At 74.2% G+C, this 80,787-nt stretch carries 58 protein-coding genes; 32 read left to right on the top strand and 26 right to left on the bottom strand.

Annotated features, from left to right (window positions below):
* Window positions 1–122: 122 nt before the first annotated feature.
* From IE247_RS31095 to IE247_RS31085, 3 genes are all read right to left on the bottom strand, one after another.
* Window positions 123–1,202 (bottom strand): methyltransferase, encoded by a 1,080-nt coding sequence (locus IE247_RS31095; protein ID WP_229869469.1) that lies wholly within the window; start codon window positions 1,200–1,202, stop codon window positions 123–125.
* Window positions 1,203–1,283: 81 nt separating this feature from the next.
* Window positions 1,284–2,378: a right-handed parallel beta-helix repeat-containing protein gene (locus tag IE247_RS31090; protein ID WP_190126681.1), complete on the bottom strand. Its 1,095-nt coding sequence runs from the start codon at window positions 2,376–2,378 to the stop codon at window positions 1,284–1,286.
* Window positions 2,379–2,489: 111 nt separating this feature from the next.
* Entirely contained in the window at window positions 2,490–6,518 is a 4,029-nt protein-coding gene (locus IE247_RS31085) for a non-ribosomal peptide synthetase (protein ID WP_190126680.1), read from the bottom strand.
* A gap of 280 nt (window positions 6,519–6,798) precedes the next feature.
* Here IE247_RS31085 and IE247_RS31080 point away from each other — a divergent pair, with 280 nt between their 5' ends.
* On the top strand, window positions 6,799–7,479 hold the full coding sequence (locus IE247_RS31080) for a DJ-1/PfpI family protein (RefSeq protein ID WP_190126679.1): 681 nt from the start codon (window positions 6,799–6,801) through the stop codon (window positions 7,477–7,479).
* A 46-nt stretch (window positions 7,480–7,525) separates the two neighbouring features.
* Here IE247_RS31080 and IE247_RS31075 read toward each other — a convergent pair whose 3' ends face one another.
* On the bottom strand, window positions 7,526–8,197 hold the full coding sequence (locus IE247_RS31075; protein ID WP_190126678.1) for an HD domain-containing protein: 672 nt from the start codon (window positions 8,195–8,197) through the stop codon (window positions 7,526–7,528).
* Between the two features lie 122 nt (window positions 8,198–8,319).
* Between IE247_RS31075 and IE247_RS31070 the strand changes: the two genes are divergently transcribed.
* Window positions 8,320–9,285 (top strand): GlxA family transcriptional regulator, encoded by a 966-nt coding sequence (locus tag IE247_RS31070; protein WP_190126677.1) that lies wholly within the window; start codon window positions 8,320–8,322, stop codon window positions 9,283–9,285.
* A gap of 8 nt (window positions 9,286–9,293) precedes the next feature.
* Here IE247_RS31070 and IE247_RS31065 read toward each other — a convergent pair whose 3' ends face one another.
* Window positions 9,294–9,665, bottom strand: a complete 372-nt coding sequence (locus IE247_RS31065; RefSeq protein WP_190126676.1) for a cupin domain-containing protein — start codon at window positions 9,663–9,665, stop codon at window positions 9,294–9,296.
* Window positions 9,666–10,130: 465 nt separating this feature from the next.
* On the opposite strand from IE247_RS31065, the gene rsgA reads away from it, so the two are divergent.
* Window positions 10,131–11,252, top strand: a complete 1,122-nt coding sequence (gene rsgA, locus IE247_RS31060) for a ribosome small subunit-dependent GTPase A (RefSeq protein WP_373305630.1) — start codon at window positions 10,131–10,133, stop codon at window positions 11,250–11,252.
* Window positions 11,253–11,323: 71 nt separating this feature from the next.
* Here rsgA and IE247_RS31055 read toward each other — a convergent pair whose 3' ends face one another.
* Window positions 11,324–11,695 carry a PPOX class F420-dependent oxidoreductase gene (locus IE247_RS31055; protein WP_190126674.1) on the bottom strand — a complete coding sequence of 124 codons (372 nt, stop codon included), beginning with the start codon at window positions 11,693–11,695 and terminating at the stop codon, window positions 11,324–11,326.
* 148 nt (window positions 11,696–11,843) lie between these two features.
* Here IE247_RS31055 and IE247_RS31050 point away from each other — a divergent pair, with 148 nt between their 5' ends.
* Entirely contained in the window at window positions 11,844–13,148 is a 1,305-nt protein-coding gene (locus IE247_RS31050; RefSeq protein WP_190126673.1) for an SGNH/GDSL hydrolase family protein, read from the top strand.
* A 30-nt stretch (window positions 13,149–13,178) separates the two neighbouring features.
* Here IE247_RS31050 and IE247_RS31045 read toward each other — a convergent pair whose 3' ends face one another.
* Window positions 13,179–13,661, bottom strand: a complete 483-nt coding sequence (locus IE247_RS31045) for a DUF456 domain-containing protein (RefSeq protein WP_190126672.1) — start codon at window positions 13,659–13,661, stop codon at window positions 13,179–13,181.
* Between the two features lie 61 nt (window positions 13,662–13,722).
* Window positions 13,723–14,673: a helix-turn-helix transcriptional regulator gene (locus IE247_RS31040; RefSeq protein ID WP_190126671.1), complete on the bottom strand. Its 951-nt coding sequence runs from the start codon at window positions 14,671–14,673 to the stop codon at window positions 13,723–13,725.
* Between the two features lie 229 nt (window positions 14,674–14,902).
* On the opposite strand from IE247_RS31040, the gene IE247_RS31035 reads away from it, so the two are divergent.
* The 3 genes from IE247_RS31035 to IE247_RS31025 all read left to right on the top strand — a co-directional run bounded on the left by IE247_RS31035 (window position 14,903) and on the right by IE247_RS31025 (window position 18,955).
* Entirely contained in the window at window positions 14,903–16,324 is a 1,422-nt protein-coding gene (locus IE247_RS31035; RefSeq protein WP_190126670.1) for a protein phosphatase 2C domain-containing protein, read from the top strand.
* 60 nt (window positions 16,325–16,384) lie between these two features.
* Window positions 16,385–18,127 (top strand): pyruvate dehydrogenase, encoded by a 1,743-nt coding sequence (locus IE247_RS31030; RefSeq protein WP_190126669.1) that lies wholly within the window; start codon window positions 16,385–16,387, stop codon window positions 18,125–18,127.
* Window positions 18,128–18,331: 204 nt separating this feature from the next.
* Window positions 18,332–18,955 carry an ATP-binding protein gene (locus tag IE247_RS31025; protein WP_190126668.1) on the top strand — a complete coding sequence of 208 codons (624 nt, stop codon included), beginning with the start codon at window positions 18,332–18,334 and terminating at the stop codon, window positions 18,953–18,955.
* A 79-nt stretch (window positions 18,956–19,034) separates the two neighbouring features.
* Here the strand turns inward: IE247_RS31025 and IE247_RS31020 are convergent, their stop codons facing one another.
* Both IE247_RS31020 and IE247_RS31015 read right to left on the bottom strand, forming a co-directional pair.
* Window positions 19,035–20,141 carry a DUF2637 domain-containing protein gene (locus IE247_RS31020; protein WP_190126667.1) on the bottom strand — a complete coding sequence of 369 codons (1,107 nt, stop codon included), beginning with the start codon at window positions 20,139–20,141 and terminating at the stop codon, window positions 19,035–19,037.
* A 232-nt stretch (window positions 20,142–20,373) separates the two neighbouring features.
* Window positions 20,374–21,219, bottom strand: coding sequence for a (2Fe-2S)-binding protein (locus tag IE247_RS31015; RefSeq protein ID WP_190126666.1), 846 nt, complete (start codon window positions 21,217–21,219; stop codon window positions 20,374–20,376).
* A gap of 149 nt (window positions 21,220–21,368) precedes the next feature.
* Here IE247_RS31015 and IE247_RS31010 point away from each other — a divergent pair, with 149 nt between their 5' ends.
* The gene (locus tag IE247_RS31010) at window positions 21,369–22,214 is read left to right on the top strand and encodes a GntR family transcriptional regulator (protein ID WP_229869468.1); all 846 of its coding nucleotides are present in this window, start codon (window positions 21,369–21,371) and stop codon (window positions 22,212–22,214) included.
* A 206-nt stretch (window positions 22,215–22,420) separates the two neighbouring features.
* On the opposite strand, the gene IE247_RS31005 is transcribed toward IE247_RS31010, so the two are convergent.
* Both IE247_RS31005 and IE247_RS31000 read right to left on the bottom strand, forming a co-directional pair.
* Window positions 22,421–23,212: a hypothetical protein gene (locus IE247_RS31005; protein WP_190126664.1), complete on the bottom strand. Its 792-nt coding sequence runs from the start codon at window positions 23,210–23,212 to the stop codon at window positions 22,421–22,423.
* A gap of 116 nt (window positions 23,213–23,328) precedes the next feature.
* The gene (locus IE247_RS31000) at window positions 23,329–24,609 is read right to left on the bottom strand and encodes a YncE family protein (protein WP_190126663.1); all 1,281 of its coding nucleotides are present in this window, start codon (window positions 24,607–24,609) and stop codon (window positions 23,329–23,331) included.
* A gap of 93 nt (window positions 24,610–24,702) precedes the next feature.
* Here IE247_RS31000 and IE247_RS30995 point away from each other — a divergent pair, with 93 nt between their 5' ends.
* The 13 genes from IE247_RS30995 to IE247_RS30935 all read left to right on the top strand — a co-directional run bounded on the left by IE247_RS30995 (window position 24,703) and on the right by IE247_RS30935 (window position 39,862).
* Window positions 24,703–25,680: an ABC transporter substrate-binding protein gene (locus tag IE247_RS30995; protein ID WP_190126662.1), complete on the top strand. Its 978-nt coding sequence runs from the start codon at window positions 24,703–24,705 to the stop codon at window positions 25,678–25,680.
* Window positions 25,677–26,687: a FecCD family ABC transporter permease gene (locus IE247_RS30990; RefSeq protein ID WP_190126661.1), complete on the top strand. Its 1,011-nt coding sequence runs from the start codon at window positions 25,677–25,679 to the stop codon at window positions 26,685–26,687. Before IE247_RS30995 ends, IE247_RS30990 begins: the two co-directional genes overlap by 4 nt.
* Window positions 26,684–27,691 (top strand): FecCD family ABC transporter permease, encoded by a 1,008-nt coding sequence (locus tag IE247_RS30985; protein ID WP_229869467.1) that lies wholly within the window; start codon window positions 26,684–26,686, stop codon window positions 27,689–27,691. Before IE247_RS30990 ends, IE247_RS30985 begins: the two co-directional genes overlap by 4 nt.
* Window positions 27,688–28,503 (top strand): ABC transporter ATP-binding protein, encoded by an 816-nt coding sequence (locus IE247_RS30980; protein WP_190126660.1) that lies wholly within the window; start codon window positions 27,688–27,690, stop codon window positions 28,501–28,503. Before IE247_RS30985 ends, IE247_RS30980 begins: the two co-directional genes overlap by 4 nt.
* Window positions 28,504–28,596: 93 nt before the next feature.
* Window positions 28,597–28,740: a streptamidine family RiPP gene (amiA, locus tag IE247_RS30975; protein ID WP_190126659.1), complete on the top strand. Its 144-nt coding sequence runs from the start codon at window positions 28,597–28,599 to the stop codon at window positions 28,738–28,740.
* A 120-nt stretch (window positions 28,741–28,860) separates the two neighbouring features.
* The gene (locus IE247_RS30970) at window positions 28,861–29,703 is read left to right on the top strand and encodes a hypothetical protein (RefSeq protein ID WP_229869466.1); all 843 of its coding nucleotides are present in this window, start codon (window positions 28,861–28,863) and stop codon (window positions 29,701–29,703) included.
* Window positions 29,700–31,208 carry a CocE/NonD family hydrolase gene (locus tag IE247_RS30965; RefSeq protein WP_190126658.1) on the top strand — a complete coding sequence of 503 codons (1,509 nt, stop codon included), beginning with the start codon at window positions 29,700–29,702 and terminating at the stop codon, window positions 31,206–31,208. The genes IE247_RS30970 and IE247_RS30965 overlap by 4 nt, the downstream gene beginning before the upstream one ends.
* Window positions 31,205–32,569 (top strand): YcaO-like family protein, encoded by a 1,365-nt coding sequence (locus IE247_RS30960; RefSeq protein WP_190126657.1) that lies wholly within the window; start codon window positions 31,205–31,207, stop codon window positions 32,567–32,569. Before IE247_RS30965 ends, IE247_RS30960 begins: the two co-directional genes overlap by 4 nt.
* A gap of 14 nt (window positions 32,570–32,583) precedes the next feature.
* Window positions 32,584–34,650 (top strand): nitroreductase family protein, encoded by a 2,067-nt coding sequence (locus tag IE247_RS30955; RefSeq protein ID WP_190126656.1) that lies wholly within the window; start codon window positions 32,584–32,586, stop codon window positions 34,648–34,650.
* Window positions 34,651–34,820: 170 nt separating this feature from the next.
* The gene (locus IE247_RS30950; RefSeq protein ID WP_190126655.1) at window positions 34,821–36,545 is read left to right on the top strand and encodes an ABC transporter ATP-binding protein/permease; all 1,725 of its coding nucleotides are present in this window, start codon (window positions 34,821–34,823) and stop codon (window positions 36,543–36,545) included.
* A 95-nt stretch (window positions 36,546–36,640) separates the two neighbouring features.
* Entirely contained in the window at window positions 36,641–38,296 is a 1,656-nt protein-coding gene (locus IE247_RS30945; RefSeq protein WP_190126688.1) for an ABC transporter ATP-binding protein, read from the top strand.
* A gap of 98 nt (window positions 38,297–38,394) precedes the next feature.
* Window positions 38,395–39,141: a class I SAM-dependent DNA methyltransferase gene (locus tag IE247_RS30940; protein WP_190126654.1), complete on the top strand. Its 747-nt coding sequence runs from the start codon at window positions 38,395–38,397 to the stop codon at window positions 39,139–39,141.
* A 67-nt stretch (window positions 39,142–39,208) separates the two neighbouring features.
* Entirely contained in the window at window positions 39,209–39,862 is a 654-nt protein-coding gene (locus tag IE247_RS30935; RefSeq protein ID WP_190126653.1) for a class I SAM-dependent methyltransferase, read from the top strand.
* Window positions 39,863–39,875: 13 nt separating this feature from the next.
* Here IE247_RS30935 and IE247_RS30930 read toward each other — a convergent pair whose 3' ends face one another.
* Window positions 39,876–40,733: an alpha/beta fold hydrolase gene (locus tag IE247_RS30930; protein WP_190126652.1), complete on the bottom strand. Its 858-nt coding sequence runs from the start codon at window positions 40,731–40,733 to the stop codon at window positions 39,876–39,878.
* A 77-nt stretch (window positions 40,734–40,810) separates the two neighbouring features.
* Here IE247_RS30930 and IE247_RS30925 point away from each other — a divergent pair, with 77 nt between their 5' ends.
* Window positions 40,811–41,629: a TetR/AcrR family transcriptional regulator C-terminal domain-containing protein gene (locus IE247_RS30925; RefSeq protein WP_190126651.1), complete on the top strand. Its 819-nt coding sequence runs from the start codon at window positions 40,811–40,813 to the stop codon at window positions 41,627–41,629.
* A 7-nt stretch (window positions 41,630–41,636) separates the two neighbouring features.
* Here IE247_RS30925 and IE247_RS30920 read toward each other — a convergent pair whose 3' ends face one another.
* The 4 genes from IE247_RS30920 to IE247_RS30905 form a co-directional block, all read right to left on the bottom strand.
* Entirely contained in the window at window positions 41,637–42,716 is a 1,080-nt protein-coding gene (locus IE247_RS30920) for an ABC transporter ATP-binding protein (RefSeq protein ID WP_190126650.1), read from the bottom strand.
* Entirely contained in the window at window positions 42,713–44,278 is a 1,566-nt protein-coding gene (locus IE247_RS30915) for an ABC transporter permease (RefSeq protein ID WP_190126649.1), read from the bottom strand. The genes IE247_RS30920 and IE247_RS30915 overlap by 4 nt, the downstream gene beginning before the upstream one ends.
* A gap of 8 nt (window positions 44,279–44,286) precedes the next feature.
* Window positions 44,287–45,348, bottom strand: a complete 1,062-nt coding sequence (locus tag IE247_RS30910) for an iron ABC transporter substrate-binding protein (RefSeq protein WP_190126648.1) — start codon at window positions 45,346–45,348, stop codon at window positions 44,287–44,289.
* Between the two features lie 305 nt (window positions 45,349–45,653).
* Window positions 45,654–47,351 (bottom strand): PucR family transcriptional regulator, encoded by a 1,698-nt coding sequence (locus IE247_RS30905; protein WP_190126687.1) that lies wholly within the window; start codon window positions 47,349–47,351, stop codon window positions 45,654–45,656.
* A 220-nt stretch (window positions 47,352–47,571) separates the two neighbouring features.
* Between IE247_RS30905 and IE247_RS30900 the strand changes: the two genes are divergently transcribed.
* Genes IE247_RS30900 through IE247_RS30885 form a run of 4 tightly spaced genes read left to right on the top strand, consistent with a single transcriptional unit; the run spans window position 47,572 to window position 52,566 of the window.
* Window positions 47,572–48,456: an FAD binding domain-containing protein gene (locus IE247_RS30900; protein WP_190126647.1), complete on the top strand. Its 885-nt coding sequence runs from the start codon at window positions 47,572–47,574 to the stop codon at window positions 48,454–48,456.
* Window positions 48,447–49,001 (top strand): (2Fe-2S)-binding protein, encoded by a 555-nt coding sequence (locus tag IE247_RS30895; RefSeq protein WP_190126646.1) that lies wholly within the window; start codon window positions 48,447–48,449, stop codon window positions 48,999–49,001. The genes IE247_RS30900 and IE247_RS30895 overlap by 10 nt, the downstream gene beginning before the upstream one ends.
* Entirely contained in the window at window positions 48,998–51,391 is a 2,394-nt protein-coding gene (gene pucD, locus IE247_RS30890) for a xanthine dehydrogenase subunit D (RefSeq protein ID WP_190126645.1), read from the top strand. The genes IE247_RS30895 and pucD overlap by 4 nt, the downstream gene beginning before the upstream one ends.
* A gap of 47 nt (window positions 51,392–51,438) precedes the next feature.
* A complete protein-coding gene (locus tag IE247_RS30885; RefSeq protein WP_190126644.1) occupies window positions 51,439–52,566 on the top strand; it encodes an XdhC family protein in 1,128 nt (375 codons plus the stop codon).
* Between the two features lie 43 nt (window positions 52,567–52,609).
* On the opposite strand, the gene IE247_RS30880 is transcribed toward IE247_RS30885, so the two are convergent.
* Window positions 52,610–53,347 carry a class I SAM-dependent methyltransferase gene (locus IE247_RS30880; RefSeq protein ID WP_190126643.1) on the bottom strand — a complete coding sequence of 246 codons (738 nt, stop codon included), beginning with the start codon at window positions 53,345–53,347 and terminating at the stop codon, window positions 52,610–52,612.
* Between the two features lie 797 nt (window positions 53,348–54,144).
* On the opposite strand from IE247_RS30880, the gene IE247_RS30875 reads away from it, so the two are divergent.
* The 4 genes from IE247_RS30875 (at window position 54,145) to IE247_RS30860 (ending at window position 58,512) form a co-directional block, all read left to right on the top strand.
* Entirely contained in the window at window positions 54,145–54,807 is a 663-nt protein-coding gene (locus IE247_RS30875) for a hypothetical protein (RefSeq protein ID WP_190126642.1), read from the top strand.
* A gap of 114 nt (window positions 54,808–54,921) precedes the next feature.
* Window positions 54,922–56,151, top strand: a complete 1,230-nt coding sequence (locus tag IE247_RS30870) for a hypothetical protein (RefSeq protein ID WP_190126641.1) — start codon at window positions 54,922–54,924, stop codon at window positions 56,149–56,151.
* On the top strand, window positions 56,148–57,755 hold the full coding sequence (locus IE247_RS30865) for a substrate-binding and vWA domain-containing protein (RefSeq protein ID WP_190126640.1): 1,608 nt from the start codon (window positions 56,148–56,150) through the stop codon (window positions 57,753–57,755). The genes IE247_RS30870 and IE247_RS30865 overlap by 4 nt, the downstream gene beginning before the upstream one ends.
* Window positions 57,739–58,512 carry a hypothetical protein gene (locus IE247_RS30860; protein WP_229869464.1) on the top strand — a complete coding sequence of 258 codons (774 nt, stop codon included), beginning with the start codon at window positions 57,739–57,741 and terminating at the stop codon, window positions 58,510–58,512. The genes IE247_RS30865 and IE247_RS30860 overlap by 17 nt, the downstream gene beginning before the upstream one ends.
* A gap of 69 nt (window positions 58,513–58,581) precedes the next feature.
* Here the strand turns inward: IE247_RS30860 and IE247_RS30855 are convergent, their stop codons facing one another.
* From IE247_RS30855 to IE247_RS30840, 4 genes are all read right to left on the bottom strand, one after another.
* Complete coding sequence (locus tag IE247_RS30855; protein WP_190126639.1) at window positions 58,582–59,205, bottom strand: isochorismatase family protein; 624 nt, start codon at window positions 59,203–59,205, stop codon at window positions 58,582–58,584.
* A 39-nt stretch (window positions 59,206–59,244) separates the two neighbouring features.
* The gene (locus tag IE247_RS30850) at window positions 59,245–60,957 is read right to left on the bottom strand and encodes a (2,3-dihydroxybenzoyl)adenylate synthase (RefSeq protein ID WP_190126638.1); all 1,713 of its coding nucleotides are present in this window, start codon (window positions 60,955–60,957) and stop codon (window positions 59,245–59,247) included.
* Complete coding sequence (locus IE247_RS30845; RefSeq protein ID WP_373305629.1) at window positions 60,954–62,108, bottom strand: isochorismate synthase; 1,155 nt, start codon at window positions 62,106–62,108, stop codon at window positions 60,954–60,956. The genes IE247_RS30850 and IE247_RS30845 overlap by 4 nt, the downstream gene beginning before the upstream one ends.
* A 157-nt stretch (window positions 62,109–62,265) precedes the next feature.
* A complete protein-coding gene (locus IE247_RS30840) occupies window positions 62,266–63,096 on the bottom strand; it encodes a 2,3-dihydro-2,3-dihydroxybenzoate dehydrogenase (RefSeq protein WP_190126636.1) in 831 nt (276 codons plus the stop codon).
* A gap of 193 nt (window positions 63,097–63,289) precedes the next feature.
* On the opposite strand from IE247_RS30840, the gene IE247_RS30835 reads away from it, so the two are divergent.
* Together IE247_RS30835 and IE247_RS30830 are read left to right on the top strand one after the other, a co-directional pair.
* The gene (locus IE247_RS30835) at window positions 63,290–64,411 is read left to right on the top strand and encodes a FecCD family ABC transporter permease (RefSeq protein ID WP_229869463.1); all 1,122 of its coding nucleotides are present in this window, start codon (window positions 63,290–63,292) and stop codon (window positions 64,409–64,411) included.
* Window positions 64,408–65,538 (top strand): FecCD family ABC transporter permease, encoded by a 1,131-nt coding sequence (locus tag IE247_RS30830; RefSeq protein WP_190126635.1) that lies wholly within the window; start codon window positions 64,408–64,410, stop codon window positions 65,536–65,538. Before IE247_RS30835 ends, IE247_RS30830 begins: the two co-directional genes overlap by 4 nt.
* 17 nt (window positions 65,539–65,555) lie before the next feature.
* Here the strand turns inward: IE247_RS30830 and IE247_RS30825 are convergent, their stop codons facing one another.
* The 4 genes from IE247_RS30825 to IE247_RS30810 form a co-directional block, all read right to left on the bottom strand.
* Entirely contained in the window at window positions 65,556–68,243 is a 2,688-nt protein-coding gene (locus IE247_RS30825; RefSeq protein ID WP_190126634.1) for a helix-turn-helix transcriptional regulator, read from the bottom strand.
* Between the two features lie 206 nt (window positions 68,244–68,449).
* Window positions 68,450–69,286 carry a siderophore-interacting protein gene (locus tag IE247_RS30820; RefSeq protein WP_229869462.1) on the bottom strand — a complete coding sequence of 279 codons (837 nt, stop codon included), beginning with the start codon at window positions 69,284–69,286 and terminating at the stop codon, window positions 68,450–68,452.
* 80 nt (window positions 69,287–69,366) lie between these two features.
* Window positions 69,367–76,539: a non-ribosomal peptide synthetase gene (locus tag IE247_RS30815; RefSeq protein WP_190126683.1), complete on the bottom strand. Its 7,173-nt coding sequence runs from the start codon at window positions 76,537–76,539 to the stop codon at window positions 69,367–69,369.
* Between the two features lie 20 nt (window positions 76,540–76,559).
* Window positions 76,560–80,787: non-ribosomal peptide synthetase (locus tag IE247_RS30810; protein ID WP_190126633.1), on the bottom strand; the 4,228-nt coding region annotated here is incomplete at its 5' end.

The following is an 80,787-nucleotide window of genomic DNA, read 5'->3' as shown; positions in this document are numbered from 1 at the left end:
CCCCCGCCTGGGCCGGGGGGCCCCGGCGTTTCCCCCCCTGAACCCCTTGCCCCCCCGCCCCGCCCGCCCGCCCGGGGCCCCCCCGGGGGAGGGGGCCCCGGGGCGCTCGTGCGCGACCGTGTTCAGCCGGGCGCGGGGGCCGTGCCGGTGACGACCGCCTCGAAGGCGTGGAGATAGGCGTTCACCGGACGGATGTCGCCCGGCGGCAGCCCCGCCAGGGTCATCCGCTCCACCATGCTCTCCCTGGTGTGCTTCGCGCCGCCCACGTTGAGCAGCAGCAGCAGGTCCATCGCGGTGGTGAACTTCATGGAGGGGGTGTCGTCCACCAGGTTCTCGATCACCACCACCCGTGCGCCGGGGCGGGCGGCGGCGACCACATGGCCCAGGGTGGCGCGGGTGCTGGCGTCGTCCCACTCCAGGATGTTCTTGATGATGTAGAGGTCGGCGTCGACCGGGATCGCCCGCCGGCAGTCGCCCGGCACGATCGTCACCCGCCCGGCCAGCGCGCCGCCCGCCAGCAGCCGGGGATCGGCCTTGGCCACCACGTCGGGCAGATCGAGCAGGGTGCCCCGGACCTCGGGGTGCTTCTCCAGCAGCGAGGCGAGCACATGCCCCTGCCCGCCGCCGATGTCGGCGACCGAGCGGACCCCGGTGAGGTCGAGCAGCTCGGCCACCTCCAGCGCGGACTGCTTGCTGGAGGTGGTCATGGCCCGGTTGAACACCTGGGCCGACTCGTGCGCGTCCTGGTGCAGATACTCGAAGAAGCCCTTGCCGTACAGCTCCTGGAAGACCGGGCCGCCCGCCGGGCGCACCGCGTCGTCCAGCCGGGGCCAGGCCGCCCAGGTCCAGGGCTCGGTGCACCACAGCGCGATGTAGCGCAGGCTCTGCGGATCGTCCTCGCGGAGCATTCTGGACATCTCGGTGTGCCCGAAGGTGCCGTCCGGGCGTTCCTCGAAGACGCCGTAGCAGGAGAGGGCGCGCAGCAGCCGGCGCAGCGGCCGGGGTTCCGCGCCGACGGCCCCGGCGAGCTTCTCCGCGCTCGCGGGTACGTCGCCGAGGGCGTCGGCCACCCCGAGCCGGGCCGCGGCCCGCACGGCGGCGGCGCACGCGGCCCCGAAGACGAGTTCGCGCAGCCGCATGCCCGGGGGAGGGGCGGCGTCGACGGGGGCGGTCTGGACCGGTCGGGTACTGAGAGTGGTCATGAGGTCTCGCATCCTTGTGACGGGTGGAAAGCGCCCGCGCGGGCGTTCGAACGAGGCGGCCCCGGGCTCGGCGCGGGTGGCTCAGCACAGTCCGGCGGGCTCGGACGAGGCGCAGGTGTTGCCGGTGAACCGGTTGCCCCCGCCGTCGCCGCGGTGGACCAGATCGGCCCTGCCGTTGCCCTCGACCTCGTTGTTCACGATGACGTTGTCGGTGTTGGCAGCGCCCACCAGCGACTCGAACAGCACGATGCCCCCGGACATGGGCGCGGAGCCCACGTTGTCGCGGATCGTGTTGGAGCGGACGACGGTGGCCTCGGAGCCGGTGAGGACGATGCCCGAGCCCTGGATGACGGGCAGCCTGGCGGTGGCCGGACAGAGCCTGTTGTTCCCCGAGATGTCGTTGGAGCGGACGGTCATCGCCCCGGCGGCGGGCTTGGACTCGTCGCCGACGATGAACATCCCGGCGCAGTTCGCCGTGAGTTCGTTGTCCCGTACGGTCAGATTCCTGACCCGCCGCACGGTCACCCCGATCCGGTTGCCGCTCGCCGTGTTGCCCGCGATCAGCGCGCCGCCCTGGTCGGTGGCCCCGCCCTCGGCGTCGACGGCGTTGGCGAGGAAGATGCCCGCGTCGCCGTTCTCCCGGACGGTGTTCTCCCGGAACGAGCCCCGGACCGAGCGCTGCTGCGCCAGCCCCCAGACGCCGTTCTTCTCGGAGACCACCTGCCGTACCGAGAGCCGGTCGGTGCGGGAGGCCCACAGGCCGTGGCCCTTGAAGCCCCGCAGGGTGAGCGAGCGGACCGAGACCCGCTCGACGTCCGCGCCCTCGGTCCCGGTCACGCACACGCCGTGGCCCGCCCGCGCGCAGCCGTGGGCGTCCGCCGCCGCCGGCCCGGCCGGCGGGACCAGCACGGTCGCGGGGCCCGAGCCGCGCAGCGTCAGCCGCGCCGTGGTGATCAGCACGCTCTCGCGGTACGTGCCGGGGGCGAGGACGACGGTGTCCCCGGGTTTCGCGGCGTCGACCGCCGCCTGGACCGACTCCCCGGGGCGTACGGTGTGCCGCTCCGGGCTCTCGGCCGCCGGGGCGAGGCCGACCCCCGAGACCACGGCGGCGGCGACGGCCAGCAGCCGTCCGAGCTTCCTTCTCTGTCGCTTCTGGTGCTTTTGTCGTAGTTCCATGAGGCGAAGCTATGGGCGTTCATGAGGGCTCGCCACATGGAGTAGCCGGATGGGCGCGCGGGTCGCCTTCCCCGGCCGCCCCGGCCGCCTTCTCCGCTCCGCCCGGCCGTCTCAGCCGGCGCGGCCCCGTACCGCCTCCAGCACGGTCGGCGCGACCGCGGCCAGCGCCTCCGGACGGGTCATCCCCAGCCGGACGCACTCCACCGGGGTGTTCCGCACGGTCCCGGAGACATACGGCAGCCAGCTCCGCCAGCCGGGACCGGCCCGGTCCGGCTCCCGCGCGGCGGTGACGAAGGAGAGGTCGCCCCGGAAGGGCTTCGGCTCGAACCGGCTCGCCAGCAGGGCGTTGTTCACCGAGGACCGGTGCACGGCGGCCAGTTCGCGCTCGTCGAACTCGACCGGCACCCCGGCGGACCGCCGCAGCTCGACGCCCCGCGCGCCCGGCCCCGCCCCCTGTCCGGCCCGGGGCCCGGGCCCGGACTCCGTACGCCCCGGCGAGCCGTCGAGCACGCACAGCAGCCCGACCTCCTCGCCCTGCCGCTGCAACCGCACCGCGATCTCCTGGGCGACCAGCCCGCCGAACGACCAGCCGAGCAGATGGTAGGGCCCGCGCGGACGCACCGCGCGGATGTGCTCGACATACCCGGCCGCCATCTCCTCGACGCTCCCCGGCAGCAGCGCCGGATCGGTCAGCCCCGGATCCTGGAGCCCGTACACCGGAACCCCCTGCCCCAGCAGCCTCGGCAGCCCCGCGTAGCACCAGCTGATCCCCGCCGCCGGATGGACGCAGAACAGCGGCGCGCCCGTCCCCGCCGTCCGCAGCGGGAACAGCGTCTCCAGACCGCTCAGGGCGGGTCGCCCCGCGCCCCGCTCCGCCATCGCGGCGGCGAGCCCGGCGGGCGTCGGCGCGTCGAAGAGCCGCCGGACGGGCAGCTCCACCCCCAGTGTGGAGCGGATCCGCCCGATCAGCCGGGGCGCGAGCGCCGAGTCCCCGCCCAGCGCGAAGAAGTCCTGGTCCACCCCCACCGCGTCGGCCCCGAGGACCTCCGCGAACAGCTCGCACAGCAGATGCTCCCGCATCGTCCGGGGCCGCCGCCGCGCCGCCGCGGCCGGCCGGGGCCTCGGCAGCGCCCGTACGTCCACCTCGCCCTCGGCGTCCCTCGGCAGCCGGTCCACCACCACCAGCGCGGCGGGAACCAGCGAGTCCGGCAGAAAGCGGGCCAGATGGACCCGGACCGCCGCCGGGTCCAGCTCCTCCCTCCGGCCCGCGGGCACGAGATAGGCCGTCAGCCGGCGCTCCCCCGGACGGTCCTCGCGCAGCAGCACGGCGGCGCGGGAGACCTGGGGGTGGGCGGTGAGGGCGGTCTCGATGTCGGCCGGCTCCACCCGGCGGCCCCGGACGGTGATCTGACGGTCCGCGCGCCCCAGGTGGGTGAGGGTCCCGTGATGGCTCCAGCGGGCGAGATCGCCGGTGCGGTACATCCGCTCGCCGGGATGGAAGGGACTGGCCACGAAACGCCCGGCGGTCAGCCCCGGCCGGTGGAGATACCCCCGGGCCAGCGAGGGCCCCGCCAGATACAGCTCCCCGGGGACACCGGGGGGCACCGGGTTGAGCCGGTGGTCCAGCAGATGCACCCGGGTGCCGGGGAGCGGGCGGCCGATGGGCGGCGCGGTGGGCCAGGTGCGCGGATCCCCGGTGAGGAGCGCCGCCGTGGCCTGATGGGTCTCGCAGACGCCGTACTGATTCTCCAGCACCACCCCCGCCAGACCCGACAGCAGATCCACCGTCTCCGGGGCCAGCCGCAGCGCCTCGCCCGACACACTGACATGCCGCACCGCCAGCGCCGACGGCCGCTCGCTCCAGGCGACGGCCAGCCGGTCGAGCTGGGCGGAGGACAGCCGCACCCGCTCCACCCGCCGCCGCGACAGCAGCTCCAGCAGCCGCGCCGGATCCTGCCGCGCCCCGTCCCCCACCAGCACCAGCCGCCCCCCGCGCAGCAGGGTCACGAACACCTCGGGCAGCGACACGTCGAAACCGTGCGAGGCGAGCTGCGCGCACGAGCGGGCGGCGAGCCCCCTGGTCCGCAGCCGGTGCCCGTCGAAGCGCAGCACGCTCCGCAGCGCCTGCCAGGTCAGGGCGATGCCGCCGGGCGGGCCCGCCGGGCCCGGGGCGTGCACGATCTGGGCGAGGGCGTCCAGCTCCCGGGGGACGTCGGGCGGGGTGACGGGGCGGCCGACGGGCGCACTCCCGTCGTGGCGGAGCACCGGCAGAGCGCCGGTGGGCAGCCGGGGCGCGTGCGCGGCGTCGGTGAGGACGAGCCGCACCCGGGCGTCCCGGAACACCGGGGCGAGCCGCGCGGCGGGCAGCGCCGGGTCGAGCGGCAGACAGGCCGCCCCGGCCTTGAGCACGGCGAGGAGCGCGGTGACGGCGGCGAAGCCCCGCTCCAGGCAGATCGCGACGACGTCCTCCGGCCGGACCCCGTGCCCCGCCAGCAGCCGGGCGAGACGGTTCGCCCGGACGTCCAGCTCTCCGTAGCTCAGCTCCTCGCCCGCGTACTCCAGGGCCACCGCCTCCGGATCGGCGCGGACCACCTCCTCGAACCGGTCCAGCGGGTGCCCCTCGTACTCCTCCGGCCGCCCCCGGTCGTTCCACACCCGCAGGATCCGGTCCCGCTCCTCGGCGTCCAGCAGCGGCAGTCGGGCGACGGTACGGCCCGGACCGGCCGCGATCCCGGCGCACAGGGTGAGGAAATGCCGGGCCAGCCCGCGCACCGTCGCGGGCTCGAAGAGATCGGTGCTGTAGCGGAGCGTCCCGCGCGTCCCTCCGGGGCCGTCCGTCAGCTCCAGCTCCAGATCGAAGCGGGCCAGCCCGAGATCCGCGCCCGAGCGCTCGACCGACCAGCCCGCCGGCGCGGGACGGCCGCTCTCCTCCCCGTACGCGAAGAGGATCTGGAAGACCGGATGACGGCTCAGGTCCCGCTCCGGGGCCAGCTCCTCCACCACCCGGTCGAAGGGGACGTCCCCATGGCGCCGGGCCTCCCGCACCAGACGCTCCGTCCGCCCCAGCAGCTCGGTGAAGGCCGGGTCGCCCCGCCAGGTCAGCCGCAGCGCCAGGGTGTTGACGAGGAAACCGACCAACTCCCCGGCCCCGGGACCGGACCGCCCCGGCTCGGGGGAGCCGACGACGATGTCGCCGCCGCCCGTGTACCGCGCGAGCAGCACCTGGAAGGCGGTGAGGAAGACCGCGCGCGGCGTCGCCCCGTGCTCCCGGCCGATCGCGCGCAGCGCCTCGGCGGTCGCCGCCGGAACCGTGAAGTCCAGCGTCCGGCCGCGCCCGCTGAGCGCCCGGGGCCTGGGCCGGTCGGCGGGCAGCGCGGGCGAGTCGGGGGCCCCCGCCAGCAGCTCCGTCCAGAAGCGCAGCCGCTCCCCGGCCTCTTCCCCCGCCAGCCAGGAGTTCTGCCGGGCCGCGTGCTCCGCGTACTGGACCGCGGGCGGGGGCAGCGGCGAGGGCAGCCCCGCCGCGTACGCCTCGTACAGCGACGACAGCTCCCTCCACAGCACCTCCGCCGACCGGTCGTCGGCGACGATGTGGTGCAGATGGAGCGCGAGCCGGTGGCGGTCCTCGGCGACCTGGAAGAGCTGCGCCCGCAGCAGCGGGCCGGCCGTCAGATCGAACGGCCTGGCGGCCAGCCGCCGGATCCGGCGCAGGGCCTCCTCCTCCGACCCCCGCAGATCCTCGGTCTCCAGCACGAACACGGCCGAGGGGCTCACCACCGGGCGGGGGCGGCCCTGCGCCCCGGTGAAGGTGGTCCGCAGCACCTCGTGCCGGTCGCAGATCTCCCGCAGCGCCCGCGCCAGCACCTCCGCGTCGACCCGCCCCTCGATCCGCCACACCGCGGTGACGTTGTACGCGGGCGAGCCCGGCGTCAGCTGGTGGGAGAACCACAGCCGCCGCTGTGCGCACGACAGTTCGCCCGCCGGAGGATTCCGGACTCCCGTACGAGGGGTGAGAAGCCGGCCCGCGGGCGATTCTTCTAAACCGCCGACGCCGCCGCCCGCATCGCTGACGCCGCCGACCTCGCCGGCACCGCGCCGCCGCGCGTCGTCGCCGATCGCTCCGTGCATCCTCTTACGCTCCATCAGCCGACGGTGACAGCGGGGAAACTCGAAAAGATGTGCATATCTAAGCCTCCGTCGGGAACATAGCGATTTCCACGGTCCAGAAGCATTAGCGATGATATCGGCCCACGCGATTCCCTGATCCGGGATTCAGTCGCGGCGCACTCCGCCACCCGCTCCCCGGCCTGGCCACATTCCAGCGCATTGGGTCATTTTTGCCACTGTCCAACGGGAGACCGGGCGGCATACCGTCGGTCCGAGATCGCCGAACAGGGCGTGAAAAACAAGGAGACAGCGCGAAATGCTCGCTCAGATAGTGCTCTTCGACGGATTCGACCCCCTGGACGCGCTGGGGCCGTACGAAGTGCTGTTCGCCGGAGGACTGTTCACCGACGGCGACCTCAAGGTCGAACTCGTCACCGCCGAGGGCCCCCGGGACGTCCCCAGCGGCACACCCCCGCTCTCGGTGCGGGCGACCGCCCGGCTCTCCCCGGAACGGGCCGATCTGATCGTGGTCCCGGGGGCGGCCGGCCGGATCGACGCCCCCGACGACTCGGAACTCGCCCAGCGGGTCGACAGCATCGCCCACCATCTGGAGCGGGCCCTCGCGAGCGAACTGCCGGGCCTTCTGCGGGACGCCGTGGAACGCCCGGACACCACCGTGGCCACCGTCTGCGCCGGCTCCCTCATGCTCGCCGTGACGGGCCTGATCACCGGCCGCCACGCGACCACCCACCACACCTGGAACCGCGACGGCCTGGCGCGCCTGGCGGAACACGGCGTCACCCCCGTCGAGGCGCGCGTGGTGGACGACGGCGACCTGGTGAGCGCCTCGGGCGTCGTCTCCGGCGTGGACCTCGGCCTCCACCTTCTGGAGCGCTTCCACGGCCCCCGGGTCGCGCGAGCGGCCGAGAAGCTCCTCGGCCACGACCGTCAGGGCCTGGTCTGGCGGGCCGAGGGCCCCGAGCCCCACACCGTCTGACACCGCCCTCCCCGCGGGAGGGCGACGGGGCCCCGGCCCGCCCCCGTCACCCTCCCGCCGTGGGCCGGTCGCCCCAGCCCGCGCGGCCGATCAGGTCGTACCAGTCGGGCATCGTCCCGGGCGGCACATGGCGGCGGAGCAGCTCGCCGGGGAAGGTCAGCGGGCTTCCCTTGAGCGGGTTGTCCAGGGCCTGGGCCACGATCGCGTCCGTCAGGGCGTACGCCAGGTTCTCGCGCGGGAACGCGGCGTGCACCCGGTCGGCGAAGCCCTCGGGCAGCTCCTCGCGGTCCCGGCCGGTGATGTCGACCCCGATCCCGGCGTGGCAGAGCGCCACCTCCGGGCCCTTGCGCCGGGCGAGCCCGGCGGACGTGTGCAGCGCGATGGCGTCCCATACGACCGACACCCGGTCCTCGGCCATCCCGTGCTCCCGCAGAAACCGCTCGGCGAGATCCGCGCCGTCCGCCTCGAAGCGCTGATCGCCGTTGCCCTCCTCCGAGAGCCCGATGTCATGGAGCACCGTGGCGACGAACATCAGCTCGTCGTCGTAGTCGTGGCCGGGCCGCAGCCCCCGGCGCTCGCCCAGCGCCCTGCCGTAGAGATAGCCGCGCACACTGTGCCGGAAGACGAACGGCTCGGTCAGCTCCTCCGCGTAGCGCAGCGCCGCGACGGCGAGTTCGGTGTCCGGCAGGGCGAATTCCTCGTACGGATCACTGGTCATGAGGCTTCTCCTGGATGAATGTCCGGCGCGCGGTGCTTCACCGCGGCGACTGACTCGATCCTGTTCCCCCTCGGCCGGCCCCCGACAGTGGCCAGAATGCCGTGATCCGCTAGGTTCTGGCCATGACTGTTGTGGCGATACTCGCGCTCGACGGTGTGCTGCCGTTCGAGCTCTCCGTGCCGGGCCAGATATTCGGCACCGCCAACGAGGCGATCGGCCGCCCCCACTACCGGGTACGCGTCTGCGCGCCGGGCCGCGAGGTGTCCACCGCCTCGGGACACGGCGGTTTCCGGCTCGCCGCCGACTGGGGGCTGGACGGACTGGCCGGCGCCGACACCGTCGTCGTCCCCGGTCACGCGGGCTTCCTGCACGCGCCCCCCGCCGACGTCGCCGAAGCGCTGCGGGCCGCGGGCGCGGGCGGCGCGCGCATGGCCTCGGTGTGCGTGGGCGCGTTCACCCTCGCCGCCGTCGGCCTCCTCGACGGCCACCGGGCCACCACCCACTGGCAGTTCACCGAGGACCTCGCCCGCCGCCACCCTGCCGTCGACGTCGACGGAACCAGCCTCTACATCGACAACGGCCCCCGGGTCACCTCGGCCGGAGTCGCCGCCGGCCTCGACCTCTGCCTCCATCTGGTCCGCCGCGACCTCGGCGCGGCCACCGCCGCCGCCACCGCCCGCCGCACCGTCATGCCCCTCCAGCGCGACGGCGGCCAGAGCCAGTTCATCGAACACCCCGACCCCGGCGGCCGGGACGCGCTGATCCAGCCCACCCTCAACTGGCTGGAGTCACGCCTCCACGAACAGCTCACCCTCGGCGACATCGCCCACCACGCCGCGATGAGCGTCCGCAGCCTCAACCGCCACTTCCGGGCCCAGACCGGCACCACCCCTCTCCAATGGCTGCTGCGCGCCCGCGTCCACCGCGCCCAGCAGCTCCTGGAGACCACCGACATCCCCGTCGAACGCATCGCCGCCGAAACCGGCTTCGGCGCGTCCTCCACCTTCCGCCAGCACTTCGCCCGCCACGCCGGCGTCTCCCCCCAGGCCTACCGGACCGCCTTCCGCTCCCCGCCGCCCGGCGTCTGACCGGCCCGTCACCCGGACGACGGCTTCGCGTACTCGCCGTATCCGGTCCAGTCCAGCATCACGCACGGCTCATCCCCCACCACCCAGGCGTCATGCCCGGGGGCGACCCGCGCGAAGTCGCCCGGACCCACCTCGGCGCTCTCGCCGTCGTCCATGACGACCTTGATACGGCCGCTCACCACATACCCGGTGTGGGCCGCCTGGCAGCTGTCGGTGCCGGCCAGCGGCTTGACGTGCTCCGACCAGCGCCAGCCGGGCTCGAAGACCCCCCGGCCGACCGGTCCGCCATCCGTTTCGAGCACATCCAGCCTGCCCTTGCCGTCCTCGAACGGTCTGGTCTCATCGGCGGAGTCGAAACTCCGGATCACCAGCCCAGCCATGATCAACCGCCTCCCGGCGGGGGAACGGGCCCCGAGTCCACATCCAGCCTAGTCCGGTGCCACGAGCCGCGCGAAGGCTCCGGGAACGGGCCGTGAACTCCGTCGCCACTTCCGCGCGACGGAGTCTGAGCCCGGCTGCCGGGCGGGTGAGCCGGAGCCGGTGCCGGAGCCGGTGCTTCGGCCGGGGCCGCGAATAATGGCTGGCATCGGCCCACCGGGGCGGGTTAACGTTTCGGCGTTCCGTCGGAGCGCGACCCGGTCTTCTGCCCGGAGTCCGCCGACGTTCTGGTCCATGAGGGAAAACGGGAGGTGAGGACAGTGATGACGGTCACGGTTACGGGCGCTGCCCGCGCTCAGGAGTTCATTCTTCCCACCCCTGTGGTCTCCGGCTGACACCCACTTTCTTCCGCGCGTCGAGCGCGCCGCCGGGGCCACCCTTCGAAGGGTTTTCCCGTCTTGTCCAGCATTCCGCTGAACCTGTCTTCTTCTTCCCCCGCCTCCGCCGATGTCGAGGCGACTCTCACCCCGTACGGCTGGGACGAGGGCTGGGCCGCCGCGTTCGCCCCGTACGCCGCCCAGGGCCTGGTCCCCGGCCGGGTCGCCCGGGTGGACCGGGGGCTGTGCGATGTCCTCGCTCCTGAGGGGACCGTGCGGGCCGATACCGAGTTCGTGGTGCCGCACGACCCGATGAAGGTCGTGTGCACCGGTGACTGGGTCGCCGTCGACCCCGGCGGCGCCGATCCGCGCTATGTCCGGACGCTGTTGCCGCGCCGCACGGCCTTCGTACGCTCCACCTCGTCCAAGCGCTCGGAGGGGCAGATCCTCGCGGCCAATGTGGACCACGCGATCATCGCGGTCTCGCTCGCGGTCGAGCTGGACCTCGGGCGGATCGAACGGTTTCTGGCGCTGGCCTGGGAGAGCGGGGCGCAGCCGCTGGTCGTGCTGACCAAGGCCGATCTGGTGCCGGATCCGGTCGGGCTCTCGTATCTCGTACAGGATGTGGAGACCGCCGCGCCCGGGGTGCGGGTGCTGCCGGTCAGTTCGATGACGGGGGAGGGGACGGCGGAGGTCGCCGCCGTGGTCGCCGATGGTACGAGTGTGCTGCTGGGGGTCTCGGGGGCGGGGAAGTCGACGCTCGCGAACGCGCTGGCGGGGGCGGAGCTGATGGCTGTTCAGGCGGCGCGGGACGTGGACGGGAAGGGGCGGCACACCACCACGACGCGGAATCTGCTGGTGCTGCCCGGGGGCGGGGTGCTGATCGACACCCCGGGGCTGCGGGGGGTGGGGCTGTTCGACGCGGGGAACGGGGTCGGGCAGGTCTTCTCCGAGATCGAGCAGCTCGCCGAGGGGTGCCGTTTCCACGACTGCGCGCACGAGTCGGAGCCGGGCTGCGCGGTGGCCGCCGCGATCGAGGACGGGTCACTGGCGGAGCGCAGGCTGGACAGTTACCGCAAGCTGCTGCGGGAGAACCGGCACATCGTGGCCAAGACGGACGCCAGGGCCCGGGCCGAGATCCGCAGGGAGTGGCGGCTGAGGGGCGCGCAGGGGCGGGCGGCGATGGAGGCCAAGCGCGGCCGGACGCGCTGACCTGAGGGCCCTCGGGAGGAGGGCCTTCGGCGGGGGTACGGGCGGGCCGGTCCCGCCCGTACCCTCCGGGGCTACTCCTCCTCCAGACCCCAGCTGTGGATCTTCTTCGGATGGATCCGGATCAGCTCGTCGCCGACGGCGGGGCCCAGCTCGTGCGGTCCGGTCAGCAACTCGGCCTCGCCCCTGATGTCCACGCCCCGCACCTTCCACGGCCGCACGCTGACGATGTCGTCGACGACGAGGCCCACCTTCGGATTGGTGCGCAGATTCCGCCACTTCTTCGTCGTGGCGAGCGCGTGCCCGCCGATCAGGATCGTCCCGTCGTCCTGCGGGAAGAAGCCGACGGGGTTCGCCTGCGGCTGGCCCTTGGGGTCCACGGTCGCCAGCCGCCCCAGCCGCTGGGTCGCCAGATAGGCCCGTTCGGCCTCGGTGAATTCGGTCATACGCGAAGCCTCACACGCCGGGGCCCCGCCCCGGCACCGGGAACCCGTACAACTCGTACAGTCGGCGGAGGCGGACCGGACCGGACCGGACCGAGAGACCCGAGAGACCCGAGAGACCCGAGAGACCCGAGTGAACAGGCGGAGCCGTATGACCACCTCCCGACGCCTGCTGTGCACCCTGGTGGCAGCGGCGGGACTGACCCTCCTCACCCCCGCGGGCACCCGGTCCACGACCGCCGGGGCGCCGAACCCCGGGGTGCCGAACCCCGGGGTGACGGGCGCGGCCCACGACCGGGGCTGGACCGGGACCTGGGAAGCCGCCCCCTCCCACGCCGTGCCCGCGCTGCCCGGCTCCTCCATCCGCAATGTGGTGCACACCAGCGTCGGCGGCCGGGCCGCCCGGATCAGGGTCACCAACCGGTTCGGCACCGCGCCGCTCCGGATCGGCGCGGTCACCGTCGCGCTCCAGCGCCCCGGGCGGCCCGCGAGCCCCGGGGCGGTGCCCGGCTCGATGCGCCGGGCGACGTTCTCGGGGGCGACAGCCGTCACCGTCCCCGCCGGCCGGGACCTGGTCACCGACCCCGTGCCGCTGGAAGTCCCCGCCGACGCGAATCTCCTCGTCACCCTCCACACGCCGCCCGGCGGCCCCGACAGCCCGGCGACCCAGCACCGCTCCGCCCGCCAGACCGGCTTCATCGCCCCGGGCGGCGACAGCACGGCGGACGAGAGCGGTACGGAGTACACCGCCGCCACCGGCTCCTGGCACTACCTCACCGGCGTCGACGTCCTCAGCCCCCGCACCCCGGGCAGCGTCGTCGCGCTCGGCGACTCCATCACCGACGGGACCGGCTCGACCGCCGACGCCAACCGCCGCTGGCCCGACCGGCTGGCCGCCCGGCTGGCGGAACTGCCCCCCGAGGAGCGGCCGGGGGTGCTGAACGCGGGGATCGCCGGAAACCGGCTGCTCCTGGACGGCACCGGACCCGGCGCGCGGGCCCGGTTCGACGCCGACGTCCTCTCCCGCACCGGGGTGCGCGCGGTGATCGTGCTGATCGGCGTCAACGACCTCAAGGGCGTTCCCGAGCAGACCGATCCGGCCGCCTTCCGAGCCGCCCACCGGGAGATCGTCCGGCGCGCCCACGCGCGCGGCGTCCGGGTCGTCGGCGGCACCGTCGCGCCGTTCGCCGGGCACCCCGGCCACACCGAGGCCCGGGAGCGCGCCCGGCGGTCGGTCAACCACCTCATCAGGACCGGCGGGATCTTCGACGCCGTCGCCGACTTCGACGCGGCCGTCCGCGACCCGGAGCACCCCCGGCGGCTGCTGCCCGCCTACGACACGGGCGACCATCTGCACCTCAACGACGCCGGACTCCAGGCACTGGCCGACACCGTCGACCTCCGCGATCTGACCGGCACCCGGGCCCCGGGCACCGACCGGGCCCCCGGACACTGACGGGCCCCGGACACTGACCGGGCGGCGGGCTCAGCCCGCCAGGACCGCCCCCAGCCACGCCCCCACCACCAGCAGACATGCGAACAGCTCCACCAGCAGGCTCGTCCCCGCCCCCCGCATCACCGCCCGGGTCGACGCCACCGCCTGGCCGTGCCCGCCCAGCCGGAGCCGCTCGACCGCGTAGATCCCCGCGACGAAACCGGGTATCGCGCCCACCACCGGCAGCAGCACGAAGCCGGTCACGGCCCCCAGACCGGCGAAGACCGCCACCCGCCCGGTGCACCCCGCCTCCCTGGCGCGCCGGACGGGCAGCAGCCACACCACGACCTGGTCCACCAGGAACAGGACCGTGGCGGCGACCAGCAGCACCCACGCCGTCGTCGACAGCTCGTGCAGCGACCACCAGAGCATCGCCGCCCAGACCAGCCACCGCCCGGGCACACCGGGCACCAGCACCCCGACGACGCCCAGCACCATCACCAGGCCGACCAGCACGAGCTGCCACACGCCCATCTGCCAAGGGTGCGGGATCGCGGCGGATCCCGCAGTTCGCGCCGGAGAGCGCGGGCGTCCGTCACCCGCACGGGTCGCGCGCCACCCAGCCCCTGGCACAGGCGTGCCAGCCCAGCTGGAGCCGGGTGGTCACTCCCGTCAGCTCCATCAGCCGCTTCACCCGGCGCTGGACCGTCCGCAGCCCCAGATCCAGCCGCTTGGCGACCCGGGCGTCCGTCATCCCGGCGAGCAGCAGCGACAGGATCTCCAGATCGGTGGCGTCGGGACCGGCCGCCGACTCCTCGTAGCCGCCGGGTGTCAGCCGCAGCGGCAGCGCCTCGCGCCACACCGCCTCGAAGAGACCCAGCAGCGAGTGCAGCAGCCCGCAGTCGTGCACCACCAGCGCCGCCGGACCGCTGTCCCGGGCCGTCAGCGGAATCATCGCCAGCGCGCGATCGGCGACCACCAGCCCGCTGGGCACCTGGTCCACCACCCGCACCCGGCCCTCCGGACCCAGCGCGCCCACCAGCTCACGCATCCCCCGCGACAGCGCGTCACGCTCGACGACCACCCGGTACGCCACTCCCGGCCGCAGCTCGGGACGGCCGTCGGCGGCGGCGACCAGGGCGCAGATCTCGTCCGCCGCGCCCAGCCGGAGCTGGGCGGAGCGCCTGGCGACCGCGCTCGCCCCCGTCACCACCTCCACCAGATCGTGCACGGCGGGCTCCGCCGCCTCGGCCCGGTACTCGTCGGCGAGCGCCGTCGCCGCCAGCTCGGCCCGCTCCAGATCCGCCCGCTGCCGGGCCAGCAGCGCGCCCAGCGCCACCCCGGGCGGGGCGGCCACCCAGCGCCCCTCGCCCGCCGACGACCGCGCGGCGAGCCCCTGCTGCGCCAGCCGCCGCAGCGCGTGCTCCGTATCGGTCTCCGGCAGGGCCAGCCGATGCGCGAGATCACTGACCTCCGCCGCTCCGAGCGCGACCAGCGCGCGGTACGCGGACTCCTGTCTCGCGTCGAGACCAATCGCTCCCAGCACCGGACCTCCCCTTGACACCACGCACATCATCCCTGCACACGGGGGCGCCCGGGTACGGGGGAGGCCCCGCCGCACGGCTGTTCGGCCCCGGAGCCGGGGCGAGCGCGCCCGTACCGCCGCGCGTAAGGCCCCAACAGCCCCTGAAACATGGGGAGTACGAGACGGATCTCCGCCGGAGGTTTCGCCGTCGGCCGTTTCCGGGAGGCCCTCGCGGTGGACAATTACCGGCATGAGTCAGCAGGCCGAAGACGACTGGTGGGACCGGCTGTACGAGGCGTCCGCGACGGACGGGCGGGGTGGGCCGGACGGCGGGCGGGGCATCCGGAAGGACGAGCCGGCGGGCCCGGGCGGCGAGCCGGGGGACACCCTCGACTCCCGCTTCGCCACCGCCTCCGAGGCGGTGGCGAAGGCCCCCGGCGCAAGCCCGCCCGCCCGGCGGGAGCCCGATCCGGCGGACCTCCCGGCGATATCCGGCACCCCGGTCGCCCCGCCGCCCGGGGCGGGCGCCGAACGGCGGGCCGCGGGCCGGGCCGGATTACCGGACCAGGGCGGCCCCACGGCCCCCGACGGAGTCCGGCCCCGGCCGCGCGCGCCCTGGGAACCCCCACTCGACCCCACTCCGCCCGCCCCCGCCCCCGAGCCCGCCCCCGCCGCCGAGCCCGTCGAGCTGCCGTCGGCGGTCTCGTACCCGCTGTTCAGCGGATTGGGACAGCCGGTCCCGGCGAGCCCGCCCCCGCCCCCGGCGTCCCCGCACCCCGCGGCGGCGGCCGGACATCCGGGCCATGTCGGGGACGGACCGCCGACCTACCGGCCCGAGCCCGACGCCCTGCCGGCCGCCACGGCGGAGAACCTCGGGCACCTCGTCCCCGACACCGTCCTCGACGGAGCCACCTACGGCTCCAGCACGCTGCGCGCCGCCTCCGTACGGGGCGACTCGGCCCGCTACCGGGGCGAGACACGGCGCGAGGCGCTGCTCACCGCGCGGTTCGGGAGCGGGCCCGCCGCCCTGGTGCTGGTCGCCGTCGCGGCCGGGGAACGCTCGGCCGCGGGAGGGCATCTCGCCGCCGCCGACCTCTGCCGCAGGATCGGCGGCGCGGTCGCCCGGGGACACGCCCGGCTCTCGGACGACATCAGGGCGGGCCGGCACGGCGACCTGGAGTCCGGGCTGCGGCGGCTCACCGACCACGGCTACGGCAGGCTGCGGGCGGCGGCAGCCGAGCGGGGGATGGCCCCCGGCGCGTACACCGCGGGGCTGCGCTGTCTGCTGCTCCCCGCCGACCCCGGCTGCCGCACCCGGGTCTTCTTCGGGGCCGGCCCCGGCGGCTTCTTCCGGCTGCGCGACGGCGTCTGGCAGGACATCGAGCCCGCGCCGCCCGAACCGGCCGACGAGCCCGGAGCACCCGGGCGGGCCACCGGCCCCGAGCCGTTCCGCTTCCGCGCCCCCGTCGCCCGCCCGGGGGACACCCTGTTGCTCTGCGGCCCGGGGCTGGCCGATCCCCTGCGCTCGGAGCCCGCGCTCGCCGCCGAGCTGGCCACGCGCTGGGCGGGCCCCGGCGAACCCCCGGGGCTCGCCGGGTTCCTGGCGGACGCCCAGCTCAGGGTCAAGGGATACGCGGACGACCGGACGGCCGCCGCCGTCTGGGAGACATGACCGGGAGCGATCGGGAGCCACCGAGAGGCGGAACCGCGCCGCTCATGGGTTGATGGATCCATGGCCAAGCAGAATGTCGCGGAGCAGTTCGTGGACATCCTCGTTCGCGCGGGTGTCCGGAGGCTGTACGGAGTCGTCGGCGACAGCCTCAACCCCGTGGTCGACGCCATCCGGCGCACCTCCGCCATCGACTGGATCCAGGTCCGCCACGAGGAGACGGCGGCCTTCGCCGCCGGCGCGGAGGCCCAGATCACCGGGGAGCTGGCGGCCTGCGCCGGCTCCTGCGGGCCCGGAAACCTGCACCTCATCAACGGCCTGTACGACGCGCACCGCTCGATGGCCCCCGTACTCGCCCTCGCCTCCCACATCCCCTCCAGCGAGATCGGCCTCGGCTACTTCCAGGAGACCCATCCCGACCAGCTCTTCCGCGAGTGCTCCCACTACAGCGAGATGATCTCCAACCCCCAGCAGATGCCCCGGCTGCTCCAGACGGCGATCCAGCACGCGATCGGCCGCAGCGGGGTCAGCGTCGTCACGCTCCCCGGCGACATCGCCTCCCAGGCCGCCCCCGAGAAGTCCGTCGAGCACGCCCTGGTCACCTCCCGGCCCTCGGTCCGCCCCGGTGACGCCGAGATCGACAAACTGGTCCGGCTGATCGACGAGGCGGAGCGGATCACCCTCTTCTGCGGCAGCGGCACGGCGGGCGCGCACGCCGAGGTGATGGAGTTCGCCGAGCGGGTGAAGTCCCCGGTGGGCCACGCCCTGCGGGGGAAGGAATGGATTCAGTACGACAATCCCTTTGATGTGGGCATGAGCGGCCTGCTGGGCTACGGGGCGGCGTACGAGGCCACCCACGAGTGCGACCTGCTGATCCTCCTCGGCACCGACTTCCCGTACAACGCTTTCCTCCCCGACGATGTGAAGATCGTCCAGGTGGACATCAGGCCGGAGAATCTGGGCCGCCGCTCCAAGCTGGATCTCGCGGTCTGGGGCGATGTGCGCGAGACCCTGCGCTGTGTCACCCCCCGAGTGCGGGCCAAGACGAGCCGCAAGTTCCTGGACAAGATGCTGAAGAAGCACGCCGACGCCCTGGAGGGCGTGATCAAGGCGTACACCCGCAAGGTCGACAAGCATGTCCCCATCCACCCGGAGTACGTCGCGTCCGTCCTGGACGAACTGGCCGACGAGGACGCCGTCTTCACCGTTGACACCGGCATGTGCAATGTGTGGGCCGCCCGCTATCTCTCGCCCAACGGCCGCCGCCGGATCATCGGCTCGTTCAGCCACGGCTCGATGGCCAACGCGCTGCCGCAGGCGATCGGGGCCCAGCTCGTCGACCGGAGCCGCCAGGTCGTCTCGATGTCCGGCGACGGCGGATTCGCCATGCTGCTGGGAGACTTCCTCACCCTCGTCCAGTACGACCTGCCGGTGAAGGTGGTCCTCTTCAACAACTCCTCGCTGGGGATGGTGGAACTGGAGATGCTGGTCGCGGGACTTCCCTCGTACGGCACGACCAACGTCAACCCGGACTTCGCCGCGCTCGCCCGGGCGGCCGGCGCCCACGGGGTGCGGGTCGAGAAGCCCAGACAGCTCGCGGGCGCGCTCAAGGACGCCTTCCGGCACAAGGGGCCCGCCCTGGTGGACGTGGTCACCGATCCGAACGCGCTCTCCATCCCGCCCAGGATCAGCGCCGAGATGGTGACCGGATTCGCGCTCTCCGCGAGCAAGATCGTGCTCAATGGCGGAGTGGGCCGCATGGTGCAGATGGCCCGTTCCAATCTCCGCAATGTACCCAGACCCTAAGGCGGATCGCCACGTTCCGACAGCGCGCCGACTGCTGCGGCGGACGTAGCCGAGCTCAGCAGTCGGTACGAAAACGCTTCGGCTCCTGGCACCGGTTGACCGTTCGCAAGGCGTGGGCCCGCCCCGGCGGGGGCAGTCCACCTCCGTGAGGATGTTCGACACACGGAGCCAGTCGGACACCGTTCCGACGTGCGGGTGGGGATGATGACAAGGCGTCAGGGAGGGGCCGGCGACGGAGGCCACACAGCTCACGGGGGCCACCACGCCGGATATGACAACAGCTACGGCGGGTGCGAGGGGCACCAGGAGTACGCGGGGCGTACCGGAGTGACGGCGCGGCGCGCGGCATCCCGGGCGGCCGGGCCCGAGCCGGGCGAGGGCCGCGCCGCCGCCCGCGCGCCGGGCGCGCCGCCCGCGCCGCCCCAGCACGGACCCCGGTGCCGGCGGCTCGGCTGCGCCGACCTCAACTCCGTGCCCGAGGTGCGGCGGGTGCTGCGCGATCTGCTGCGGCAGTGGGACGGCTCCGACGCGGCGGATGTGGCCGATGTGGCCCAGCTCCTCGCGAGCGAGCTGGTCACCAACGCCCTGATCCACACCGACCACGGCGCGGTGGTCACCGCGACCGTCGCCTCCGCCACCCTGCGGGTCGAGGTGCGGGACTTCATGGCCGGGCTGCCGGTGCCCGAGTACCCGGCCCGGCGGCGCGATCCGCTCGACACCCACGGCCGGGGGCTGGCCCTGGTGGAGAGCCTCGCGGACTCCTGGGGCGTACACACCCAGAGCGCGGGCAAGATCGTCTGGTTCGAGCTGCGCGAAAGGCCGGCCTGAGGGTCTCGGGCCGGCCTTCCGGGTACAGCTGACTGTCCGTACGCCGCCTTCCGGGGCGGGGCGCTCGCGCGCCGGGGACTCAGCCGAACTGCTGCTCCAGATCCTTCAGCTTCCGCTCCAGGGAGTCCAGTCGCGGGAGGGTCTGGGTGTCGTCCTCGGCGGTGAGGTCGACGGTGATCGGACCCATCGGGTCACTGTCGCGGCTTTCGCGGGCCGAGGAGACGGACCGGCGAGAGGGCAGAGAAGGAGGAGGCAGCTGTCCGGTTTCTATGGCAGGCTCCGCTACGGGTTTCGAACCCTCGGTCAGGGCCTGTGCGGACCCTCCCGAGTTGCTCGGACCCGAACCCTGTCCGGAGGCGAGCACGGGCAGCTCCGGCTCGCGGATGACCCGGCCCCGGCCCCAGGCGCGGTGCTGCCGGTTGAGCGCCTTTATCCGGGCCCGGTCCAGCTTGGCCTGGTCACGGGCGCGCAGCTGATTGGCCTTCTTCGCCTGACGGTCCTCACGGACCTCCTCGACGGCCTCGTCCAGGGTGCGCACATTCTCCAGCAGCATCAGCGACCAGGCGTTGAAGGTCTCGCGGGGCGCCCGCAGCCATCGCACCACCCGGATCTGCGGCAGCGGGCGGGGCACCAGGCCCTGCTCGCGGAGGGCGGCCCGGCGGGTCTGCTTGAGGGCCCGGTCGAAGAGGACGGCGGCCGACAGCGACATGCCCGCGAAGAAGTGCGGGGCGCCGGCGTGGTCCAGGCCGCGCGGCGCGTGCACCCAGTTGAACCAGGCGGCGGCGCCGGCGAACGTCCACACCAGCAGTCGCGAGCCGAGCGCCGCGTCACCGTGGCTCGCCTCACGCACGGCGAGCACCGAGCAGAACATCGCGGCGCCGTCGAGCCCGAAGGGGACCAGGTACTCCCAGCCGCCGGAGAGGTTCAGATTCTGCCGGCCGAAACCGACCAGACCGTGGAAGGAGAGCGCGGCGGCGACAGCGGCACAGCAGAAGAGCAGAACGTAGGACGCCGTGCCGTATATGGCTTCCTTGCGCCTTCGGCGGTCCTCGCTGCGCTCCCAGGTGTCTTCCGCCGGGGCTTTGGCCGCCGCCTTCTTGCCGCGTGCGAGCACTGCGACCGCGACCAGGACTCCCACGACCATCACGCCGCCGGGAAGCAGCCAGGTTAGCGATATGTCTCTCATGTTGGTGTCCCTTGCATCTGCATCGCGGTAGGGCGTTTCGGCCGCCATATTGACCGAAGTCCCGGAGATCCCAGGGGGTTTTGTGCCAAGAGAACGCCAATGGGGCCATACGGCATACGGATAGGTGGGTTTCACTCGAACTGCCGTACGCGGCAGGTGAGTTGCGTACGATTTATATCACCCGGAAGGGGGGCGTGACATCCGGAGTCTGACAACTGCTCAGGGGCAGTGATCAGGCACTGGGCAGGAGTCGCGTCACTCGGGTGGTGTCGCAGGTACGGGGGCAGGTGACACAGGTGTCGTCGGGCCGCAGTGTATAGAACAGGCAGCAGCTCGCCCGGTCCCGGGTCGCCAGTTGTTCGCCCTGAGGCCCGGTCAGCTGACGGAAACCGGGAATTCCCACATACGGTTTGACGGTTCCCGGCAGCAGCAGTTCCAGCTCTTCGATCGCCCGGGACTCCTCGCCGAGGAGATTCCCGATGTGCCAGAGGCCTTCGACCAGATCGTCCGTCACCATCCCCCACAGGGAACGCCTTCCGCGCCGGGCCCGCGAGGCGAAGCCGTCCAGCACGGGTTCGAGGTGCGCGGCCACGGCGGCGCGCACCTCGCCGCGCAGGGCCTCCTCGTCCGGCACCACCCGGGCGCCGGGCAGGCAGGCCACCGGATCGCCGGGCAGACAGGCGAACTCCGCCGGCCGGACCGTCATCCGGCCGTGCGTCCGCCGGAAGAAGACCTGACCGCCGGAGAGCCGGGGCACCCGGCGGAGCAGGAACCACGGCACGGTGAACAGCAGACAGGCGGGCCACGCGTAGCGGTGCAGCCCGAAGCCGGCCACCACGTCGGGCCTGCCCTCCCGGCCGTGGTCCCGCAGCACTTGGGCCCGGTCCCAGTCGAGGAAGACGTCCAGCGCGCCGCCCCCGCGCGCCAGCTCCTCCGCGCGCACCCAGCCCTCGCCCGCCGGTTCGCCCTCGCCGGAGCCCAGCTCGCGCACGGTCAGCCGGGGGAACACCTCGGACAGCCGGGAGTACGCGTCCCCGAAGGGGGAGGCGAGGGCGGGCGGGACGACGGGAGAATTCATGCCGGGACCACCGTATCGCGATCGTTAGCAGGTAAGGCTTACCTTACCCCGCCGGGCTGATGTGTGAACTGCTGTCACGTCCGCCTATCGTGCACTCGGGGCCCGGCCGTGCCGGTCCGGCCCGGCGTCCGGCCGGAGGAGGATCCGAGATGGAGCAGGCCCGACCGGGCGAGACGGCGTCTTCCCCCCTGCCGCACCCCGCCCGGCCCGCCGCGACACCGCGGCCCCGCGCTTCCGTGCGCCCCGCTTCCGCTCCGGTGCCCGCCCCCCTCGGCGCGCCTTCGGACGCCACCCGTCCGGGGGCGCTGGGGACGGCCCGCGGCGAGCACACCCACAGCGAGCCGCCCGCGCCGCGCGGGCCCGCCGCCCACACCGTCCAGCGGCACTCGGTGCGCGGGCAGATCCTGAAGGCCCTGCGCGCCGCCCTCGCCGAGGGAGAACTCGTCCCCGGCGAGGTCTACTCCGCCCCCGTGCTCGGGGAGCGCTTCGGCGTCTCCGCGACGCCCGTGCGCGAGGCGATGCAGCAGCTGGCCGCCGAGGGGGCGGTGGAGGTGGTCCCCAACCGGGGCTTCAGGATCGCCGCCCGGGGCCCCCGCGAACTCGCCGACATCGCCGAGGTGCGCGCCCTGATCGAGGTGCCGGTCATCCTCCGGCTGGCCGCCTCGGTCCCCGCCGCCCGCTGGGGCGAGCTCCGCCCGCTGGCCCGGGCGACCGAGGCCGCCGCCCTGGAGGGCGACCGCGCGCGGTACGCGGAGGCCGACCGCGCCTTCCACCGCGCGCTGCTCTCCCTCGCGGGCAACGAGCAGCTCGTGACGGTCGCCGCCGATCTGCACCGCCGCTCCCAGTGGCCGCTCGCCGCCGACCCGGCCGCCCGCCGCGCCGGTCTGACGGCCGACGCGGCGCAGCACACCGCCCTGCTCGACGCCCTGGTCTCGGGCGACTTCGAGGCGGTGCGCTCGGTGGTACGCGCTCATTTCGGCGGCGCGGACCGCTGAGGCCCGCCGCCTTCTTCCGGCCCGGATTCGGACCGCCGACCCGGGCCGCCCGGTGCCGGTGCCGGTGCCGGGATCCCGCCCGGACCCGCACCGCCGGTCGCGGTGCGGCGAGGGTGTACGTACGCCATGTCCGGAGTTTCGGCCGCGCCCGGCCGCTCCTTGAGGGGCCGGGCCCCGGGTGGACGACCCGGGTGGGTGGCCCGGGGTCAGACGGCCGGTCCCGGCAGGGCCGTCGTCGTGGCCTGCGCGGGGAGGGAGAGCCGGGCCGCGAGCCAGACCGGGACCCCGCCCAGGAGGCGGAAGAGGCGGCCGGCCTCGGCCCGGAGGCGGCCGGCCTCCGGCTCGGGCTCGCAGTCGGCGAGGGCGGCCAGGGTCGGCGCGGTGCCGATCAGATAGCCCAGCTCGACCCGGATCCGCAGGGCCTCGGAGAAGCCGTGCCTGGCCTGGGTCAACTCCCCTTCCTGGAGCGCGATCCCGGCCTGCTGGTGCCAGGTGAAGGAGAGCAGCAGGGCGTCGTCCTGGGCCGCCGCCCCCTCGTGGGCGCGGCGGTAGGCGGCCAGGGCCGCCTGCGGGGAGGCGGCGATGTGCTCGGCCACCAGACCGCGCCGGAAGTCGAGCAGCGGCCGCCGGGGTGAGCCGGGGGCGAGCAGCGCCGCCGCCCGGCCGAGCGCCGACCGGGCCTCGTCGGCCCGGTCCCGCACCCCGAGCCTGGTCGCCGCGTACGCCAGCCGTCCGCGCTCGGACGCCGCGCCGCCGCGCTCCTCGTCGTCCCGGGCCACGGCCTCCGCCGTGCGCAGCGCGTCCTCCGCGTCGGCCCAGCCCTCCCCGGTGAACAGACACCGCTCGACCAGGAGTCCGGCCCGCTCCAGGGCGGCGGCCGGAGCCGCCGAGTGGGGCGCGAGCAGCGCCGCCGCGTCGGTCCAGCAGCCGCGCGAGCGCAGCCGCCATACCGCGGTCTGGAGGGGATCGTCACCTGCAGTGGTTCCGGAACCAGACATGGCGGTATGCGCCACTATGCCCTCCCCGAGCACGCCATTGAGCTGTTGAGTCGAGGGAATCTCAGCATGGATGGGGGTGCCGGGCCAAGGGGTTGGGTGAATTATTTCACAATCTCTCATCGGCCGACGGGGTCGAACTCCGCCCCGTCGCCGGGGAACACGAGAGCGAGATGGCCGCCCTCGTCGAGCGGGGTGGGCGTCCGCAGCGTCGTCACCGTCTCCGCCCTTGAGGCGTCGACCAGTTGGATCTCGCCATGGCCGCCCCGGGTGACGGCGACGAGGCCGCCGCCGGGCGAGCCGGCGATCGCCCGGCGCTGCACTCCGTCCCAGGGGGTGCCGCCCGCGCGGGGGGCTCCGTCCATCGCGGGGAGCGGCAGTCTGCCGCTGACGCGCGGCGCGGAGCCGGGCGGGGCCGAGACCAGGACGAGTTCGTCGCCGTCGGGGTGGACGCGGGCGAAGGCGACATGGCGCGCGGTCACCGCGAGCCGGAAGACCAGCCCCGGGCCCAGCGGCACCCGGCCGGTCCGCGCGGGGGCCGGGTCGGCGGCCGGGTCGAGCCGGTGCCACCAGGCGTCGTTGGTCCATTCCGGCCACCGTCCGGGATCGGCGGGCCCGCCCCGTACGCACGACCAGAGTATCCGGCGCACCGGGTCGAGCCGCAGGAAGTAGCCGCGCCCTGGCCCGCCCCAGGGCAGCGGCTCCTCGGCGAGGAGCGACGAGCCCGCGCGGCGGACCCGGTGCACCCCCGACCCCGCCGCGGCGAACGTCAGCCCGGTCGACGGGTCGTGGGCGTCCCCGTGGCCGTCGTGGTCCGGCAGCGGCAGCTCGTGCACGGGCGCGGCGGGCGGCGCGGAGGGGGCGGCGGCGAGCAGATCGGCGTGGCGGTACGCGGTGAGCGAGCCGGGTTCGCGGTGCCGCAGGACCACCAGCGCGCCGTCCTCCCCCGCCCCGGCGGGCCCCGGGAGGGTCACTCCGGGCTCCCCGGCGCGGGTGCGCACCCGCGCCGTCCGCGGCCGGTGCGGGTGGTCGAGGTCCACCACGGTCAGCAGATCGCTCCACGCCTCCTCGTTCCGGCCGAGCCCGGTGGTCACCGCGAGCAGCCGCCCGGAGGGGTCCGCCGCCAGATGCTCGGCGGGCGTCGCCACCGGGGCGGTGGCCGTCACCAGCGGCCCGCCGCCGTCGGGGCCGTACGGATCGAGGACGAGCAGCTCGCCCGCGAGGTCGTCGACGAAGGCGGTGCGGCCCCCGGGGAGCGCCAGGAAGCCGGCGTGCTCGGCGAGGAAACGGCCCTCGATCCGGCCGGTCTCACGGCCGTCGGGAAGGCTCAACACCCTGATGGATCCGGCCACATGATCGGCGACGAGCAGTCGGGGTCCGGCGGCGTTGGGGGGCGGCATGGCGACTCCGGGGGAGTGGGCGGGTAACGATCTTATTGGTAATGATTATCATGTGGCTCACTTGTCCGTCCGTTCGGAGTGAGAAGAGAAGTGATGTCACGCAGGACGCTGATGACCGTCCGCCGCTGGACCGCCGTCGCGGTGCTGGGAGGCCTGTTGGCCGGATGCGGAACCTCTAATGACAGCAAAGGTGGTAATGACGGTAAATCGGAGAAAACGGAAGTAAAGGTCGAACCTATTGGTGCGGCTCGGCAGATCACCGACGCTCAGGGCGTCACCGTCACCACCCCCCGACCACCGAAGCGCATTGTCTGCCTGGTCGCCCTCTGCGACGACATGCTCGCCGAGCTGGGCATCACCCCGGTCGCCAGCAACTCCGCGCTGCTGGCCCACCCCAAGTTCCTCGGCCCCGAGAAGGCAGGGAAGATACCCTCCGTCCCCGGCGGCTTCCTCAGCCCCGAGGTCGAGGCGGTCCTCTCCCACCGTCCGGATCTGGTCATCGGACTCAAGGACACGCACGGCAAGCTCGCACCCGCGCTCAAGGGCGCGACGGTCTTCTGGCCCGTCCAGCCGGGCGACTGGCAGGACAGCGTGGGATACCTCCGCGACCTCGCCGCCCTCACCGGGCGCACCGCCGAGGGCGAGCGCGCCGAGCGCGGCTTCCGGGAGAGACTCGCCCGCGCCGAGCGGGCGAAGTCCAAGGCCACCAGCCTCATCATCTTCGGCAGCGACGAGAACTTCGGCGTCGCGACCCCCGGCAACGACGTCGCTGCCGGACTCTTCCCCAAGCTCTCCCACTACCCCTGGGAGAGCCGTGGCGTCGAGGGCTCCTACAGCATGGAGGAGATCCTCGCCCGGGAGGTCGACGTCCTCTTCGTGGAGACCCTCTCCTTCGGCGGGAAGAGCGAGGTCAGCCTCTCCGAGAAGCTCGCGAAGAACCCGCTCTGGTCCCGGATCCCGGCGGTCCGCGACGGAAAGGTGTACGAGGTCGACGCCGAGGTCTGGGCGAAGGGGCGCGGCACCCGCTCGCTCGGCATCGTCCTCGACGAGGCCGCGGCCAAGCTCGCATGAGCCGTTCGCACGCGGTGTGCGCCCTGCTGCTGGCGGCGGTGGCCGCGGGGCTCTGCCTCGGCACGCCCACGGTCCCGCCCACCGCGCTGGCCGACGAGTTCGTCGTCACCGAACTGCGCCTGCCGCGCCTGGTGCTGGCGCTGGTCGCCGGGGCCTGCCTGGGCGCGGCGGGCCTGGTGCTCCAGGAGGCCCTGCGCAATCCGCTCGCCGTCCCCGAGATGCTCGGCGTCTCCTCCGGGGCGGCCCTCGGCGTCGCCGCCCCGCTGGTGCTCGCCGTCTCGGTGCCGCTCGCCCTGCAACCCCTGCTCGCGATCGCCGGGGCCGCCGCCGGGGGAGTGCTCACCCTGCTCGCCGCCGGTTTCGGACGCAGCCCGTCCGCCGTGCTGCTCACCGGCGCGGCGGTCACGGCCGCGCTCCAGTCCGCCCTGCTGGTGCTGATGGTGCTGGCCGATCAGCTCGACCTCCAGCTCATCTACCGCTATCTGCTGGGCAGTCTCTCCGGCCGGACCTGGACCGATGTGACCGGGCTCTGGCCCTGGCTGGCGCTCGCCGTGCCCGCGCTGGTCCTCTGCGCCCCCGTCCTGTCGGTGCTGCGGCTCGGCGACGACGACGCCCGGGCCCTGGGCGTACGGGTGCGCCGCGCGCGGCTCGCGGCGCTCGCCGTCTCCATCGTCCTCATCGCGCCCGTGGTCGCGGTCTGCGGGCCGGTCGCCTGGGTCGGCTTCATCGCCCCGCACCTCGCGCGCCGGCTGCGGCCGGGGGCCGAGGCCGTACGGCTGCTGCCCTGGTCGATGGTGTGGGGCGCGCTCGCCGTCGCCTGCGCCGATCTGCCGGCCCGGCTCGCGCTCGCCCCGGTGGAGACGCCGGTGGGCGCGTGGACCGCGCTGCTCGGCGTCCCCGCCGGGGTCGCCCTCCTCAGAACGACACGTGCGACACGTACGACACGTACGACACGTGTGGCGCGTACGGCACGCGCGGCACGGACCGAGGGGGAGGCGGGCCCGTGAAACGCAGGCTGATCCTGTTCTCCCTGCTCGCGCTGGCGGTGGGCTGCGCCGGGCTGGTGGCCGGCCGGGCGCTCGGCCCGGCACAGGTGTGGGAGGTGCTCACGGGCGGCGGCGACCCGCTGGCCCGCCATGTCGTCCTGCGGCTGCGGCTGCCCAGATCGCTGGTGGCCCTCGGCGCGGGCGCGAGCCTGGGCCTGGCCGGTCTCGTACTCCAGTCCGCGCTGCGCAATCCGCTGGCCGGACCCGAGGTCACCGGGGTCACCCCCGGCGCGGTCCTCGGCGCGGTGACCGCCACCGGACTGGGCCTGGCGGGCTGGCAGTCGCCGGCCGCCGTGGTGGTCGCCGCCTGCGCGGGCGGGTTCGCCGGGGCGGGGCTGCTCTGGCTGCTGACGGGCCGGGAGGAGTCCGACCCGGTGCGCACGGCCGTCCACGGGGTGCTCGTCTCGGCGGTGCTCTCCGGGCTCACCGCGATGGTCCTGCTGGTCGCCCCCGGCGAACTCGGCAGTGTGGTGCAGTGGCTGGTCGGCTCCACCGAGGGCCGGGTCTGGGAGCACTGGAACCTGCTCTGGCCCTGGACCGCGGGCTGGTCCCTGCTCGCCCTCGCGCTCGCCGCGCCGCTCGCCCTGCTGCGCTGCGGCGACGACCAGGCCGCCGCGGCCGGACTGAACACCGGCCGGGCCCGGGCCGCCGCCCTGATCTGCGCGGTGGCGCTCACGGCGGGCGCGGTCTCGGCCGTCGGGGCGATGGGATTCGTCGGACTCCTCGTGCCGCACCTCGCGTTCGCGCTCTTCGGCGCGGATCCGCGCACCGCGCTGCCCGGCGCGGCGCTGCTGGGCGCGTCCGTGGTCGGCGGCGCGGACGCGGCGTCCCAGTGGCTCTCCCGGCTGCTCGCCGAGGTACTCGGGGCCGACCGGCTGAGCGTGCCCACCGGCGCGCTGACGACCTGTGTGGGAGCGGCGCTGCTGCTGGTGGTGGCGCGCCGCTCCGTGAAGGAGGAGACATGATCCAGGCGGAGCGGCTCAGCTTCGGCTACCCCGGCCGCACGGTCCTCGACGGGGTGGACCTCACCGTGTCCGACGGGGAGCTGGTGGCCCTCATCGGGCTCAACGGCTGCGGCAAGAGCACCCTGCTCAGACTCTGCGCGGGGCTGCTGCGCCCCGGCGCGGGCCGGGTGCTGCTCGACGGCGACGACCTGGCGGGCCTCTCCCGCCGGGCGGCGGCCCGCCGGGTCGCGCTGCTGCACCAGTCGGCGCCCTCCGTGCCTGGCATGACGGTACGTCAACTGGTGCGCCAGGGACGGTACGCGGTCCGGGGGCCGCTCGGGATGCTCAGGGACGGCGACGACGAGGTCTGCGTACGCGCCATGGCGGACGTCGGGGTCGGCGGCTGGGCCGACCGGCCCGTGGACGCCCTCTCGGGCGGCGAGCGCCAGCGGGTGCGCCTCGCCCTGGCGCTGGCCCAGGACACCCGGGTGCTGCTGCTGGACGAGCCCACCACCTATCTCGATCTGCGGTACCAGCTTGAGGTGATGCGGACCGTGGTGCGGCTGCGGAAGGAGCGCGGGCTGACGGTGGTGATGGTGCTGCACGACCTCGGCCACGCGGCCCGCTTCGCCGACCGGATCGTGGCACTGCGCGAGGGATCCGTGGTGGCGGACGGCCCCCCGGACGAGGTGGTGACGCCCGGACTCCTCGCCGAAGTGCTGGGAGTGGCAGGGCGGGTGGGGCGCGATCCGGTCGGCGACTGGCCGGTGTGTTACCCGGATCACCCGCTGGAGGGCCCCAACCCCTTGCGGAATGAAAATCATATTCATTAGTGTCTGTGGTGCGCGCCGCGCCAACGGCTTCGGCCGGGGCGCGAGCTTTTCTGTCGACATCCAATGAATTCCGATGAAACGGAGGCTCAACTCATGGAGCAGCAGAAGGTGTTCAGCCCGATCGCCGAGCAGGGCCAGCTCGCCCACCTCTCCGCGACCCACTCCAACGCCCTGGTGGAGAACCCCTTCGACGGGGACGAGACCGCGGTCGACGCGGTCGCGGACGGCGACAAGTAACACCGGCCGTACGGCCTTTCCCGTACCAGGGCCCGCCCGGGGCACTCTCCCCGCACCCGGGCGGGCCCGCCCGCCTCCTCCCGCTTTTCCCCCGTCCGCCAGACCCTTTGGAGCAGTCCTGTGTCTCTTGTGTCCCGGGCGGCCGCCGAACGGCTCGCCCCCGGTGTCGCCCTGGTCCCCGTCCCCGGCCGGGGGCTCGCGGTCCGTACCGCCGACGGGGAGTTCCTCCGCGTCGACACCGGGGAGGTGAGCGAGGCCGCGCTGCTCGCGGCGGTACGCGGGACCGCCGCGACCGCGCCCCCGGACCGGGGCCCCGAACTCGACCGGCTCACCGCCGCGTTCACCGAGGCCGGATTCCTCACGGCGGCCCCCGAGAGCGGCGGCGCGCTCCGCGGCCACCGCGTCCTCCTCCTCGGCGACCGGGTGCTGACGGAACCGCTCGCCCGCTGCGTACGGGCCGAGGGCGGCGCGGTCCGCCGGATCGAGCCCGCGCTGCTCCCGGCGGCGCTGTCCGGCGTCGCGGGGGCCCGGGACCCCGGGCGCACCGCCGTCGTGTGGTGCCTGGACTCGCCCGTGCCGCCGGGGCTCTGGGACGAGGCCGACCGCCTCCCGGACCGGTCCGTCGGCTGGCTGCGGTGCCACCGGGAGGGCGCCCAGGTCTGGCTGGAGCCCCTCGCGGCGGCACCCGGCGACGTGACCTCGGCCGATGTCCGTCTGCGCCGTCTCGCCGCGACCCCCGCCCACCGCGAACTCGACGCCTACTGGCACGGACCGCGCACCGAGGCCCCCGGCCCCGCCCACACCGCCGCCTCCGCCGCGCTCACCGCCGGGCTGCTCACCGCCGAACTGATCGCCTGGGCGACACCCGCCGCCCCGCCCCGCCGCCGGCTGTGCCGCCTCGACCTCCGCGACCTCACCCTCACCACCCACCCCGTTCTCCCCGTACCCCCCAGCACCCCATGACCACCTGCCTCCTCCCCGCCCCCGGCGCGCGCCTCGCCACCGATCTCACCCTCCCCGGCACCCGCCCCCCGTACCCCGCCGTCGTCATCCGCACCCCCTACGGCCGCCAAAACCACCGCGCCGAGGCACGGGCCTGGGCCGCCCGCGGATTCGCCGCCGTCGTCCAGGACGTACGCGGCCGGTACGGCTCCGAGGGGGAGTGGCGGCCCTACCGCCACGAGGCCGCCGACGGCGCGGCCACCCTGCGCTGGATCCGCGCGCGGCCCTGGAGCGACGGAACCGTCGTCGCCGCCGGAGCGTCCTACGCCGCCCACTGCGCCCTGGCCGCGGCCCTCGAACCGGAAGACACCGACACCGGCCCCGACGCCGTCATCGCGGCCGTCCCCGCGCTCGGTGCCCCCGAGACCGCGCGCGAGCCCTCCGGAGTGGAACGGCTGCTGGGCCGCGCCGGCTGGTGGGCCGCCCACGGCGACCGGCCCGACTCCGACGCCGCCGCGCTCGACCGGGCGCTCGCCGACGACCCCCGCCTCCTCGAACACCTCCCGCTCACCGGGCTCCCCGAGCGCCTCGGCCGCGAACTCCCCTCCTGGCGAGGGCTCTGGGAGGACGGTGATTCCCGGGACCGGCTCGTGGACCGGGCCCCGGCCGCCCGGGTGCCGCTGCTCGCGATCGGCGGCGCGCGCGACCCCTTCGCCGCCGACACCCTGCGGCTGTGGCGCGCCTGGGGCGGCCCGGCCCGGCTGCTGATCGGCCCCTGGGGCCACGGGCTCACCGCCGAACCCGCGCCCGACGCCCGCCCCGGCCACCGGCTCAACCTCGGCGCGCTCTACACCCGCTGGGCCCGGGCCGCCCTGGCCGGCACGCTCGCCCCGGGCCGCCGCGGCGCCCTCGCCCTCGGCGACAGCGAACACTGGCACCCGGCCGCAGCCCCCCGCGCCCGCACCCTCCTCAGCAGGCCCTTCGGCCGCTCCCACGGACTCCCCCTGCACCACGGCGGCCACTTCCTCGCCGACCCCGCCCGGCCCGTACGCTCCGACGATCTGAGCGTCCCCGCCGACGGCGAACCCGACCGCGCGCTCCTGCTCTCCGCGCCGCTCCCGCGCCCCCTCGACCTCTTCGGCCCGGCCGGGGCGAAGCTCCGCGCCACCGCCGACACCCCGGCCGCCGACTGGTTCGTACGCCTCACCGTCCTCACCCCCGACGGCCGCGCCCGGCCCCTCGCGCTGGGCACGGCGCGGCGCGCCGACCCGCCGGGCAGGCCCGCCGAACTCACCGTCCCGCTCGGACATCTCGCCCGCCGGATCGCCCCCGGCTCCCGGCTCCGGCTGGAGATCTCCGGACACCACTTCCCCGCCCACGCCCGCAACCCGCACACCGGAGAGGACCCCATGACCGCCACCCGGCTCGCCCCCTCCCGGCGCGTCCTCGACCCGGCGGGCGGCGCCCTGCTGCTCACCGCGGGACCGGGCCGCCGCGTCGACCCCGTACAGGAGATGTGCGCATGACCCCGATGACCCCCGAAGACCTCGTCGACCCCGTCTGCGGGCTGATCCGCGCGGTCGGACCCGTACCCCACCCCTCCGGCGCGCCGCCCCGCTACACCGCCATGACCGCCGAGGTCTCCGACGCCCGCCGCTTCGGTGCGTGGCCCGCCGACCGGGTCTCGCTGGGCACCACCTTCGGCGACCCGGCCGGGGCCAGGATCGCCGCGATCGCCGAGGCCGCCGAACGCTACTGCGGCAACCGGCTGCCCCCGCCCGGCCACCCCGACGCCCCCCGCAGGGCCACCGCCGCCGAACTCCTCGCCGAGGGACGGCGGCTGTACGGCCCGGGGGCGCTCCCCGCGTACGCCGACTGGCAGTACTGGCGGCCCCGCTTCCCCTACCGGCCGCTCACCGCCGACACCCCCGCGCTCTGGGCCAGGGCCGCCGAGGACGGCGAGGAGTGCTGGGCCCCCGTCGCGCTCACCCATCTCAACTGGCGGCAGGGCGCGCTGCGCGAACTCCCGCGCACCCACCATCTCAACTACGCGGGCATCGCCACCGGCCAGGGCTTCGACGACGCCGTGGAACGCGGACTCCTCGAAGTCGTCGAGCGCGACGCCCTCGAACTGTGGTGGCACCTCGAAGGACCGGCGCGCGGCATCGACCCCGCCTCCGTCCCCGGGCTCACCCACGACCTCGAAGGCTGCGAGCTGTCGGTCTGGATCGTGGAGCTGCCGTCGGAGTTCGCGCCCTGCATGGCCGCGCTGGTGCACGACCCGGCGCGCGGCATCCACGCGGCGGGCTTCGCCTGCCGGTACGACCCCGCCGACGCCGCCCGCAAGGCCGTCCTGGAGGCCGTCCACACCTGGGTCTTCACCCAGGGCGCGGTCGACGCCGACGGCTGGGTGTTCCGGGCGGTCGAGGCCGGGATGCTGGCCCGCGGCCTCTATCTCGACCACCGGCCCGACCGGCGCTATCTCGACGACTGCGGACCGGACTTCGCCGCCGTACGCGACCTGGGGGCGCACGTCCAGGTCTGGCTCGACCCCAGGACCGCGCCGCTCGCCCGCCGCTTCACCCACCCGGAGCTGGGCGTCGTCGGGGTCGACGAGATCGCCCCCGGCGACCGGGCCGCGCTCGACGCCCGGCTCGCGGCCGGCGGACACCGTGTGATCACCCTCGATCTGACCACCGAGGACATCGCCGAGACACCCCTCAGAGTGGCGCGGGTGCTGGTCTCCGGTCTCGTCCCCAACGCGCCCGCCGCGTTCGGATACTTCGGCTGCCCCCGCTTCGGGGAGGCCGGGGTGGGGCGCGGCTGGCGCGCCAAGGCCCCGAGCGGGCCCGGCGATCTCACCCTCGTACCCCCGCCGCACATGTGAAGGGCCCACCCGCCATGCCCTCCTCCCCGCTCCGCCGGGCCCTCGCCCGGGCCCGCTCGGCCGAACTCCCCGGCCCGGTGTTCACCGCCGCCGCCTTTGGAGCCGTGCCCGCGCGGCCCGGCGGGCCGATCGCCGTCCCGCCCGCGCTGGACCGGCCGCTCGCCCTCTCCCTCGCGGGCGACCGGCTCCGCCCGGTCCCCTCGGCGGGCGCGCTCCACCCCGTCGAGCCCCGGCTGCTGCTGGGCGAGGGACACCCGTACGGCATCGCCCCGGGCCACTACGCCTACGACCCGCGCCGCCACCGCCTCCACCGGCTCGGCCCGGCACCGGACCCGGCGCCCCGGAACGCCTTCCTCGTACTCGGGGCCCGCCCGGAGCGGACGGTCTCCCACTACGGACACCGGGGATGGCCACTGGTGCTGCTGGATGTGGGACACGCCGCCGCCGGGGTGCTCGCCGCGTGGCCGGGGCCCGAGCCGGTCGAGGCGACCCTCGGAGTCGGGCCCGTGGAAGGGATGGACTTCCCGCTGGCGGGAGTGCGGCTGGCGGGCGGCGGCGGGACCGGGGAGTGGGCCGGGAGCGGCGCGCCGCCCGAGCCGCCGGCCGCCGGGGTCCCCGCCGATCTGGCCGAGGCACGGCGGGTGCTCGGGGAGCTGGCCCGCGCCGAGGACGGCGGCTGGAGCGCACCGGGACCGGGCCGGACGGACCCGGCCCCGCTGCTCCGGCGGCGCAGCGCCGACCCCGCCCGGATCGGCTCCGGCGCGCCGCCCCCCGACCCCGCCGCCCTCCTGCGCGTGCTCCAAGCCGCCGAGAGCGCCTGCCGGTCCCAGGGTCCGCGCTGGTGCCTCGCCGTCGGCGGCACCCGCCCCGGACTGCTCCGGGCCGAGCGCGGCACGGCCGCGACGCTCGCCACCGGCCACGTCCTGCCGACCCTCGCCGCCTGGGCCGCCGGCCAGGGATGGATCGCCGGGGCCGGAGCCGTACTCCTCGCGTACGGCTGCCCCTCCGACGCCGCCCCCGGCCGCGTCCGGCGCGACCACCTGCTCGCCGGATACGGCGTCGGACACGCCCAGATCGAGGCCACCGCCCTCGGGCTGGCCTCCCGCCCCGTCGGCTCCTGGCAGCACGCCGACCTCGGAGCCGCGCTCGGCGGCGAGCCCGGCCGCGAGTGGATCCTCCACGGACTCGCCCTGGGGAGCGCCTCCGAAGCCCCGCCCGCCCGCCGTGCCTCCCCCGGCCACCGCCGGTGGGAGTGCCCCCGGCGGGGCCAGGAGGAGGACCTTCAGGTACGCACACCCTCCCCCGCCGGGGTGCCTCCGGCGGGGGAGGGGGGAGGACCCTCGGCGTTGTTGTCGGTCGCTGACGGTCTCCTGGGCCCGGCGGCGCGGGCGGGGGTGACCCCGGTGGAACCGGGGGGAGGACCCCCGGCGTTGTCGTTGGTCGCCGATGGTCTCCTGGGCCCGGCGGCCCGCGCGGCGGTGCCCCCGGCGGAGCCCGGGGGAGGACCCCCGGCATGCCGGCTCTCCAGCTCCGCAGCCCTTCGGGCGCGGCCGGGGAGGCCTCCGGTGCTGTCGTCGGTCGCCCACGGCCCCCCCGGGCCTGGCGGCCGGGTGGGGGTGCCCCCGGCGGAGCCCGGGGGCAGGACCCCCCCGGCATGCCGGCTCTCCAGCTCCGCAGCCCTTCGGGCGCGGCCGGGGAGGCCCCCGGCGCTGTCGTCGGTCGCCCACGGCCCCCCGGGCCTGGCGGCCGGGTCGGGGAGTACCCCCACCGCGTCGACTCTCCCCCTGGGCTTCGCCCGGGAGGGAGTGCCCCCGGCTCCGCCTTGCGATCCGGGGGAGCACCGGACCCCGCCAGACCCTCCTCCCGGGCCGCGAGGCCTGGGAGGACCCTCACCACGGGCGGACGACGCCACTTCGAAGACCCTCCCCCTGGGCCTCGCCCGGGTGGGGGTGCCCCCGGCGGGGCCGGAGGAGTGCCCCCGCCCTCCGCCTCGCGATCCGGGGGCTCTGCCCCTGGGCCTTCGGCCCCGGGAAAACCCCCTCCCGGGCGAAGCCCGGGCGCAGCACCGGACCCCGCCCTAGACCCTCCCCCTGGGCCTCGCGGCCCGGGTGGACCTCCACCCACGGGCGGACGGAGCCACTGTGACGACACCACTCCCTCGGACGCCCCGCGAAACCCCCGCCCGGCCCACGGCCCCCGGCCCGCCGCGCGCCGATCCGCACAGCCGCACCACCACAGGAGAAGAGACCCCATGATGCTCCACCCGGAGCTGCTGCGCGCCGCCCGCACCGCCCGCCGCCCCCTGCTCCGGGCGACCGCGCTCCTCGGCGCGGTCGCCGTCACCCATCTCGTCCAGGCCGTCCTGCTCGCCCTCGCCCTCGCGGGCATCGCCCGGGGCGAGGCGGGCGCGCTCCCCGGGCTCCTCGCGGGTGTGCTCGCCGCCGTGCTGCTGCGGGCGGCGCTGGCGAGATGGCAGCGCGCGGTCGCCGTCGACGCGGGCGCGGCGGTGCGCACCGGGCTCCGTGACGAACTGCTGCTGCGGCTGGGGCGCGGGGGGCCCCGGAACCGGGCGGGCGAGCGGGCGGGGGCGGTCAGGGCGACGCTCGTCGACGGGGTGGAGGGAGTGGACGCCTATGTGTCGCGCTACCTCCCGCAGGCCCTCGTCACCTGTGTCCTGCCGCTCCCGCCGCTGATCGCGGTGGCCCTCGTCGAACCGCGGGCCGCCGCCGCCCTCGCCCCGGCGCTGGTCCTCGCGCTCTTCGCGCCCCGCTGGTGGGACCGGCTGCTCGCACGGCGCGGACGACAGCACTGGGGGGCGTACGAGGCGCTCTCCGCCGACTATCTGGAGGCCCTCCAGGGCATGCCCGACCTGCGCGCCGCCGGCGCGGTGGGACGGGTCAGGGCGCGGCTGGACGCGCACTCGGCCGAGCTGCACCGGGCCACCGTCGCCAAGCTCCGCGTCTCCCTCGTCGACACCGGCATCACCGATCTCGCCGTCCAGGGCGGCACCCTCGCCGCCGTCCTCCTCGCCTGCGCCTCCGCCGCCTCCGGGGAGACCGCCGCGACCGGCACCTACCTCCTGCTCCTGCTCGCCTCCGAGTGCTTCCGGCCGGTACGGGACCTCTCCCGCGCCTGGCACTCCGGCTATCTCGGCGTCTCCGCCGCCGACGGCATCGCCGCGCTGCGCACCGCGCCCGACGCCGTCCCCGACGAAGGGAGCGTCGAAGCGCGGTGGGCGGACGGAGCGCCCGAAGTCCGCTTCGAGAACGTGGGCTTCACCCACCCCGGCGGCACCCGGCCCGCGCTCGCCGAGGTCTCCTTCACCGCCCCCGCCGGACGGACGACGGCGATCGTCGGCCCCTCCGGCGCGGGCAAGTCGACCCTCCTCGGACTGCTGCTGCGGCACGCCGACCCCGACAGCGGACGGATCACGCTCGGCGCGGCCGAGACCACCGCGTACCCCCTCGGCGAACTGCGCCGCCGGATCGCGGTCGTCTCCCAGGACACCTACCTCTTCCACGACTCCGTCGCCGCCAACCTCCGGCTCGGCCGCCCCGGCGCGAGCGACGCCGAACTGCGTGAGGCGGCCCGCGCGGCGGGCGTCCACGAGGAGATCCTCACCATGCCCCAGGGGTACGACACCGTCGTCGGCGAACGCGGCTCCGCCCTCTCCGGCGGCCAGCGCCAACGCCTCGCCCTGGCCCGCGCGCTGCTCGCCGACGCGCCCGTCCTGGTGCTCGACGAGGCGACCAGCGCGGTCGACGAACGACGGGAGGCCGGCATCGTCGACGAGCTGGTACGGGCGGCCCGGGGCCGCACCTGTCTGGTCGTCGCCCACCGGCTCGCCGCCGTGCGCCACGCCGACCGGATCGTGGTCCTCGACGGCGGACGCGTCGAGTCGGTCGGCGACCACGCCGCCCTCCTCGCGCGCGACGGCGTCTACGCCCGGCTCGCCGAGGCGGTGCGGGCCGCGTGAACACGACGACCGCCGAACAGCCTCCGGCCGGGAGCGACCCGTACCCGCGCGGCGCGCTGCGCGCCCTGCTCCCCGTACTCGGCGCGCACCGGGGCATGACCGCCCGTACAGTGTGCGCCGCCCTCCTCGGACAGTCGGCCCTGGTCGCCCTGGTCACCCTGGCCGCGCACACGGTGGGGACCGCCGTCCTGGAAGCCGCCCCGCCGGGCCCCGGGGCGCTCGCCGCCCTCGTCGGGCTGGTGCTGGTCCGCGCCTTCGCCACTTGGTGGGAGATGGACCTCTCGCACGATCTCGCCTACCGTGTCCTCGCCGAGCTGAGGGTCCGGGTCTTCGACGGGCTGGCGCGCAGCGCGCCCGCGCGGATCGGCGGCCGGCGCAGCGGCGACCTCGCGTCGGCGGCGATGGGGGACGTGGAGGCGCTGGAGTTCTTCTACGCCCACGCCGTGGCGCAACTGCTGGCGACGGGAGCGGTGTTCGGGGGCGGCACCCTCGTACTGGCGGCCGTCGAACCCCGGCTGCTCGCCGCCGTGCTGCCGGTCGCCGCGCTGCTGGCGCTCGCGCCGCTGCTGGAGGGGCGCGGGCGCGCGGAGCGCGGGGCCCGCACCCGGGAGGCGGCGGCCGCGCTCTCCGCCGAGGCGGTGGAGAGCGTGGACGGGCTCCGCGAACTGCTGGCCTTCGGGGCGCTGGAGGAGCGGCGGGGCCGGCTGCGGGGGCTCGGCCGCTCGCTCGGGGAGGCCCAGCGGGCCGAGCAGTCCCGGGAGGCGGACGCGGCGGCGCTCCGTGATCTGCTGGTGGTCGCGGCCGTGGTGGGGGTCGTTCTCGTCGCCGGGCGGCACCTCCCCGGGGCCTGGGCCCCCGCCGCGATGGCGCTCGCGCTCGGAGTGCTCGCGCCGGTCGCCGACGCGGCGGCGGCCCTGGCCCAGGCCGCCGGACTGCGCGCGGCGGCGGCCCGGGTCGGCGCGGCGGCCGGGGCCCCGGCGGGCGCGCCGGAGCCCGCGCTGCCCAGAGCCCTGCCGCCGGGGCCGCTCGGGGTGCGGCTGCGGGGCGTCCGCTTCGACTACGGCGGGGCCCCGGTGCTCGACGGTCTCGACCTCTGTGTCCCGGCGGGGCGCACGGTCGCCCTGGTCGGAGCCTCCGGGTCCGGCAAGTCGACCTGCGCGCACCTTCTCGCCCGGTTCTGGGACCCGGTCGGCGGGAGCGTCGAACTCGTCGCGGAGAACGGCGAGCACATCGATCTGCGCGAGATCTCCGAACGCGAGCTGCGGGCCGCCGTCGCCGTCGTCGGGCAGGACACCCCCCTCTTCCACGGGACACTGGCCGACAATCTGCGGCTCGCCGCGCCCGGGGCCGACGACGCGCTGCTCCACCGGGTCGCGGCGGCGACCGGGGTCGACGCGATCGCCTCCACCCTGCCCGAGGGCTACGAAACGGCGGTCGGCGAGCGGGGCGCCACCCTCTCGGGCGGCCAGCGCGCCAGAGTCGCGCTCGCCCGCGCGCTGCTGACCGAGCCGAGAGTGCTCATCCTCGACGAGACCACCGCGAAGCTGGACGGAGTCGGCGAGGCGGAGGTGGCCGCCGGGCTTCCCCCCTGCACCAAAATCGTGATCGCCCACCGCGCCGCCACCGTCCGCCGCGCCGACCGCATCGCGGTCCTGGAATCGGGCCGCATCGCCCAGGAGGGCTCCTGGGCCGAACTCTCCTCGGCCCCGGGACCCTTCACCCGGGTGCTCTCGCGCTCGACGGAGGAGTAGGGCCCGCGGCCCGCCCCGCCCCGGAGAGGGGTTCTCAGCCCCGACGGCCGGAAAAATTCGTACGCGCCGGGGAAGGCCCCCGCCGTACGGTTCGGGCCATGGACGGTGACGACGGGTACTTCGGAGAGAGTGTCGCGGCGACCTACGACCGGACGGAGTCAGACATGTTCGCCCCGGACGTCGTCGACACGACGGCCGGTTTCCTGGCGGATCTCGCCGGGGGCGGCCGGGCCCTGGAGCTGGGGATCGGGACGGGGCGGATCGCGTTGCCGCTCGCGCGGCGCGGGGTCGAGGTCCAGGGCATCGATCTGTCGCGGGCGATGGCCGCGCGGCTCAGGGAGAAGCCGGGGGGTGACGCGATCGGCGTCACGATCGGGGATTTCGCGAGGACGAGGGTGGACGGGACGTTCTCGGTCGCTTATCTGGTCTTCAACACGATCATGAATCTGACGACGCAGGAGGAGCAGGTGGCGTGCTTCCGCAACGCCGCCGCCCATCTGGAGCCGGGCGGGTGCTTCGTCGTCGAGGTCATGACCCCCGAACTGCGGAGGCTCCCGCCCGGGCAGAATGTCGTGCCGTACCACGTGAGCCCGACGCGCTGGGCCTTTGACCTCTACGACGTCGCGACGCAGGCGACGAGTTCGAACTACATCGAGGTCGTCGACGGGCGCGGCGAGTACAGAACGATTCCCTTCCGGTATGTGTGGCCGTCGGAACTCGATCTGATGGCGCGGTTGGCGGGGCTGCGGCTGCGCGAGCGGTGGGAGGGGTGGACGCGGGAGCCCTTCACGAGCGAGAGCCCCCGGCATGTCTCGGTCTGGGAGAAGCCCGCCGGCTCGCCGTGAGCCGTACGGGGCGGGGGAGCGCCCGGTGTCCGGGGGGTTGTCGGTGGGGGCTGGCAAGATCGGGGGTATGACGAACACCACGGCCATCGCCGCCTATTGGGACGCCGCCGCCCCCGGCTTCGACGACGAGCCCGACCACGGTCTGCGCGACGCGGAGACCCGCGCGGAGTGGGCCCGGCTGCTGGACGGCTGGCTGCCGCCGGGCCCGGCGGACGTGCTGGACGTGGGGTGTGGCACGGGCTCGCTCTCCCGGCTGCTCGCCGAGGTCGGACACCGGGTGACGGGGGTGGATCTGTCGCCCCGGATGGTCGAGCGGGCCCGGCTCAAGCTGCTGGCGGGCGGGTTGACGGGCCGCTTCCTGGTGGGCGACGCCGCCGCGCCGCCCACCGGCGAGGAGCGGTTCGGCGTGGTGCTCTGCCGCCATCTGATGTGGACGCTGCCCGATCCGTCGGCCGCGCTGCGCGACTGGGTCGGCCGGCTCGGACCGGGCGGCACCCTGGTGCTGATCGAGGGCCGCTGGGGCGAGGCCGGGAGCGGTGGATCGCCCTACGCGGCGGGCGCCGGGGCGCTGCCCTGGCGCGGGGGCGTCGGCTCCGGGGAGCTGGCCGCCGCCGTGCGCCCGCTGGTCGCCGACGTCCGGATCGAGCCGCTGAGCGACAACGCCCTGCTGTGGGGCCGTCCGGTGACCGACGAGCGGTACGCGGTGATCGCCCGGGTCTGACCGGCCGCCCGGCTCAGGGGAGCAGCCGGTCCGTCAGCCAGGGCCGCAGCACCGGGAGTACGTTCGCGGGCTGCATGGCCCCGGTGTGGTCGAGCCCGTCGAGCACGGCCACGTCCCAGCCCGCGGCGGTCAGCCCGGCGCGCCCGTCGACGACCGGGCCCGCCATGCTCACGGTCACACCGCCCCAGCGCTCCCCGTAGACGATCTCGTCGGCGGAGCCCACCACACAGAGGCGGGGGCAGCCGATCCGGGTCTGCGCGGCCCGGTCGTCGAAGCCGCGCAGGGCCTCGTAGAAGGTGACGAACTGGCCGGTCTGCGCCGTGGACAGGGAGATTTCCACGGTCGACCAGTCGTACTCCCCGGCGCTCGTCTCCAGCGGCTCCGGGGTGCTCGGGGCCGCTCCCGCCATCGCGTGGGCGGCCGTGGTGACGCGGAGCATCTCGGCGTAGGGGCCGCCGAGGGGCGGGAAGCCGCCCATGACGAGCGCCGAGAGCCGGTCGGTGCGGATCGCCAGCTGAAGCCCGCTCAGGGCCAGCCAGGAGTAGCCGTAGTAGGCGAACCGGTCGGCCCCCACGGCGTCGGCGACCGCCAGCAGATCGGCGGCGACGCCGTCGGGGGTCAGCGTCCCCGGCCGGGGCGTGTTCATGAGATGGCCCTCGTAGTCGAAGGCGACCACCCGGAACGCGTCGCCGAGACCGTCCATCAGGGAGCGGCCCAGCGCGGGGTCGGTCCCCCACTTCCGCAGCTCCTCGGCGCGCGGGCCCTCGGCGGGCCGGGGGTCCACCGGGAGCAGCAGGGTGGGTTTCCCCGGCCCGGAGCCCTGGACCGTCGCCTCGATGACGCTGCCGTCGCTCAGTCCCACTTCGGTCATGGATCTCTCTTCCCGTCAATTCCTTAGGCGGTAAAGTGATGAGTGGAGACAATACCTTATGACATAAGGAGTTCAGATTGACGATCATCGCCGGACAGGGCGACGCGACCGTGTCGATGACCCTGCTGTGGGCCGGACAGGCGGAGGAGACCCCGCGCAGGGCCCCGGGGCCCAGGCCCGCGCTGAGTCTCGACGCGGTCGTGGCGGCGGGGATCGCGGTGGCCGACGCCGAGACCCTGGCGGGGCTCTCGATGCGCACGGTGGCCGAGCGGCTGGGGCGCACCTCGATGGCGCTCTACACCTATGTGCCGGGGAAGGCCGAGCTGCTCGACCTGATGTACGACCGGGCGCACGCGGAGCTGTCACCGGAACCGGAACCGGAACCGGAACCGGAACAGGGACAGGGCGGTCCGGGCGGGGAGTGGCGGGCGGCGGTGACCTCGTGGGCCACCGGGCTGAGGGCCTTCTGTCTGCGGCACCCCTGGGTGCTCCAGATCTCCTACGCCCGCCCGGTGCTCGGCCCCCACGAGCAGGCCGTGCTGGAGTCGCTGGCGCGGATCCTGTACGGGGCCGGGCTGCCGCCCAGGACCCTGCGGCCGGTCGTCGCCTCGCTCTTCGACTTCGTCCGGGGCTCCGCGCGCACCGCCGCCGACGCCCGGCTCGCGGCGACCGCGACCGGGGTGTCCGACGAGGAGTGGTGGGCCGGGCGCGCCGCCCTGCTGGCGCGGGTCGCGCCCGACTTCGCAGAGCGCTTCCCGTACTCCGTGCGGCTGGCGGGCGAGGACGCGACCGCGGGGGCCTCGTGGGAGCGGCGGCTCGACGACGCCTTCACCATCGGCCTCGACGTCCTGCTCGACGGGATCGAGGCGGCCCGCACCGCCCCGGAGGGCGGGTGACGGCGGCTCAGGAAGCGGCCGGCCCGGGGTGGAAGGCCGCGGTCCCGTCGACGCGTACGCCGGTCTCGTCGCCGGGCCGGACGGTGAGGGAGCCCGGGGCGCGGACGGTGACGGACGGGCCGCCGTCGGGCAGCTCGACCAGGACGAGGGCGTCGTGCCCGTGGTAGCGGACCTCCGCCACCCGGCCGCGCGCCGAGGCGTCCTCCGTCGGCGCGGTGAGCCGCAGCTGCTCGGGCCGGAGCACGACGGTGCCCGTGGCGGACCCGCCGGCCGGACCGGCCGGCAGGGCGGTCAGCGGCACCCGGCCGAGCGCGGTCGCCGCGTGCCCGCCGTCGAGGGCGGCGGGCAGCAGGACCGCCTCGCCGACGAAGGAGGCCACCCAGGGGTCGGCGGGGCGCGCGTACAGCTCCTGCGGGGTGCCGGACTGGACGACCCGGCCCCGGCGGATGACGGCCACCCGGTCCGCGACCGACAGCGCCTCCTCCTGGTCGTGGGTGACCAGCAGCGCGGTCGCCCCGGCGGCCCGCAGCGCACCGCGGATGTCCGAGCGCAGCCCCGCGCGCAGGGCGCTGTCCAGCGCGTTGAACGGCTCGTCGAGCAGCACCAGCGCGGGGCGCGGGGCCAGCGCGCGGGCGAGCGCTATGCGCTGCTGCTGGCCGCCGGACAGCTCGTGCGGCATCCGGTCGGCGTACTCCCCGAGGCCGACCAGCTCCAGCATCTCGGCGGTCCGGGCACGGCGCTCGGCCCGGCCCGCCGTCCGCAGCCCGAAGGCCACATTGCGGGCCACGCTCAGATGCGGGAAGAGCGCGCCCTCCTGGGCGACGATCCCCACCCCGCGCCGCTCCGGCGGCACCTGCGCGCCGGGGCCGCTCACCACGCGCCCGCCGACGACGACCTCGCCGGAGTCGGGCACCAGGAACCCCGCGACCACCCGGAGCAGGGTGGTCTTCCCGCAGCCGGACGGGCCGAGGACGGCGGCGAGTTCGCCTTCCGGGACGGTGAGGCCGAGGCCGTCGAGGACCCGGTCCCCGCGCCCGTACGCATGTGTCAGCGCGCTGACGCGCAGTCCCGAGCTTCCCGAGGTCATGAGCGCCTTCCGAGCAGATAGGAGGGAACGGCGGCGAGCAGGACGATGCCGGCCGCGTACGGCGCGGCCCCGGCGAACGCGCCCGCCCCGGTCTCGGTCCACAGCCGGGTCGCGAGGGTGTCGGTGCCGGTGGGCCGCAGCAGCAGCGTCGCCGGGAGCTCCTTCATGATCACCACAAAGGTGAGGGCCGCGCCCGCGCCGATGCCGGGGGCCGCGAGCGGCACGGTGACCTCGCGCAGCACCCGCAGCGGGGAGCGGCCGAGCGAGCGGGCGACATCCTCCAGGACCGGCGGGGACTGGAGCACGGCCGCGCGCGCCGAGGCGACGGCGACCGGCAGGAACAGCACCACATAGGCGGCGATCAGGAGGGGTGTCTCCTGGTAGAGCGGATAGGCGTAGCGGACCGAGAAGAACACCAGGGCGAGGCCCACGGTGATCCCGGGCACGGCGTGACCCGCGTACACGGACTGCTCCAGCAGCCGTGCGAACCGGCCCCGGTGGCGGGCCGAGAGCACCCCGACCGGCAGCGCCAGCAGCGTGGTCACGGCGGCTCCGGCGGCGGCGACGGTGACCGTGGCGAGGGTCGCGGACCACAGCCGTTCAAGGTCCCAGTCGGCGGAGTTCCCGATGGTCAGCCAGTAGCCGAGGGTCGCCAGCGGGAAGCCGACGGCCGCCGCCGCGACCGCGCCGCACCAGGCGAGCGCGGGGGCCGTCCAGCGGCCCAGCCGCAGATCGGCGGGCGGGCGGGCGCTGCCCCGGCCGGTGCGGGAGTGCCCGGCGCGGCCCCGGGTGCGGTTCTCCGCCAGCACGAGGAGGACGGTCATGGCGACCAGGACACAGCCGAGGACGGCGGCCGGGGTCCGGTCGAAGCTGGCCTGGTACGAGGAGTGGATCGCCCGGGTGAAGGTGTCGTAGCGGGTGATCGACACCGAGCCGAAGTCGGAGAGGACGTAGAGCGCGACGAGGATCGCCCCGCCGGCCGCGGCGGGCCGCAGCTGCGGCACGGTCACCCGCCAGAAGGTGCGCAGCGCCCCGCTCCCCAGGGAGCGCGCCGCCTCCTCCTGCGCCGGGTCGATGCCGCGCAGGGCGGCGGCCACGGGCAGGAACACATAGGGGAAGCAGGCGAAGGTGAGAGTGATCGCCGCCCCGGGCAGCCCCGCCAGCGAGGGCGCGGCGGAGATCCAGGTGAAGGCGGCGACATAACTGGGCACCGCCAGCGGCAGGGTGGCCAGCACGGCCCAGATCCGCCGGCCGGGCAGGGTGGTGCGCACCGTCAGCCAGGCGAGGGAGACCCCGAGCACCAGGCACGCGGTGACCACGATCGCCGTCAGTCCCAGGCTGCGGCCGAGCAGCTCCAGGGTCCGCGCCTCGGCGATCAGGTCCCAGGCGTACCCCCAGCCGTGCTCCATGGCGCGCACGCCGAGATACCCGAGCGGCAGCAGCGCCAGCAGCGCCGCCGCGGTGGCCGGGAGCAGCAGTACGAGGGCAGGCCGACGCCGTCCGCCCGCCGCGAGGGACGCGGCGGCCGGACGGCGCACGGACCGTGAGCTGTCAGTCGTCATCCGACGGATCAGACCATCCCGGCTTCCTTGAGGAGCTCCAGCGTCTTCTGGAGGGACTCCAGCTCGCCGAGGTCGATCTTCGGCGCGTCCAGCGAGTCGAGCGCGGGCAGGCCCTTGACGGTGCTGGTGACACCGGTGGCGAGCGGGTACTCCGAGGTCTCCTTGGCGAAGTAGTTCTGCGCCTCGTCGGAGAGGAGGAAGTCCACGGCCTTCTCGGCGGCGGCGCTCTGGCCGCCGTTCTTCAGGACGCCGACGCCCGCCGCGTTGATCAGCGCGCCCGGGTCGCCGCCCGGCAGGAAGTGGATCTTGGCGTTGACCTTGTCGGCGCCGACCTCGGCGACCTTCTCGTACCAGTAGTAGTGGTTGATCAGGCCGAGGGAGACCTCGCCCTTGTCCACCGCGTCCAGGACCACGCCGTTCTTGGCGTACTGCTTGGCGTCGTTGGCCTTGAGGCCCTTGAGCCACTTCAGGGTGGCGTCCTCGCCCTCCAGGACGCGCATACCGGTGACGAAGGCCTGGAAGGAGGCGTTGGTGGGCGCGTAGCCGACCTTGCCCTTCCACTCGGGCTTGATCAGGTCGTGGACGCTGTCCGGGGCCTTCTCGGTCTTCTTCGGGTTGTACGCGATGACCCGGGAGCGGCCGGAGACGCCGACCCAGTCGCCCTCGCCGCCGCGGAAGGCCGCGCCGACCTTGTCCAGGGACTTCTGCGGCAGCTTCGCCAGCATGTCGGCCTGGGAGAGTGCGCCGAGCGCGCCGGCGTCCTGCGAGAAGAACAGGCCCGCCTTGGTGCGGTCGCCCTCCTCCAGGATCTGGGCGGCCAGCTCGGCGCTGTCGCCGTAGCGGACCTCGACCTTGGCGCCGGTCGCCTTCTGGAGCTTGTCCATGATCGGGGCGATGAGTTCCTCATTGCGGCCCGAGTAGATGACCAGCTCTCCGGCGCCCTGCTCCTTCTTGGCCTCGGGCTTCTCGTCCTTCTTCTTCTCCTCGGAGCCGCCACAGGCGGCGAGGACGGGAAGAAGCAGCGCGGAGAGCGCGAGCGCGGTACCGCGACGGACGGACGGGCGTGGCATGGAAGCCTCCTGAGCAGCCCGCGAGTGCTGCCGGACGCGGGGTGCGCCGAGGCGGTGCGGGGGAACTGTCTATGGGAACACCATATGAATATGGTGAGGCTTCCCTAACTGTCAATTTACCGCTGCGGCCCTTACCGGGAAATGCGGGTTCCCCCGGCGGATCCGGCCCCGGCGGAAATGCCAACTCCCTTTCCCGGAAGCCCCATTGGCTTCCGGGTCACGGTTCGGTGAAATGATTCCCCCACCCGCCGCCGGGGCCCGCCGGAGCCCGCCGGGGCGCTGAAACCCCCGACGAACGTGACAGCTCAGCTCATCCGCAATGCAAGGAAAAAGTCGAGTTTGTCCTCAAGGCGCGACAGATCACGCCCCGTCAGCTGCTCGATCCGCCCCACCCGGTACCGCAGCGTGTTCACATGCAGATGCAGCCGCTGCGCGCACCTCGTCCACGATCCGTCGCTCGCCAGGAACGCCTCCAGCGTCGGGATCAGCTCCGCCCGGTGCCGCAGGTCGTACTCCCGCAGCGGGTCGAGCAGCCGCGCGGTGAACGCGCGGCGCACATCGTCCGGCACGAACGGCAGCAGCAGCACGTGCGAGGCCAGCTCGTGATGACCGGCGGCGGCCACCCGGCCGGGCCGGGCCGCCGCGACCCGGCGGGCGTGCCGGGCCTCCTCCAGCGCGCCCCGCAGCCCCTCCGCCGAGCTGACCGCCGCGCTCACCCCGATCGTCAGCCGGCCGTCGTCGGCGAGCCCCGCCGACAGCGGCTCGCGCACCCGCTGGAGCAGCGCGTCCGCGTGCAGCCCCTCCTCCGCGCCCCCGGCCCCGTCCGGCTCCGGGGCGGCCGGCAGCGGCAGCAGCGCGATCGCCTCGCCCCCGGCGTGCGCGACCGCGATCCGGTCCGAGGGGTCGGGCCCGGCCGCCGAGGGGTCGGCGAGGATCTCCTCCAGCAGCGACTGGGCGACCGGCCCGGCCGCCACCCGGGCCCCTTCGGCGCCGCCCCAGTCCACCCTGGCCACCACCACCTGCCAGTGCGGCGCGGCGTCCAGGCCCGGCAGCAGCACCGGCGCGGCCACCCGCAGCCGCGCCGCGATCTCGGCGGGCGCGGCACCCGTCTGCACCAGCTCCAGCACCTCCTGGGCGAGCCGCCGCCGCACCGTGCGGGCCGCCTCCCGGCGCTCCCGCTCCACGGCGATCAGCTGGGTGACCCCCTGAAGCAGATCCAGCCGCTCGGCGGGCCAGTCGCCCGCGTCCGCCTCCACCGCCAGCAGCCAGTCCGAGAGAACACTCTCCCGTACGTCCTTCTCCCCGCCCCGGCCCGAGCCGATCGGGAAGAGGGAGTACACCGTGCCGCCCACCGCCGCCCGGTGCGGTCCCGGGCGGCCGGTACGGGCCGCCGCCAGCCGCTCGCCCGCCAGCGCGACGCGCACCCCGGCGGGCAGCGGGTCGCCCCCGCCGTCCTCGTCCTCGCCCTTGCCGCCGGCCGCGATCAGCCGGCCGGTGGACGAGAGCACCCAGGCCCGGAGGTCCAGATCGGAGCCGAGGAGATCGAGCACACCGTCGGGGCCGCCGCCCGCGGGACCCGAGGTCATCAGCCGGCGGTGCCGGTCCACCACCGCGGCCAGATCACCGGCCCGCTCGCCCGACACCTGACGTACGACGTACTCCGTGATCGTCGCGAACGCCACCGACTCGTGGACCGCGAACAGCGGCAGCCGGTGCCGCTCGCACGCCGCCACCAGATCCTCGGGAACGGCCCCCAGCTCCGCCTCACCGGCCGCGAGCGCCGCGACCCGCGCGCCCGCCAGGATCCGTACGAAGGACTCGGAGTCCTCCGGCGAGCGACGCCAGGCCAGCCCGGTCAGCACCAGCTCCCCGCCCGAGAGATAACGGCTCGGATCACGCAGATCCGTCGTCATCACCCCGCGCACCCCACGGTCCAGCTCGTCCCCGCCGCCGAGCAGCCGCAGGCCCAGCGCGTCGTTCTCCAGCAGTGCGCGCAGCCGCATCTCGCCCTCGCCGATCATTTCGTCGCCATCGGTGACCGACGGTCACCGTCTTTCTGGGGGGAACAGTGAGAACACCGGGCCCCGCTTTTCGTTCGAATCTACAAGATGACCGTGGCGACCAGCCAACTCCTTCATGGCATCGGTGACTGCACCGGGGGAGGAGCACCCTTGTGTACTGAGGGACGAGGTATATCGGGGCCCGAGCCAGAAAAGAGCGCTCATGGACTTTCTTCGGCCCGCCGGCTGGGAGGAGGCGCTCGCCGTCAAGGCCGAGCACCCCGACACCGTGCCGATCGCGGGCGGCACCGATGTGATGGTCGAGATCAACTTCGACCGCCGCCGCCCCGACCGGCTCATGGACCTGGGCCGGGTCGAGGAGCTGCGCGACTGGGAGGTCGGCGAGGAGACCGTGCGGCTCGGCGCGTCCGTCACCTACACCCAGATCATGGAGAACCTCCGCACCGAGCTGCCGGGGCTCGCGATCGCCTCGCACACCGTCGCCTCCCCCCAGATCCGCAACCGGGGCGGCGTCGGCGGCAACCTCGGCACCGCGTCCCCGGCCGGCGACGCCCATCCGGCGCTGCTCGCCGCCGGGGCCGAGGTCGAGGCGGAATCGGTGCGCGGCAGCCGCCGCATCCCCATCGACGCCTTCTACACCGGCGTCAAACGCAACGCCCTCGCCCCCGACGAGCTGATCAGAGCCGTCCACATCGCCCGGGCCGACGGACCCCAGCAGTTCTCCAAGGTCGGCACCCGCAACGCCATGGTCATCGCCGTCTGCGCCTTCGCCCTCGCCCTGCACCCCCGCACCCGCACGGTCCGCACCGGCATCGGCTCCGCCGCGCCCACCCCGGTACGGGCCGCCGAGGCCGAGGAGTTCCTCGCCGGGGCGCTGGAGGAGGAGGGCCTCTGGGAGAGCCGGGGGGCCGTCCCCCCGTCCGTCGCCGCGCACTTCGCCCGGCTGGCCGCCGCCTCCTGCGCCCCCATCGACGATGTGCGCGGCACCGCCGCCTACCGAAGACACGCGGTGGCCGTGATGGCCCGGCGCACCCTCGGCTGGAGCTGGGAGTCGTACCGTGGAGGAAGGAGTGCCCCGTGCGTGTGAGCTTCACGGTCAATGGCAGACGCCAGGAGGCCGACAATGTGTGGGAGGGCGAGAGCCTGCTGTTCGCGCTGCGCGAGCGGATGGGCCTGCCCGGCTCCAAGAACGCCTGCGAGCAGGGCGAATGCGGATCCTGCACGGTACTGATGGACGGCGTCCCGGTCTGCTCCTGTCTGGTCGCGGCGGGCCAGGCCGAGGGCCGTGACATCGTCACCGTCGAAGGGCTCGCCGACCGGGCGGCCCGGCGCTCCGGGCGGGACGCGCCCGGCACCTCGCTCCAGGACGCCCGGGGCTGGCGTCCCGACGACCCCGGGCTCTCCCCCGTACAGCGGGCCTTCGTCGACGCCGGGGCCGTCCAGTGCGGCTTCTGCACCCCCGGCCTCCTCGTCGCCGCCGACGACCTCCTGGAGCGCGAGCCCCGGCCGTCCGACGCCGACATCCGCGAGGCGCTCTCCGGCAATCTCTGCCGCTGCACCGGCTACGAGAAGATCCTCGACGCGGTCAGACTCGCCGCCGCCCGCACCCGGGAGCGGGAGGGGGAGCGATGACCGCCACCGGCGCCCCCGCCGACGCCATCCGGACCTCCCTGGCCTCCCGGACCGCCGGGGGGATCGGCGAGTCCACCCTCCGCCCCGACGGCGTCCTCAAGGTCACCGGAGAGTTCGCCTACTCCTCGGACCTGTGGCACGAGGACATGATCTGGGGCCACACCCTGCGCTCGCCCCTCGCCCACGCCGCCATCCGCTCGATCGACATCTCCCGCGCGCTCGCCGTCCCCGGCGTCCACGCCGTCCTCACCCACGAGGATCTCCCCACCGCCGTGACCACCTACGGGCTGGAGATCCAGGACACCCCCGTCCTCGCCACCCGCAAGGTCCGCCACCACGGCGAACCGGTCGCCCTGGTCGCCGCCGACCACCCGGAGACCGCCCGCAGGGCCGCCGAACGGATCAGGGTCGACTACGAGGAACTCCCGGTCGTCACCGGCGAGGAGTCCGCCCTCGCGCCCGGCGCGCCCCTGGTCCACGAGGACCGGACCGACCACCGGAGCGGCCGGGTGCCGCACCCCAACATCGTCCACCGCCAGCCGGTCCTGAAGGGCGACGCGGCCGCCGCCGCCCGCCGGGCCGAGGTGATCGTACGCGGCGAGTACACCTTCGGCATGCAGGACCAGGCCTTCCTGGGGCCCGAGTCAGGGCTCGCCATCCCCGCCGAGGACGGCGGCGTCGACCTCCATGTGGCCACCCAGTGGCTCCACTCCGACCTCGGCCAGATCGCCCCCGTCCTCGGACTGCCCGAGAACAAGGTGCGGATGACGCTCGCCGGCGTCGGCGGCGCGTTCGGCGGCCGAGAGGACCTGTCGATGCAGATCCACGCCTGTCTGCTCGCCCTGCGCACCGGCCGCCCGGTCAAAATGGTCTACAACCGCTTCGAGTCCTTCTTCGGCCATGTCCACCGCCACCCCGCGAAGCTGACGTACGAGCACGGCGCGACCCGGGACGGCCGCCTCACCCACGTACGCTGCCGGATCGTGCTGGACGGCGGAGCGTACGCCTCCTCGTCCCCCGCCGTCGTCGGCAACGCCGCCTCCCTCGCGGTGGGCCCCTACGCCGTGGACGACGTCGACATCGAGGCGCTCGCGCTCTACACCAACAACCCGCCCTGCGGAGCCATGCGCGGCTTCGGCGCGGTCCAGGCGTGCTTCGCCTACGAGGCCCAGATGGACAAGGTCGCCGCCCGGCTGGGACTCGACCCGGTCGAGTTCCGCCGGATCAACGCCATGGAACAGGGCACCCTCATGCCCACCGGCCAGCGGGTCGACTCCCCGGCGCCGGTCGCCGAGCTGCTGCGCCTGGTCAAGGCCCGCCCGCTGCCCCCGGAGCGCGGCTGGGAGAACGGGGACGGCACGGCGGACGTCCGCGCGCTGCCGGGCGGGCTCTCCAACACCACCCACGGCGAAGGCGTCGTCCGGGGCGTGGGGTACGCGGTCGGCATCAAGAACGTCGGCTTCTCCGAGGGCTTCGACGACTACTCCACCGCCCGGGTGCGCCTCCAGACGGCGGGCGGCGTCCCGGTCGCGACCGTGTACACCGCGATGGCGGAGGTCGGCCAGGGCGGGGTCACCGTCCACGCCCAGATCGTCCGTACCGAACTGGGCGTCGAGCGGGTCACCGTCCAGCCCGCCGACACCGGGATCGGCTCGGCCGGCGGAACCTCCGCCTCCAGACAGACCTATGTCACCGGCGGGGCCATCAGACACGCCTGCGAGACGGTCCGCGCCCAGGTCCTGGAACGCGGCCGCGGGCTCTTCGGCCGGGACCGCCCCGAGTGGGCGGAGGCCGGGCTGCGGCTGGCCGACGGCAGGGTCCTCACCGAGCGCGGCGAGACGCTGGCCGAGCTGGCCGAAGTCCTCGGCGACGAGCCCGCCGAGGCCGAGGTCGAGTGGCGGCACCGGCCGACCGAGCCGCTCGACCGGCTCACCGGCCGGGGAAACGGCCATGTCCAGTACTCCTTCGCCGCCCACCGCGCGGTCGTGGAGGTGGACACCGAACTGGGCCTGGTCAAAGTGGTCGAGCTGGCCTGCGCCCAGGACGTCGGCAAGGCCCTCAACCCGCTCTCGGTCATCGGGCAGATCCAGGGCGGCACCACCCAGGGCCTGGGGATCGCCGTCATGGAGGAGATCCTCGTCGACCCGGTGACCGCGCGGGTCCGCAACCCCTCCTTCACCGACTATCTGATCCCCACCATCCTCGACACCCCCACGATCCCCGTCGACATGCTCGAACTCGCCGACGACCACGCCCCCTACGGACTCCGGGGCGTCGGCGAGGCGCCCACCCTCTCGTCCACCCCCGCAGTGCTCGCGGCGATCCGGGCCGCCACCGGCCTCGAACTGAACCGGACCCCGGTCCGGCCCGAGCATCTGACCGGCACGTGACCGGCATCTGACCGGCACCGACCATCGCTGACCGAGAGGAGACCGGCATGCTGGACATCGCCGATGAACTCAGCCGGTGGGTCCGCCAGGGCCGCTCCTTCGCCGTCGCCACGGTCGCCTCGGCCGAGGGCAGCGCGCCCCGCCCGCCGGGCGCGGCGCTGGCCGTGGACGACCGGGGCACGGTGATCGGATCGGTCTCCGGCGGCTGTGTCGAAGGCGCGGTGTACGAACTGTGCCGACGGGCCGTCGAGGACGGCCTCCCCGTGGTGGAGCGCTTCGGGCCCGGCGGCCAGGACCCCTTCGCCGCCGGACTGACCTGCGGCGGCACGGTCGAGGTCCTGGTCACCCCGGTCCTGGCCGCCCGTGACCAGGACCGGGTCCTCGTCGCCGCGCTGACCGCCGCCGCCCGGGGCGAGGCGGTCGCCCTCGCCAGGGTCACCGCCGGGCCCGCCGGATGCACCGGCCGGGCCCTGCTGGTACGCCGGGACGGTTCGTACGAGGGCGCCCTCGGCGCGGGCGGCGGGGCCGACCGGGCGGCGGCCGGCCGGGCCGGGGCGCTGCTGGCCGCCGGGCGCACCGGCCCCGTCACCGTCGGAGCGGACGGCGGCCTCTGCGGCGCTCCGCTGACCCTGCTGGTGGAGTCCAGCGTCCCGGCCGCCCGGATGATCGTCTTCGGCGCGGTCGACTTCGCCTCGGCGCTGGCCCGCGTCGGGAGCTTCCTCGGCTACCGGGTCACCGTCTGCGACGCCCGCCCGGTCTTCGCCACCCGGGAGCGCTTCCCGGCGGCGGACGAGGTCGTCGTCGACTGGCCGCACCGCTATCTCGCCGCCACCGAGACCGACTCCCGCACGGCCCTGTGCGTACTGACCCACGATCCCAAGTTCGACGTTCCGCTCCTCGTCCACGCGCTGACCCTGCCCGTCGCCTACATCGGGGCGATGGGCTCCCGCCGCACCCACGAGGACCGCGAACGGCGGCTGCGCGCCGCCGGGGTCGGGGACGCGGCCCTCGCCCGGCTGCGCAGCCCCATCGGGCTGGACCTCGGGGCGCACACCCCCGAGGAGACGGCGCTGTCGATCGCGGCGGAGATCGTGGCCGACCGGCACGGCGGCAGCGGGGCCTCCCTGTCGGGGGCGAGCACCCCCATCCACCGGGGCCGGCCGGTACGGGCCTGAGCCGGGCCGGGCCGGTCCTGTTCGCCCGGGGCGCCGGGCCCGGTCAGGCCGGTCCGCGGGCCAGCACCAGCCGGCAGCGCGGGCTGCCGTCCGGCCGTCGGCCCAGCTCCTCCAGCGGGCGCAGCTCCACCGAGAACCCGGCCCGGCGCAGCTCGCCGTGGACGTCGGCGAGCCGGAAGGTGCGGTAGTACATGACGAACGGCGGTCGCCACACCAGATTCCGCACCCGCATCGCGGCGTCGAACGCCCACAGCGCCAGATGGAGCCGGGAGCCGACCGGCGGGGGAGCGGGCAGCGGGAAGGCGAACAGACCGCCGGGGCGCAGTGCTTCGCGGATGCCGGCGAAGAGCCCGGGGCGCTCGGCGGGCAGGAAGTGGCCGAACGCGCCGAAGCTGGTGACGAGGTCGAACGCCGGGGCGAAGGGCAGTTCCCGGGCGTCCGCCCGGACCCAGTGGACCGAGGGCCCCGCCGTGGCGGGCCCGGCGGGCACGGCGGACCGGGCCCGGGCCAGCATCCCCGCGCTGAAGTCCACGCCGGTGACGCGCTCCGGGCAGAGCCCACGCAGCGCGGCGACCCCCGCGCCCGTGCCGCAGCAGACGTCGAGTCCCCGGCGGAAGGGGCCGAGCGGCCCGAGGGCGCGCACCACCGGGCCGAGCACCTCTTCGGGGGTGCGGAAGGGGGTCGCGTCGAAGGTGGGCGCGAGGAGGTCGTAGCCGCGCTCGACCGAGGAGAGCGCCTGGACGGCGAGTTCGCGGGCGGTGGGTCCGGAGGGCGAGAACACCGGCTTCACAGTACTCTCCGGACTCTCAGGTCTCTCCTGTGCCGGGGTCTCTCCTGTGCCGGGGTCTCTCCTGTGCCGGGGCGCTGTGTCCGGACCGCGTCGGGCGTTGCACGACCAACTCCGGGACACGCCAAGGATCCGGCCTTTCTCCGAGTGGGTCGAAGCACGGAGGCAACCCTCTCGGCGGCGTCCGCGCGCCGGAGTGCGCCGGGGGCCGCGATCGGAAGCCGTGCGGGCCATCGAGGCCGGGGGCCTGTCCGCCGGGCAACCGGATGGACAGCTTCCGCTTGCTTCGAGGGGTTCGGTTCCAGCCAGTTGGCACATGCTGATTCGGTAAACGATAAGCAAATGCGAACACTGAATCGAGCGCGAGGGATACGTTCACCCCCATGAGTCCGACAGGGGTCCCTCGCCTCAGCACGGGCCGTGGCGCACCGCGCCCGGCCGCCCTCCGCCCGGCCCTCCGCCCGGCGCGGATCCCCGGCCGCCCGGCGGCGGCTCCGGGAACGGACTTCCTCCGGTGCCGATGGGAGTGCCCGAACCCCTGACGGCCCCGGTCCCGGCCCGGTTCCGCCCGGGCCCGGCCGTCGGCAGTGCCCGGAATTTCCTTGTCTCCCGCGCATCCCATGGTGCTTCCCATGCCTATCCATGACAGTGAACCGGCACAACCCGGGACGAGTTCGGTGCCGGACGACGGTGTTCCGCCTCGCGTTGGCGTCGCCGCTCGGTCCGGCCTTATGGTTCGGTAGCGCTGAATGTTCGGTCAGCAACACGTAGCGTTGACAGCAGGGACAGAAATGACCAACGAGCCGGCAATTCCCGCACAGCTGGGCAGGCCCGAGCGGATGTGGGAACGCGCCGTCGTCCTCGTACTGATCGCGGTCACCCGAACTGCGAGGCCCGCATTCCGTCTGACCGGCCGTGAGCTGTCCTGTTCGCATTCCAACGGCGGCTGGACCCTGACCCTGGAGCCGGAGGGGAAAGCCCTCTTCTACGGCCAGGACGTCGACTGCAGCGACACCACCTATCGGGGCGACAAGCCCGTCGATCTGCTGGCCACCGCGCCGCACTGGCTGCCCGCGGACCGGCTCAGGGAATTGAACGACAGCTATGAACTGGGCTATCTCTACTGGTGGGAGGAGGGCCGCTGGGGGCGTGCCCCCTATCCCGACTTCGTCGCCGACGACGGTCTGGTCGCCTCCTGCGACGGATACGCCGGAATCTTTGACGATCACTATCTGGCGGACAGCTTCGCGGACGCCGGCTACCGGGACCGGGAGGCCGCCGCGCGCTTCGTCGCCCGGGTGGAGGCGGGCACGGTGAACGAGTCGGCCGTCAAGGATCTGATGGACTCGGCGACCGAGCCGGGACCGCTGCCCAGGGAGTCCCGGCTGCCCTCCGCCCTGGAGTGGGCGGCCCGGCTGGGCGTCGCCGAGCGGATCGGCGCGGCCCGGACCTGACCGCGTTCGATCCGGACGGGAACCGTCCACCGCGAACCGCCGTGTGAGTGTCTGAACGTACGCCCGTTGGGGAAAAGGCTCCCTTGGAGTCGGGGGAGTCGAGGGGAGACAGCGGTGACCGCCGGAGACAGACCCGCCGCCGAGGAGCCGCGCCTCGCCCTGCGGCGAAGATCCGCGTCCGCGTGGTCACGGCGGGGCTTCCTCACCGTCTTCCTCCCGGCCCTGGCCCTCGTCCTCATCGGCGCGACCGCGCTCGGCACCTCGGGGAACGCGCTGCTGCCCTTCGAGCGCGTCATCACGCTGGAGGGCAAGATGGCCTCCAAGCGGGACTTCTTCGAGGACGAGAAGGTCCGCCGCATCCTGCTCAAGCACCACATCAGGATCCACATCACCAGCGTGGGTTCGCGCGAGGTTGCGATCAGGGATCTCGACGACTACGACTTTGTCTTTCCGTCCGGCCAGCCCGCCGGGGATCTCATCACCCGGGAACGCGCCGAGAAGAACGAATTCACCAAGATCTACCGGCCGTTCGTCAGCCCCATCGTGCTCGCCTCCTACCGGGAGTACGCCGAGGTGCTCGCGAAAGAGGGAATCGCCGAACCCCAGCCGGCCTCCGGCAAGGGCGAGCCGCTCTACTACACCCTCGACATGGACGCGTTCCTCGAACTGATCGAGAAGAAACGCCAGTGGGACGAAATCGGAATCGAAGATTTCGGAATCACCAACACCAATAGAATCCTCGCGCAGACCCCCGATGTCTGCACCGCCAACTCGGCCAGCACTTATCTCGCCCTGGTCGCCTTCACCCGGCGGGGCGAAGGCAGCGAGGTGCCGGAGACTTCACACGAGGCGGAGGAGCGGGCCCATCGCATCAAACCCCTCATGGAACAGGGACTTCCGCACGCCGACGTCTTCCGTACCTATGTCTCCCCCGAGGGCAAGGGAGTCGCGCCGGTGGTGGTGGCCTACGAACACCAGTACCTCACCTATCAGGCGCACTACCTCGCCCGCTCGAAGAAACTGGACCTCGAACGCGTACTGCTCTACCCGAAGAGCCAGTTCGTCACCCAGCCGCAGTTCATCGCGCTCAACAAGGACGGCGACCGGCTCGGCCAGCTGATCACCCAGGACCCCGAGCTGCGCAGACGCGCCATGGAGCTCGGATTCCGCATCCTCGACCCCACCGGAGAGGTCGCGGGGGACCAGCTCACCGAATTCCTCCGGGAGACCGGCATCCCCGTCCCCTCGGTGGACGACGACACCCGCACCGCGATGCCCCGGCTCCGCCTCCTGGAGCGCATGATCTCCATCATCGGGGACTGCTCGGGCGAGGAGAGCGGATGACCCCCCGCCGCCCGGCCCCCCGCCGCCCGGTCCTGCGCCGTCTGACCGCCCTCCTCCTCGCCCTGCTGCTCCCGGCCGCCGCCTGCACCGCCGACGGCCCCGACGACCGGGTCACCCTGCGACTGCTGGCCTCCCCCGAACTCGCCGATCTCCGCCCCCTCCTCGACGAACTGCGCGAAGAGACCGGCATCGCCGTCGAGACCGACTTCCGGGGCACCGCCGACACCGACCGCGAACTCACCCGCCGGAACTCCCGCTACCACCTCGCCTGGCTCGCCTCCGACCGCTCCTTCCGCCTCAGACTCCGCGCCGCGGGCCACCGGGCCGAACCACCCCTGGCCACCGCCATCACCCGCTCCCCGGTCGTCGTCGGCATGCGGCCCGCCACCGCCGCCCGGCTCCGCGCGAACAGCCCCGACCAGCAGATCTCCTGGGCCGACCTGGCCGACGCGTCCGCCGCCGGAACCCTCGCCTTCGCCATGGCCGACCCCCGGCAGACCACCAGCGGACTCGCCGCCCTCGTCGGCGTGGCGACCGCCGCGGCGGGCACTGGAGGAGTCCTCCGCCCCGACGACGTCTCCTGCGACCGGCTGCGCGGCTTCTTCAGCGGCCACACCCTCACCGAGGAGTCACCGGCCCGGCTGGCCGCCCGCTTCACCGAACGCCAGAACACCCTGGACGCCCTGATCACCCACGAGTCCGAACTGCTCGCCCTCAACGCGACGGGAAAACTCCGCACCCCCCTGGAGATCGTCTACCCCAAGGACGGCATGATGCTCTCCGACCACCCGCTCCTCCTCCTCGACCCGGCCCAACGCGCCGCGTACGACCGGGTGGTGGAGTGGCTGAAGAGCGAACCCGTACAACGCCGGATCATGGAGCGCACCATGCGGCGGCCCATCGACCCCGCCCTGGAGCGCATCCCCAGTCTGCGCCGGTCCATCGGCAACGCCCTCTACTTCCCCGACCGGCGGCAAGTGATCGACCGGCTGCTCGCCGACTACGGCGATCCGCGCCGCCCCCGCCCCGCCCAGGTGCTGTTCCTGCTCGACTTCTCCGGGTCGATGCGCGGCGAGCGCGCCGCACAGGTCCGCGCCGCCTTCAAGGGCCTCAGCGGCGCGGACGATTCGCGATCGGGAAGGTTTCTCCGCTTCCACCGGGGCGAGACGGTCACCGTGCTCCGCTTCGGCGGAAAGGTGCTCGACGAGCGGACCGTGACCTACCGGGACGACCGCGATCCGGCCCGGCTGCGCGCCCTGGTCGTCTCCGAGGACTTCGACGGGAGGACCGCCATCTGGTCGGGCCTCGACCACGCCTACCGCACGGCCGCCCGGATCCTGCGCGACCACCCGGAACGCAGGCTCTCCATCGTGCTGATGACCGACGGCCGGAACAACGCGGGCATCGGCCTGGACACCTTCCTCGACCGGCACCGGGACCTCCCGCTCCGGGCGAGGGCGGTACGCACCCACACGGTCCGCTACGGCGAGGCCGACGCCGGTGAACTCGCCCGCGTCGCCCGGGCGACGGGCGGCCGGCTCGCCGACGCGGCCGGACGGCCCGTCCTCGCCGCCTTCAAGGAGATCCGTGGCTGTGTTCACTGAGGAGTGGTGGAGCGTCTGGTGGCCCTGGATGCTGCTGTGGCTGCTGACCGCGGCCGGCGCGCTGACACTGCTGCTGACACCGGCCCTCTTTCTGCGGGCCCGCCGCCGCGCCCGCGACCGGAATCCCACGTACAGCATCTGCTTCTATCTGCACGACCGGTCCGTGATGGACCACTACCAGATGCGCAACTACACGGCGGCGCTGCGCAAAGAGGTCGAACAGCGGACCAGCGACAGCAACGACGGCAATGTCCGGGCCACCGTCTTCGGGGTGAGCGCGGGCGGCGGCAAGCGCGACAACAAGGAGATCGTCAGCAGATATCTCGAAGTCGCCGAGCCGATCTCGGTCATCGGGGTGATCATCGATGTGCTGGAGGCCAAGGACGTCATCGTCCATGTCGACCTTGTGAACCAGACCGTCCGCCGCAACGCCGCCCTGGCCAACGCGCTCTCCCTCCAGGGCCGTCAGGGGCCCGGGCCGAGGACCGCGCGGCTGCGGGACATCGAGGACTTCGTGCTGATCCGGGGCCGCTTCCGCAAAATCAGCGAATCGCCGGAGTCCACCGTTCTGCTGGCCCCCTACGGCGACCCGGACGACCCCTCCCGGGGCCCGCGCGTCCGGGTCGTCTGCGCCACGGAGGGACTGCGCGACGAGGTCCCCGGGGGCGCGTTCTCGGCCCGCTGCCTCGGCAAGGTCCAGGACTGGAACGCGGCCGACCAGACCCTGGAGGTCCAGGCCGTGGCGATCTTCCGCTGACCCGGCCGGTATCCCGGTGCCGCGTCCCGGTGCCGCGTCCCGGCGTGCGGCACCGGTGTACGGGCCGGGTCAGAAGACCCGGTCGGTGGTGAGCACCCGGGCGCAGCGGCCCGCCGCCCACTCCAGCGCCATCCTGTGCTCCCGTTCGGAGAAGTCCGCGACGGCGTCCGCGACCAGGAAGGTCTGGATGTCGCGCATCCAGGCGTCGCACGCCGTCATCATGACCCCGATGTGCGCGTACACACCGGTGACGATCAGCTGGTCCCGCCCCTGCTCGCGCAGCCGCTCCAGCAGATCGGTCCGGATGAACGCGCTGTACTTCCACTTCGTCAGCACGGTGTCCCCGGGGCCGGGTGCCACGGCCTCCGCTATGGCCGCCGCGTGTGCGTCGTCCGGCAGTCCGGGGCCCCAGAAGTCCTGTTGCAGACCGCGCTCGGCCGCCGTCTGACCGCCCGGCTGGGCGGTGTAGATCACGGGCACTTCGAGCCGGTCGGCCTCCTTGCGGAGCAGGGAGACATGGTGCAGCAGCGTGGTCACCGGCTCGGTGTGCTCGCCGAACGCCGACAGGAAGTAGTTCTGGAGATCGTGCACGAGCAGCACCGCGCGGTCCGGGTCCACCTCCCAGTCGACCCGTCCGGCGGGCAGTTCGTCCGGCCGGGGCATCGAGTAGGGGGTGATGGCGGGCAGAGCCATGGAAATTCCGTTTCCGTGCGGGAGGTTGGCGGGGTGAAGCTACGCGGTCGGGGCGGGCGCGGCCGCGCGGAGGTCCTTCTTGGACACCTTGCCGACTCCCGTCTTGGGGAAGGCGTCGACGAACACCACCCGGTCCGGCACCTTGTAGGCGGCCAGTCCGCGTTCCCTCACGAACTTCTTCACGGCGGGTGCGCGCAGCGGATCCGCGCCCGGCCGGAGGATGACGTACGCGCAGGTGCGCTCGCCCAGATAGGGATCGGGTTCGGCGACGACATTGGCGTCGTGGACGGCGGGGTGGGCGAGGATGTGGTTCTCCACCTCCTCGGCCGCGATCTTCTCGCCGCCCCGGTTGATCTGGTCCTTGGCGCGGCCCTCGACGATCAGATGGCCCGTCGGGGTGAGCCGGACGATGTCCCCGGTGCGGTAGAAGCCGTCCTCGGTGAAGGAGCGGGCGTTGTGCTCGGGGGCCTTCCAGTAGCCGCGGATGGTGTACGGGCCCCGGGTCAGCAGATGCCCGGCCTCGCCCACCGGCAGGTCGTTGTCCTCGTCGTCCACGACCCGGATCTCGTCGTCGGGGGAGATCGGGCGGCCCTGGGTGGTGACGACGGTCTCGTTCGGGTCGTCGAGCCTGGTGTAGTTCACCAGTCCCTCCGCCATGCCGAAGACCTGCTGGAGCGTGCAGCCCAGCGCCGGGCGGACCCGGCGGGCGGTCTCCTCGCTGAACTTGGCCCCGCCCACCAGCAGTACGGAGAGGCTGTTCAGGTTGTACGCCGAGCGGGGCGCGGCCTCCGTCCACACCAGCGCGAGCGGCGGGACCACTCCGGTGATGGTGACGCCCTCGGACTCGATCAGCCGGAAGGCCTCGTCGGGGACCGGGCTGGGGCAGAGCACCACTCGCCCGCCCGCGTAGAGCGTGCCGAGCGAACCGGGGGAGGAGAGGGGGAAGTTGTGCGCGGCGGGCAGTACGCAGAGATAGACGCTGTGCTCGTCCACGGCGCAGATCTCGTTGGAGCCGCGCAGCGAGTAGATGTAGTCGTCGTGGGTGCGCGGGATGAGCTTGGGCACGCCCGTGCTGCCGCCGGAGAGCTGGAGGAACGCCAGGTCGTGCGGGGCGGGTTCGGGCAGGAAGGCCGGCTCGGCGGGGACCTCGGCGAGGCTGTCGAACTCTCCGGCGTCGCCCCCGGAGACGAAGACGTGCTTGAGGGTGGGGACCTCGGCGCGGGCCGTCGCGGCCAGCTCCCGGTAGTCGAATCCGTCGTGCACGGCGGGGATCACATAGGCGACGGCCTCGGTGAAGGAGCAGAAGTAGACGATCTCGCTCTTGCGGTGCGCGGGCAGCGCGAAGACCGGCAGCGCCCCGAGCCGGAAGAGCGCGAAGACCACTTCGAAGAACTCGGCGACATTGGGCAGCTGGACGACGACCTTGTCGCCCCGGCCGATGCCGCGCGCGGCGAGGCCGGCGGCCATCCGGTCGGCGCGCCGGTCGAGTTCGCCGTAGCTCCAGGCCCGTCGGCCGCCGTCGGGGCCGCCGGTGGGGTCGACCACGGCGATCCGGTCGGGGTGGGCGTTGGCCCGCTCGCTCAGCATCTCCCCGAAGGTCTCCCCGCGCCACCAGCCCGCGGCCCGGTAGCGGGCGGCGAACTCCTCGGGCCAGGTGGGCGCTTCGGAGGGGTCGGGCCGGTGTTCGGAGGGGGGTTCCCCGGGTCCCGCGGTGGTTCCCGGGGCGCTCGCCCCGGCCGGATCGGTGCTCACAGCTCTGCTCCCACAGCGTTCAGGAAGGTACGGAACTTCGCGGCCGTCTCCCGGGTCTCCGCGTCGGGCTCGGAGGCGGCGACCACCCCGGCCCCGGCGTAGAGCCGCAGGGTGCGCTCCTCGGCCTCGGCGCAGCGGATGGTGACCACCCATTCGCCGTCGCCGCCCGCGTCGCCCCAGCCGACCACGCCGGTGAAGAAGCCCCGGTCGAAGGGTTCGGTCTCCCGGATCACGGTGCGGGCCAGCGCGGTGGGGGTGCCGCAGACGGCGGGTGTGGGGTGCAGCGCGCAGGCGATCTCCAGGGCGGAGACCTCGGGGCTGTGCAGCTCCCCGGTGACGGTCGTCGACAGATGCCACATGGTGGCGGTGCGGATCAGGGTGGGCCGGGCCGGTACGTCGATGGACGAGCAGTAGGGGGCCATGCCCTGGTGCACCGCGTCCACGACGACGGCGTGCTCGTGCAGATCCTTGGCCGACTGGAGGAGGGCGGCGGCGCGGCGCACGTCCTCGGCGAGGTCGGGGCTGCGCGGGGTGGAGCCGGCGAGCGGGTTGGAGACCAGCCGGTCGCCCCGGCGGGAGACCAGCAGTTCGGGGCTGGCCCCCAGCAGGGTGCGGCCGGGGGCCGTCGGCAGCGCGAAGGTGTAGCCGGAGGGGTCCCGGCGGGCGAGCCGGTCCAGCAGTCCGGGGATGTCCAGGGGGTCGCGGCCGGTCAGCGCGAGGGTGCGGGCCAGGACGACCTTGCTGAATTCGCCCTGCCACATGCGGTCGACGGCCGAGGCCACGCCCTTGGCGTACTCCTCGGGGGCCGGCTCGGGCCGGATCTCCCAGCCGCCGGGGGGCGGGCTCCCGGCGGGGAGGGCGATCAGCGGGTCGGCGGAGAGCGGCGGCCCGGTGCGCACGGCCTCGGGGATCACCAGCGCCGGGGCGGCCGACTGGTCGAAGGGGATCGCCCCGATCACCATGGACGAGGGCGAGCCCGCGAGGGCGGCGGCCACCCGGTGGGCGACGGGGCCGTCGCCCTCGGGTATGGAGCGCCCCACTCCGTGCGCCAGCAGGGTGCGGGTGGGGGTGGCGATGAAGCGGTCGTCGGGGCGGTAGGCGTCGAGAAGTGCGGTGGCCGCTCCCACGGCGGGGTGCGCCGGGTCGTCCATCGCGCGGTGGGCGGCGACTTGGTGGGCAGCCGTCGACACGGTGACTCCTCTGTTCGAAGTGAGGGTGCGGGGGCGGTGCGAAGGGCGGTACGGGGATGAGGTGCGGGTGGTGCGAGGGGCCCGGGGCGCGCTCGCCCCGCCCGCCCGTCCGGGCGGGTCAGCGCAGGGTCGCTCCGCCGTCCACGTACAGGTCGTGCATGGTGATCTGCCGGGCCCGGTCGGAGGCGAGGAAGACCACGGCGTCCGCGATGTCCTCGGGTGCGGCGATCCTGCCGAGCGGGATGCCGGTGCGGTACGCCGTCGGCGAGGGGTCGCCGTCGACGACCCGGGCGGGGGCGGACTCGTCGGCCCACAGCGCGCGTTGCATCGGGGTGTCGGTGGAGCCCGGGGCGACCACATTGCAGCGGATGCCGTCTCGGGCGCTCTCCAGGCCCAGACACTTGGTGAACATCACGGCCGCGGCCTTGGAGGCGGCGTAGGCGGCCATCCTGGTGCGGGGGATGCCCGCGGCGTTGGACGCCACGGTCACCACGCAGCCGGAGCGGCGCGGGGTCATCCGGGCGACCACGGCCCGGGAGAGATGGAAGACGCCGGTGGTGTTGACGGCGAAGGTGTCGGCCCAGTCCCGGTCGGTCATCTCCAGCACGGTGGCGGTGCGCAGTATGCCCGCCACGTTCACCAGGGTGTCGACGGGGCCGAGTTCGCGTTCGACCCGGGCCACGGTGGCCTCGACGGCGTCCGCGTCGGTGACATCGAGCGGATAGGCCGTCACCCGGCCGGCGGCCGGCCGGCGGCCGGTCTCGGCGGCCTGCGCGGCCTGCGCGGAGGCGACGCCGGAGACCGTGTCGGCGTCCCTGTCGGTGGCGGCGACCGTGGCGCCGAGCGCGGCGAGCGCGCGTGTCACCGCCGCGCCGATGCCTTGTCCGGCACCGGTGACGAGCGCCACACGTCCGGTGAACTCTCCGCCGGACGTTCTGTGGTCGGGCATGAGCAAACCTCCTCATTCTTAGGTGAGCCTAACCTAAGTTCAGCCATTGGCCCACCCTCGCCCCCCGGGGGCTCCGGAGGTGAACTGGCGGAAGGCTGTGAGGACTTCTCCCGATCTACTTAAGATAGGCTTACCTTAGTTCTTTTCAGGTGAGGCCGTGATCGGTTCCCTGTACCCAGAGGGAGAAGGTGAAGTGGCCACGGTCCCCTCGCGCGACAGCGCGACCGCGCCCCGGAGTCCGAAAGACGCCCCGGGCCCGCGGAAAACCATCGGCGCCCCCCGGCCCCCCGGCCCGGCCGGGCCCTCCGCCGTGCGCCGGGGCGCGGCGATACGGCTCACCGGACTCCTGGTGGCCTGCGCCGTACTCCTTCTGATGATCGTCCTCAGCATCTCGCTGGGAGCCAAGTCCATCCCCTTCGGCGATGTCGTCGAAGGGCTGCTCCACCCGGACGGCTCCGAGAACGCGGTCATCGTCCAGGACTACCGGCTCACCCGGACCCTGCTCGGCATCGTCGTCGGCATCGGACTCGGCCTCTCCGGCGCGGTCATGCAGGCCCTGACCCGCAACCCGCTCGCCGACCCCGGACTCCTCGGCATCGAATCCGGCGCGTCCGCCGCCGTCGTCGTCGCCATCGGCGGCTTCGGGATCACCTCGCTCCTCGGATACGTCTGGTTCGCGTTCGCCGGAGCCGTGGTCGTCGCCGTCGTCGTCTACATCCTGGGCGCCTCCGGCCGGGGGGCCGCCGGTCCCGTCCGTCTCGTCCTCGCCGGAACCGCCGTCAACGCCTCACTGATCGCCGGGATCACCGCCGTCACCTTCCTCGACGACGAGGCCTTCGGCGAACTGCGGATGTGGGCCGTCGGCACCCTCGCCGGACGGGAGGGGGCCGTACTCGGACAGGTCGCGCCCTTCCTGATCGCCGGCGCGCTGATCGCCCTCTCGCTGAGCGGATCCCTCAACGCGCTCGCCCTCGGCGACGAGGCCGGCAAGGCCCTCGGCGCGCGGGTGGTGCGCACCCGGGTCCTCGGAGTCCTCTCCGTCACCCTGCTCTGCGGGGCCGCCACGGCCGCGATCGGACCCGTCGGCTTCGTCGGCCTGATCGTGCCCCATGTGGCCCGGCTCATCACCGGCCCCGACCACCGCTGGATCCTCGCCCACTGCGTCGTCCTCGCACCCGTCCTGCTCCTCGGGGCCGATGTCCTGGGCCGGCTGGTGGTGCGCCCCGACGAACTGGCCGTCGGCATCGTCACCGCCGCCATCGGCGCACCGGTCCTCGTCGCCCTCGTCCGTACCCGCAAGGTGCCCCAGCTATGAGCACTGACTCCCTGACGAAAACACCCGTCGAGCCCCCCGGGCCCGCCGCCCCGCCCCCGTCCGGGGCCCCGCTCACGGCCCGGCGGCTCGTGCCCGGCTGGCGGCTGCGGCTGGCCGGCGGCCGGATCGCGCTGCGGCTGCCCAAGCGCCCGCTGGTCACCGGATTCGCCCTGCTGGCCGCGGTGCTCACGGTCGCCGTGCTGGCGCTGGGCACCGGCGACTTCACCGTCTCGCCGCCCGATGTCGTACGCGCGCTGGCCGGGGCGGGCACCTCCGCCACCGACTATGTCGTCAACACCCTGCGGCTGCCCCGCCTCCTCGTCGGCATCGTCGTCGGCGCGGCGCTCGGGATGAGCGGCGCGGTCTTCCAGAGCCTCGCCCGCAACCCCCTCGGCAGCCCCGACATCATCGGCTTCGAGACGGGCGCCGCCACCGGCGCGCTCCTCCAGCTCCTGATCTTCGGCGGCGGCCCGTTCGCCGTCGCCGTCAGCGCCGTACTCGGCGGCCTCGGCACCGCGCTGGCGGTGTACGCCCTCTCGTACAAGCGAGGCGTCCAGGGATACCGCCTGATCCTCGTCGGCATCGCGGCGGGCGCGCTGCTCAGCTCGGTGAACTCCTATCTGATGATCAAGGCCTCGCTGGACGAGGCGCAGGCCGCCGCCGTCTGGCTCACCGGCTCCCTCAACGGCCGGGGCTGGGACCAGCTGGCCCCCGCGCTCATCGCCGTCGCCGTCCTCGTCCCCGCCGTACTGCTGCTCGGCCCGCACCTGCGGATGATGGAGGCCGGGGACGCCTCCGCCAAGGCCCTCGGAGTGCCGGTGGAGCGCTCCCGGCTGGCCCTGGTCATCGTGGCCGTACTGCTCTGCGCCACCGCCACGGCCGCCGCCGGACCGATCGCCTTCGTCGCCCTGGCCGCACCGCAGCTCGCCCGCAGACTCACCCGCGCCGCCGGAGTGACCCTCGTACCCGCCGCGCTGATGGGCGCGCTGCTGCTGATCGCCGGAGACTTCGCGGCCCAGCGGGTGCTGGCCCCCATCCAGCTCCCCGTCGGCATCATGACGGCCGCCATCGGCGGTCTCTATCTGATGTGGCTGCTCACCCACGAATGGCGGGCGGGCCGCCGCTAGATGACGCCCGAAGCCCCTCAATTGCTGGTGAGCAGCCGTGAGGTGAGCTGGGCCCGGCGGCTGACGCCGAGTTTGCGGTAGGCGTGGGTCAGATGGGTCTCCACGGTACGGCGGGCGAGATGCAGCGAGTCCCCTATCTGGGCGTTGGTCAGCCCGCGCGCCGCGAGGTCCACGATGCGGCGCTCCGCGTCGGTCAGCGAGCCCACCCCGTTCGGGGTGCGGCGCACCGCGCGGGCGTCGACCAGGGCGAGCGCCTCCTCGGCGGCGCGCACCAGCCTCGGCAGCGGGGGATGTTCGGCCGAGGGCCGCTGGGCCGTGCGGTACGCCTCGCGGAGCGTCTCCCGGCCCTTGCGGGCCCTGCCCTGCTCGATCTGGGCCCGGCCCAGGTCCAGCAGGGCCTCGGTCAGCTCCACGACGGCGGGGGAGACCCGCAGCAGCGCCACCGCCTCCCCGAGGGCCTCCAGTCCGCGCCGGCCGCCCACCGCCCTGGCCCGGGCGTGCAGGGCCCGGCCCACCACCCGGGGCGTGCCCCAGGAGCGGGCGTACCGCAGCTCCTCGTCCGCGAGGGCCACCGCCTCGGCGGGCCGCCCCAGGGCGATCAGGGCGTGCGCGGCGCCCGAGCGCCAGGGCTGGGCGACCGGGCTGTGGAAGTTGCGGTGCAGCATGCGCGCGCCGCAGGCCCGGTAGTCCTCCAGGGCCTCTTCCCAGCGGGACTCGCCCGCGTACAGCCGGGCCCTGGTGCAGAGCACATCGTCCCAGGGCCAGCCGTCGTTGGAGGACTCCGAACCGGCCCGTGCCAGCAGCTGCCACGCGGTGTCCGGCCGGCCCAGCTCGAAATGGGCCAGTGAGAGGGTGGCGAGCAGATGCGGGAACTGCACCCCCCGGTCGAGCGAGGCGTGCAGCACCGGTTCGTACTCGTCGATGACCTGCTGGAAGCGGCCGGCCCACAGACTCGCGGTGGCCCGCGCCCCGACCAGGAACTGATGGCCCACATCGGTGAGATCGGGCAGTTCGGGCGGCTCCGGCAGTCCGCGCACGGTGAGCGCGCGCGCCTCGTCCAGCCGGTCCGCCCACTGGAGCAGCGAGGCCGCCGAGCCGAGCCATCCCGACCTCAGCAGCGGATCGACCGGGCCGGAGAGCCGGGCCGTGACCCGGGCGACGGCCCGGTGGGCGGAGAGATTCCCCGCCCCGGCGTCGTACGCGGTGAGCAGCCCGCAGACCAGCGGTTCGAGCGCGGCGGGCGTGTCGTCGGCCAGGGTGCGCAGCTCCTCGACCGCGTAACGCCACTGCTGGGGGTCGTGGATGGCGATACCGGCGGCGACGATCTTGGTGGTCTGGATCAGCCGGGAGTCCTGGGACCGCTCGCTGACCTCCCGGAGCACCCGCAGCGCCGGATCGATGTGCCCGCAGGCGACGAGCGCGCCGGAGAGCGCCGACGCCACGGTGAGCCGGCCGGGCCCGTCGGCGTGCTGGAGTTCGCGCCGGATCCTGCGGGTGCCCGCCTCGGCGGAGCGGAACAGCTCCAGCGAGCCCAGCCGGCACACCAGCGTGGTCCGGTGATCGGCGCTGAGCGGCCCGCCGACGGCCCGGCGCAGGAGCTGCACCGCCCGGTCCGTGCTGCCCTCGCGCAGCGCCTGGCCGGCCGCCTGCTCCAGGGCGAGCGGCATCCACTCCTCGCCTATCTTGGGCAGTTGGGCGAGCTGGGCCGCGACCGCGGTGGCGCTCGCGCCGCGTTCGTAGAGCTGGCGGGCGGCGCGCAGCCGCAGCGGGCCCAGTTCGGCGTCGGCCGCGCCCGCCAGCACCGCTTCCCGGGCCAGTGGGACGGTGAGCAGCCGCTCCAGGGAGGGGCCGTTGCGCAGCACTTCGGCCTGGCGGCCCGGGGCCAGGCCGGTCATGCCCGCGAGGAGGGCCGTGTCCGGGTGGGAGACCGAGCCGGGGGCGAGCAGCAGCGCCAGGGCGAGCGCGGTGTCGCGGCGACCGGGTAAAGAACCGGCGTTCAGCCAGCGGGTCATGGCGTCGCGGTAGCGGGTGCCCGCCAGCTCGTCCAGGCTCCGGGGGGCCGGTCCCGGCGGCAGATCGGCGAGGAGGGCGTGCAGCAGCTTGGGGCTTCCGGCGCTCGCGCGGGCGCACAGCCGGGCCGTCTCGGGGCCGTGCCCGTGGGCGGCGGCGAGCTGCGCCACCGCCGTGTCGCTGAGCGGCGCGAGCGACATCTCCTGCCCGGTGGCCCCGGGCAGTCCGTCGATGTCCAGGGAGGGCGAGCCGGAGAGCAGCAGCAGCACGGGGAGCCGGCCGATTCGGCGGGTGAGGTAGCGCAGCCAGCGGAAGGAGGTGTCGTCGGCGTACTGGGCGGCCTCCACGACGAGCAGCGCGGGCCCCTGGGCGGCCAGTTCGTCCGTCAGACCGTGGAAGATCCGCTGCCGTTCCTCGGCGAACACCGGGCTGGCGAAGGGCAGGGTGGCGGCCTCCGGGAAGAGCTGTCGCAGTACGCCGAAGGGGAAGTCCGTCTCCTGGGGGCAGCCGCGGGCATGGCTGACCCGCATGCCGTTCGCCCTGGCGCGCCGTACCGCCTCCGCCACACAGGAGGTGAGGCCCATCCCGGTGGTGCCCCGCAGCAGCAGCCACCGTCCGTGACCGGCCAGGGCCGACACGCCCGCCTGCGCGACCGCCGTGAGTTCCGCATCCCGTTCGAGCAGACTGTGCTCCACTGCGCCCCCTGTCCGAGTCCGCCGTACTGCTTACGGACTGTTCCGCGAGCCGAGCGGATAATCATGATCGAATGGAATGTTGTCACTTTCTCAAAACCCATTGACATTCGAAATGACGACAAAGCGCAGGATACCGGATGAATCGCCGGGATTGGCGGATGAGTTCGGCCACGGTTGCCGGGGGTGGAAACCGTGGCCGATGTGGATCAGTCGTCCTCGTCCTCGGGCTCGTGGTGGTCCAGGTTGACGATTCCGCGCTTCCAGAACCCGTCCACATCCGTGTACTCACGGTTGAGACCGAGGTCCTTGTGGAGGTGGCGGCGGATGGGCTTCAGCTCGCCCGCCTCGCCCGCGATCCAGATGAACGGGTCGCCGGGGAGGAACTCGACCCCCTTGACGGCCTTCTCCATCAGGTCGCCCTCGCCGTGCGCGAGCCCGTCACGGTGCAGCCAGACGATCTCGGCATCGGCCCGGGTGTCGATCGGGTGCTCCTCCGCCGCGTCGTCCACCAGCAGGAACACCTTCGCCGGCACGCCCTCGGGCAGCTCCTCCAGCATCCGGCAGATGGCCGGGATCGCGGTCTCGTCGCCCGCGAAGAGATACCAGTCGAACACCCACGGCACCATGATGGAGCCGCGCGGCCCGGCCACCCCGATCTTCTGGCCCGGTGTGGCCTGCTCGGCCCAGACGGAGGCCACCCCCTTGCCGTGCAGCACGAAGTCCAGGTCCAGTTCGCCCGCCTCGGCGTCGTAGCGGCGGGTGGTGTAGTCCCGCGAGACCGGGAAGGGGGGCTCGGTCGGGAACTCCAGACCGTCGCCGTCGTCCGCGACCCGCGGCAGTACGGGGAGTTCGGCGCCCGGCTCGGGGAAGAAGCACTTCACATGATCGGCGGGGGAGCGGTCGACGAACCCCGCCAGCTCGGGCCCGCCCAGGGTGACCCGGACCATCCGGGGGGTGGGCCGGGTGACGCGCAGGACCTCCAGCGTACGGACCGCTATGTCGTGGTAGACGACCTCGATGTCCGGCAGATTCCTGGTTTCCACGGTACTGACTCGCTTCCGAAGGGGGTGAACTTAGGTAAGCCTTGCATAATTTGCCGGCGCTTGGCAGTCGGGGTCCCCGCTCACAGCGCGGCGAGCGCGGCGTTCAGGACCGGCCCGATCTCCGCGAGCCTGCCCGTGTCCATCAGCTCGTCGTGCGAGCAGTCCAGGACGTGTTCGGTGATCTCGCCGTCCACGAACGCGGGCCACACCTTCAGCGGCTCGTCCTCGGGCCCGGTGCTCCGCGCCGCCGTGAAGAACAGCACATCGCCCCGGTACCGCCGGGTGGTGCTGCGCGAGAGCAGCCGCACACAGTGGACGTTGGTCTCCACGATCGCGCTCAGCAGCGAGTCGTCGAAACCGGCCAGCAGGCCCTGGCTGTCCCGGATGGCGGTCACCGCCTCCTCCCGGCTCAGCGCGCCGCCCTCCGCGCCCGCTTCCCCGCCGCCCGCGCTCACTCCGGCGACCGCGAGCAGGAAACCGCTCTCCTCCCGCTCCAGCCGCTCCCGGAAGTCCGGCGCGTCGACATACGACCAGTCGTCGTTCTCCGGCGGATAGGCGTCGAGGAGACCGAGGAACGCGACCTCCTCGCCCCGCTCCTGGAGGAGCGCCGCCAGGGTCTGCGCGAGCGTCCCGCCGAAGGAGTAGCCGAGGAAGTGGTACGGCCCCCGGGGCTGCACCGTCCGGATCTCCGCCAGATACACCTCCGCGAGAGCCGCCACGTCCGCGCACTCGGGCAGCTCGCCCGAGAGCCCCGGCGACTGGAGCCCGTACACCGGCCGCTCACGGTCCAGATGGCGCAGCAGTCCCGTGTACTGCCAGCTGAAACCGGACGCCGGATGGAAGCAGAACAGCGGGGCCAGCGAGCCGCGCTCGCGCAGCGGCATCAGGGTGCGCAGCGCGTCCCGGCGGGCGTCGGAGCCGATCCGGGCGGCCACATCGGCCACCGTCGGGGCCGACATCACCGTGCCCACCTGCACCGGGATGCCCAGTTCGGCGCGGATCCGGCCGACCAGCCGCATCGCCAGCAGCGAATGGCCGCCCAGTTCAAAGAAGTTGTCCTCGGCCCCGACCCGCTCCAGCCCGAGGACCTCGGCGAAGATCTGGCAGAGCAGCTCCTCCCGGGCGTCCTTCGGCGGCCGGCCGCTCTCGCCGTCCCCGAAGTCCGGGGCGGGCAGCGCCGCCCGGTCCACCTTGCCGTTCACCGTCAGCGGCAGCGCCGCCAGCTCCATGAACACCGACGGGACCATGTACTCCGGCAGGGCGGCCGAGAGCGCCGTCCGCAGCCGCACCGGTTCCGCGCCGGCCGTGCCCGACGCGGGCACGGTGTACGCCACCAGCCGCTTGATCCCGGTGGGCCCGGTGTGGACGGCGACCGACGCGGCGGCGATCCCCGGCAGCGAGGCCACCGCCGACTCGATCTCGCCCAGCTCGATCCTGAAGCCCCGGATCTTCACCTGGTGGTCGGTACGGCCCAGATAGTCGATGCTCTCGTCCGCGCGCCAGCGCACCAGATCCCCGGTGCGGTACATCAGCGTCCCCGGCTCGCCGAACGGGTCCGCGACAAAGCGCTCGGCGGTCGCGGCGGGCCGCTCGAAGTACCCCCGGGCCAGCCCGGCGCCCGCCAGATACAGCTCCCCCGGCACCCCGGCCGGAACCGGCCGCAGGCCGCTGTCCAGCACATAGGCGCGGGTGTTGTGGATCGGCCGCCCGACGCACGAGCCCGCGCTGCCGTCGACGTCCGCGCCCAGCGCGTTGATCGTGTACTCGGTCGGACCGTAGAGGTTGTACGCCATGGTGCCCTCGGCGGCCTTCAGCAGCGACCAGAGCGAGTCCGGCACCGCCTCGCCGCCCAGCAGCACCAGCACCGGCCGGTGCCGGTCCGGGGCCAGCAGACCCGCGTCGATCAGCTGCTGCCCGTACGACGGGGTCACATTGACCACGTCGACGCCCACCCGGTCGTAGTGCGCGGTCAGCGCCGCCGGGTCCAGCCGCAGCTCCTCGCCGATGACATGCACCTCGTGCCCGTCGACCAGCCAGAAGAACTCCTCCCAGGACATGTCGAACGCGAACGACACCGTGTGCGCCACCCGCAGCCGCCGGCCGCCGGCCTTCGCCACCGCCGGGGCGAAGATCCGCTCCCGGTGGTTGACCAGCATGTTGGTCAGCCCCGAGTACGGCACCACCACCCCCTTGGGGCGGCCGGTGGAGCCCGAGGTGTAGATCAGATACGCCGGGTGCCGCCCGTCGCGCACACCGCTCAGCTCGGCGTCCGCCACCGGCCCGCCCGGCAGCGCCGCCAGCTCCGCCACCGTCTCCGGAGCGTCCAGCACCAGCAGTGGACCGCCCGCCGGGACCCGCCCGATCACCGGGGCGCAGGTCACCAGGGTCAGCGGAGCCGCGTCGTCGACCATCGCCGCCAGCCGCTCCACCGGATGGCCCAGATCCAGCGGCAGATAGGCCGCGCCCGTCTTCAGCACCGCGAACAGCGCCACCACGAAGTCCGCCGAACGCGGCAGCCCCAGCGCCACCACCCGCTCCGGACCCGCGCCCCGGGCGATCAGCGCCCGGGCCAGCCGGTTGGCCCGCGTCTCCAGCTCCGCGTAGCTCAGCCGCTCCCCGTCGAAGACCAGCGCCGTGGTGTCGGGCGTACGGCGGGCCTGCTCGCCGAAGAGCTCGACCACCGTGGTGTCCGGCACCGGGTGCCCCATGTCGTCGCCGAGGGCGAGCAGCCGCGCCCGCTCCCCCTCCGCCAGGGTGCGCAGCCGCCCGACCGGGGCGGCCCCGCCGTCGGCGAGCTGCTCCACCAGCAGCCGCAGCCGTCCGGCGATCCGCCCGGCGCTCTCGCGGTCGTAGAGATCGGGCCGGTACGCCACGCTCAGTTCGAGTTCGCGCTCCGGGGTCACCGCCAGGGTCAGCGGATAGTGCGTGCCGTCGACGCTGTGCGTCCAGCCGATCCGGTGCCGCTCCACGGCCTCCTCGCGCGCCGCGTCGTCCAGCGGGGTGTTGCGGAAGACATAGAGGGTGTCGAAGAGCTGCCCCACCCCGCTCAGCCGCTGAATCGCGCCCAGCCCCACATAGTGGTGCGGCAGCAGCTCCGCGTGCTCGCCCTGGACGCGCACCAGCAGCTCCCGCAGCGGCTCGTCCGGCCGCAGCGTCACCCGGAACGGCAGGGTGTTCATGAACATGCCGATCATCTGATCGACCCCGGGGATGTCCCCCGGGCGCCCCGAGACCGTCGCCCCGAACACCACGTCGTCCCGGCCCGTCAGCTGCGCCAGCGTCAGCGCCCACGCCGAGCTGAGCGCCGTGTTCAGGGTGACGCCGCAGCCCCGGGCGAAGGTGCGCAGCCGGTCGCTGACCGCCTCGTCCAGCACGATCTCCACGACCTCGGCCGTCATCGGCTGCCGCTGCGGATCGGCCGGAGCCACCAGCGTCGCCTGGTCGAGCCCCGAGAGATGATCCCGCCAGGCCAGCGCGGACGCCTCCCCGTCGGTGGCGGCCAGCCAGCGCAGATACTCGCGGTACGGAGTGACCGGAGGCAGCCCGTCCACCTCGCCGCCCCGGGCGTACAGCGCGAACAGCTCCTCGAAGAAGAGCGACTCCGACCAGCCGTCGGTCAGGATGTGATGCTGTGTCACACAGAGCATCCACCGCTCGGCGGAGAACCTGAGCAGCGTCACCCGGATCAGCGGCGGCGCGGCCAGGTCGAAACGGGTCGCCGCGTCCGCGAGGGAGAACTCCCGCAGCGCCTCGTCCTGCGCCGCCCGGTCCAGACCGGTCAGATCCAGCTCCCGCCACGGCAGCTCCCACTCGGCGGGCACCACCTGCACCGGGCCGTCCAGGCCCTCGTGCCAGAACGCGGAGCGCAGATTCGGATGCCGCCGCAGCAGCGCGTCGAACGCCGACCGCAGCGCGGACACGTCCACGGCGTGCAGCAGCTCCAGGAAGTTCTGCATCAGATAGACGTCGAGCGCCCGGTCGTCGTAGACCGCGTGGAAGTACAGACCCTCCTGGAGCGGCGAGAGCGGCAGCACCTCCCCGGCGTCCGGGAACGCCCGCCCCAGCACCTCGCGCCCGGCCTCGTCCAGGACCACCAGCGGCCCCCGCTCCCCGGCCGGAGCGGCGGCGGGCTCCCCGGCGGCGGCCACCGGCCGCGCCACGGCCGCCAGCTTCGCCACCGTACGGTGCTCGAACACCTCGCGCGGGGTCAGCGCCAGGCCCTCCTTGCGCGCCCGGGACACCAGCTGGATCGAGACGATGCTGTCGCCGCCCAGGGCGAAGAAGTCGTCGTCCACCCCGGCCGAAGCCAGCCCCAGCACCTCCGTGAAGACCCGGGCGAGCGTCTCCTCCGCCGCGCCCTCCGGCGCGCGGGAGACCTCCGACCCGCCCAGCACCGGAGCGGGCAGCGCCGCCCGGTCCAGCTTGCCGTTGACATTCGTCGGCAGCACGTCCAGCACCACCACCGCCGCCGGGACCATGTACTCCGGCAGCGAGGCGGCCAGCTCCTCCCGCACCGACGCGGGCTCCGCCCCACCGGTCACATAGGCCACCAGCCGGCGTACCCCCGGGGTGTCCTCACGCACCACCACGGCGGCCGTGCCCACCTCCGCCAGCGCGGTCAGCGCCGACTCGATCTCGCCCGGCTCGATCCGGAAGCCCCGGATCTTCACCTGGTCGTCGGCCCGGCCCAGATACTCCAGCTCGCCGTCGGCCCGCAGCCGCACCAGATCCCCGGTGCGGTACATCCGCGTCCCCGGCCCGCCGTAGGGGTCCGCCACGAACCGCTCGGCGGTCGGCGCGCACCGGCCCAGATAGCCGCGCGCCATGCCCCGGCCCGCGAGATACAGCTCGCCGGCCGTGCCCGCCGGAGCCGGCCGCAGCGCCGAGTCCAGCACATACGCCGAGGTGTTGCCGATCGGACGGCCCACCACCGGCGTCGCGCTGTCCGCGAGATCCGCCGCGAGCGCGTCCACGGTGTACTCCGTCGGCCCGTACAGATTGACCGACATCACCCCGCTCGCCGCCCGCACCCGCGTCCACAGCGAGTCCGGCACCGCCTCGCCGCCCAGCAGCAGCAGCGCCGGCCGGTGCCGCTCCCCGTCCAGCAGCCCCCACTCCACGAGCTGCTGGGCGTAGGTCGGCGTCACATCCATCGCGTCGATGCATTGCTCGCGGACATAGCCGACGACGAACTCCGCGTCCCGCCGCCCCACCTCGTCCAGCACATGCAGCTCATGCCCGGCGATCAGCCAGAACAACTGCTCCCAGGAGGTGTCGAAGCTGAACGACGCGGTGTGCAGCGCCCGCAGCCGACGGCCGCCCGAAGCGCCCGCCACCGGGCCGAAGACCCGGTCGACATGGTTGGCGTAGAGATTGGCGAGACCGCCGTGGGTGAGCACCACACCCTTGGGACGGCCGGTGGAACCCGAGGTGTAGATGACGTACGCCGGATGGTCCGCGCTCACCGCCGGGGCGGCGAACCGGCCGTCGAAGGTCGCCAGCTGCGCCGAGGTCCACTCGCCGTCCAGCACGATCCGCTCCGGACCGCCGCCCTGCGGCAGCAGCCCGGCAGCGGCCGAGGTGGTCAGCACACACACCGGGGCCGCGTCCTCGATCATGTAGCCGAGCCGGTCCGCCGGATGGTCCAGATCGAGCGGCAGATACGCCCCGCCCGCCCGCAGCACCGCGAGGATCGCCACCACCGAGTCCGCCGAACGCGGCACGGCCAGCGCCACCACCGACTCGGGGCCCACCCCGCGCGAGGCCAGCAGCGCCGCCAGCCGGCCCGCCCGGGCGTCCAGCTCGCCGAAGGTCAGCTCCTCGCCCCCGGAGACCACCGCCCGCGCGTCCCGGGCCCGCGCCGCCCGCTCGGCGAACCGGTCGGCGACCGTGCCCGAAGGCACCGGGAACGCCGCCCCCCGGGCCCCGCCCAGCAACTGTTCGCGCTCCGCCGGGGACAGCAGCGCCAGCGCTCCCACCGGTGTCTTCGGCGCGGTGGACAACTGGTCGAGCACCGAGGCCAGCCGCTCCGCGATCAGCCCGGCCCGCCGCTCGTCGAAGAGATCCGGCCGGTACTCCAGCTCCAGCCGGACCCGCTCCTCCAGCGACACCGCGAGCGTGAGCGGATAGTGCGTGGCGTCCCGCGCCTCGACCCCGGTGACGCTCAGCCCGTCCCCCGGCTCCGGCCGGGCGTCCGGGTCCACCGGATAGTTCTCGATCACCACCAGGGTGTCGAACAGCTCCCCGCCGCCCGCCTGCTTCTGAATCAGCCGCAGCCCCAGATGGTGATGGGCCAGCAGCCCGTTCTGCTCGTCACGGAACCGCCGCAGCAGCTCCTCCGCGCTCTCCGCCGAACGCGGAGTGATCCGCACCGGCACCGTGGTGATGAAGAGCCCCACCATCGACTCGACGCCCGGCAGCTCGTCGGGACGCCCCGACACCGTCAGCCCGAACACCACGTCCTGACGGCCGGTCAGCCCGCCGAGCACCAGACCCCAGGCGCACTGGATCAGCGTGGAAGGCGTGGTGCCCAGCCGTCTCGCCGTCGCGGTCAGCCGCCCGGTGGCCTCCTCGGACAGCTCCACCCCGAGCACACCCGGCCGCACCGAGGTACGCGCCGGATCCGCCGGAGCCACCAGCGAAGCACCCTCCAGACCGGCCAGCGCCGAACGCCACGCGGCCTCGGCGGCCGGCCCGTCCTGCTGCTTCAGCCACTTCAGATACTCCCGGTACGGACGCACCGCCGGCAGCGCCGAGGCGTCGCCGTCACTCCGGTACAGCGCCAGCAGATCCCCGACCAGCAGCGGCATCGACCAGCCGTCGACCAGGATGTGATGAACGGTCACCACCAGACGGTGATCGCCCTCCCCGAGCCGCGCCAGCAGCAGCCGCAGCAGCGGCGGCCGGTGCAGCTCGAAGCGGCGCGCCAGCTCCTGGCGTTCCACCCGCCGCAGCGCCTCGGCGACAGAGCCCTCATGACCGCCCGCGCCCCGGTCCGACAGATCTACCCGGCCCACCGGGACGCTCACCTCGGAGGGCACGAACTGCACCGGCTGCGGCACACCCTCGTGCCAGAACCCCGCCCGCAGATTGGCGTGCCGCCGCAGCAGCGCCGCCGCCGCCCGCTCCAGCCGCCCGGCGTCCACCGGCCCGGCCAGCGCCACCGACACCTGCACGGTGTAGACGTCCGCCGCCCCGGCGTCGTACACGGAATGGAACAACATGCCCTGCTGAAGAGGCGACAGCGGAAGCATGTCCTCGATTCGAGCCTGCGTCACTGCTGATCCCTCCACATTGCTTCGAGCATGCTGATCTGGTCCTGGTCGAGATCGACCAGGTCGAGGTCCGAGGGCGTATGACCCCCAGTGGTGGTACCGCCGGCCGCCCAGGCGACCAGGGCGTCCAGTGCGGCGAGCCAGCCGTCGGCGATCTCGCCGACCGTGGCCTGATTGAGTGCCTCGCCCGCCCAGATGAACCCGGCGACGAGCCTCGGCCCGTCCGGACCGTTCTCGATCTCCGCGTTGATCTCCAGCGGATGCGAGAGCGGAGTCGCCGGATCCGGCCGTACGGACAGCGCGTCCGCCTCGGCGGCCGGACCCCAGTCCGCCGAGGGCGCGTCGGCCGTGTCGCGGCCGAGATAGTTCCAGAGGACCTCCGGGCGGGCACCCGGATCGAACAGCCGCGCCGTGGCCGCGTTGGCGTACCGCAGCAGCCCCGCGCCGAGCCCCCCGTCCGGGACGCCCCGCAGCAGCTCCTTGACCTCCTTGAGCGCGGCCCCGGCGTCCTCACGGCCCGCCAGCACCGCCGCCGGGTCATAGCCCCCGCCGCCGAGCCGCAGCGGATACAGACTGGTCAGCCAGCCCACCGTCCGCGTGAGATCCGCACCCGGCAGCAGCTCCTGCTCCCGGCCGTGCCCCTCCAGCTCCACGACCGGCGCACCGGCCCCGATGTGCCCGGCCCGCGCCGCCCAGTCGCCCAGCGCCAGTGCCAGCGCCGTCAGCAGCGTGTCGTTGACCGTCCCGTGGAAGGCCCGTGGCACCGACTCCAGCAGCGGCGCGGTGCGCTCCGCCGAGAGCCGTACGGTCAGATCCCGCGCCGTCGCCACCGTGTCCCGCGCCGGATCCAGCGGCCGGGCCGTCAGCGTACGCACCGGGGCGTCCGCCTCCAGCCAGCGGTCCAGCTCCGCCACCCGGCGCGGCGCGTGCGCCTCCGCCAGCAGATGCGTCGTCCACGTCCGCAGCGAGGTGCCCACCGGATCCAGCGCCGGGGCCCGGCCCGCGACGACCGCCTCCCAGGCGGACCGCAGATCCGGCAGCAGGATCCGCCAGGAGACCTCGTCCACCGCCAGATGGTGCGCCACCAGCAGCAGCCTGCCCACGACGCCCGGCCCCGCGTCGAACCGCACGGCCCGCACCGTCTCACCGGCCACCGGGTCGAGCTCCCCGGCCGCCCGGTCCGACTCCCGGGCGATCAGCTCACGCAGACTGTTTTCGTCCAGACCGCTCGCGTCCACCGTCCGCAGCACCGCCCGCGCGTCGATCGCGCCGCGCGGCCGCACCTCGGCGCTCCACACCCCCGGCCGGCTCACCGTCAGCCGCTGCCGCAGCCCGTCGTGATGGTCCAGCAGCGCGCCCAGCGCGGGTACGAGATCCTCCTCCCGCACCCCGGCCGGCAACCGCACCAGCCTGGCCTGGCAGAACCGCGCGAACGGACCGCCGCGCCCGGCCAGCCACCGGGCGATCGGCGGCAGCGGCAGCGCGCCGACCCCGTCGTCCACCGGCCGGGCCACGGCCGCCGCCGCGCCCTTGGCGACCCCGGCGAGCCCCGCCGGCGTCGGCTGCTGGAAGATCTGCCGCGCCGTGATGGTCAGCCCCGCCCTGCGGACCAGACTCACCAGCCGGATGGAGACGATGCTGTCGCCGCCCAGCTCAAAGAAATTGTCGTCCGCCCCGACCCCGGGACGGCCCAGCACCTCGGCCATCGCCCGGCGGAGGATCTCCACCGGAGACCCGCCCGCCGAGGGATCCGGCACCGCGCCCACGGCCACGGCCACGTCCGGGGCCGCCGGCCGCGCCACGACCGGGGCGGGCGCGGGCAGCGCCCGGCGGTCCAGCTTCCCGTTCGGCGACAGCGGCACCTCCGCCAACTCCAGGAAGACCGACGGAATCATGTAATCCGGCAGCCGCTCGGCCGCGTGCGCCCGCAGCGCCCCAGCGTCGAACGCGCCCGCACCGGCGGCGGGCACCGCGTACGCGACCAACTGCCGCACACCGGGAACATCCTCACGGACCACGACCACGGCCCGCGCCACCCCGTCGGCGGACGCCAGCACCGCCTCGATCTCACCCAACTCGATCCGGAAACCGCGCAGCTTCACCTGATCGTCGGCGCGCCCCAGATAATCGAGCCCGCCGTCCGCCCGCCACCGCGCCAGATCGCCGGTGCGGTACATCCGCGCCCCAGGACCCCCGTGCGGATCGGCCGTGAACCGCTCGGCCGTCAGCCCCGGCCGCGCCGTATAACCCCGGGCAAGCTGCGCCCCGGCGAGATACAGCTCACCGGCCACACCCACCGGAACCGGCCGCAGCGCCCCGTCCAGGACATACACCCGGGTGTTCCACACCGGACCGCCGATGGAGACCGAACCGGCCGCGCCGTCCCCGGCCCGGCAGGAGGCGGCGGTCACATCGACGGCCGCCTCGGTCGGACCGTACAGATTCTCCAGCGCCACCGCGTTCGCACCGGCCGACGCGTGGAAACGCGCCACCAGATCGCCGGGGAGCGCCTCACCGCTGCACACCACGAGCCGCAGCCCCGGGCAGGAGGCGACCTCGACCTCGCCGACGAACGCCTCCAGCATGGAGGGCACGAAGTGCAGCACGCTCACCCGCTCCTCGCGGATGAGCGAGGCCAGATACTCCGGGTCCCGATGGCCGTCCGGCCGCGCGATCACCAGCGGAGCGCCCTCGGTGAGCGGCCAGAACAGCTCCCACACCGAGACGTCGAACCCGGCGGGCGTCTTGTGCAGCACCCGGTCCGCCGGAGTGAGGCCGTACGCGCCCTGCATCCACTTCAGCCGGTTGACGATGGCCGCGTGCTCCACCATCACCCCCTTGGGGCGGCCGGTGGACCCCGAAGTGAAGATCACATACGCGGGGTGGCGCGGCAGCAGCGCCGTCGACCGGTCCACGTCCGTCACCTCGAAGGAGGCCAGCGAAGCCAGCCGCTCCAGCGTCCCGGGCGCGTCGAGCGCGATCCGCTCGGCCGCGACCCCGGACGGAAGCAGCGCCTCGGACGCGGTGTCGGTCAGCACACAGACGGGCCGTGCCGTGTCCGTCATGTACGCCAGCCGGTCACCGGGCAGCGTCGGATCCAGCGGCAGATACGCGCCGCCCGCCCGCACCACCGCGTGGACGGCCACCAGCAGGTCGAACGAGCGGGGCAGCGCCACCGCCACGACCGCCTCGGGACCGACCCCGCGCCCGATCAGCAGCCGGGCCAGCCGGTTCACCCGCTCCTCGAAGCCGGCGCGCGAGAGCCGCTCACCGTCGAGAACCAGGGCGTCGGCGGAGAGATCACGGGCTCCGGAGGCCACCAGGGCGGCCAGCGTGACCGGTCCGGACAGCTCACGGGCGGTGTCGTTCCAGCCGTTCACCACCTGTTCCCGTTCCGCCGGATCCATCACCGCGATGCCGGAGACCGGCGCCCACGGGTCGGCGGCGACCGCGTCCAGCAGCCGCAGCAGCCGGTCCGTCAGCCGCTCGGCCCCCGAGCGGTCGAAGAGATCGGTGGCGTACCGGACACCGCCCGAGAGACGGCCGTCGGTCTCGGACGCGGCGAAGGCCACCTCCAGATCGAGCTTGGCGCCGCCGATCTCCACCGGCAGCTCAGCCGCCGGGAGACCGAACAGCTCCCGCACTCCCTCACCGGTCGAGTAGTACGTCACCATCGTCTGGAACAAGGGATTCCGAGACTGCGAGCGGGCCGGGCCCACGGCCTCCACCACCCGCTCCAGCGGCAGATCCGCGTTCTCGAACGCGGCCAGACCGGTGTCCCGCACCCGCGCCACCAGCTCGGCGAAGGTCGGGTCGCCGGAGAGATCCGCCCGCAGCACCAGAGTGTTGAGGAAGAAGCCGACCAGCTCGTCCACCGCCGCCTCGCCCCGCCCGGAGACCGGGCTGCCGAGGGGGATGTCCTCACCCGCGCCGAGCCGGTGCAGCAGCGCCGCCACGGCGGCATGGGCCACCATGAACATCGTCGCCCCGGTCTCCCGGGCGATCCGCGCCAGCGCCCGGGCCGTCGCCTCCGGCACCTCGAAGGCCACCACATCGCCCCCCTGGCTGGGCGTCGCGGGCCGGGGCCGGTCGGTGGGCAGGGCCAGTTCCTCGGGGAGTCCGGCGAGCGCGGTGCGCCAGTGTTCGGTCTGTGCGGTGGCGAGCGGGGTGTCGCCGAGGAGTTGGTGCTGCCAGAGGGCGTAGTCGGCGTACTGCACGGGCAGCGGC

Origin of the sequence: Streptomyces inusitatus (assembly GCF_014651115.1) — a bacterium.
Taxonomy (GTDB): Bacteria; Actinomycetota; Actinomycetes; order Streptomycetales; family Streptomycetaceae; genus Streptomyces; species Streptomyces amakusaensis.
Note: the sequence above shows the minus strand (reverse complement) of the source record. Positions and strands in the feature narration are given on the sequence as shown.

Coding starts and splice junctions, on each gene's coding strand:
- IE247_RS31095 (WP_229869469.1), bottom strand. CDS start 1,202: ATGACCACTCTCAGTACCCGACCGGTCCAGACCGCCCCCGTCGACGCC.
- IE247_RS31090 (WP_190126681.1), bottom strand. CDS start 2,378: ATGGAACTACGACAAAAGCACCAGAAGCGACAGAGAAGGAAGCTCGGA.
- IE247_RS31085 (WP_190126680.1), bottom strand. CDS start 6,518: ATGGAGCGTAAGAGGATGCACGGAGCGATCGGCGACGACGCGCGGCGG.
- IE247_RS31080 (WP_190126679.1), top strand. CDS start 6,799: ATGCTCGCTCAGATAGTGCTCTTCGACGGATTCGACCCCCTGGACGCG.
- IE247_RS31075 (WP_190126678.1), bottom strand. CDS start 8,197: ATGACCAGTGATCCGTACGAGGAATTCGCCCTGCCGGACACCGAACTC.
- IE247_RS31070 (WP_190126677.1), top strand. CDS start 8,320: ATGACTGTTGTGGCGATACTCGCGCTCGACGGTGTGCTGCCGTTCGAG.
- IE247_RS31065 (WP_190126676.1), bottom strand. CDS start 9,665: ATGGCTGGGCTGGTGATCCGGAGTTTCGACTCCGCCGATGAGACCAGA.
- IE247_RS31055 (WP_190126674.1), bottom strand. CDS start 11,695: ATGACCGAATTCACCGAGGCCGAACGGGCCTATCTGGCGACCCAGCGG.
- IE247_RS31050 (WP_190126673.1), top strand. CDS start 11,844: ATGACCACCTCCCGACGCCTGCTGTGCACCCTGGTGGCAGCGGCGGGA.
- IE247_RS31045 (WP_190126672.1), bottom strand. CDS start 13,661: ATGGGCGTGTGGCAGCTCGTGCTGGTCGGCCTGGTGATGGTGCTGGGC.
- IE247_RS31035 (WP_190126670.1), top strand. CDS start 14,903: ATGAGTCAGCAGGCCGAAGACGACTGGTGGGACCGGCTGTACGAGGCG.
- IE247_RS31030 (WP_190126669.1), top strand. CDS start 16,385: ATGGCCAAGCAGAATGTCGCGGAGCAGTTCGTGGACATCCTCGTTCGC.
- IE247_RS31025 (WP_190126668.1), top strand. CDS start 18,332: ATGACAAGGCGTCAGGGAGGGGCCGGCGACGGAGGCCACACAGCTCAC.
- IE247_RS31020 (WP_190126667.1), bottom strand. CDS start 20,141: ATGAGAGACATATCGCTAACCTGGCTGCTTCCCGGCGGCGTGATGGTC.
- IE247_RS31015 (WP_190126666.1), bottom strand. CDS start 21,219: ATGAATTCTCCCGTCGTCCCGCCCGCCCTCGCCTCCCCCTTCGGGGAC.
- IE247_RS31010 (WP_229869468.1), top strand. CDS start 21,369: ATGGAGCAGGCCCGACCGGGCGAGACGGCGTCTTCCCCCCTGCCGCAC.
- IE247_RS31005 (WP_190126664.1), bottom strand. CDS start 23,212: ATGTCTGGTTCCGGAACCACTGCAGGTGACGATCCCCTCCAGACCGCG.
- IE247_RS31000 (WP_190126663.1), bottom strand. CDS start 24,609: ATGCCGCCCCCCAACGCCGCCGGACCCCGACTGCTCGTCGCCGATCAT.
- IE247_RS30995 (WP_190126662.1), top strand. CDS start 24,703: ATGTCACGCAGGACGCTGATGACCGTCCGCCGCTGGACCGCCGTCGCG.
- IE247_RS30990 (WP_190126661.1), top strand. CDS start 25,677: ATGAGCCGTTCGCACGCGGTGTGCGCCCTGCTGCTGGCGGCGGTGGCC.
- IE247_RS30980 (WP_190126660.1), top strand. CDS start 27,688: ATGATCCAGGCGGAGCGGCTCAGCTTCGGCTACCCCGGCCGCACGGTC.
- amiA (WP_190126659.1), top strand. CDS start 28,597: ATGGAGCAGCAGAAGGTGTTCAGCCCGATCGCCGAGCAGGGCCAGCTC.
- IE247_RS30965 (WP_190126658.1), top strand. CDS start 29,700: ATGACCACCTGCCTCCTCCCCGCCCCCGGCGCGCGCCTCGCCACCGAT.
- IE247_RS30960 (WP_190126657.1), top strand. CDS start 31,205: ATGACCCCGATGACCCCCGAAGACCTCGTCGACCCCGTCTGCGGGCTG.
- IE247_RS30955 (WP_190126656.1), top strand. CDS start 32,584: ATGCCCTCCTCCCCGCTCCGCCGGGCCCTCGCCCGGGCCCGCTCGGCC.
- IE247_RS30950 (WP_190126655.1), top strand. CDS start 34,821: ATGATGCTCCACCCGGAGCTGCTGCGCGCCGCCCGCACCGCCCGCCGC.
- IE247_RS30945 (WP_190126688.1), top strand. CDS start 36,641: ATGACCGCCCGTACAGTGTGCGCCGCCCTCCTCGGACAGTCGGCCCTG.
- IE247_RS30940 (WP_190126654.1), top strand. CDS start 38,395: ATGGACGGTGACGACGGGTACTTCGGAGAGAGTGTCGCGGCGACCTAC.
- IE247_RS30935 (WP_190126653.1), top strand. CDS start 39,209: ATGACGAACACCACGGCCATCGCCGCCTATTGGGACGCCGCCGCCCCC.
- IE247_RS30930 (WP_190126652.1), bottom strand. CDS start 40,733: ATGACCGAAGTGGGACTGAGCGACGGCAGCGTCATCGAGGCGACGGTC.
- IE247_RS30920 (WP_190126650.1), bottom strand. CDS start 42,716: ATGACCTCGGGAAGCTCGGGACTGCGCGTCAGCGCGCTGACACATGCG.
- IE247_RS30915 (WP_190126649.1), bottom strand. CDS start 44,278: ATGACGACTGACAGCTCACGGTCCGTGCGCCGTCCGGCCGCCGCGTCC.
- IE247_RS30910 (WP_190126648.1), bottom strand. CDS start 45,348: ATGCCACGCCCGTCCGTCCGTCGCGGTACCGCGCTCGCGCTCTCCGCG.
- IE247_RS30905 (WP_190126687.1), bottom strand. CDS start 47,351: ATGCGGCTGCGCGCACTGCTGGAGAACGACGCGCTGGGCCTGCGGCTG.
- IE247_RS30900 (WP_190126647.1), top strand. CDS start 47,572: ATGGACTTTCTTCGGCCCGCCGGCTGGGAGGAGGCGCTCGCCGTCAAG.
- pucD (WP_190126645.1), top strand. CDS start 48,998: ATGACCGCCACCGGCGCCCCCGCCGACGCCATCCGGACCTCCCTGGCC.
- IE247_RS30885 (WP_190126644.1), top strand. CDS start 51,439: ATGCTGGACATCGCCGATGAACTCAGCCGGTGGGTCCGCCAGGGCCGC.
- IE247_RS30875 (WP_190126642.1), top strand. CDS start 54,145: ATGACCAACGAGCCGGCAATTCCCGCACAGCTGGGCAGGCCCGAGCGG.
- IE247_RS30865 (WP_190126640.1), top strand. CDS start 56,148: ATGACCCCCCGCCGCCCGGCCCCCCGCCGCCCGGTCCTGCGCCGTCTG.
- IE247_RS30855 (WP_190126639.1), bottom strand. CDS start 59,205: ATGGCTCTGCCCGCCATCACCCCCTACTCGATGCCCCGGCCGGACGAA.
- IE247_RS30845 (WP_373305629.1), bottom strand. CDS start 62,108: ATGGACGACCCGGCGCACCCCGCCGTGGGAGCGGCCACCGCACTTCTC.
- IE247_RS30840 (WP_190126636.1), bottom strand. CDS start 63,096: ATGCCCGACCACAGAACGTCCGGCGGAGAGTTCACCGGACGTGTGGCG.
- IE247_RS30830 (WP_190126635.1), top strand. CDS start 64,408: ATGAGCACTGACTCCCTGACGAAAACACCCGTCGAGCCCCCCGGGCCC.
- IE247_RS30815 (WP_190126683.1), bottom strand. CDS start 76,539: ATGCTTCCGCTGTCGCCTCTTCAGCAGGGCATGTTGTTCCATTCCGTG.